This window comes from Microbacterium amylolyticum, from assembly GCF_011046975.1.
Taxonomy (GTDB): Bacteria; Actinomycetota; Actinomycetes; order Actinomycetales; family Microbacteriaceae; genus Microbacterium; species Microbacterium amylolyticum.
This window is the reverse complement of the sequence record NZ_CP049253.1, coordinates 1,823,588-1,938,930: the sequence shown is the minus strand read 5'-3', so window position 1 is coordinate 1,938,930 and position 115,343 is coordinate 1,823,588. Positions and strand designations below refer to the sequence as shown.

At 64.8% G+C, this 115,343-nt stretch carries 101 protein-coding genes, 1 tRNA gene, 13 pseudogenes and 1 riboswitch (2 of these 116 running past the window's edge); of the genes and pseudogenes, 56 read left to right on the top strand and 59 right to left on the bottom strand.

All coding sequences use genetic code 11. The features are described from left to right. The 3 genes in view from G6N81_RS09460 to G6N81_RS09450 are tightly spaced (at most 56 nt apart) and all read right to left on the bottom strand, a layout consistent with a single transcriptional unit that may run on beyond the window. On the bottom strand, positions 1–448 hold the 5' portion of the coding sequence (locus G6N81_RS09460) for a glutaminase (protein WP_165136067.1). It extends 29 nt beyond the left edge of the window; the window shows 448 of its 477 coding nt (coding positions 1–448); the start codon lies at positions 446–448; the stop codon falls past the left edge of the window. A 4-nt stretch (positions 449–452) separates the two neighbouring features. Then, a complete protein-coding gene (locus tag G6N81_RS09455) occupies positions 453–1,568 on the bottom strand; it encodes a 5-methyltetrahydropteroyltriglutamate--homocysteine S-methyltransferase (RefSeq protein WP_165136065.1) in 1,116 nt (371 codons plus the stop codon). A 56-nt stretch (positions 1,569–1,624) separates the two neighbouring features. Next, positions 1,625–2,344: a GTP pyrophosphokinase gene (locus G6N81_RS09450; RefSeq protein ID WP_165136063.1), complete on the bottom strand. Its 720-nt coding sequence runs from the start codon at positions 2,342–2,344 to the stop codon at positions 1,625–1,627. A gap of 80 nt (positions 2,345–2,424) precedes the next feature. Here G6N81_RS09450 and G6N81_RS09445 point away from each other — a divergent pair, with 80 nt between their 5' ends. Further along, positions 2,425–3,189, top strand: a complete 765-nt coding sequence (locus tag G6N81_RS09445) for a hypothetical protein (protein ID WP_165136061.1) — start codon at positions 2,425–2,427, stop codon at positions 3,187–3,189. On the opposite strand, the gene G6N81_RS09440 is transcribed toward G6N81_RS09445, so the two are convergent. From G6N81_RS09440 to G6N81_RS09425, 4 genes are all read right to left on the bottom strand, one after another. Then, positions 3,170–3,802: an arsenate reductase ArsC gene (locus G6N81_RS09440; protein ID WP_165136059.1), complete on the bottom strand. Its 633-nt coding sequence runs from the start codon at positions 3,800–3,802 to the stop codon at positions 3,170–3,172. The genes G6N81_RS09445 and G6N81_RS09440 overlap by 20 nt on opposite strands. A gap of 10 nt (positions 3,803–3,812) precedes the next feature. After that, complete coding sequence (locus G6N81_RS09435) at positions 3,813–4,223, bottom strand: arsenate reductase ArsC (protein ID WP_165136057.1); 411 nt, start codon at positions 4,221–4,223, stop codon at positions 3,813–3,815. Positions 4,224–4,307: 84 nt separating this feature from the next. Beyond that, positions 4,308–5,168, bottom strand: coding sequence for a metalloregulator ArsR/SmtB family transcription factor (locus G6N81_RS09430; RefSeq protein WP_165136055.1), 861 nt, complete (start codon positions 5,166–5,168; stop codon positions 4,308–4,310). A gap of 39 nt (positions 5,169–5,207) precedes the next feature. Further along, on the bottom strand, positions 5,208–6,506 hold the full coding sequence (locus G6N81_RS09425) for an FAD-dependent oxidoreductase (protein WP_165136053.1): 1,299 nt from the start codon (positions 6,504–6,506) through the stop codon (positions 5,208–5,210). 183 nt (positions 6,507–6,689) lie between these two features. Here G6N81_RS09425 and G6N81_RS09420 point away from each other — a divergent pair, with 183 nt between their 5' ends. From G6N81_RS09420 to G6N81_RS09405, 4 genes are all read left to right on the top strand, one after another. After that, complete coding sequence (locus tag G6N81_RS09420) at positions 6,690–7,040, top strand: ArsR/SmtB family transcription factor (protein ID WP_165136051.1); 351 nt, start codon at positions 6,690–6,692, stop codon at positions 7,038–7,040. Positions 7,041–7,051: 11 nt separating this feature from the next. Beyond that, positions 7,052–7,771 carry an aquaporin gene (locus tag G6N81_RS09415; protein WP_165137877.1) on the top strand — a complete coding sequence of 240 codons (720 nt, stop codon included), beginning with the start codon at positions 7,052–7,054 and terminating at the stop codon, positions 7,769–7,771. Positions 7,772–8,076: 305 nt separating this feature from the next. Beyond that, positions 8,077–8,955 (top strand): aminotransferase class IV, encoded by an 879-nt coding sequence (locus G6N81_RS09410; protein WP_165136049.1) that lies wholly within the window; start codon positions 8,077–8,079, stop codon positions 8,953–8,955. Positions 8,956–9,072: 117 nt separating this feature from the next. Then, positions 9,073–9,420 carry a hypothetical protein gene (locus G6N81_RS09405; protein ID WP_206527866.1) on the top strand — a complete coding sequence of 116 codons (348 nt, stop codon included), beginning with the start codon at positions 9,073–9,075 and terminating at the stop codon, positions 9,418–9,420. 10 nt (positions 9,421–9,430) lie between these two features. Here G6N81_RS09405 and G6N81_RS09400 read toward each other — a convergent pair whose 3' ends face one another. Both G6N81_RS09400 and G6N81_RS09395 read right to left on the bottom strand, forming a co-directional pair. After that, the gene (locus G6N81_RS09400; protein ID WP_165136046.1) at positions 9,431–9,841 is read right to left on the bottom strand and encodes a four-helix bundle copper-binding protein; all 411 of its coding nucleotides are present in this window, start codon (positions 9,839–9,841) and stop codon (positions 9,431–9,433) included. 99 nt (positions 9,842–9,940) lie between these two features. Further along, positions 9,941–10,156: pseudogene (locus G6N81_RS09395) on the bottom strand (SRPBCC domain-containing protein); the annotation flags it as partial. On the opposite strand from G6N81_RS09395, the pseudogene G6N81_RS09390 reads away from it, so the two are divergent. The 10 genes and pseudogenes from G6N81_RS09390 to G6N81_RS12775 form a co-directional block, all read left to right on the top strand. Beyond that, positions 10,109–10,732: pseudogene (locus tag G6N81_RS09390) on the top strand (ISL3 family transposase); the annotation flags it as partial. The pseudogenes G6N81_RS09395 and G6N81_RS09390 overlap by 48 nt on opposite strands. A gap of 64 nt (positions 10,733–10,796) precedes the next feature. Then, on the top strand, positions 10,797–11,333 hold the full coding sequence (locus G6N81_RS09385) for an alternate-type signal peptide domain-containing protein (protein WP_165136043.1): 537 nt from the start codon (positions 10,797–10,799) through the stop codon (positions 11,331–11,333). A gap of 27 nt (positions 11,334–11,360) precedes the next feature. Beyond that, the gene (locus G6N81_RS09380) at positions 11,361–11,951 is read left to right on the top strand and encodes a SipW-dependent-type signal peptide-containing protein (protein WP_165136040.1); all 591 of its coding nucleotides are present in this window, start codon (positions 11,361–11,363) and stop codon (positions 11,949–11,951) included. Positions 11,952–12,010: 59 nt separating this feature from the next. Continuing rightward, positions 12,011–12,496, top strand: a complete 486-nt coding sequence (locus G6N81_RS09375) for a hypothetical protein (protein WP_165136037.1) — start codon at positions 12,011–12,013, stop codon at positions 12,494–12,496. 2 nt (positions 12,497–12,498) lie between these two features. Beyond that, complete coding sequence (locus G6N81_RS09370; RefSeq protein WP_165136034.1) at positions 12,499–13,089, top strand: signal peptidase I; 591 nt, start codon at positions 12,499–12,501, stop codon at positions 13,087–13,089. After that, entirely contained in the window at positions 13,086–13,805 is a 720-nt protein-coding gene (locus tag G6N81_RS09365; RefSeq protein ID WP_165136031.1) for a hypothetical protein, read from the top strand. Before G6N81_RS09370 ends, G6N81_RS09365 begins: the two co-directional genes overlap by 4 nt. A gap of 158 nt (positions 13,806–13,963) precedes the next feature. After that, positions 13,964–14,425 (top strand): DUF2867 domain-containing protein, encoded by a 462-nt coding sequence (locus G6N81_RS09360; protein ID WP_165136028.1) that lies wholly within the window; start codon positions 13,964–13,966, stop codon positions 14,423–14,425. Between the two features lie 57 nt (positions 14,426–14,482). Continuing rightward, positions 14,483–14,947, top strand: a pseudogene (locus G6N81_RS09355) (glutaminase); the annotation flags it as partial. 61 nt (positions 14,948–15,008) lie between these two features. Beyond that, positions 15,009–15,074, top strand: a pseudogene (locus tag G6N81_RS12985) (hypothetical protein); the annotation flags it as partial. Positions 15,075–15,158: 84 nt separating this feature from the next. Then, positions 15,159–15,509, top strand: a complete 351-nt coding sequence (locus tag G6N81_RS12775) for a hypothetical protein (RefSeq protein WP_241244942.1) — start codon at positions 15,159–15,161, stop codon at positions 15,507–15,509. Positions 15,510–15,579: 70 nt separating this feature from the next. On the opposite strand, the gene G6N81_RS09350 is transcribed toward G6N81_RS12775, so the two are convergent. Together G6N81_RS09350 and G6N81_RS09345 are read right to left on the bottom strand one after the other, a co-directional pair. Continuing rightward, positions 15,580–15,951 (bottom strand): DUF5684 domain-containing protein, encoded by a 372-nt coding sequence (locus G6N81_RS09350; RefSeq protein WP_165136025.1) that lies wholly within the window; start codon positions 15,949–15,951, stop codon positions 15,580–15,582. A 110-nt stretch (positions 15,952–16,061) separates the two neighbouring features. Further along, on the bottom strand, positions 16,062–16,541 hold the full coding sequence (locus G6N81_RS09345; protein WP_165136022.1) for an ABC transporter substrate-binding protein: 480 nt from the start codon (positions 16,539–16,541) through the stop codon (positions 16,062–16,064). A gap of 70 nt (positions 16,542–16,611) precedes the next feature. Between G6N81_RS09345 and G6N81_RS09340 the strand changes: the two genes are divergently transcribed. Continuing rightward, positions 16,612–17,214, top strand: coding sequence for a DUF1648 domain-containing protein (locus G6N81_RS09340; protein WP_165136019.1), 603 nt, complete (start codon positions 16,612–16,614; stop codon positions 17,212–17,214). 275 nt (positions 17,215–17,489) lie between these two features. Here G6N81_RS09340 and G6N81_RS09335 read toward each other — a convergent pair. The 3 genes and pseudogenes from G6N81_RS09335 to G6N81_RS12585 form a co-directional block, all read right to left on the bottom strand. Beyond that, positions 17,490–17,906 (bottom strand): annotated as a pseudogene (locus tag G6N81_RS09335) (transposase); the annotation flags it as partial. Positions 17,907–18,167: 261 nt separating this feature from the next. After that, positions 18,168–18,776, bottom strand: a complete 609-nt coding sequence (locus tag G6N81_RS09330; protein WP_165136013.1) for a hypothetical protein — start codon at positions 18,774–18,776, stop codon at positions 18,168–18,170. 34 nt (positions 18,777–18,810) lie between these two features. Next, positions 18,811–24,024: an alpha-amylase family glycosyl hydrolase gene (locus G6N81_RS12585; protein ID WP_206527865.1), complete on the bottom strand. Its 5,214-nt coding sequence runs from the start codon at positions 24,022–24,024 to the stop codon at positions 18,811–18,813. 508 nt (positions 24,025–24,532) lie between these two features. On the opposite strand from G6N81_RS12585, the pseudogene G6N81_RS09310 reads away from it, so the two are divergent. Further along, positions 24,533–25,665, top strand: a pseudogene (locus tag G6N81_RS09310) (IS481 family transposase); the annotation flags it as partial. Between the two features lie 154 nt (positions 25,666–25,819). Here the strand turns inward: G6N81_RS09310 and G6N81_RS09305 are convergent. From G6N81_RS09305 to G6N81_RS09275, 7 genes are all read right to left on the bottom strand, one after another. After that, positions 25,820–25,910 (bottom strand) — tRNA-Ser (locus tag G6N81_RS09305). 203 nt (positions 25,911–26,113) lie between these two features. After that, positions 26,114–27,484 (bottom strand): DNA repair protein RadA, encoded by a 1,371-nt coding sequence (gene radA / locus G6N81_RS09300; protein WP_165136010.1) that lies wholly within the window; start codon positions 27,482–27,484, stop codon positions 26,114–26,116. Positions 27,485–27,531: 47 nt separating this feature from the next. After that, the gene (locus tag G6N81_RS09295; protein ID WP_165136007.1) at positions 27,532–27,942 is read right to left on the bottom strand and encodes a dehydrogenase; all 411 of its coding nucleotides are present in this window, start codon (positions 27,940–27,942) and stop codon (positions 27,532–27,534) included. Positions 27,943–27,959: 17 nt separating this feature from the next. Then, a complete protein-coding gene (locus G6N81_RS09290) occupies positions 27,960–28,634 on the bottom strand; it encodes a hypothetical protein (protein ID WP_165136004.1) in 675 nt (224 codons plus the stop codon). Between the two features lie 23 nt (positions 28,635–28,657). After that, positions 28,658–29,164 carry an amino-acid N-acetyltransferase gene (locus G6N81_RS09285; RefSeq protein WP_165136001.1) on the bottom strand — a complete coding sequence of 169 codons (507 nt, stop codon included), beginning with the start codon at positions 29,162–29,164 and terminating at the stop codon, positions 28,658–28,660. Positions 29,165–29,174: 10 nt separating this feature from the next. After that, a complete protein-coding gene (locus tag G6N81_RS09280; protein ID WP_241245139.1) occupies positions 29,175–30,260 on the bottom strand; it encodes a DUF4349 domain-containing protein in 1,086 nt (361 codons plus the stop codon). Then, positions 30,260–30,814 (bottom strand): RNA polymerase sigma factor, encoded by a 555-nt coding sequence (locus G6N81_RS09275; RefSeq protein ID WP_165135995.1) that lies wholly within the window; start codon positions 30,812–30,814, stop codon positions 30,260–30,262. Before G6N81_RS09275 ends, G6N81_RS09280 begins: the two co-directional genes overlap by 1 nt. A 500-nt stretch (positions 30,815–31,314) precedes the next feature. On the opposite strand from G6N81_RS09275, the gene G6N81_RS12980 reads away from it, so the two are divergent. From G6N81_RS12980 to G6N81_RS12850, 5 genes are all read left to right on the top strand, one after another. Continuing rightward, complete coding sequence (locus G6N81_RS12980) at positions 31,315–31,485, top strand: LuxR C-terminal-related transcriptional regulator (RefSeq protein WP_165135992.1); 171 nt, start codon at positions 31,315–31,317, stop codon at positions 31,483–31,485. Positions 31,486–31,639: 154 nt separating this feature from the next. Next, positions 31,640–31,792: an aureocin A53 family class IId bacteriocin gene (locus G6N81_RS09265; protein ID WP_165135989.1), complete on the top strand. Its 153-nt coding sequence runs from the start codon at positions 31,640–31,642 to the stop codon at positions 31,790–31,792. Between the two features lie 40 nt (positions 31,793–31,832). Continuing rightward, positions 31,833–32,300 carry a PH domain-containing protein gene (locus G6N81_RS09260; RefSeq protein ID WP_165135986.1) on the top strand — a complete coding sequence of 156 codons (468 nt, stop codon included), beginning with the start codon at positions 31,833–31,835 and terminating at the stop codon, positions 32,298–32,300. Further along, positions 32,297–33,769 carry a YdbT family protein gene (locus G6N81_RS09255; RefSeq protein ID WP_165135983.1) on the top strand — a complete coding sequence of 491 codons (1,473 nt, stop codon included), beginning with the start codon at positions 32,297–32,299 and terminating at the stop codon, positions 33,767–33,769. The genes G6N81_RS09260 and G6N81_RS09255 overlap by 4 nt, the downstream gene beginning before the upstream one ends. 67 nt (positions 33,770–33,836) lie before the next feature. Beyond that, the gene (locus G6N81_RS12850; RefSeq protein ID WP_277602641.1) at positions 33,837–33,962 is read left to right on the top strand and encodes a hypothetical protein; all 126 of its coding nucleotides are present in this window, start codon (positions 33,837–33,839) and stop codon (positions 33,960–33,962) included. Between the two features lie 9 nt (positions 33,963–33,971). Here the strand turns inward: G6N81_RS12850 and G6N81_RS09250 are convergent, their stop codons facing one another. Together G6N81_RS09250 and G6N81_RS09245 are read right to left on the bottom strand one after the other, a co-directional pair. Further along, positions 33,972–34,637, bottom strand: coding sequence for a response regulator (locus G6N81_RS09250; RefSeq protein WP_165135980.1), 666 nt, complete (start codon positions 34,635–34,637; stop codon positions 33,972–33,974). Then, on the bottom strand, positions 34,634–35,875 hold the full coding sequence (locus G6N81_RS09245) for a sensor histidine kinase (protein WP_165135977.1): 1,242 nt from the start codon (positions 35,873–35,875) through the stop codon (positions 34,634–34,636). Before G6N81_RS09245 ends, G6N81_RS09250 begins: the two co-directional genes overlap by 4 nt. A gap of 129 nt (positions 35,876–36,004) precedes the next feature. Between G6N81_RS09245 and G6N81_RS09240 the strand changes: the two genes are divergently transcribed. Further along, positions 36,005–36,730, top strand: a complete 726-nt coding sequence (locus tag G6N81_RS09240; RefSeq protein WP_165135974.1) for an ATP-binding cassette domain-containing protein — start codon at positions 36,005–36,007, stop codon at positions 36,728–36,730. Beyond that, complete coding sequence (locus G6N81_RS09235) at positions 36,727–37,506, top strand: ABC-2 transporter permease (protein ID WP_165135971.1); 780 nt, start codon at positions 36,727–36,729, stop codon at positions 37,504–37,506. Before G6N81_RS09240 ends, G6N81_RS09235 begins: the two co-directional genes overlap by 4 nt. A gap of 61 nt (positions 37,507–37,567) precedes the next feature. On the opposite strand, the gene G6N81_RS09230 is transcribed toward G6N81_RS09235, so the two are convergent. Both G6N81_RS09230 and G6N81_RS09225 read right to left on the bottom strand, forming a co-directional pair. Next, positions 37,568–40,099: an ATP-dependent Clp protease ATP-binding subunit gene (locus tag G6N81_RS09230; protein WP_165135968.1), complete on the bottom strand. Its 2,532-nt coding sequence runs from the start codon at positions 40,097–40,099 to the stop codon at positions 37,568–37,570. 54 nt (positions 40,100–40,153) lie between these two features. Next, the gene (locus G6N81_RS09225) at positions 40,154–40,948 is read right to left on the bottom strand and encodes a polyamine aminopropyltransferase (RefSeq protein ID WP_241244941.1); all 795 of its coding nucleotides are present in this window, start codon (positions 40,946–40,948) and stop codon (positions 40,154–40,156) included. A 421-nt stretch (positions 40,949–41,369) separates the two neighbouring features. Here G6N81_RS09225 and G6N81_RS09220 point away from each other — a divergent pair, with 421 nt between their 5' ends. Beyond that, positions 41,370–42,950 (top strand): glycoside hydrolase family 10 protein, encoded by a 1,581-nt coding sequence (locus tag G6N81_RS09220; RefSeq protein ID WP_241244940.1) that lies wholly within the window; start codon positions 41,370–41,372, stop codon positions 42,948–42,950. 142 nt (positions 42,951–43,092) lie between these two features. Here the strand turns inward: G6N81_RS09220 and G6N81_RS09215 are convergent, their stop codons facing one another. From G6N81_RS09215 to G6N81_RS09200, 4 genes are all read right to left on the bottom strand, one after another. After that, positions 43,093–43,455 carry a hypothetical protein gene (locus tag G6N81_RS09215; protein ID WP_165135962.1) on the bottom strand — a complete coding sequence of 121 codons (363 nt, stop codon included), beginning with the start codon at positions 43,453–43,455 and terminating at the stop codon, positions 43,093–43,095. A gap of 132 nt (positions 43,456–43,587) precedes the next feature. After that, positions 43,588–43,998, bottom strand: a complete 411-nt coding sequence (locus G6N81_RS09210; RefSeq protein WP_165135959.1) for a hypothetical protein — start codon at positions 43,996–43,998, stop codon at positions 43,588–43,590. 194 nt (positions 43,999–44,192) lie between these two features. Further along, the gene (locus G6N81_RS09205; protein WP_165135956.1) at positions 44,193–45,923 is read right to left on the bottom strand and encodes a DUF2075 domain-containing protein; all 1,731 of its coding nucleotides are present in this window, start codon (positions 45,921–45,923) and stop codon (positions 44,193–44,195) included. After that, on the bottom strand, positions 45,910–46,230 hold the full coding sequence (locus G6N81_RS09200) for a nucleotide pyrophosphohydrolase (RefSeq protein WP_165135953.1): 321 nt from the start codon (positions 46,228–46,230) through the stop codon (positions 45,910–45,912). Before G6N81_RS09200 ends, G6N81_RS09205 begins: the two co-directional genes overlap by 14 nt. A gap of 46 nt (positions 46,231–46,276) precedes the next feature. Between G6N81_RS09200 and G6N81_RS09195 the strand changes: the two genes are divergently transcribed. Continuing rightward, positions 46,277–46,450 (top strand): hypothetical protein, encoded by a 174-nt coding sequence (locus tag G6N81_RS09195; protein WP_165135950.1) that lies wholly within the window; start codon positions 46,277–46,279, stop codon positions 46,448–46,450. Between the two features lie 316 nt (positions 46,451–46,766). Further along, a complete protein-coding gene (locus tag G6N81_RS09190) occupies positions 46,767–48,278 on the top strand; it encodes an IS1634 family transposase (protein ID WP_420901781.1) in 1,512 nt (503 codons plus the stop codon). Positions 48,279–48,329: 51 nt separating this feature from the next. On the opposite strand, the gene G6N81_RS09185 is transcribed toward G6N81_RS09190, so the two are convergent. Further along, on the bottom strand, positions 48,330–53,381 hold the full coding sequence (locus G6N81_RS09185; RefSeq protein WP_165135947.1) for a type ISP restriction/modification enzyme: 5,052 nt from the start codon (positions 53,379–53,381) through the stop codon (positions 48,330–48,332). A gap of 71 nt (positions 53,382–53,452) precedes the next feature. On the opposite strand from G6N81_RS09185, the gene G6N81_RS09180 reads away from it, so the two are divergent. Then, complete coding sequence (locus G6N81_RS09180) at positions 53,453–53,716, top strand: helix-turn-helix domain-containing protein (protein ID WP_165135944.1); 264 nt, start codon at positions 53,453–53,455, stop codon at positions 53,714–53,716. A 70-nt stretch (positions 53,717–53,786) separates the two neighbouring features. On the opposite strand, the pseudogene G6N81_RS09175 reads toward G6N81_RS09180, so the two are convergent. Continuing rightward, positions 53,787–54,437, bottom strand: a pseudogene (locus G6N81_RS09175) (tyrosine-protein phosphatase); the annotation flags it as partial. A gap of 192 nt (positions 54,438–54,629) precedes the next feature. Here G6N81_RS09175 and G6N81_RS09170 point away from each other — a divergent pair. Continuing rightward, a pseudogene (locus G6N81_RS09170) lies at positions 54,630–55,151 on the top strand (dicarboxylate/amino acid:cation symporter); the annotation flags it as partial. Positions 55,152–55,394: 243 nt separating this feature from the next. Here G6N81_RS09170 and G6N81_RS09165 read toward each other — a convergent pair. Continuing rightward, positions 55,395–55,751, bottom strand: a pseudogene (locus G6N81_RS09165) (cation:proton antiporter); the annotation flags it as partial. A 153-nt stretch (positions 55,752–55,904) separates the two neighbouring features. Between G6N81_RS09165 and G6N81_RS09160 the strand changes: the two are divergent. After that, the gene (locus G6N81_RS09160) at positions 55,905–58,004 is read left to right on the top strand and encodes an acyltransferase family protein (protein WP_165135941.1); all 2,100 of its coding nucleotides are present in this window, start codon (positions 55,905–55,907) and stop codon (positions 58,002–58,004) included. A gap of 113 nt (positions 58,005–58,117) precedes the next feature. Next, positions 58,118–59,167 carry an LLM class flavin-dependent oxidoreductase gene (locus G6N81_RS09155; RefSeq protein ID WP_165135938.1) on the top strand — a complete coding sequence of 350 codons (1,050 nt, stop codon included), beginning with the start codon at positions 58,118–58,120 and terminating at the stop codon, positions 59,165–59,167. A gap of 12 nt (positions 59,168–59,179) precedes the next feature. Here G6N81_RS09155 and pheA read toward each other — a convergent pair whose 3' ends face one another. Further along, complete coding sequence (gene pheA, locus G6N81_RS09150) at positions 59,180–60,133, bottom strand: prephenate dehydratase (RefSeq protein WP_165135935.1); 954 nt, start codon at positions 60,131–60,133, stop codon at positions 59,180–59,182. Between the two features lie 66 nt (positions 60,134–60,199). On the opposite strand from pheA, the gene pgm reads away from it, so the two are divergent. After that, positions 60,200–61,843 carry a phosphoglucomutase (alpha-D-glucose-1,6-bisphosphate-dependent) gene (pgm, locus tag G6N81_RS09145; RefSeq protein WP_165135932.1) on the top strand — a complete coding sequence of 548 codons (1,644 nt, stop codon included), beginning with the start codon at positions 60,200–60,202 and terminating at the stop codon, positions 61,841–61,843. 66 nt (positions 61,844–61,909) lie between these two features. Here the strand turns inward: pgm and G6N81_RS09140 are convergent, their stop codons facing one another. The 7 genes from G6N81_RS09140 to G6N81_RS09110 all read right to left on the bottom strand — a co-directional run bounded on the left by G6N81_RS09140 (position 61,910) and on the right by G6N81_RS09110 (position 69,252). Further along, positions 61,910–63,061 (bottom strand): AI-2E family transporter, encoded by a 1,152-nt coding sequence (locus G6N81_RS09140; protein WP_165135929.1) that lies wholly within the window; start codon positions 63,059–63,061, stop codon positions 61,910–61,912. Between the two features lie 57 nt (positions 63,062–63,118). After that, positions 63,119–64,111 (bottom strand): LLM class F420-dependent oxidoreductase, encoded by a 993-nt coding sequence (locus G6N81_RS09135; protein ID WP_165135926.1) that lies wholly within the window; start codon positions 64,109–64,111, stop codon positions 63,119–63,121. 154 nt (positions 64,112–64,265) lie between these two features. Beyond that, positions 64,266–65,372: a GNAT family N-acetyltransferase gene (locus G6N81_RS09130; RefSeq protein WP_165135923.1), complete on the bottom strand. Its 1,107-nt coding sequence runs from the start codon at positions 65,370–65,372 to the stop codon at positions 64,266–64,268. Positions 65,373–65,438: 66 nt separating this feature from the next. Further along, positions 65,439–66,380: a DNA-methyltransferase gene (locus tag G6N81_RS09125; RefSeq protein ID WP_241244939.1), complete on the bottom strand. Its 942-nt coding sequence runs from the start codon at positions 66,378–66,380 to the stop codon at positions 65,439–65,441. Further along, positions 66,377–67,426 (bottom strand): lipoate-protein ligase LplAB, encoded by a 1,050-nt coding sequence (locus G6N81_RS09120; protein WP_165135920.1) that lies wholly within the window; start codon positions 67,424–67,426, stop codon positions 66,377–66,379. The genes G6N81_RS09125 and G6N81_RS09120 overlap by 4 nt, the downstream gene beginning before the upstream one ends. Positions 67,427–67,483: 57 nt before the next feature. Further along, positions 67,484–68,821, bottom strand: coding sequence for an MFS transporter (locus tag G6N81_RS09115; protein ID WP_165135917.1), 1,338 nt, complete (start codon positions 68,819–68,821; stop codon positions 67,484–67,486). A 2-nt stretch (positions 68,822–68,823) separates the two neighbouring features. Beyond that, on the bottom strand, positions 68,824–69,252 hold the full coding sequence (locus tag G6N81_RS09110; protein WP_241244938.1) for a MarR family winged helix-turn-helix transcriptional regulator: 429 nt from the start codon (positions 69,250–69,252) through the stop codon (positions 68,824–68,826). A gap of 88 nt (positions 69,253–69,340) precedes the next feature. Here G6N81_RS09110 and G6N81_RS09105 point away from each other — a divergent pair, with 88 nt between their 5' ends. The 3 genes from G6N81_RS09105 (at position 69,341) to G6N81_RS09095 (ending at position 72,735) form a co-directional block, all read left to right on the top strand. Beyond that, complete coding sequence (locus G6N81_RS09105) at positions 69,341–70,630, top strand: NosD domain-containing protein (RefSeq protein ID WP_165135911.1); 1,290 nt, start codon at positions 69,341–69,343, stop codon at positions 70,628–70,630. Beyond that, the gene (locus G6N81_RS09100; protein WP_165135907.1) at positions 70,627–71,739 is read left to right on the top strand and encodes a Dyp-type peroxidase; all 1,113 of its coding nucleotides are present in this window, start codon (positions 70,627–70,629) and stop codon (positions 71,737–71,739) included. Before G6N81_RS09105 ends, G6N81_RS09100 begins: the two co-directional genes overlap by 4 nt. Before the next feature lie 150 nt (positions 71,740–71,889). Next, positions 71,890–72,735 carry an alpha/beta hydrolase gene (locus G6N81_RS09095; RefSeq protein WP_165135904.1) on the top strand — a complete coding sequence of 282 codons (846 nt, stop codon included), beginning with the start codon at positions 71,890–71,892 and terminating at the stop codon, positions 72,733–72,735. Here G6N81_RS09095 and G6N81_RS09090 read toward each other — a convergent pair. From G6N81_RS09090 to G6N81_RS09070, 5 genes are all read right to left on the bottom strand, one after another. Beyond that, positions 72,732–74,051 carry a multidrug effflux MFS transporter gene (locus G6N81_RS09090; RefSeq protein ID WP_165137872.1) on the bottom strand — a complete coding sequence of 440 codons (1,320 nt, stop codon included), beginning with the start codon at positions 74,049–74,051 and terminating at the stop codon, positions 72,732–72,734. The genes G6N81_RS09095 and G6N81_RS09090 overlap by 4 nt on opposite strands. A gap of 215 nt (positions 74,052–74,266) precedes the next feature. Next, positions 74,267–75,688 (bottom strand): rhamnulokinase, encoded by a 1,422-nt coding sequence (locus G6N81_RS09085; RefSeq protein ID WP_165135901.1) that lies wholly within the window; start codon positions 75,686–75,688, stop codon positions 74,267–74,269. Positions 75,689–75,715: 27 nt separating this feature from the next. Further along, positions 75,716–77,752: a bifunctional aldolase/short-chain dehydrogenase gene (locus tag G6N81_RS09080; RefSeq protein WP_165135898.1), complete on the bottom strand. Its 2,037-nt coding sequence runs from the start codon at positions 77,750–77,752 to the stop codon at positions 75,716–75,718. 17 nt (positions 77,753–77,769) lie between these two features. Then, complete coding sequence (gene rhaI / locus G6N81_RS09075) at positions 77,770–78,933, bottom strand: L-rhamnose isomerase (RefSeq protein WP_165135895.1); 1,164 nt, start codon at positions 78,931–78,933, stop codon at positions 77,770–77,772. 12 nt (positions 78,934–78,945) lie between these two features. After that, a complete protein-coding gene (locus G6N81_RS09070) occupies positions 78,946–79,320 on the bottom strand; it encodes an L-rhamnose mutarotase (RefSeq protein WP_165135892.1) in 375 nt (124 codons plus the stop codon). A gap of 72 nt (positions 79,321–79,392) precedes the next feature. Between G6N81_RS09070 and G6N81_RS09065 the strand changes: the two genes are divergently transcribed. Both G6N81_RS09065 and G6N81_RS09060 read left to right on the top strand, forming a co-directional pair. Continuing rightward, positions 79,393–80,400 (top strand): LacI family DNA-binding transcriptional regulator, encoded by a 1,008-nt coding sequence (locus G6N81_RS09065; protein WP_165135889.1) that lies wholly within the window; start codon positions 79,393–79,395, stop codon positions 80,398–80,400. A 61-nt stretch (positions 80,401–80,461) separates the two neighbouring features. Then, positions 80,462–80,820 (top strand): annotated as a pseudogene (locus G6N81_RS09060) (ISL3 family transposase); the annotation flags it as partial. On the opposite strand, the pseudogene G6N81_RS12975 reads toward G6N81_RS09060, so the two are convergent. Further along, positions 80,810–80,896: pseudogene (locus G6N81_RS12975) on the bottom strand (hypothetical protein); the annotation flags it as partial. The pseudogenes G6N81_RS09060 and G6N81_RS12975 sit on opposite strands and share 11 nt — an antisense overlap. 263 nt (positions 80,897–81,159) lie before the next feature. Between G6N81_RS12975 and G6N81_RS09050 the strand changes: the two are divergent. From G6N81_RS09050 to G6N81_RS09025, 5 genes are all read left to right on the top strand, one after another. Next, positions 81,160–81,396 (top strand): heavy-metal-associated domain-containing protein, encoded by a 237-nt coding sequence (locus tag G6N81_RS09050; RefSeq protein WP_017791819.1) that lies wholly within the window; start codon positions 81,160–81,162, stop codon positions 81,394–81,396. Between the two features lie 51 nt (positions 81,397–81,447). Beyond that, positions 81,448–83,487: a heavy metal translocating P-type ATPase gene (locus G6N81_RS09045; RefSeq protein ID WP_165135886.1), complete on the top strand. Its 2,040-nt coding sequence runs from the start codon at positions 81,448–81,450 to the stop codon at positions 83,485–83,487. A 15-nt stretch (positions 83,488–83,502) separates the two neighbouring features. Further along, on the top strand, positions 83,503–83,934 hold the full coding sequence (locus tag G6N81_RS09040) for a cupin domain-containing protein (RefSeq protein WP_165135883.1): 432 nt from the start codon (positions 83,503–83,505) through the stop codon (positions 83,932–83,934). Between the two features lie 35 nt (positions 83,935–83,969). After that, entirely contained in the window at positions 83,970–84,875 is a 906-nt protein-coding gene (locus tag G6N81_RS09035; RefSeq protein WP_165135880.1) for an NADP-dependent oxidoreductase, read from the top strand. A gap of 249 nt (positions 84,876–85,124) precedes the next feature. Further along, on the top strand, positions 85,125–85,853 hold the full coding sequence (locus G6N81_RS09025; protein ID WP_165135877.1) for a Crp/Fnr family transcriptional regulator: 729 nt from the start codon (positions 85,125–85,127) through the stop codon (positions 85,851–85,853). Positions 85,854–85,993: 140 nt separating this feature from the next. On the opposite strand, the pseudogene G6N81_RS09020 reads toward G6N81_RS09025, so the two are convergent. Further along, positions 85,994–86,530 (bottom strand): annotated as a pseudogene (locus G6N81_RS09020) (ISL3 family transposase); the annotation flags it as partial. Positions 86,531–86,645: 115 nt separating this feature from the next. Here G6N81_RS09020 and G6N81_RS09015 point away from each other — a divergent pair. Further along, a complete protein-coding gene (locus tag G6N81_RS09015) occupies positions 86,646–87,296 on the top strand; it encodes a GntT/GntP/DsdX family permease (protein ID WP_165135871.1) in 651 nt (216 codons plus the stop codon). A gap of 22 nt (positions 87,297–87,318) precedes the next feature. Here G6N81_RS09015 and G6N81_RS09010 read toward each other — a convergent pair whose 3' ends face one another. Genes G6N81_RS09010 through G6N81_RS09000 form a run of 3 tightly spaced genes read right to left on the bottom strand, consistent with a single transcriptional unit; the run spans position 87,319 to position 90,295 of the window. Continuing rightward, positions 87,319–88,425, bottom strand: coding sequence for a thiolase family protein (locus G6N81_RS09010; RefSeq protein WP_241244936.1), 1,107 nt, complete (start codon positions 88,423–88,425; stop codon positions 87,319–87,321). After that, complete coding sequence (locus tag G6N81_RS09005; RefSeq protein ID WP_165135865.1) at positions 88,422–89,546, bottom strand: ANL family adenylate-forming protein; 1,125 nt, start codon at positions 89,544–89,546, stop codon at positions 88,422–88,424. The genes G6N81_RS09010 and G6N81_RS09005 overlap by 4 nt, the downstream gene beginning before the upstream one ends. 5 nt (positions 89,547–89,551) lie before the next feature. Next, positions 89,552–90,295, bottom strand: coding sequence for a FadR/GntR family transcriptional regulator (locus tag G6N81_RS09000; RefSeq protein WP_165135861.1), 744 nt, complete (start codon positions 90,293–90,295; stop codon positions 89,552–89,554). An 80-nt stretch (positions 90,296–90,375) separates the two neighbouring features. On the opposite strand from G6N81_RS09000, the pseudogene G6N81_RS08995 reads away from it, so the two are divergent. After that, a pseudogene (locus G6N81_RS08995) lies at positions 90,376–91,435 on the top strand (dihydroxyacetone kinase subunit DhaK); the annotation flags it as partial. A gap of 99 nt (positions 91,436–91,534) precedes the next feature. Here the strand turns inward: G6N81_RS08995 and rocD are convergent. Together rocD and ddaH are read right to left on the bottom strand one after the other, a co-directional pair. Next, the gene (gene rocD / locus G6N81_RS08990; RefSeq protein WP_165135858.1) at positions 91,535–92,719 is read right to left on the bottom strand and encodes an ornithine--oxo-acid transaminase; all 1,185 of its coding nucleotides are present in this window, start codon (positions 92,717–92,719) and stop codon (positions 91,535–91,537) included. After that, positions 92,716–93,573, bottom strand: a complete 858-nt coding sequence (gene ddaH / locus G6N81_RS08985; RefSeq protein WP_165135855.1) for a dimethylargininase — start codon at positions 93,571–93,573, stop codon at positions 92,716–92,718. The genes rocD and ddaH overlap by 4 nt, the downstream gene beginning before the upstream one ends. A gap of 178 nt (positions 93,574–93,751) precedes the next feature. Between ddaH and G6N81_RS08980 the strand changes: the two genes are divergently transcribed. From G6N81_RS08980 to G6N81_RS08965, 4 genes are all read left to right on the top strand, one after another. After that, positions 93,752–94,258, top strand: coding sequence for a GNAT family N-acetyltransferase (locus tag G6N81_RS08980; protein ID WP_165135853.1), 507 nt, complete (start codon positions 93,752–93,754; stop codon positions 94,256–94,258). Further along, complete coding sequence (cofE, locus tag G6N81_RS08975) at positions 94,255–95,025, top strand: coenzyme F420-0:L-glutamate ligase (RefSeq protein ID WP_206527863.1); 771 nt, start codon at positions 94,255–94,257, stop codon at positions 95,023–95,025. The genes G6N81_RS08980 and cofE overlap by 4 nt, the downstream gene beginning before the upstream one ends. A 122-nt stretch (positions 95,026–95,147) precedes the next feature. Further along, positions 95,148–97,088: a bifunctional metallophosphatase/5'-nucleotidase gene (locus tag G6N81_RS08970; protein WP_165135850.1), complete on the top strand. Its 1,941-nt coding sequence runs from the start codon at positions 95,148–95,150 to the stop codon at positions 97,086–97,088. A 116-nt stretch (positions 97,089–97,204) separates the two neighbouring features. Beyond that, positions 97,205–98,119, top strand: coding sequence for a cytochrome b/b6 domain-containing protein (locus tag G6N81_RS08965; protein ID WP_165135847.1), 915 nt, complete (start codon positions 97,205–97,207; stop codon positions 98,117–98,119). A 183-nt stretch (positions 98,120–98,302) separates the two neighbouring features. Here G6N81_RS08965 and G6N81_RS08960 read toward each other — a convergent pair whose 3' ends face one another. Then, on the bottom strand, positions 98,303–99,256 hold the full coding sequence (locus G6N81_RS08960; RefSeq protein WP_165135844.1) for a TIGR03617 family F420-dependent LLM class oxidoreductase: 954 nt from the start codon (positions 99,254–99,256) through the stop codon (positions 98,303–98,305). A 197-nt stretch (positions 99,257–99,453) separates the two neighbouring features. Between G6N81_RS08960 and G6N81_RS08955 the strand changes: the two genes are divergently transcribed. Beyond that, a complete protein-coding gene (locus tag G6N81_RS08955; RefSeq protein WP_165135841.1) occupies positions 99,454–99,870 on the top strand; it encodes a hypothetical protein in 417 nt (138 codons plus the stop codon). Positions 99,871–99,912: 42 nt separating this feature from the next. Then, positions 99,913–101,130 (top strand): dual-specificity RNA methyltransferase RlmN, encoded by a 1,218-nt coding sequence (gene rlmN / locus G6N81_RS08950; protein ID WP_165135838.1) that lies wholly within the window; start codon positions 99,913–99,915, stop codon positions 101,128–101,130. A gap of 11 nt (positions 101,131–101,141) precedes the next feature. Here the strand turns inward: rlmN and G6N81_RS08945 are convergent, their stop codons facing one another. The 3 genes from G6N81_RS08945 to G6N81_RS08935 form a co-directional block, all read right to left on the bottom strand. Then, a complete protein-coding gene (locus G6N81_RS08945) occupies positions 101,142–101,924 on the bottom strand; it encodes an energy-coupling factor transporter transmembrane component T family protein (protein WP_206527862.1) in 783 nt (260 codons plus the stop codon). Continuing rightward, a complete protein-coding gene (locus G6N81_RS08940; protein WP_165135835.1) occupies positions 101,921–103,303 on the bottom strand; it encodes an ABC transporter ATP-binding protein in 1,383 nt (460 codons plus the stop codon). The genes G6N81_RS08945 and G6N81_RS08940 overlap by 4 nt, the downstream gene beginning before the upstream one ends. Further along, positions 103,300–103,917 (bottom strand): ECF transporter S component, encoded by a 618-nt coding sequence (locus G6N81_RS08935; protein WP_165135832.1) that lies wholly within the window; start codon positions 103,915–103,917, stop codon positions 103,300–103,302. Before G6N81_RS08935 ends, G6N81_RS08940 begins: the two co-directional genes overlap by 4 nt. Continuing rightward, positions 103,913–104,020: riboswitch (TPP riboswitch) on the bottom strand. (Overlaps the previous gene by 5 nt.) A 138-nt stretch (positions 104,021–104,158) precedes the next feature. Between G6N81_RS08935 and G6N81_RS08930 the strand changes: the two genes are divergently transcribed. Continuing rightward, positions 104,159–106,009 (top strand): D-alanyl-D-alanine carboxypeptidase family protein, encoded by a 1,851-nt coding sequence (locus G6N81_RS08930; protein ID WP_165135829.1) that lies wholly within the window; start codon positions 104,159–104,161, stop codon positions 106,007–106,009. A gap of 8 nt (positions 106,010–106,017) precedes the next feature. On the opposite strand, the gene G6N81_RS08925 is transcribed toward G6N81_RS08930, so the two are convergent. Continuing rightward, positions 106,018–107,133 carry an aminotransferase class I/II-fold pyridoxal phosphate-dependent enzyme gene (locus G6N81_RS08925; RefSeq protein ID WP_165135826.1) on the bottom strand — a complete coding sequence of 372 codons (1,116 nt, stop codon included), beginning with the start codon at positions 107,131–107,133 and terminating at the stop codon, positions 106,018–106,020. An 81-nt stretch (positions 107,134–107,214) separates the two neighbouring features. On the opposite strand from G6N81_RS08925, the gene G6N81_RS08920 reads away from it, so the two are divergent. The 4 genes from G6N81_RS08920 (at position 107,215) to G6N81_RS08905 (ending at position 112,639) form a co-directional block, all read left to right on the top strand. Further along, a complete protein-coding gene (locus G6N81_RS08920) occupies positions 107,215–108,942 on the top strand; it encodes an ABC transporter ATP-binding protein (protein ID WP_165135823.1) in 1,728 nt (575 codons plus the stop codon). Then, positions 108,939–111,014, top strand: coding sequence for an ABC transporter ATP-binding protein (locus G6N81_RS08915; RefSeq protein WP_165135819.1), 2,076 nt, complete (start codon positions 108,939–108,941; stop codon positions 111,012–111,014). Before G6N81_RS08920 ends, G6N81_RS08915 begins: the two co-directional genes overlap by 4 nt. Before the next feature lie 159 nt (positions 111,015–111,173). Further along, on the top strand, positions 111,174–111,500 hold the full coding sequence (locus tag G6N81_RS08910) for a hypothetical protein (protein WP_165135817.1): 327 nt from the start codon (positions 111,174–111,176) through the stop codon (positions 111,498–111,500). 2 nt (positions 111,501–111,502) lie between these two features. Further along, a complete protein-coding gene (locus tag G6N81_RS08905; protein WP_165135815.1) occupies positions 111,503–112,639 on the top strand; it encodes a glycoside hydrolase in 1,137 nt (378 codons plus the stop codon). Positions 112,640–112,758: 119 nt separating this feature from the next. On the opposite strand, the gene G6N81_RS08900 is transcribed toward G6N81_RS08905, so the two are convergent. Then, positions 112,759–113,601, bottom strand: coding sequence for a TIGR03620 family F420-dependent LLM class oxidoreductase (locus G6N81_RS08900; RefSeq protein ID WP_165135813.1), 843 nt, complete (start codon positions 113,599–113,601; stop codon positions 112,759–112,761). Between the two features lie 75 nt (positions 113,602–113,676). Next, positions 113,677–114,765, bottom strand: coding sequence for an enoyl-CoA hydratase/isomerase family protein (locus G6N81_RS08895; protein ID WP_165135811.1), 1,089 nt, complete (start codon positions 114,763–114,765; stop codon positions 113,677–113,679). 76 nt (positions 114,766–114,841) lie between these two features. Here G6N81_RS08895 and G6N81_RS08890 point away from each other — a divergent pair, with 76 nt between their 5' ends. After that, positions 114,842–115,343, top strand: partial view of an ATP-binding cassette domain-containing protein gene (locus G6N81_RS08890; protein ID WP_206527861.1) — the 5' end (the start) only. The gene runs 803 nt beyond the window's last position; 502 of the gene's 1,305 nt are visible here — the first part of the coding sequence; its start codon is at positions 114,842–114,844; its stop codon lies beyond the right edge, outside the window.

Genomic DNA, 115,343 nt, shown 5'->3' with positions numbered 1-115,343 from the left:
CCACATACTCGCTGAAGGGCATGAGAAATCCGGCCGGCGACCAGCGCACCATGATCCTGTCGTCCCGCCAGCTGAGTGGTCCGTCGGCCCCACCCACACTGACCGCCGCAACGTCGATCTCTTCCCAGTCGATATGACACGTCTCGCCGTCGGCAAAGCCGCCCCGGAATGCCATGCCGCTCATATAGGCCCGCACCCGTTGGGATTCCGCGGTGAATCCGCGGCGCTCATCGGGTGCCGCGCGAATGATGTCGCCCGTTGCCCACAGTTTCTCCTGCCCGATCAGCACAACGCCCAGATGATGGGCGCGGGCGACGGGCTCGATCACCGGTTTGCCGCCGAACGCACGCGCAACCATGCGCGCCCGCCTCCCGAGGCCCAGCCGCACCGTGGGAACATCCCGCAGGCGTGCGCGCGCATCGCCGAGAATCGCCGCCAGATCGTCCATGCCGTCAGTATGACGCCCAGACCTCGTCGGCGATCTCGCGGACGAGGCGTACCTTGGCCCACTGCTCGTCTTCTGTGAGGACGTTGCCCTCTTCCGTCGACGCGAAACCGCACTGCGGCGACAGCGCCAGCTGCTCGATCGGCGCGAACTCCGCGGCTTCGCGAATGCGGTCCGCGATCTCTTCCTTCGCTTCGAGCTCGCCCGACTTCGTGGTGACCAGGCCGAGGACAACGGTCTGTGCGCCGGGGCGCAGATAGCGCAGGGGCTCGAAGCCACCGGCACGATCGCTGTCGTACTCGAGGAAGAAGCCGTCGTAGTTCGTGGCGAAGAGATGCTCGGCGATCGGCTCGTAGCCGCCCGATGAGATCCAGGTGGATCGGAAGTTCCCGCGACAGATGTGGGTCGTCACAACGAGATCGTCGGGCTTCCCGTCGAGCACGCGGTTGAGCATGTCGCGGTAACGCTCACCGAGGCCGTCGGTTTCGATGCCGCGCTCCGAGCGGGCACGCTCCAGCTCGGAATCGCTGCACAGGTATGCCCATGCCGTGTCGTCGAACTGCAGGTATCGGCATCCCTCGGCGTAGAACGCTGCGATGGCATCGCGGTAGGCCTGAACGAGGTCGTCGACGTAGTCATCGCGGGTCTCGTACTCCGCCGCAACGATGTTGTCGGGCTCAACCCGGAAGTCGAGAACCGTTGGCGCCGGGATCGTCTGCTTCGGTGTGACACCGGCGGCCTCGGCCACCGGCTTCAGCGCGCGCCAGTGCGCAAGCATCGGGTGGTTGCCGAACGCGATGCGGCCGTTGACCTGCACGGCGCGCTGTTTGGTCTGCGCGCCCTGGAAGGGAAGACCGTGATCGGTGTCGACGATGTCGACCCCCTCGAGGCCGCCGAAGAAGTCGAAGTGCCACCATGCACGACGGAACTCTCCATCGGTCGCGACCGCGAGCCCCGCCTCGGCCTGGCTGGCAACGAGAGCGGCGATCTCTGTGTCCTCGACGGCGCGCAGCGCCTCATCGCCTGCCGTGTCCGCAGACAGGCGCGCCCTGGCCTGCTTAATCGATTCGGGACGCAGAAAGGAACCGACGAGGTCGGCTCGGAAGGGAGGGTTGACGCTCATGCGCACAAAGGTACGCGCACGGCGCATCTACGCGGGAATCACTATTCACAATAGGTTCATGCACGGATGGTCTCGCTGAGACCCGCGCGCAACAGTTGCAACGGGGAGGCGATACGGGCAACAGGGTCTTCGCTGCCGCGGATTTCACGGTGCAGGCGTTCCATGCGTTCGTCCAGATCGCTCGCGGTGATTGCCGCGGCGTGCAGATCGTCGAGAAGGTGCTGGGGAACGCGCTTTTCGTACTTGTAGTAGATCTTGTGCTCGAGGCTGGCCCAGAAATCCATGGCGATCGTGCGGAACTGAACTTCTACCGGAACCCGAACCGTGCCGCGGGGCAGAAAGACGGGAATCTGGATGATGGCGTGCAGGCTCTTATATCCGTTGGACTTGGGGTTGGCGATGTAGTCCTTTACAACGAGCACGTCCACGTCGTCCTGGCGGCTGAGCAGGTCGAACAACCGGTACGCGTCGCTGACGAAACTACAGGTGACCCGCACACCCGCGATGTCGGTGATGTGCTCGCGGATCGCCTCGAACGAGGGCTCAACTCCCCGGCGCTCCACCTTGTCGATGATCGAGTCGACGCTCTTCACGCGGCTCGAGAGGTGCTCGACGGGGTTGTAGTCGTACTCGTGCTCGAAGTCGTCACGCAGGATCTCGAGCTTGGTCTCGATCTCTCGCATTCCGAATCGGTACTCGTTGAGGAAGCGCTGCATGTCGTCTCGCAACTCTCGCGCCAGGGCGATCGTCTGGTCGTCGACGGTGAGCTCAGTCATGGTTCGCACCCTACGGCCCCCGCCCATGCCCCGGCTATGGGTATCTATGCACAAGCTGTGAGTGGGGCTAGCGTCGAAGGGTGACGACACAGAACTCGCTGCGCCGCGCGCTCGCAGTCGCGGCCATCGCAATCGGCGCACCTTACGTTGTTGCCCTCGGAATCGTCACGGTCGTCTCGACGCTCGGCGGTGATGCCCGGAGCGCGATGTCGCTTCTCGCGATCAGCGGGCCCACGGCAGCGCTCGGGATTCTGGCCGCGTGGCCGTTGATGCGTCGCGTCACAACGCGCCAGCAGATCTATTGGCGGGCGTTGTCGGCATCAGTGATCGGGGTCGTCGGCGCGGCCATTGCTGTTGTGCTGATCGATGCTGTCCCGCGATCTAGTGTGGCGTCGGCACTTCTCGGGTTCGTGCCGGTGACGGCAATCGCTTCCGTATTGTTCATCGGCGGCGGCGGACCGTTGTGGATCGGCGCCGGTGCCATCGCCGCAGCAAAAACGGCGCGGATCACCCATGCACCCTTGTTGCGTCCGCACGGCACGGCGGTGCTGATCAGTGGAGCGGCCGCAGCGATCATCGGGGTGATGCTCGCCTGGATTCCGGGCCCAGATTCCGGCGTCTGCCCTGGCAGCGACCCTCAGCGCGGACCAACGGACCAAACGTGGCACGGGATTCCGCTTGGGTGGGGCTGCTACCCCTCGGATGTCACCGCCGTACCGAGCGCGCTCATTGCCTGCGGCATCGGTGCCGTGGCGCTGGGGGTCGCGATCATGATCGACTCGCGTACACGGTCAACCGTCCGCGATACCCCAGCCTCCGAGCCCGCTACCCCACCAGCTCGCTGACGAGCTTTTCGACGCGTTCGCGGATCTCGTCGCGCACACGGCGCACGTCGTCAAGGCGAAGGGTTTCGGGGTCGTCGAGCGACCAGTCTTCGTAGCGCTTGCCGGGGTAGATGGGGCAAGCGTCACCGCAGCCCATCGTGATCACGGCGTCGGCGGCGCGCACAACGTCGTCGGTCAGCGGCTTGGGGAACTCGGTTTCGAGATCAATCCCGAGCTCTTCGAGCACAGTGCGCACGCTGGGCAGAATGAATTCCCCCGGCTGCGATCCGGCAGAGCGCACGTGAACGCGATCACCCGCGATGTGCGCGGTGAGGGCCGCAGCCATCTGGGAACGACCGGAGTTCTGCACGCACACGTACAGCACCTCGGGGTGCGGCTTGGCGACGAGGCCCTGTGACTGACCGAGCGCCGTGAGACGGTCGCCGGCGAACTTCTCCGCGAGGGCGGGAAGCAGATCGGTCACGCGCGCCGAGCGGGCGAGCGCAGCATACGACTCGAACACGACGCGCTCCACCGTCTCGGGCCCGACGATGCCCTCGAAACGGTCGGCCAGTCGTTCTGCCGCGCGCGTCAGAACGGCGTGGGGGTCGAGAAGCCCGTGCGGCTGATCCATGATCGTCGGCTCAGGCCGCGACGGGGGCAATCTCGGCCACGAGGGCGTCGATGCGGGAGCGAATCTCGTCGCGGATCGGACGAACGGCGTCGATGCCCTGGCCTGCGGGGTCGTCAAGCTTCCAGTCTTCGTAGCGCTTGCCGGGGAAGATCGGGCAGGCGTCGCCGCAGCCCATCGTGATGACGACGTCCGATTCCTTGACGGCCTCGGTGGTGAGCACCTTGGGCGAGTTGCCGGCGATGTCGACACCGATCTCTGCCATGGCCTCGACCGCGACGGGGTTGATCTGGTCTTTGGGTGCGCTTCCGGCGGAGAGCACCTGAACGCGGTCCCCCGCGACGTGCTGGAGCCAGCCGGCGGCCATCTGCGAGCGTCCGGCGTTGTGCACGCAGACGAAAAGAACGGTGGGGGTGTGTGCCATGGTGGCCTCCTCGGGGTCACCCTAAGCATAGATTGCCATCTATGGATTGGGCAAGAACGCACGGTGAACGTTCGATGACGAACCTCACGCGGCCAGCATCTGCCCCAGAAGATCTCGCACCCGCGTGGCGACATCGTCGCGCACCCGCCGGAGGCCGTCTTCGGGCAGCGCCGCGATCTTGCCGAGATCCCAGTCGAGGTAGCGCTTGCCGGGGTACACCGGGCACGCATCACCGCACCCCATCGTGACAACAACATCAGCCGCGCGAACAACCTCATCCGTCAGCGGCTTGGGAAATTCCCCGCCCACCGGCACGCCAATCTCCCCGAGCACGCGCACGATCGCGCCAGAGAGTTCCGTGCCGGGTTCCGATCCGGCCGTGCGCACCCGCAACCGGTCACCTGAGAGGTGCCGGGCGATCGCCGCTGCCATCTGGGATCTGCCCGCATTGCCCACACACACGAACAGCAACTCGGGAATGCCGTCGCGGCGCCCCGCGCCGGCGTCGAGGCGGGACGCCGCAAACGCCGCGGCCTTCGCCCCGACCCGTTCGCGATGCCCCGCTGACGTCAGAAGTGCCACCGATTCATCGAGGCACGCGGCGACGGTTTCTCGCGCGTGGACGCCGGTAAAGCGCACGGCAAGGTCATCGATCGCCCGATCGCGATCGAACCTCTCCCCTGTCTCCACACCGACGAGGGCGGTGACACGGTCGCGCAGGGCGGGCACAACCGAGTACCAGACACGTCGCCCCTCTTTGACGCCCGCGACAACGCCCACCTCGGCGAGCGCCGCCAGATGGTGGCTCACGGTGGGCTGGCGCAGGCCGAGTTCGTTTGCGAGCGGCGTCACCGAGGCGCGTTGATCGGGACTCTCGAGGATCAAACGAAGAATCCGGGACCGCGTGGGATCAGCAACGGCGTACACGATCCGAGACTCATCCATAGGCGAGAGTCTATGCGTCACCGCTCAACGTTTCCGCCCTCAGCAGCAGCCGCCATTCACGTCACACACGCCGGTTGCGGGAAGCGTGAGATCAACGCGGCCGGCCGCTTCCGCATCGCCGTCGATCCACGCCACAACAGAACGGATCTGCTCGTAGCCGGTTTTCAGAAGGAAGGTGGGGGCGCGTCCATAGCTCTTCATCCCCACGATGAACAGACCCTGCTCGGGGTGGCTCAGCTCGCGGTATCCATGCGCCTCAACCGTTCCGCACGAGTGCACGTTCGGGTCGATGAGCGGGGCAAGGCGGCGCGGAGCCTCCACGATGTCGTCGATATCCAGGCGCACCTCGCGCAACATGTCGAGGTTGGGGCGAAAGCCGGTTGCCGCAACGATGAGATCGGTATCGTGCGTTCCCCTGCCATCACCGCGGCGGCCGTGGATGCGGACACCCTCACCCCGTGGCTCGACACGAGCGATCTCGAATTCGTCAACGACATCCACCCTGCCCGCCTTCACGAGCCCATCGAGTCGCTCTCCCAGTTTGCCGCGGCCCTCGAGCTCGTCATCCGCGAGCTGAATTCGGTGCGCGCTGCGGCCACGAATGAGCCAGCTAATCCGTGTTTCCGGCACACGTAGCGCGAGTGATGCCAGCGCGATCAGGGTATTGGCGGCGGAATGCCCGGCCCCCACAACGGTCGTATGGCGTCCAGCAAAACGGCTGGAGTCTTCGCCGAGCACATCGGGGAGCGCGGGAACAACGCGATCCGCGACGCTCTCCAGCCCGAGCGGATCCAGACCGCTGGAACCGAGGGGGTTTGGCGTGGCCCAGGTGCCCGAGGCGTCGATCACTGCCCGAGCCGTGACGTCGACCATCGAGCCGTCCGTATGCGCGATGCGGAGAACGAAGGGCGCGGCGGCACGGCCGCGGGAACGCGTGCGATCGGCTCCTTCGCGCGCGACCGTGCGAACGTCAACGCCGTAGCGCAGGTGCGGTGCAATCGCCGGGTGTGCGGCGAGCGGCTCCAGGTATTGCTCGACGAGCTCACGTCCGTGAGGAGAAACGCCGTCGCGCGGACGCTGCCATCCCGATTCCTCCAGAAGGCGGCCAGACGCCGAGTCGATGAGATGCTCCCACGGGGTGAACAAACGCGTGTGCCCCCAGTCGCGCACGGCGGCACCCGGACCGTCCCCACGCTCGAAAACCACGAAGTCGATGCCACGCTCGGCCAGATGAGCGGCCGCGGCCAGCCCCGTCGGCCCTGCGCCGATAATCGCAACGGGCAGCCCGTCGAGCCGAGATGCGGACACGGTGCGGGGCGTGAGGTCAAGAAGAATCATGAGCGAAACCTCAGCAGCAGTTCTCGAGGTCGCAGCAAGCCATGCGCGTGGGACAGCAGGCCTCGTCCAGGATGTCGATCGCGTTCATGTCGTGTCCTTTCACACCGTGCATCGACGTTCTTCGATGCAGGGTCCATCCTGAGCTCTATATCGAAGTCTGTCAATATCGAATACTATCGATGCATGGCCACGACCCTGCCCCTGCTGAACGAGACGGTTCCCGTCTCATGCTGTGCGCCCCTCGTGCGCGAGCCCATCGCGGCCGATGACGCCGCAGACCTCGCGCGACGCATCAAAGCGCTCGCCGACCCCACGCGCCTGCGCCTGCTGTCGATCGTGGCGTCCAGCCAGGAACACGAGGCGTGCGTGTGCGATCTGACCAACCCCGTCGGCCTCAGCCAGCCCACCGTTTCTCACCACCTGAAGATCCTCACCGACGCCGGCTTTCTGTCGCGCTCCAAGCGCGGAACATGGGCGTACTACGCCCTCATTCCCGGCGCTCTCGATGACATCGCCGGGATGCTGAAGCCGTGAGCGAAACGCAGCTGGCCCGCACCGTTCCCGTCCGGGGACGCACCTCCCACCCACACCCCCCGCAGCTGGCACGCGAGCTCGGCGCCGAGTTCATCGGCTCGGCCCTGCTTGCCGCGATCGTGATCGGCTCGGGGATCATGGCCGCACGCCTCTCGCCGAACGATGTCGGGCTGCAGCTCCTGCAGAACTCCTTCGCCACGGCGCTGGGCCTGTCCGTACTGATCATGATGTTCTCCCCGATCTCCGGCGCACACTTCAACCCCGTCGTCTCGGCCGTCGCCGCGGCCACGGGAGAAACCAGCTGGCGTCAGGCCACCACCTATCTCCCCGCACAGGTCGCGGGATGCATCGGCGGCGCCATCATGGCCAACCTCATGTTCGCCGAGACCGCCGTCTCCTGGTCGACGACCGAACGCGCGACAGGATCGAACCTCCTGTCCGAAACCGTCGCCACGGCAGGGCTTGTTCTGGTGATTTTTCTGTTGGTGCGATCCGGGCGCGGGTCCCTGGCCGCCCCCGCCGTCGGCGCCTATATCGGTGCGGCGTATTTCTTCACCGCGTCGACCAGTTTCGCCAATCCCGCCATCACGGTGGGGCGCATGTTCAGCGACTCCTTCGCCGGCATCGCACCGACATCCGCACTCCCGTTTATTGGCGCGCAGATCGTGGGAGGAATCATCGGCGGAACGATCGCCGCTTGGCTGACCCCGCGACACCTGACGAAATCGTAAGATCTCGTATTCTTTCCGCGAATTTCGCGGTTGAAAGCGGCGATATCGGCGCATGATCGTGTGTATCAGCAGTTCTTCCCGCTGATGTGGACAGCGATCAAAGGAGATGCGCCATGAACGAACGCGACTACGATTCCGATGCCGACCTCTTCGTCGGACGCCCCCAGTGGTTCGAACGTCACCCCTCACAGGCCGAGGGCGACGAGTTCTGATTACCGCAGCGACCGACCACGACACCGGCGACGCCCCGCACACATGCGGGGCGTCGCTGCGTGTCACGACCGAAATCACACGAGAATGAAGGCATGAGCGCCGTCACGTTTCGCTTCCCCTTCCCCGTCGCAGGTCGGCCTGACGTTTCCCCGGATCTCACGCCGCACCACGTAGACGCATCGCTGATCTCTGTGATGGACGCCGCCGCCGAACGCGGGGACGGGGCGTTCGAGGCATTCGGCGTGATCGCCGGAGCGCTGCAGGCAACAGACGATCACCTCGCGCGCCTGGCGGAGAGCTGCGCCCTCCTGGAGCTCCCGGAGCCCGACCTCGATCAGCTTGCGACCATCTGCCGACGTATCGCAGCGCGGGCAACACCCGGCGTGGAGTCCTGGCTGAAGCTCGTCGTCAGCCGCGGAGGCATGGACCGGTCCGAGCCGCACGCCTGGGCCGTGCTGAGCGAAACGGCCGACTTCTCCGACGCCCGCTCAACGGGCCTCGCGGTGATCGCCGGCGACCGCGGCTTCCCCGCCAGCTACGTGGCACGCGAGCGATGGATGCTATTCGGCGCGAAGACCCTGTCGTACGCCATGAACATGGCCTCACTGCGCGAGGCGAAGCGGCGCGGCGCAGATGACATGCTCTGGACAACAAGCGACGGCTTCCTCATGGAGGCCCCGCAGTCGACCCTCGTCTTTCGCCGGGGGACGACCTTCTGCTCCCCCGATCCCGGCATCGGAATCCTGCACGGCACCACCCAGCGCGCCGTGTTCCGGTGGGCGAAGCAGCAGGGCTACACCACCGAATACGGCCGGTACACGCGAAGCGACCTGCTCGGCGCGGACGCCGCCTGGTTCACGTCGAGCGTGCGACTGGCGACACCGCTGATATCGCTGGACGGCGATCCGCTGACGATCGATCACGCCCTCACTGACTCGATCAACGCCTTCCTTCTCGCGCGCCGCGACTAGCCGTTCGACGCGCTCTGTGACGCCGCTGAACGTATTGTTTCGCGGCGTGTCATCAACGGTTCCCTCGGGGTCGACACACGTTTACCGTTGTCGCAACCCGTTCGAAAGGAACCCATCGTGTCGACGCCCCTGCACCACACCCGCCCCTTCGAGGTGCGTGAGCGTGTTGAGTGCATGTGCGAGTTTGGCGACGCGTGCTCCTCGGAAGCTCCGGGCCACTCGCTGTCCCTGATCCAGGCGCGATTGGCGTCCGCAACGCCCCTCGGCTGGGTCGACGGCATCGTCGAGCAAGCTGACGCCATCCGCGGCGACATCGTGATTCGCGGGCTCGACGGAACAGCGCACACGTTGTGGAATGGCTCCGGAGCGGCGCTCGAGGCGCCCGCGGGCACGCCCATCGCCCTCCACGAGCGGTATCAGGTGCTCGCGGTGGGTCGCGCTCAGTTCAACGTGCGCGCAGCGTAATTCGAGAAGGTCAGGCCGCGACGGCGTCTGCCATCATGTCCTTCATCTTCATGCAGGCGTCCATGCAGGCCTGGCAGGCCTGAGCGCACATCTTGCACGCCATGCTCTCGTCGGCGTGCGCCATGCACTCGCTCATGCAGACCTGACACATCGCGATCGTCGCGTCGAGCATCGACATCATTGCGCCGGGCGTCATTCCCTGCATCCGCATCATGGTGCGCATCATGGTGTGGCACATATCGGCGCAGTTCATACACATCGGCGAACAGTCGTCCATCATCTGTGTACTGCAGATGGTGGCTGCCTGCTCGGCCGCCGAACACGCGTCCATGCACTCCTGCAAAACGGACATGTCCATCATGTCCATGCCGGGCATCATCTTCATGTCCTTGGACATGGCGTCCATCATCATCGAGTCCATCGTGCACCTCAATCGTGTCGAGAAGGGACGAGCAATGGCTCTGCCCCGCGGCCAGAATAGACCGCGGGGCAGAGCCGTGTCGATGGGGTGCGTGATCGCCTACATCACCGATTCCAGGCGGGCGTAGCTCGTTTCCATCCCGTCGGCCATTCCCGTGGCAAGAACGCTCTCGCGTACCGTGGCATCGGGATAGGTAATGACGAGGGTGAGCAGCGTTCCCCCGTCGACGGGGGTGAGCGTGAGCTCGTTGATCGCCGGCGGGCCCTCCTGTCCGATCAGCTGTTCGGTGGTCACCTCACGGTACGGCGCGTCCTGAGCGAGGAGCTCTCCCGTGAAGCCGAAGCGCTCCTGCCCGTCTTCGCGCTCCCACTCGAATCAGGAGATGTCACCAACCGCGTCAGCAACCTCGCGATGGACGGATTCACCGGGTTCAAGGCCGCCGCTGCGGAGGAGCTCCCCGACGCGGTCCCGGTGATGGATCCCTTCCACGTCGTCCGTCTCGCTGGCGACGCCCTGGACCGGTGCCGGCAACGCATTCAGCAAGCCACCCTCGGTCACCGCGGTCGCGCGGGCGACCCGCTCTACCGCGCCCGCCGGACCCTGCATACCGGGGCGAACCTGCTCACCACGAAGCAGCGCGCACGGTTAGAAGCCATCTTCGCGACCCCGGAGCATGTCGAGGTCAAAACGACCTGGGATATCTACCAGCGCATGGTCGCCGCCTACCGTGAACCCGACAAGCAGACAGGCAAAGTCATGATGCGCGCCGTGATCGCCTCGGTCACCAACGGGGTTCCCGCGGACCTCGTCGAGATCCGCCGCCTCGGCAGGACCCTCAAGCAACGCGCCGCCGACGTGCTCGCGTTCTTTGACCGACCCGGCAGCGGCAATTACCAGTATCAACATCAAGTCGTGTTATAGTGCCCACCTAAATCATCATGGAGGAGGGGCAGGCATGAAGAAAGTGACCAAAGCCACGATCGCGGGAGCACTCGGTGTCGTGTTGCTTACAGGCGGGACCACGTTCGCTTTGTGGAGCGATTCGGCAACCGTGAACGGGGGCACGGTGAACTCCGGCACCCTGGCACTCACGCCATCGGGCGACCCCGCGTGGAACGACATCTCGGACTCGACCGCGGACCCGATCACGATCGAGGACTTCCTCATCGTGCCCGGAGACACGATCGAGTACACGGCCGCCTTCACTGTCGGCGCATCGGGAGACAACCTTTCAGCCACCCTCGGTGTGTCTGATCCGGTCGAGGCTAACGGTGATGCGGCATTGCTCGCAGCGACTACGGTCACCCAGACGTTCACATATGACGACGGTGAGCCGGTTACCGGTGGGGCCATCACGAGCGCCGACGATGGCGAGGTGATCAACGTGACCGTGACGATCGAGTTCGATGAGAGCACACCGGGCACGACCGCGCAGGGCGAGAGCATCAACCTAGGCGATATGACAATCACCCTAGAGCAGGACGCCCGGTAACGCCCGCGCCCGGATACGGAAGCCCGTTTGAAACGTCTCGCCGTCACCATCGCAGCGGTCGTGCTGGTCCTCCTCGTGGGGACCGGCACGACTGCGGCGCTGTGGAACGATTCCGAGACCGTCGAAGGCACCACCGTTAACTCGGGCACCCTGGAACTCACGATGAACGGGCAATCACAGGTGACGATCGGACCGTTAAGCGGTCTCTACCCTGGTGGCGTCATCGCCACGAAGATCGCGCTCGCCGGCCAGGCATCCGGCAATCTCGGGCTCGACTACACGCTCGCAGCCACCCTCTCTGACACCTCGTCGGCCTCGTCGACGCTGTACGGCATCATTGACGCTCAGGTCTTCACCCAGAGCGATGCGGGAGCCTCCTGCGCATCCACCGGACTACCCGACGGGATGCAGGTGTACGGCAGCGGTGGGGGCTTCACAGAACTGAGCGCACTGGTCGTAACCGAGTCACTCGTTGCTCCGGCTGCGGATTCCGCGACGACCCACTTGTGCATACGGTTCACGATCCCAACTGGAACTCCGCCCGACGTCGGCGGCATCGAGCTCAGCGGGGCGGCGACGACCTTCACCATCACCGCGACGGGTGAGGGCACCCGATGAGCGCGCGGGATCAATCGCGTAGACGGCGGCGATGGCAGCTGCCGCTCGCGGCGCTCCTCATGATCGCTGCGGGCGCACTAGCGCCCCCCGCTTCGGCGCAATGGTCGGCGAACGCACAAGCCTCGGTCTCCGCCACGGCGGGCTACCCGGCAATCACCGTGAGTAACGGGCGATGGCTGAGTTGCCGAGGACCAGAGTTTCACAACGGAAACGCGCACAGCATCGGCGCGGACTTTCAGGTCGTGCAGTATCTGTACCGCGATCAGATCGCGCCGGTGTTCAGCAACTTCAGGGTCTACCGGACCGTCGGCGGCGTGACACGGGACCAGTTGTGGGCACCCAGTTCCGCGCCGTTGGACGATCAGAGTCAGTACAACTACCTGTTCCACAGCCGCGGCACCGAGTTCTACAACCTGCCGCCCGACAACTCACCGATGGAAGTGTATGTGCGACCGGTCTACGCCAGCGGTTGGCTGGGCCCCAAGAGCAACACGATCACGATCTATCCTCAGCCGGACCTCAGCCAGAGCTACTGCCAGACCTGATCATGACGCAGCACGCACCGACCCCGGCCGACAAGCTCGGCGAATGCGACGCTGAGGCGCCGATCGAGCACACACAACCTCGCCCGTGGCGAGGACTGTTGCGTTTCATCGGGTGGGTCGTGTTCGCGCTGGTCATGGCCGTCGTCGCACTCGTGCTCGTTATCCCACGGCTGATCGGGGCCGTTCCCCTCGCCGTGCTTACCTCGTCGATGGAGCCGGTCTTGCCCCCGGGCACCCTGGTGGTCTCGCAGTCCGTCGACCCGGAGACTCTGGCGATCGGAGACGTCGTGACGTTCCAGCCGGTCTCCGACGACCCGATGCTCGTGACACACCGCATCGTCGAAGTCGGATACCAGGCCGACGGTGGCCTTACGTTCACGACGCGCGGCGACAACAACGGCGCAGACGACCAGCCGATTGTGGGAGACCAGGTGATGGGCAAGGTGGTCTACTCCGTGCCCTACGTGGGATACGTCACCACCTTATTCGGCGTTACGGAGCGGGGCTGGATCGTCGGAGCACTCGGGGGACTCCTCATCGGCTATGCCGTCTTCACCCTCCTCCGCGCACTGATGAGAAGGCAACCGGGATGAGGCTCTCGCGTAGCGCCGCTACCGCACTCTCGGCAACCGCGCTCCTGCTCTCGATGGCGTCGACGATATCCGTGGACGACGCGTACGCCGCCGATTCCCCCGTTGCATCGCAATTGCGCCTGAGTTACGACGGGGTCACCTGGCACGACGACCTGCCAGCACTATTCGAGCCGGCGACGTTGGTTCCGGGCGACGTGCTCATGACGACGTTGTTCGTGCGCAACGACTCTGAGGACGCGGCGACGCTGACGATTATCGCCGAAGACGTCGCCCTGGCGTCGAGCTCGCCGGATCCGTTCTACGACGAGCTCGCCCTCGTTGTGCGCGAGCAAGGTGCCGCCAGCGTCGAGGTGTCGTTCTCTGAGCTGTCGGACGCCCAGCTTTACGGCTCCCGCGTCGATCCCACGCAGGTCGTCGCCCTCGATATCGCCTTGGTCTTTCCGCACGATGCCACGTCGGGTGCGGATCTGCACGTGGATCGCGCATCCTTCGCTCTGCGCGTGACACTGGCACACGACGAAGCGATCATTCCGAGCGAACCGGGAGACCAACCCGGTGATCCCGATGAGCCGCTCCCTGTCACCGGCGGAACCGCGACCGGACTCTGGTGGGCGCTGGCGGCGATCACAGCGGGGATGACGGCGCTGTTGTTCGGCCGTCCACGAGCGACGATTGGTCGCGGTACATCACACGGCAGGCTCGGGAAACGTTCGTAACGACCGTCTCGAACCTGCCTATTGAGCACTCAGAGCACGGAGCGCGCTCGGGGGCATCCCCTCGGTCAGCCTGGCAGCCACGCGGTTCACTTGCAACGACCATCACCGGTGTCCGCATCACCGATACTCTGGACGCACACGCCGACCTTCGGAGGATCATGACCGAGCCGCTGCCCGCCTTCTCAAGCCTCGCCATCGGCGAGGGACGCTTCGACTACGGCGATGTGATCCTGGCATCGCTCCCGCCGACGGCCTCACGCGATCCGCGCGAATGGGCCGAGACGATGTTCGCGATCAATGGAGTCCCCGCCCCCGTGCGCGCTCTGTTCGTTCTGCGTGCCGCGCTGGCCCCTCTGCTCGCCCTTCGGCCCGCCCCGTCCGGCGTCTTCGAGGTCAGGGAAGTGGTGGGTGACGAAGCACTCCTCAGCTTCGACGATGATCACCTCGAGTTCCGCCTAGCCGTTGGCGTTGACGACGCCGCTGCCATCGTGCGAGTCACCACGATCGTGCGCCTGCACAACTGGCGGGGACGGCTGTACTACGCCGTCGTCAGCCTGCTGCACCCGATCGTCGTCCACGCGATGCTCCGCCGCGCGCGGCGGACGCTGACGCGCCGATAAGCCTGACTCTCCGCGCACGCCGACTCCTGGAGCGTCGCGTGCTTCCGTGACACACTCATGGCCATGCAGACCCCCATGGTCGATTACGTCCAGTACCTGCTCGATTCCCTCGGTGAGGACGGAGGAGAAGTCGCCGCCTATATTCCCGAGCTCGCGAACGCGAACCCGGATCGGCTTGCGATCGCCATAGCGGATCACGGGCTCGATCATGTTCTCGATTACATCGACGTCGAGCCCTCCGGCGACGCCTTCAACGAGATTTCCCTCGATCCCGAGACCGGAAAACCCAGAAACCCCATTATCAACGCGGGCGCCATCGGTGCCCACGCCCTCGTGCGAGGTGATGACGCTGATGCTCGCGTCGGTCGGATCCTGGACCTGTACAGCCGCCTCGCGGGACGCACCCTCTCGATCGCGGAGGATGTCTTCGAATCGGAGCTCTCCGAAGCCGACCGCAACATGGGCCTCGCCTACATGCTGCGCAACGCTGGCACGCTGGAGGGCGATCCCAGCGACATCGTCCGCGGCTACACCCGCCAGTGCTCGGCGTCGGTGACCGTGCGCGACCTCGCCCGGATGGCTGATGGGCGTGCTGCCCGGCCAGCTTGCCATGGCCGTGTTTTCGCCCCGTCTCGACCCGCATGGCAACAGCACCCGCGGAGTTCGCCTGTTCGAGCGTATGAACCAAGACCTGGGCTTGCACCTCATGACCGCAACGGAATCCTCCCGTTCCGTGTCGAGGCGGCATGAGAGCGATGGCGTCGCGGTGCACGAAATCATGGGCGACCTGCACATCGTTGAGGCCGAACACGTGCTGCGAGTGTTCGAACAGGAACCAGCAGGCGACCCACCGGTCGTCATCGATCTCGATCGCGTGCACCGCACGAACGACATCGCCAGGCGCATGATGCTCGAGGGCATTCGCCGCCTTCACGTTGACGGCCACGACGTGCGGATCGTCGATCCTTGGGGCGTACTTGGCGCCGCCGAAACCGGCACGGGTGAGCTTGTGCGGGGCGAGCAGGCACGCGGCGGGTACGTCCCCACGTCGTTCCCTGATGTCGCAAGCGCCGTGCGCGGCTGACGCAGTCTCCCCACCGCACCACTTCAGCACGATGCCCCCTCCGTGCGGAGGGGGCATCGTGCTGAAGTCCTTAGGGCTGGCGGTAACGCGCGTCGCCGAAGCCGAGGATGAGGTAGCCGATGAACTGGAACAGGAAGAGCAAGAAGAACGAGAACGCTCCGCCCTTACCGAAACGCTCTCCGACCTTGAGCGCGACGATGATCGCGAAGACGATGTTCACGATGGGGACCAAGTACAGCAACCCCCACCAGATCTTCAGTCCGCTCACCTTGACGAGAGCGAACAGGTTCACGATCGGGATGATCGCCAAGAAGCCCGGCAGACCGGCCTTCGTGAACACCTTCCACAACGCGATTGCGACGATAATGTAACAAATAACTCCGACGACACCACCTGCGCCGTACAGTGCGCCGAGGCCCGCCATGTCAGTAATGGAATCCATGTCTTCACGTCCTTTCTCTGACGTCTTCTTCTGAAGATATCCGTCGGCAAGACGCGGGTCTAGAGACCCATCCGACAACGACTATTCTCCCGCATCAGATGGTTCCGCACCTATTCGGATTCGCCTGGCTCGATAAAGAACTCCTCGATGTCATCGAGAATGTTTCCGAAGCCGATAATGTCCGCACTGTTCCAGACTCCAGAACTCACGAAGTGCACGCGATCGGCCTGCACAGCAGGAAGTCTATTCCACAGGGGCGAGGATTCGATCCGCTCACGTTCAGCCTCAGCTGTGTCGTCAACGTAGACGAACAGCGTGTCTGCGCCGTCGAGGACGTCAAGGTTCTCTTCGCTGACGTCGATGCGGAACTCCTCCGGGTCCGTCTGCGCCTCAGGCTGCGCTATTCCGAGCGCACGGAATGCGATGCTCTCCGATGTGCCCACCCGGATCGAACGGTTTCCGTCCGGGCTCACGCGAAGCACGGAAACGGGCTTGTCTCCCAGCCCGGCCGCGGCAACCCGCTCGCGGAGATCGTCCAAGCGCTGATCGAGAGCGTCGAGCTGCTGCTGCGCCTCATTCTCTCGGTTCACGGCCCTTCCAGTTGAGCGTGGCACCTGGATTGGGATAGTAGTTGAAGGGCGATATTCAGAGAGGACGAAGATGGCCAAGCAAGCCGAGGACACAAAAGACAACAAGGATCGTAAGCCTGTCAGCAACTACGTCGAAGCACTTCGCCGTGGGGTACCTTTCCGCGATGAGGACGGCGTGCTGCACTACCCCACGATGCGAAGCCGCCCCCAGCCCACCTTCACACTCGATCCACTGCACCGATTCCTGCTGTACAGCAGTGTGGTGGTTTCTATCGGCTACACCCTCTGGATGGTGGCACGCATCCCTTCGATGCCAGAGCAGGTTCCGATGCACTTCTCGGCAGACGGTTCAGTCAACCGCTACGGCTCACCATGGGAGATGCTGTTCGTCGCCTTCCTGACGCTTACCACGATCATCGGTTGCGCTGTCCTGACCCGCTACCCCCGGATCTATAACTACGACCTAGGAAAGGTCACCGAAGACAACATCCAGGCCCACTACAAGAACTCTGTGCAGATGATGGTATGGATGGTGTTCAGCTTGGCAGTGGTCCACGTCATTATTCTGGGCAGTATCGCCGGGGACTGGCCGGCGAGCCCGGCAATATGGATCGGCCTGGCCCTGGTTCTGGGATCCGCGGCCTTCTTCATCCTGCGGATGTTCAAGCTCTGACCCATCTGGACCCGCCAGCTGCTGAAACCTCTCAATTGAATGAAAGAAAGAAGGAATCCGGTCTGCCACGCGGCAGGCAGGGGCAGGCCCGGCCATTTCGTTGATCTCTTGTCCCCCGCGCCAGAATCCATGCGCCGTGCATAGGCTTTCTCATTTCCCGTCGGCCACCCAATAGACCCTGCGGTCCTTTCCCTCAGCGAAACCCAGCCGCTTGTAGCCTTCCAATAAACGGTCGTTCACCGGGGCGTGAGGAACGAACTGGTGACAGATTCGGTTTAGGCCGCGAGTGTGAGCGGCTCGGCTAGCTTGGCCTCGAACTCGATGGGAGTCAACCCGCCGAGGGTGTCCTGGGCGCGCTGGCGGTGGTACTTCCGCTCGATCCAGACGACGATCGCGAGACGCAGCTCCTGCCGTGTTGTCCAGCGCTGCTGGTTGAGCACGTTGGTCTGCAGGAGCGACCAGAACGACTCCATGGCCGCGTTGTCCCCGGCGGCGCCGACACGGCCCATCGATCCGACCATGTCGTGGCGGCGTAGCTCGCGGGCCATGGCACGACTGCGGAACGGGCTACCCCTGTCGGCGTGCAGGATGCACCCGGCGATCTCACCGCGGCGGGCGACGGCGTTGCGGACGGCATCGACGGCGAGCTTCGCGGTCATCCGGTCGCTGATCGAGTACCCCACGATCCGGTTGCCGGGGATTGGGTCGGTTGTTGTCGGACATCGCTGGCCTCCGATCATGCGTGCACGACCATCATGCCAAGACGCACACGAATCGCGCGCCCCATTGACAAGCACCCCGCAGACGGAGTAGCTGCGCCTCCCAGGTGCGGCTCGTCGGCACCAGCCGAAAGATAGTCGGATGCTGCAGACCGTCGGTCTGCAGCATCCGGTCAAACCCTCATTACTCTCTTTGCTCTCGCGAGAAAAAAGGTCACGAAAGGGAGTCCCCCGTCATTCGCCCCCTGGTGTGAGGACGTTTTCGACGGCGCTCGCGAGCTGACCCACCTGTTCATCGGTGATGTCGAGACCCACCGCCGTCGCCGACACGGCGACATCGGGCAACACGGCCATCAGCGCGAACGCCTGCCCGCTCGCACCCGGAAGCGCGTAGACGATTCCGCCCTTGGAGTCCGCGGCGGGGCTCTCGATGACCCGTCCTCCGGATGCCGCAACCACATCGGCCGCGGGCACCGGGATACTGCCGTCGCCGGTGATCTCAACGCTCACGACCGGCGACTCGGGCGAATCACCGCTCCAGTCACAGAACACGACCCCTGGGTCGACAGATTCGAGCGTCAACTCAAGTCCGTCGATGAGCGATCCGAGGTACCCGCCGATCTGACCACAGTCGCTGATCGCCGAGATAATCACCGATCCGTCTTCGTTGGCCTCGGGAACGTAGGGTGTCCCCTCTTCTTCGACGGAGGGCGAGGGGTCGGGTTCGGTCACATCGGGAGTGTCGTCGCCCGCCGTGCATCCGGCGAGCGATCCGACAAGCACGACTGCGGCGATCGCCCCGATTGCGGTGCGTCCAAACCCACCCAAGTTGTTCCTTGTCATGTTCTCCCTTTCTTCAGCGGTGTACAGGCGGCCCTTAGTTGAGGTAGGGGCTGCCATCACCGATCTTGCCCGTGCCGTTGAGCACATAGGCACGCATGTTGCCCTGCCCCGAGAGCGAGACAGACAGTGTTCCGTTCGAGACGACCTTGGTGTCGCCCGTCACGGCATCGACGTAGGTCCCGTTGGGGATGCCCGAGAAGGTCGCCCCGCCCGAGATCGTCACCAGCACGAAGCTGTCGGTCGACCCCTCAGCGTAACGACGCTTGAACGCCATTCCCCCGGAGACGCCCTCGGTCGAGTACTGCCCCATCTGCAGCGCAGGCACTCCGCGGCGGATGCGGTTCAGCGTCTGCAGGTGCTGCGAGAGCGGCTGCGCGAGCGTGGTGGCAACAGCGCCCGAGGCCGACGAGACGACTCCGAAGTCGCTCGCCACAACGTTGCCCTCGAGGTGGTCACCGAAGTAGGCGCGACCCGTTGTCTCCAGCGGGCACGACGGACCACAGTCGATCTGCTGACCGGCCTGGAACTCGATCTCCGAGCCGTAGTAGAGAACCGGGATGCCGCGGAACGTCCACATGAGGCTCATGTTCTCGGCCCATGCCGCCGTGCCACCGTCGAAGCGCACATTCGACTTGCCGGGACCGTAGTCGTGGCTGTCGACGTACACCGCGTTGAAGGTCGCGTCGTTGGTCACGTCATCCGAGTCCATGCCCGAGTGGAACGCCGTGTGGGCGTTGTCGAAGTTCATGTGCATGCGCATGTCGATGATGTGCATGCCCGAGAACTGCGAGTAGTCCGGCGTGCGATAGTTGTTGCCGTCCAGGAACGCGTTCGCGCTGCGCGGCTGACCGTCACCACCCATGAGGTTCTCGTACTGGTACTGCTCGATGACCGCCTGCACGTCATCGGGGCTGTACTCACGACGTTCCTTCCAGGTGTAGAAGGGCGCCGAGTGGTTGACCGAACCACGGTTCCACTTGTCGTGCACAAACTGTGCAACCTCTCCGAAGACGTAGAAGTCCTTACCCTTCTCGCCGTGAACGCTGACCGCGTGCTCCTGGAGAGCCGGCAGGAAGTAGCGGTTCCACATGACTCGCGGAATGTGCACCGCCGTGTCGACGCGGAAGCCGTCTACACCCATATCGATGTACTTGTTGTAGGTGTCGATCAGGTAGTCCTGCACGACCGCGCTCTCAGTGTTCAAGTCTGCAAGGTCCTCGTGGATCCAGCAATCCTTCGAGTCAGAGCCTTCCCAGTTTCCGATCCAGCAGGGGTGGAAGTACTCCTCTGGGAACATGCCCGAGGTAGCGTTCGGCCACTGGCAGTGGTACACCTTGTAGCCCTCGGCGGAGTAGCCCGACTGCACACCCCAGTTCTGGCAGTTCTGGTCAGCGGGCTGAGTTTCACTCCAGAGGTCGCCGTTGTAGGCGCTGCCATCAGGCTGCGGCTTGGCGGGATTGTAGACCTTACCCGGGACAGGCTCGTCGTAGTACCAGCTCCACTCCGCATCGCGCTTGCCGTAGACGGTCGCACTGTAGAGGTTCTTCTCGCCCCAGCGTGAGGTGTGGTTGTAGACGACATCCTGATAGATCTTGATGCCCTTGGCGTGAGCCTCATTGATGAGGTCCTGGTAGGTGGCACCCGGCGACTCGAGTCGCGGATCGATGCGCTGGAAGTCCCAACCGTGGTAGCCATGGAAGTCGTAGTCGCTACGGTTGGTCACCACGGGGGTGATCCACAGCGCCGAGAATCCGAGGCCCTTGATGTAATCGAGCTTGTCGATGATGCCCTGGAAGTCACCTCGGAACATCGGGTCGTCGTTAGCCGCATTGCCCGACTTCTCGTGCAGCGCGCCACCCATGTTGTTGCTCGGGTCACCGTCGTACCAGCGCGCGGTCATGATGAAGTAGATCGCGTCCTTGCGCGGGTCGCCGCCCAGGGGGCTTGCCGTTGTCGCACCGGCGACCGAGCCGCCCGGCTCTTCGTCGGTCGGAGCCTCGCCCGTCGTCGCCGTGACGGCAGCGCTATACGCCGAGTTGCCCGCGGCGTTCTCGGCGCGCACCCGGAAGGAGTACGTCGTCGACGCGGCAAGGCCCGTGATGACCGTAGCGGTGGCCGTGGATGCCACCGTCGTCGCAGCACCGCCGCCGGTGCTGTAGGAGATCGTGTATGAGGTCGCTCCCGCAACCGCTGTCCAGCTCACCGATACCTGCTGGCCCGAGACCACTGTGCTCACACCCGAAGGCACACCCGGAATAACAACATCACCCGAACCCGTCGTCGTGTGCGCTGCCGCACTAAACGCCGAAGCCCCCGCAGAGTTAGACGCACTCACCTTGAACCAGTAAGCAGTCCCCTCATTCAGACCCGACACCACAGCCGACGTCCCCGAAGGAACATCCTGGAACAGCGTCTTGCTACTCGCCGTCGCACGATACGCCACCCGATACGACGTCGCACCCGCAACAGCAGGCCACGACACCGCCACCGACGACTCCGAAGGAACAACCGTCACACCCGAAGGCACACCCGGAATAACAACATCACCCGAACCCGTCGTCGTGTGCGCTGCCGCACTGAACGCCGAAGCCCCCGCAGAGTTAGACGCACTCACCTTGAACCAGTAAGCAGTCCCCTCATTCAGACCCGACACCACAGCCGACGTCCCCGAAGGAACATCCTGGAACAGCGTCTTGCTACTCGCCGTCGCACGATACGCCACCCGATACGACGTCGCACCCGCAACAGCAGGCCACGACACCGCCACCGACGACTCCGAAGGAACAACCGTCACACCCGAAGGCACACCCGGAATGACAACGTCATCCTCATCGTCGTCATCGACCGAAGCGCAAGGGTCCTTCACCGACACCGCACCACCGCTGACCGCAGCAGTCGCGGTCGTGAACGTGTAGTTGCTCGAACCGTTGTTATCCCACGTGCCAGAACCATTGTTGAACGCAACCGTCACACTCGACGCCGCACCCGAATCAACAGACAGGTGATACCAACCAGAACCAGCCTCGCAAGAAGCAACCGACGTCATCTGCACACCCGGAACCGCCGTCCACTCACCAGAACCCACCTGGTAATGCGCATACGCCGAACCCCAACCCGCAGCCGGCTTATAGAACAACGACAACTCGCCATCCAACGGCTCAGCCTTCTCCGGCTTACCCGCCGACACCGAACCACCAGAAACCGACCAGTCACCACCGGAAGGAATCACATAATCCTGCGAACCATTGTTATCCCACACACCAGCACCATTATTGAAAGCCGCCGTCACCGACTCACCCTCAACAACATCCACCGACAACTGGAACCAACCAGCAAAACCATCCACCGCACTCATCGACTCACCCGGCGCATCAGTCCACGCACCAGAACCAACCCGATAATGCATATTCGCCGCCGACCAACCAGACGGCACCTGGTAATACACCGTCGCCACCGGGGTCTGCGGGCCTTCACCCGTGGTCGCCGAAGCCGCACTCGACGCGCCGGACAATTTGCCCGCCGTGTCACGCGCCCGGACGGTGTAGGAGTACGCCGTGTTCGCGGCAAGACCGCTGTCGGTCAGCGAGGTCGTCGTCGAGTTCAGCGTCACCGAACCACCGGCACCACCCGTGCGGGTGATCTGGTAGCCGGCTACCTGGCAGTCGTCCGTCGAATCGTTCCACGAAAGCTGGACAGTGGTACCCGTAGCCGTCACGTTCGTGGGGACGGTGGGGTTTGCGGCATCCTCGCAACCTGGGTCCACCTTGGCGCCGGCGTGGAGCGCAATCGCGTCCTTGGCGCCGAGGTTCGCGGTGAACTTTCCACCCGAGACGACGACCGACTCGCCCGACCAGGTGTCGCCAGTCCTCGTGGCCTTGATCACGTTGTAGTACTCACCATCGGGCAACGACGTGGTGAACTCGCGCTGCACCGATCCCGATCCGTTGTTGATCGCAACATAGCCCTTGTCGCCACGACCGAACGCAATGGCCGAGCCGTCAGCGCTGCTCCACTTGTTGACCACAGCAGTACCGTAGGTCTCGTTGCGGAATCCGACCATGTTCTGAATGTCGTTCTGGGCGTGCTTGAAGGTCCAGCCGTTCGTGCCCGGCTGCGGATCGATCACGCGGCCCTGGCCGTCGACGGCGGGAGCCGCGTCGAAGCCCGAGAACTCGTAGCCCGAGTGGATCGACGGCGAGCCGTAGTTCCATGCGAGCGTGAAGATCTGCGCCAAGTCGTAGCTTCTGCCGTTCTTGTACGACAGCGTCTCGCCGTTGCGCTCGGTGTCGTGGTTGTCGACGAACACCGCAGCGTTGGCCTGAGGCAGGAAGCCTTCCCACGTCGATCCGATGCCGGCGCCGCTGATGAGCCAGTCGATGCGTGATCCGCCGAATGCCTCCTGCAGCTTGCGCGCATAAGCGAACTCGTGCACGTCACCGTAGTCGAGGTATTCCTCGGGCTGGATCGGCTCGTTTGCGCGGATAACTTCTTGGACGACATAGATGTCGTCGCGGTTGTTGACCCTGCTCATGATGCCGTTCATGTCGGAGGCGGCGATGTGCTTAACAGCATCGATGCGGAATCCGGCCGCGCCCATGTCAATGAACTTGTTGAGGTAGTCCGCGAGCTTCTGCTGGACGCTCGGGCTGCTCGTCTTCAGGTCCGATAGGCCCACCAGTTGACATTCCTGGACCTCCCAGCGGTCCTGGTAGTTGTTGATGTCGCGTCGGCAGTCGTGGAAGTCGCTGTCACCGTAAAGACCCGGGTAGTTGTAGTACTGGAACTGCGTGCCAGCCCAACCGGTGCCGCCACTGGGCGCGCCGGACATGTGGTTGATGACCGCGTCGACAATCACGCCCACCCCCGCGGCGTTGCAGCGCGAGATCATCGACTCGAACTCGGCCTCGGTACCCATGCGCGACTCGAGCTTGTACGAGACGGGCTGGTAGTAGATCCACCACGGGTTGCCCTCGCTCGGGACCATGACGTGCTCCTGCGGAGGCGAGGTTTGCACATAGCCGTACCCGGCCGGCCCGAGGGTGTTCTCACATTCCTCAGCGATCTTGTTCCAGGTGTAGGAGAAGAGCACGGCAATCGTGTCCTTCGGCCCGGGCGCCGCGGCTACTGCCTTTTCGGCGCCGGTGAACGAGACCAGACCGGCCGTCACCATCAGTGTGGCTACCAATGCAGCGAACCATCGCCGCATCCCCCTTTTGCCGCTGTCCACGGCCATTCCCTGCGGGTTCATGCTTCCTCGCATCCTTCGTGCTTCCTCGCAACGTGATTGCCGGCCCTCTATGGCCAAATTAACCCCATGATCAACGGAAAGGCCGAAAACTGCAAGCGCTTGCATTTGATCCGTGATGAGTCTCCATACAGGAAAAACATTCGGAAAAGCCCGCGCGAGACGCCATAGGCACAGGCGAAATCCCCGCGATTTCGCGGATGTCGCACCAACGGCCGGTCTTGCTGAACCGGATCGCTGACGGCCAAAAAATAACGGCCGACTAGCGGCAGAGGTGCACACATTCCGTGCCATCCAGAAATGTCTGAGGGCACCGATCATACGATCGGTGCCCTCAGACATGTGGCGGAGACGGAGGTGTCTGGTTTCAGGACATCGTTGACAGCCGTTCGCGCTGATCCCGCTCGTGATCGTTGACGGCTGAGTCGGGGCATCGTTGACGATCGCGGCGGCGTGATTGTTGACCGGTGAGTCGCGACATCATTGACACGAACGCGAACGACGATAGGGCGTGAAACCAAAGAACCTCGTCATCGTCCGAGCCGTCCGTGAACAGGGCCTAACCCTCGCGGAGGCCGCCGCCCGATTCGGCATCACCCGGCAATGGGTGCACACCCTCGTCCGCCGCTACGACGCCGAAGGACCCGACCGGGTGACGCCACGCTCCCGCGCCCCGAAGACGCAACCCGGGACGACCGCGACCGCGATCCGCGACCGGATCATCGAACTGCGCGGCGAGCTGGTCAGCCAGGGCGCTGACGCGGGACCGGTCACCATCGCCTGGCACCTCGAACAAGACGGCCACCGGGCGCCATCGACCTCCACAATCCGCCGCATCCTGCACACCGCTGGCCTCATCACCCCCGCACCCCACAAACGCCCCCGTAGCTCCTACATCCGGTTCCAAGCCGATCTGCCCAACGAATGCTGGCAAGCCGACATCACCCACTGGCACCTCGCCAACGGCACCCGGGTCGAGATCCTCGACTTCCTCGACGACCACTCCCGCCTCCTGCTCGACATCCGCGCCCAGGCCGCGTTCACCGGCCCGATGGTGGTCACCGCCATGACCGAACTGATCGACCACTACGGGGCGCCGATGTCTACCCTGACCGACAACGGACTCGTGTTCACCACCCGCCTGGCCCGACACAAAGGCGCAAGAGGCGGCTTCGAGAAACTCCTCGCCGCCCACCGCATCACCCAAAAAACGGCCGGCCCGGACACCCGCAAACCCAGGGCAAGATCGAACGCTTCCACCAAACCCTGAAACGCTGGCTAAGCGCCCGCCCTCTGCCCGCCACGATCGCCGACCTGCAGACCCTGCTCACCGGATTCCAGACCTGGTACAACACCCAGCGCCCGCACCGATCCGTCGGCCGCCGCACACCCGAACAGGCCTACACAGCACTCCCGAAAGCCACCCCGACCCGCTCCGAATGGCGCTCCCGCACCGACAAGGTCGACAAGCACGGGAAAGTCACCATCCGCTACGCCGGCCAGCTCCGCCACCTGGGCATCGGCAAAGCCCACGCCGGCACCCCCGTGCTCATGCTCATCCACGACCGGAACATCACCACCAGTGACGCGAACACCGGCGAGATCATCGCCGAACACACCATCGACCCGACCCGGAACTACCAGCCCAAGAAGCAGTGACCTCCGTCAACGAGGACCCGACTCATCCCGTCAACGATGACCAGACTCACCAGCACAGCGCCACCGTCAACCCGCCGAACCCACGAAAAAGTCCTGAGTCGCGACTCATCTGTCAACGATGTCGCGACTCAGGACAAAGTGGCGGTGACGGTGGGATTTGAACCCACGGTAGGGGGTTACCCTACACAACATTTCGAGTGTTGCACCTTCGGCCGCTCGGACACGTCACCGGGATCAAGTTTACGGATCAGTGACGGTTCCCCCAAATCCGTCCGCTGGGCATCGGCTGTTAGCGTGCCGAACGGGCTGTGAGGCACCCGCACTCCCCTGAAATCCCGGGGTTCGACGCCCCGCTGCGTGGAATCGCACCGGCCACCGGCCACGAGAGCTCGGGCGTGTCCGGGGTCGAGTCTTTCCAGACGCCGATGCCGGCTTAGAACTCGGGAATCGACGCGAGATCGGCGGTGGGTTGCTGCTCGCGCGCTGCGCCCTGCACCTGTTCGAGCGCTTCCACCAGCGTGCGGGCACGATCATCGATCACACGCTTGTAGCCCAGACGCTCGGCCTCGGCGCGGCGCTGCTTGGCCTGTGTGACCGGCCGCACCTCCCCAGCGAGCGACAGCTCACCCGCCGCGGCGAGTTCTCGCGGCAGCGTGAAGTCCTTAATCGATCCGGCAACCGCCAGGGCGATCGCCAGATCGGCGGCGGGCTCGGTGAACCGCACACCACCAACCGTGGAGACGTACACGTCGACGTTGCCGGTGCGGATGTTGGCACGGCGATCGAGGACGGCCAGCACCATCGCTACGCGCGCGGAGTCGACGCCGGAGACAACGCGGCGCGGGTTGGGGGCGGGGTTGAAGACGGTGAGCGCCTGCACCTCTACCGGCAGCGCCCGGCGCCCCTCGAGCGAAATCGCCACACATGTTCCCGCGGTGGGCTGGCCGTGCGAGAGGAACAGCCCGGACGGGTCGGGGACCTCGCGGATGCCATCGCCCGCCATCTCAAAACATCCGACTTCGTCGGTGGGTCCGAAGCGGTTCTTGAGCGCACGCACAAAGCGCAGGGACGTTTGACGATCTCCCTCGAAGTGACACACCACATCGACCAGGTGTTCGAGAACCCGCGGACCCGCGACGCTGCCGTCTTTTGTGACGTGGCCGACGATGATGATCGGCAGCGCACGCTCTTTAGCCACGCGAATGAGCGTAGACGCGACCTCGCGCACCTGTCCGGGCATTCCGGCCGCGCCATCTTGCTGACTGGACGCCACCGTCTGCACGGAGTCGACGATGACCAGCTCGGGCTGAACGCTGTCGAGGTGGCCCAGAACGGTGGCCAAATCGGATTCCGCCGCGAGGAAGAGCTGATCGTGCATGGCCCCCGTGCGCTCGGCACGCAACCGCACCTGGGCGACCGATTCTTCTGCACTGACGTACAGAACGCGGCGCCCCTCCATTGCCGCGCGTGCCGCGACCTCGAGCAGGAGGGTGGACTTGCCGACCCCGGGTTCTCCCGACAGGAGAATGGCCGCGCCGGGCACAACACCGCCGCCAAGAACGCGGTCGAACTCTCCGACCCCGCTGGGGCGGCGGGGCGCGTCAGCCGTGTCGATCTGCGTGATCGGCCGGGCCGCGGAGGACGGCGCGAGCGACTGAACGGAACGGTTGCCGAGCCCCTGCTGAGGGACGTTCTCGGCCACCGTTCCCCACTGCTGGCATTCGCCGCAGCGTCCGACCCACTTGGCCGTTGTCCACCCGCATTCGGAGCAGATGTATGCGGGAGCCGCGGGTCGTTTTGCCATGATCCGAGCCTACGAGGGTGCCACTGACAAACGTGTCAGCCCCGCGCCTACGCCTCGAGCGCCTCGAGCAGATCGCCGGGTGATGCCTGCATCGGGTGAGGCCCGGCGATATCGAGGAAAACGGTGGTGATCGTGTCGCGGTACTGCGTCAGAAAGGTCGTCAACCACGCCGGCGAATAGAGGCCAACGCCCGGCGGGAGGTTCTTCGGTTTGTTTCGCGCATCGCTGAACAGCAGCAGCGCGATCTCCCCCGTGTTCTGATCGCGATATGTCCAGACCTCGCCGCCGTCGAGCGGATTGTCCCGGGGGCCGGGCTTGATCAGCGGCACGACGGTGTTCCCGTTGCGGAGGGCGAGGGCCACCGCCGCGATGTCCTGCTTCTCCAGCGCCTGTGCGAGCGCTTCGGACCGGAATTCCTTCGGGTCGATCTGCTGCTGCTTCTTGCGCTTGCTACCCATGTCTCCAGGCTACTTTGTCAACGCAGGATGAAGCTCGCTGGCTCGGAGTGCGCCTCTCCGATGGCCACCTCGAGCACATACGTGCCCGCTGTCGCGCCCGGACGCTCGTCGGCGTCGCAGGTCTCCGGCGTGGAGCGCTGACGGTTCCAGGTGACCGGCTCACTCGTCTCCACCACCTGGCCCGCTTCGAGCGTCACCCACGCGTCTTCCGGTTCCGCCTGGCAATCCGTCGAACGCCACCACGTGTCCGGACCGCTGGTCACGGTAAACACCTGTTGCGTCGTTCCGACGTTCACGATGCAGTCCATCTCGGCGAGGTTCGTCAGGCGAATCGACAGCGCCGGGGTCTCCCCCGCCGCGTAGTCCGACTTGTCGGTGAGCGCCTCCAGCTTCAGATCTGCCGGAGCGCACGCCTGTGGCTCGGGCTCCTCGTCCGATTCGTCGTCTGCTTCCGGATCAGGGGCCGCCGTTGGCAGAAGCGTGGGAATCGGATCGGGCTCTTCTTCTGGTTGCTCGTTGCTGCTGCCGACGAACGGGAGGTTCTGCCACGGCTGCTCCTGCACCAACCAGCGCACGCCGAAGACGATCGCCGTTGTGACGCCCGCAAGCACCAGCAGGCTGAAGACGACCAGCACCAGACGGCGCCGCCGGTACACGGCCTTCGACTGTCTGCGCGGTTTCCTGTTCGCCACGGGTTCAGCCTACGTTCGCGGCATCAGACGAGCTGCTTCAGCATGCGGGTGTTGCCGAGAGTGTTCGGCTTCACATGCGCAAGATCGAGGAACTCGGCAATACCCTCGTCCGGGCTGCGCACCAGCTGCGAGTACACATCGGGCGAGACGATCTGCTCGCCGATCTCTTGGAAGCCGCGACGCTCGAAGAAAGCTGTCTCGAAGGTGAGGCAGAACAGCCGGGTCAGGCCGAGCACGCGCGCGTTCTCTTCCAACGCCGCCACAATCGCCCGGCCGACGCCGCGGTGCAGCCACTCGTCGGCGACCAGAAGGGTACGGATCTCGCCCAGGTCTTCCCACATCACGTGCAGGGCGCCGCAGCCCATGACCCGGTCGTGCTCATCCACCGCGACCATGAACTCCTGCGTCGCTTCGTAGAGCACAACCAGGTCTTTGCCCAGCAGGATGCGCCGCATCACAAACGGCTGCAGCATGCGGTGCACCGCTTCCATATCGGCGGCGCGTGCGGGGCGAACGGTGAACTCGGTCATCGCGGCCAGGCTACTCCGCGCGGCTCGTGGCGTCCTGAGAGGCGCGCCCGCGTCGAACGATGCGCACGATCACCCACACGATCAGGCCGGCAACACCGATCGCCCCCACCCAGGGCAAGACGAATCCGGCGGCGATGACGACGCCGTTTGCGAAGCCGATCAGCCCGTTCCATCCGCTGAGCAGACCGTCGCTGAATCCCGCCGGGTCTGTTGATGCCACCTCGCGTTCGCGCGTGAGATCGACGTGCAGCGTGGACATCGCCACCTGGTTCTCGAGTCCGTCGAGCTGACGCTGGTAGGACTCGAGCTGCCCCTGTCGCTCGGACAGCGCCTGCTCGGCCGCGAGAAGATCCGCAACGGAACCGGCCTGCTCCATGAGCTCGGTCAGTCGGTCTACCGACGCGCGCGTCGCGTCGATGCGCGCTTCGAGGTCGATCGCCTGGTCCGTCACGTCCGTTTCGGAGATTTCCGTGCTCGTGACCGACCCGATGTCGCCGAGCGCCGATCGCACCTCGTCCAAGGACTCCGCGGGAATCCGCAGCGTCGCCCACCCCGACCGGATGTCGGTTGCCGCGGCAAGCTCGTCGTAGCGGTCGCTGGAGGATCCCATCGCCTCGACGTATCCGTTGTGCTCGGCGGCGAGCGCCGTCAGTTCTTCGCTGGCGGCCAGAACATCGCCGACAACGATCGACACGTAGCCATTGCGGATCACGCGGCGGTCGGTGGCGATGTCGGTCGCGTCACGGCTGGCGGCCGAGTCTTCCATCGCCTCGGCTTCGATCATGGCCGGCTCGTCGATTCCGGCCATTTCCGGCATCGATGCCCCGTCGCCGGGGCCGCCGTCGTATCCGGCACTGGCCGTGTCGGATGCATCGCTCCCGCCCGTGAGCATTCCCTGCATCGCGAGCGGAGTGCTGATCGCCACAACCGCCACAACTGCTGCGGCCGTGAGGCTCCCGGTAATCCAGCGCCGACGCTTCCGCGCGCTCTCGCGCTCGGACGCACGCTGGCGGGCGATATCGGAGAAAACGCCCGATTCCAGACGCTCCACCTGCTCGTCCGTCAGCACGGGCAGATCCTGACCTGTTGTGTTCATCACGCTTCCTCCCTGACGACGGAACGCAGCTGCGTTCGAATGCGAGAGAGGCGATTACGGACGGCCCCATGGCTGACACCGAGCTCCGCTGCAGCAGCCGCATAGGCGTAGCCCTCGGTGATGCATAGGGCGAAAATCCGGCGATCCGTTTCCGACATTCCGTCCACCTCGCGCGCAATGCGATCCGCGAGGTCCGCGTCGATCACCTGCTGTTCGACGCTGACCGTGTCCGGCTGACGCTCATCAACCATTCCGCCGGTGTGCTGACGCTCACGGCGGCGGGCGCGGATGCGATTCGCCGACACATTTCGACAGATCGTGGCTAGCCACGGCAACGCGGATTCTCCGGCCAGTTCGAAGCCGTTCAGCTTGCGCCACGCCGTCGAGAACGTCTCTTGCGCCACGTCCTCCGCGTCCGCCCTGTCGCTGAGCAGGCCATAGGCGATCCAAAAAACAGGTCGTACATAGGCGCGAAACAGCGCACGGAATGCGAGCTCGCTGCCCGCCGCGGCTGCCGCCACCAGCTCCGCGTCTGTTGTGTCTTCGTCGAACATGGGTCCGCCCGTCCTCGGGTGCAATCGTCTCTCACCCTGAACAGTGTCGCGAGAGGGGTGATCGTCTCACATGTTGTGTTCCGGATGTTCTGGCGGCAGGCCATGGATGAAGTTCGGTCTCGCGTGCGGGGTGACCCTTCGAGCGATTCGCCCTACCTACACGCCCGCAGCACACGCGCCAATCCAACCAAAGTTGGATTCACTCGCCTACCGCGGGCGGTGGTGTCCGCTTCGAAGTCCCCCTACGGTAATTCTGACGGCAATCAGAATGAATGATGCGATGTAATGCATCTGGACGAGTACATGGAGACATACAGGAGTGCAAGAGGATATACGTGTGACGGTAGTCTCCGATGAGCCACTCATAAAGGGGGCACTCGAACAACTTTTCCGCAACGCCGACGGCAGTCCTTCTGCGCGAGATTCGGTCGGGCGGCATCCGCCGCACGCTCGATCAGACCGAGTGGGCGCGGCTGTCCAACATCCAGATCGCCAACCAAATGCACCTCGCAGAGCCAACCGTGAAGTCCTACATCGCGAGCGTAATGTCGAAATGGAATGTACGAACGCGCGTGCAGGTGGTCCTTCATGCCCTCGGACGCAATGACACATTCATCACCAGGTCCCACGTTTCCGACACACGTTCTCGTGTCGATGCGAGAGTGAACTAAAGGATGTATTTTATCCATTCACATTGCCGATGCGCCGCGGCGAGTTGCGCAAATACCTTCGCATGGCGACTTGTTCATACCGACAAGTCGCTTCGTGTTGAATGTGAAGGAGTCAAATATGTGAGCACGGGTTTTGAAGTTCTGCGGCTGGGTCTTGACGCAGGCTTGGCGATGGGGAAAACGGAAGGTCCAGAGCGCCATCTCGTGGGCCAAGCGCAACTGGCGCAAGGTCGCATCCTGGTTGAACCGCGGCCTCTCGTGGGGATCGATTCTGCAGCTCATCCTGCAGCTTCTCGGACTGGCCTAGTCGACTCCTCGACAGGTTGCACCGTTCGGGCGGCTGCGCCATGAGCCGCCTCGAACATGCACTGCCACCGTCGGCGGTAACCTACGGTCGACAGGTCGCCATGATTTCGGGAACCCCCGTGATCATGGCGGCCGTCGCCGCGGGCGCCTGGATCGCACCGACCGAGCACACGCTCCTTGTTGCAGTGCTCACTGCTGTTGCCGCGATCGTCGTGATGGCGCTTGATATTCTCGTTATCAACGTTCGCCTCATCCGCTCGGTCCGCTACACAATCGACGCTCAATCCCTCCGCATCCGACGCGGCCTGCTCATCAAGCAGGAAATGGAACTCCCGCTGCGCCACGTCATCAGTGTGTCCATCGTTCAGGGCCCGATGCTGCGCCGCTTGGGTCTGGCGAAGGTAAGGTTCATGACCATCGCTCAGCCACAGGTGCTGGGTCCTGTCGATGTCCTCACCGCCGAGAAAATCCGTGCGTCCGTTGTTGGCGTCTCCGAAGGACAACCGTGAGCATCCGGTGGCGCGGAGGTGGACGGCGCCTCAGCGCACGAACAATCACCGCTGACTATCTCGCCGGTGCGCCGTCACTCGTGACGCTCACCGCAGGCCTCATTGCATATATCGCACTTGATGAGCCGTGGCTCGGGAAGTTTGCGCTGTGGGGATTCATCGCGCTTCTCGGTTTTTTTGTGGCCCAGCCTGTCGTGCGGTGGCTCTCGACGTACGTCCTCATCACGGATGAGGACGCAACGGTCGTCACAGGGATCGTGATGCATCGCTTGCGGACCATCACGTGGCGCAACGCGCATGTGATCGATGTCGAACGCAGCATGTCGTATCGACTGCTGGGCCTGCACCGCGTCGCGCTCCGAGCAGGGGGCGATGAAGCGTCTGAGGTTGTCATCGACGGCGCCGATGATCGCCTGCTCGTCGATATGCGCGGATACGCCTCATCCGCCGCGGGAACCTTGTCTGTCGGCCGTGCGCCTTCGGGGATACATCCAGCTCAACCGAGCCCGGACACACTGATCTATGCAGCCGGCGTTGGGCAGCTCGCCTTTGCGGGTGTGATCTACGGGCAGTTCGCCGTGATCGGAGGCGCCGTTGTCATGGGGATTGTCGAAGCCCTCCAGGCCCTCGGCTTTCTCGAGATGATTCTTCCGCTGCTGCTCCGTTCCCCCGCGATCGGCGTGGGCGCGCTGGTCGTCATCATGCTTGCCTCTGGATCCGTCGCCAGCGCGTGCCGTTTCCACGGGTTGCGCCTGCAGCAAAGCCAGGGAGGCAACCTGCGCGTCCAATATGGCGTGCTGCACAAGCGCGACCGCACCATCCGTCCAGAATCGCTTGTGGGTGTCCGCATTCAACAAAACCTCATCGAAGCCGTGATCGGACGCGCGCGTATGTCGCTACTGTCCATCGATAGTTCACAACAGGTCGGCACGAACCTCGTTCTCCCGTCTCTCCCACGCCATCTCGTTGTGTCAATTGCCTCCGAGCAACTGCGTCGCGTTGGCGTTGAGTGGTCGGACCCCACCCCATCACGGCGGTCAGATGCGCTCCTCGCCGCTTCTGTGATCGTCCCGCTCACCGTTGGCGCTACGATCTGCGCGATGATGCTGAGGAGCGGAACCCACATCATCACCTCCGGCGCCGCGGGCATGACGGGCGTGGGACTCGCACTTGCCGTGTTCTGGGCCACCACAGCACGGATTCGGATCACGCATGGTGGCGTGTCGCGCTCGCATGTTGTCATGCGCCGTCGGGTCGACATCGTGCGGGGGAACGCGATTCAGGTTGTCTCTCGCCTGATCCTCGGCGGGCGGTCGATCATGAGCCTGCACGCGTACGCCGGAGGCACCCTGTCATTACGTGCGGCGGGCGTTACGGAATGCGATGTTCAACGGCTCCGGTCGATCGTTCGCACCCGTCCACACACTCACACCCCCCTTACGGAAGGCATCTCCTATGAACGCGCGTAGTCCGAAATCCCGGGCCGACATATGGTCAAGCGTCGCTCTTTTTGCGACCATCCTTATCCTGTCAGTGGTGCTCGCCGTCACGACAGATCTGAACATGGTGGTCCGCGGCGCCGTCGCCGTACTGGCGGGGATCGTGGCGGCCGCAACGGTTCACACCATCAGCTCTCGTCGATCGCCCTCCGACGAACACTGACCCGCGCGGTCAGCGCGTGTGGATGCGGGCTTCGTGAACCAAACGCGCAAGCTGGACACGGTTGGAGGCGTCGAGTTTGATGAACAGGCTTCCCACATGCGATTTGACGGTTGCGACACTGATGTGAAGTTCACTGGCGATCTCGGCGTTGGACCGGCCACGCGCAACGGCGATCGCCACTTCCCGTTCGCGGGCCGTCAACGACAGCGCCATGCTCTGGGCTTCCGCAGCGGACCCCTGCGCGGACGTTGCAACCTCAATGACGCGCGTGGTCACGCTTGGAGACAGCGTCGGCTCGCCTCGAGCGCACCGCCGCACAGCAGAAACAATGTCGGCTGGCGGAGTGTCCTTAACGAGAAACCCCGCCGCTCCCTCTTGCAGGGAGGTGAACACCGACTCGTCAGAATCGAACGTTGTCAGCATGATGACCCTGGTGTGTGTTTCCCGCGGTGCAAGCTCGCGCAGCGCCTCGATGCCGTCCATCCGCGGCATCCGGATGTCCATCAGCGCGATATCGGGACGCACTTTGGCGATGAGCGCAAGCGCTTCGCGCCCATCGGCTGCTTCGCCAACGATCTCGATCTCCGGTTCGCCCTCGAGAACCAGCTTCAACCCGCTTCGCACGAGCGCATCATCGTCGACGACAATGACCGTCGTTGGTGTTTTCTCGGTCATGCAGTCTCCGTCTCGCGCCAGGGCAGCCACGCGCGCGTGACGAACCCACCGTCTTCAGGGCCGGAGGAAAACTGGCCATCGAGAATCTCCACTCGCTGTGAGAGCCCCGCCAGCCCGTGGCCGCTGTGTGGCGGCGCTTCGATGCGATCGCGTGGCACCGCGTTTCCCACCTCGACCATCAAAATACCTCCCGGCTGCCCTTCGATAAGGAGGCGCACCTGGGCGCCCGGAGCATGTTTGCGAACGTTGGTGACGGATTCTTGGACAACGCGATAGGCGCACCGAGAGACCTCGTCCGGTAACTCTTCGATGCGGGCCGCGACCGTAGCGGTCACGCGCATGCCCGCCTGGCGCGTCTCCTCCAGGAGAGCCTCCAGTTGCGCAAGCGTTGGCTGGGGAGACCGCTCGTCCCTGTCGCCGAGCACGTCCAGCACGTGCCGCAATTCGACAAGCGCACGTCTCGCATTCTCCCGGATAAGCGAGGCCGCCTCGGTGCTACGTTCCGTCGATAAGTCTGTTCGATAGTCAAGCGCGCCCGCGTGGACGGCAATCAACGAGATCCGGTGCGCGAGAACATCGTGCATTTCACGAGCGATCAGAGTGCGCTCCGTTGCACGCGCGGCCGCCACACGCAACGCGGCTTCGCGCTCGGCTTCGTGTGCGCGGGTGCGCAGGGATGCGATCAGATCGCGCCGGGCACCAACATACAGGCCGATCGTGACGCTCAGCGCATACGTCGTCATCATGATCACCGGGATCACCCAGGCTACAGCGCCCGGCCGCATCGACCAGGCGGACAGAATGAGGCCAGCGCACAACCACACAATTCCCACTACGAGCAGGCTCCGCGGGCGACGCCGCGTGGCGTTGGATGTTGCGGCAAGGGCGGCCCCTGCAATCGCCGTTGCGCTGAAGCTCATGAGCGCCGCGGACATCACTGCGATGAGGAGGGGCCATCGGCGGCGAAACGGGAGCGCACCTATCGTCGCCAGGCCCAGAATGACCTCCGACAACGGAAGGACCTGAATCCACAGCGGTTGGTCGTCGATGAGGTCCGGGTTGACATCGTGGCGTTCGAGCACAGCCCCGAGGAAGATCACATAGACGACCAGCGCCACGACAATCATCACGGCGTACCGCCACGCGCTTCCCCATTGGGAGAGTTGCGAGCGCGGGCTGGCCTCAGCTGTGGGGCGAAGGCCCGTCACCACTTCGTTTTGGACCAACCCGGTTGCCATTCGAGAAGTCTATAAGCGCCCCACACTCGCTACATCGGCCAAGGGAGGGGGCCACCCCCTCCCAAAGTTGGAGATGCGATCGCCCCGCGCAGGATGTGCCATGCGCCCTCACCCTGTCACCGTTGAGACATGATCGAAGCTAAACAGCTGACCAAACGATACGGCCGGCGAACGGTGGTCGACAATGTCACGTTTACTGCCTGTCCCGGACGCGTTACCGCCCTCCTCGGCCCCAACGGTTCCGGTAAGTCGACGACGATGCGGCTCCTGCTGGGCCTGTCGATTCCCGCTTCCGGAGAGGCTCGGATTCTTGAGCAGCGGTTCATCGATATCCCCCGCCCCGCAACCCGGGTGGGGGCAATGCTCGATGCCTCGGCCGTCCACAAGGGGCGTTCGGGACGGGAGGCGCTTGTTCTCGCAGCGATGATGTTGGGCAAGAGCCAGGCGAACGCGGATGACATGATCGATCGCGTTGGGCTCACGGCCCGCGAAGCTCGCCGCCGCGCGGGAACCTACTCGCTCGGTATGCGGCAGCGGTTGGGCATCGCGCAGGCGCTCCTCGGTGAGCCCGAGGTACTGATTCTGGACGAGCCGGTGAACGGACTTGACCCGTCGGGCATCCGCTGGACGCGCGACCTGCTCCGCGATTTTGCTGACGGCGGCGGCACGGTTTTGCTGTCGTCACATCTGCTCAGCGAGGTGGAGCTTCTTGCGGATGATGTTGTCATCATGGGTGACGGTCGCGTCATGGCGCAGGGGCCGAAAGCGTCGCTACTCGAGCACGGCGCGTCCACGCTTGAGGATGCGTACTTCCGGTGGACCAGCGACACGGCGCGCGAGCGAGGTGCGGCATGACGCACACCGTTGCTCCGCGAGAAACCTCCCTGAAGCGGCCGTCGGGCATCCCCCTCTCCGTGCTCATTGCCGTCGAATGCCGCAAGCTCGTCGACACTCGTGCGGGCGCCGCCCTCCTGCTCTCCATCATCTTGATCAGCGCCATCGCAACCGTTGTCTGGCTGTGGGTGGGTGGTGCGGAGGCCGCGTCGTGGGCGTCGATGGTCGACAGCGCATCGTTCGGCTGGTCACTTCTTCTTCCGCTTGTCGGCATCGTCGCCGCCACATCGGAGTGGTCACAGCGCACCGGCCTTGTCATGTTCGTGATCGAGCCACGGCGCACACGCATGGTCATGGCGAAGATCGTGGCCGTCATGGCGTTCGGGATCGCGCTTTACGTTTCGACGTTCGCGATCGCGGCCGGCTTGAACGCAATCGTTGGGTTCTCGACGGAAGCTGGTGCCGATTGGAGCGTCGATCCCGCGGTCGCTCTGGGACTGCTCGGAGGAACGATGATCTACGCCATCATGGGCGTCGCGTTTGGGTTGCTGTTCCTCAGCACGCCCGTTGCCATCGTGGCCTATCTGCTGTTGCCGATGGTGGCGACCTTCGCGAACGGTATTCCAGCGGTCATGCACGTTGCCGGGTGGGTTGATCTGACGAGCGCCGTGCTTCCCCTGTACATCGGGGAGCTCGATGCGATCAGTGCCGCGAAGCTCCTGACCGCTGTGCTGCTGTGGGTTGTTGTTCCCCTTATCGGGGGACTCCTGCGCATCCACCGCAAAGAAGTCGTCTGACGCACAAAAAAACCGTCGGCCCCCGCTCCTGATCAGGAGCGGGGGCCGAACGCTGGTGAGATTACTCGCCGAAGGCGGTGATCTCGGGGCTGGACTTGATGTCGCCGCCGGTGTTGACGCTCACCGAAACGCGCTCGGCGCGCATTTCGTTGTGGAACGTGAACTTGCCGTCGACGACGTCCACCTTGATGTGGTGACCCGATTCGAGCTGACCAGAGAGCATCGATTCGGACAGGCGGTCCTCGATCTCACGCTGCATGGCGCGGCGCAGAGGACGTGCACCGAGGGTCGGGTCGAAGCCGATCTCGATCAGTCGCTCCTTGGCGGCCGTGGAGAGCTCGATCGTCATGTCGCGGTCGAGAAGCCGCTCGCTGAGGCGCTTCGTGAACAGGTCGACGATCTGCAGCAGCTCGGGCTTCGACAACTGCGGGAAGACAATGATGTCATCCACGCGGTTGAGGAACTCGGGCTTGAAGTGGCGCTTGAGCTCTTCGTCGACCTTGCCCTTCATGCGGTCGTAGGTGGTCTGCTGGTTGCCCTCGACCTGGAAACCGACGGGTCCACCGGCGATGGCCGACGAACCGAGGTTCGTGGTCATGATGATGACGGTGTTCTTGAAGTCGATGACGCGGCCCTGACCATCGGTCAGGCGACCCTCTTCGAGGATCTGCAGCAACGAGTTGAAGATGTCGGGGTGGGCCTTCTCGATCTCGTCGAAGAGAACAACCGAGAACGGCTTGCGGCGCACCTTCTCGGTGAGCTGGCCGCCGTCTTCGAAGCCGACGAATCCGGGAGGGGCACCGAACAGGCGCGACACCGTGTGCTTCTCGCCGAACTCGGACATGTCGAGCGAGATCAGGGCGTCCTCGTCGTCGAAGAGGAACTCGGCGAGGGCCTTGGCCAGCTCGGTCTTACCGACACCCGTGGGGCCGGCGAAGATGAACGAGCCGGAGGGACGCTTGGGGTCCTTCAGGCCGGCGCGCTGGCGGCGGATCGTCTTGGACAGAGCCGAGATGGCCTCTTCCTGGCCGATAACGCGCTCGTGCAGTGCCTTCTCCATGAAGACGAGACGGCTGGTCTCCTCTTCTGTGAGCTTGAAGACGGGGATTCCGGTGGCCTGTGCCAGCACCTCGGCGATCAGCCCCTCATCGACGACGGCGTTGGTCTCGACCTCGCCCGCACGCCACTTCTTCTCGAGGCGCAGGCGCTCGCCGAGCAGCTTCTTCTCCTCGTCACGCAGCGACGCCGCCTTTTCGAAGTCCTGCTCTTCCGAAGCAGCCTCCTTCTGGTGGCGCACGTTCTGAATCTTCTCGTCGAACTCACGCAGCTCGGGCGGGCTCGACAGGATCGACAGGCGCAGGCGGGCGCCGGCCTCGTCGATCAGGTCGATCGCCTTGTCGGGCAGGAAACGGTCCTGCACGTAGCGGTCGGCGAGGTTGGCAGCAGCGACGATCGCGCCGTCGGTGATCTGCACCTTGTGGAACGCCTCGTAGTGGTCGCGCAGACCCTTCAGGATGTTGATCGCGTGAGGCAGCGAAGGCTCGGCAACCTGGATCGGCTGGAAGCGACGCTCAAGAGCGGCGTCCTTCTCGAAGTGCTTACGGTACTCGTCGAGAGTTGTCGCACCGATCGTCTGCAGCTCACCGCGGGCGAGCAGCGGCTTGAGGATGTTGGCGGCGTCGATCGCGCCCTCCGCGGCACCCGCACCCACCAGGGTGTGGATCTCGTCGATGAAGACGATGATGTCGCCGCGGTTGCGGATCTCCTTCGTGACCTTCTTCAGGCGCTCCTCGAAGTCACCGCGGTAGCGGGAACCGGCGATCAACGATCCGAGGTCGAGGGAGTAGACCTGCTTGTCTTTCAGCGTCTCGGGAACATCGCCCTTGACGATCGCCTGCGCGAGGCCCTCAACAACGGCGGTCTTGCCGACGCCGGGCTCACCGATCAGAACGGGGTTGTTCTTCGAGCGGCGCGAGAGGATCTGCATCACGCGCTCGATCTCTTTTTCACGCCCGATCACGGGGTCGAGCTTGCCGTCGCGCGCGGCCTGGGCCAGGTTGCGGCCGAACTGGTCGAGAACCTGCGAACCGGCCTTGCCACCCTGCTCCTGCTGCTCCTGGCCGCCCGGCGTCACACCAACGGGCTCCTTGCCCCCCTGGTAACCACTGAGCAGCTGGATGACCTGCTGGCGCACCTTGTTGAGGTCTGCGCCGAGCTTCACGAGCACCTGGGCAGCGACACCCTCGCCCTCGCGGATCAGGCCGAGCAGAATGTGCTCCGTGCCGATGTAGTTGTGGCCGAGCTGCAGCGCCTCGCGCAGAGACAGCTCCAGGACCTTCTTCGCGCGCGGCGTGAAGGGGATGTGGCCAGTGGGCTGCTGCTGCCCCTGACCGATGATGTCCTGAACCTGCTCGCGCACGGCGTCGAGCGAGATGTCGAGGGATTCGAGAGCCTTTGCGGCAACACCCTCGCCCTCGTGAATCAGCCCGAGCAGAATGTGCTCCGTACCGATGTAGTTGTGGTTGAGCATCTTCGCCTCTTCTTGGGCGAGAACAACCACACGGCGGGCGCGGTCGGTGAACCTCTCGAACATGTCACTCCTCCGGGCGCAGGGGCCAATCGGCGGCACGATGGAACGGGCCGTGATTCAACGGTAGCCACGTATCACGGCGAGGGTCGCCGTGTTCGCCGTGGGCATATCTCTGTTGCGGAAGGTGGCAGGGTATGGGCGGCCTAACCTGCGGCTGCGGGCCACGTACACCGTGTTGGACGACACCCCATCGGTCACGGGGTTGTCGAAGTCGACAACGTGCGCCGTACCGTCGTCGAACACGGTGCGCAGCTCGGTGAGGAAATCGTCGTCGGGCGGATCATCCGACCAGAGAGCGAATATCCCGCCCGGGGCGAGGTGGCGGTCGAGAGCTCGCAAGCCGTCTGCCGTGTACAGCGGGGCGTGCGTCGGATCGAGCTGATGCCGCGGCGAGTGGTCCACGTCGAGCAGAATCGCGTCGTACCGGTCCTGCCCGTTGGCGGGCTCCGCACGCATCACCGCGAAGAAATCGTCCTCGACAAGGGACGTTCGTACGTCGCCGACAAGTTCCGGCGATGCCGGAAGCAGCTCCCGCTGATGCCAGCCGATGACTGCGCCCAGCCGGTCGATCACGGTGAGCGCACCCACCCGGCTGTCCCGCAGCGCGGCGACTGCCGTGTATCCCAGGCCTAGACCACCAACAAGAACCGACAGGTTATCGCCGCGCACCGCAACCAGGCCCAGGTGCGCCAGCTCCTCTTCCGCAACGGTGAACAGGCTCGACATGAGGTATTCCTCGCCGAGCTTGACCTCGTAGACCTCTCGGCCGACTGCGGGTTCCGTGCGTCGCCGCAACATGAGGTCGCCGATCGGCGTTGGCTGCCAGTCCAGTTCCTCGAACGGAGTGATCACCGGGGCTCCCGTCCGTTGCGCTCGACACTACCGGGCGGTGGACGGCGGTCATCGCCGCACCGCCCACGACTGCACGACTCACGATGCCGTACGAAGGAAAAATTGGGGCCAGAGCCCTCCAGATGGCCATTTTCGAGGTGTAGCGCGCGATTATTCCTTCGTACGGCACGACGCCCGCCGGGAACCGGGCGCCAACGACCCGAAGAACGCTCGGAAAGCCCCCGCCACAGTCGTTACCGTTTCGTGACATACCCCCTGATCCCCGGAACGACGCCGATATCGATTTCCATACGTGATTTCGCGGCTATCCCCACCCTTGCCGCGCACGAACCAACCGACTACGTTCCAATTTGTTGCGACCGGCAACATGTTCTCGACGATGAGCCGTTCGACGAAGACGTCGGACAGGAAAGGTGCGGTAGTGCGCAGATTCAACAAGACCGTTTTTGCGGCAGGCGTGACATTAGGGCTCCTCGCGGGCGGAACGGCGGCCGTGGCGAACGCAGACGATTCCGCGCCAGAACATACGGCGCCGGACTCACTGAGGGGCGTAGCGCCCGAGGGACTAAAAATTGGCGGGGCGGCGGCCGGCGGCGGCCACCATGGGGCGGCCGATTACCCCGACCCCTTCCACTTTGACGAGGAATACCGCGAGCTGATCGCCACGGAGTTCTCCTCGCTCACCCCCGAAAACCAGCTCAAGTGGGATCACCTGCGCCCCGCCCCGGGCGAGTACGACTTCGCCGACGCCGACGCCATCGTCGAGTTCGCCGAACAGAACGATCAGGTGGTGCGCGGCCACACCCTGTTCTGGCACAGCCAGAACCCCGAATGGGTCGAGAACGGCGACTTCACGCCGGAGGAGCTGCGCGAGATCCTGCACGACCACATCACGACGGTGGTGGAGCGCTACGCCGGCCGCATCGACCAGTGGGAGGTGGCGAACGAGATCTTCCACGAGGACGGCACGCTCCGGATGGAAGACAACATCTGGTTGCGGGAGCTCGGCACGGACATCATCGCCGATGCCTTCCACTGGGCGCACGAGGCCGATCCGGACGCGCTGCTGTTCTTCAACGACTACAACGTCGAGGGCATCAACGCGAAAACCGACGGGTACTACGCGCTGATCACGGACCTGCTCGAGCAGGGAGTTCCGGTTCATGGCTTCGGCCTGCAGTCGCACCTGGGCACCATGTACGGCTACGACCCGTCGCTGCCCGACAACCTCGCGCGCTTCGGCGATCTGGGGCTGAAGACGGCGATCACCGAACTGGACGTGCGGATGGACCTGACGGGAGGAGAGCCGACACCCGAGATGATCGAGGAGCAGAACGAGTTCTTCGCATTCGTGCTGGAGTCGTGCCTGGCGGAGGCCAGCTGTGATTCCTTCACCCTGTGGGGTGCGTCGGACAAGTATTCGTGGGTTCCTGTGACATTCGAGGGCGAGGGATCTGCGACGCCGTGGACCGACGACCTTGAGCGCAAGCCGGCGTATTACGCGATGTACGACATCTTGCTCGCGGCATCGGGGAACGATTCGGTCGATGATGCGGATGGCGCGGCCGATGGCGGAGCGGCGGACGCGGATGCGCAGGGTGACGCCACGGGCGATGCCGACGCGAGCGACGCTGACGTAAACGCCGGTGCAGACACCGACGCGACGGCAGATGCGGACGTGAACGCTGGCACGGACACCGATGCATCAGCCGATGCCGACGGTGCGGATGGCGCCGCGAACGGGGCGGACGACTCGGCCGCACCGCAGCCGGACGACACCGAGCCGGTGGAGGACACCCCGCAGGCTCCGGTCGATGAAACACCGGTCGATGAGGCTCCGGCCGACGCCGCAGCTGACGACGACCAGAAGACGGACACGTCCGGAACGGACCTCGCAGCAACGGGCGGCTCGGCAACGCCGCTCGTGTTTGGCGCAGCAGGACTGCTGATGGCGCTGGGGCTGACGTTCCTCATCGCGAGGCGCGTGCAGACGCAGAGCTAAGTGCACGTGCGCCCGCCGCTGCCCCCGGAGTGGGGGTGGCGGCGGGTGTGCGTCTACGCGGAGACGCCGGCGAAACCTTCATTGTGGTTTGGCGATGCGCTGCGCAGAGTGAGCGGGACCCACGGCAGGACGATCGGTGAGGCTACCTCCGTCGCATCAGACCGGCACGTTCGAATGCGGTGAGGCACGTTGGGCGTCGACGGTTGCGGTCAATCGTCTCGGCGAGGAATGCGTCGAACTCCGCGCGGGCGGAATCGCCGGTTGCGTACGCAATGACGCGCATGGTCTTGAGGATCGTCGCGGCGTTCCGATAGTTGCGCTTGTCAGCCTCGGTGAGAGTGTCGGTCACGATGTCGCGGTAGATCGGGAGCGCCTCGGCCGGGTGCGTCAGCGAACGCCGTTCGCACAGGCGTAGCCAGGTGCCGGGGCCCGCCTGGATCGAAAGGTTGTCGTTTGCGAACATCCACGCTTCGTCATCGCGCGCCTCATCAAGCAGGTGCCGCACGAAGCCCTTCGCATCCCGACGGCCTGCGACAGTTCCCCCGATGCGATCGCATCGTCGACGAGAAACGTGATGAGCCCCTGGTCCCACCCGCGGCTCTCCAACTCGACCCCGCGGCTCGCATAGGCGAGGGCGTCATCGTGCAGACCGGCTTCTTCGAGGTCCCACACGATCGCGGGCGAGAACGGCCAATCGCTCCAGTGGGTAGCGACCGTAAGGCCCGAGATCCATCTGCTCGATGGCACGGCGATAACGATCGAGGCTCTTCGCGGAAAGTGCCGGCGCATACGCAACGATGTCGGGATCAAAGAAGTCTTGGGTGCCGCCGTAGCGAAACGAGATGAGCCACTTCACCAGGCGCGTCTGCTCCGGTTGCGTCAACGGTGGATACGCGCTGCGCACCGCTTCAGCGTGCGCGTCAAGGAGTTCGCTCACGATGTCACCCTGCAAGCCGGAAGAATCGTCGGAGCGGAGAATCGCCCGGGTGACCAGAACGATGGCGCGCTCAATCACCGGGACCAGCGCGGGCGTGGCCTGCTCCGCCATCCCCACCAGCAACATCGCCGTGGGGTATGCGTCGTCAGCGTATTGATTCGCCTGCCAATAGTCGTAGAAGCGCTTGTGCGGGGAAAGATCGTCATTGACGATGTCGAGAAGCTCGCGGGGGGTCGTCGAGACGCGTCATGACTCCAGTGTCTCTGTTTCCGGCGACGGGCGCACTCGGGAGATCGCCCCGGCTTTTACGTAATCGCCGCCCCAAACACCCCGCGCAGCTGCTCCCGCAATCCCTCATCGTGCACGTACACGTAGGTGCCAAGCATCCCGCGCGTCATGAGCACCACGTAGATGTTCACGATGAGCACCGTGAGCTCGGCCTCGCCGTTGACGACCCCGAGCTTGGGGTTGTTCTCCTTGCCCTTCTTGTCGAAGTAGCGGTCGCGGTCGACACGGATGCGCTGTTCAACGGGATCCCAGAACAGCTCGGGGCCGATGATGACGCCCGCGTAGTTGAGGTCGTAGCCCTGGACGGTGTGGATCGATCCAACCTCGTTCGCAGAAAGCGGCGAGTTGATCCAATCGGTGGTCTTCGAGTTCCAGCGCATGCGGAAGTCGTCGATTTCGAGGTCATACGCCTCGGGATCGGCGCGTGAACGCCACTCATACCCGTATCCGGCCAGCATGCGTGACAGACCGGCTTCACTCTCCCTCTCGGCGATCGCTTCACGCATCTCGACCGGGGAGTCGAAGAAGCGGAAGTCGTACTCGCCCAAGTCGATGGGACCTGACGTTCCCCCGGCGAGCGCGTTCCGCACCCAGCCCACATAGTCCGTTCCGGCCTTCACGCGCATCTGCGTCATGAGGTGGTGCCATCGTCCGGCGCCGCGCGCTTCGCTGCGCAGTGCGCGCTGCGTGTCGAGCGAGATGTCCGCGGGACGTACGCTCTGCCCGCTGTCCATGAGGAAGATCTGGTGGGTGCTTTTCGCGCGGATCCAGTCGAGCTGGGTGTACGCGTCGTCATCGCGCCCAAAGAGCTTCTCGTTGATCAGCCGATAGTCGCGGTTCAGGCCACCCGATGACTGGTTCGCGCGGCGGGTGAGGCGGTGTGATTCGTCGACGATCAACAGGTCGTACTGCTGGTCACTCTTTCCCACGTCGAACTGACTCAGCACCATCTGCTTCGACAGTCCGGGTGTGCGCTTGAAAACCTCGCGCACCGACGTCCGCAGGGACTGCTGCGGGATCACGAACCCGATGCGTAGCCCCTCTGCCAATTGCGGATACCCGCGCTGGAAGTAGTCGGAGAACACGGATTCACTTTCGAAGGCATCGATCTCATCCGCCGTGGCGATGTCGCTCAGAAGCTTGATCAGGTAGATGGCGACGATCGTTTTTCCGGTTCCGGCGGCTCCCTGGATCACAGACATGCTCGATCGCTGAGATTCGAGGTCGTCAAAGAGACCATCGAGGATGTTCTCGACTGCGGCGCGCTGTTCCACGGTGAGCGCCTTGAACGGCGAGAGCTTGAAAAGGTCGCTGTTCTCGATCTCGTGCCGAGTCTTCGCGAACAGCCCCTCCGCTCGTAGCGCGTCGAAGATGTCGTCAAAGCTCTGCTGGTAGCGGCGCCGATCGAAGTAGTCAGCATCGGTGACACCGTCGTTGCGGTTCTGCACCGTGCGCTGGCCGTCGCCACTGAAGTAGCGGATCAGTTGCGATTCCAAATCCAGGCAGGCCGACTTGTTGAACTCTTCGCCGAGCACGATGCGCACGTGCTTCATGTCCCGATTGCGCGACTTCGGATCGCGATGTCGCCGCAGTCGCTTCGCGGCGTTGAGCGTCTCCCCCACGTAGATCGAGCGCTCGTCGTTGAGCAGGTAGACAACCGGCCAGTTGCTGTACTCGACGCGAGATCCGGCGAGACGCGCCACTTCTGCTTCGGTGAACCGGTGCCGCTCGATACTAAAGCTGGTCATACTTCGCGCTCCGCCCACGCGCGGTATCGGCCGGATACTTCGCGCGCGTCTTCGCTAGCTTCGATCGCACGATCTCGATCGGGTCCGCACCGATCCTTTCGGCGAGGAGGAGGCAATACGTCAGGACGTCGGCGAGCTCGTCGCGCACGTTCTGCGGATCCCCCGGCTCACCCCACTGAAACTCCTCCAGCAGTTCGGCGGCCTCGATAGAGATCGACTTCGCGAGGTTCTCAGGACTGTGGAACTGGGCCCAGTCGCGCTCGGCGACAAAGGCACGAAGCTCCTGCTGGACATGTTCGATCGTCACGCGGGTCAGCGTATCGGGTGGTGCGGGTACCAGTGCCAGGGTGCTGGTGCATGGGTCGCGCGTTGCGCGGCTGAACGAGATCCACCGGACAGCCGATGACCGTCTCGAGCGCTTCCTTGGGCGCAAAGAAATCACGGAACGTGGGCTCGACGCCCTCACCGAACTCGACCAAGAGGTCAACGTCGCTTCACTCGGAGTCGAACTGATCAGTCAGAGCTGAACCGAACATTCGCAGACGCACAGCCCAAAACCTCTCGCACACCCACGCGACTTCGTCACGATCAAGCGCGAGGCGGCGAGACGTAATTCTAGGTTCCCACCGCGCCTCGCCAGAGGGGCGCCGCGCTCGCTCCTCTTCTGTCGCCAGCCGCGCGTTACCTACAGTTCAACCACCTGATGAGGGCGGTTGAACCCGTGCATTAGTACCCTTCGATAACCCGACTTTTATCACCGTGAGGACGGTTCGTGATGTCGGGGTGTCTTGACCTGGGGTTTTCTCGCGATGCGGGCCCGTTTCGGGGCACTAATCTTGAGGGGTGTCTCCGTATCTGCGCACCGTGAAGACCGCCTCTGGCGCGACCGCGGTGCAGATCGTGGAGAAGAAGCAGGGCTCGCGGCGGATCGTCGAGCACCTCGGGTCCGCGCATACGCCCGAGGACGTCGCGCTGCTGAAGGCCGCGGGGAGGCAGAAACTCGCAGGCTCCCAGCCCGAGCTGGACCTCGGGCTGGAGCCAGATCCAGACCGGGGTGGACCGTTGCCGATGCGGTTGACGATGGGTCCGCTCTGGAGGTGTCTGAATCTCGCGTTCGATGCGCTTCGGTTTGGCGATGTCGATGGGGCAGATGACGTCTTCCGGCAGCTCGTGCTCGCGCGGATCATCGAGCCGACCAGCAAGCTCGATACCCCGCGGGTGCTCGAAGAGGCGGGTGTCTCATCGGTGTCGTATCCGACGATCAATCGGCGGTTGCCGGTGTTTGCAACCGACACGTTCCGAGATGATCTCGCGCGAGTTCTCGCCTCGAACGCGGAGCTCGGTCCTGCGGCGCTGGTGCTCTACGACGTGACCACGCTCTACTACGAAGCTCACGAGGGTGACGGGTTCCGTGAGCCCGGGTTCAGCAAGGAGCGGCGCCTGGAGCCGCAGATCACTGTTGGCCTGCTCACTGATGCGGCGGGATTCCCGTTGCGGGTTGAGGCGTTCGAGGGCAACAAAGCAGAGACTGCGACGATGCTGCCGACGCTTGAGGCGTTCATGACGGCGCACGGCCTGTCAAACATCACGGTCGTCGCGGACGCGGGCATGGTGTCCAAGGCGAACCAGAAGGCCATCGAGCAGGCGGGGTTGAACTTCATCCTCGGCGCGAAGACCCCGAAGGTCCCGTATGTGATCGAGCGCTGGCGGAACGAGCATCCCGGGGAGCCGATTCCCGACGGACACGTGTTCACACAGCCCTGGCCCGCCGGCCCCACGGATGGCCGACGTGATCAGGTCTACTACTACCGCTACAAGCACGACAACGCTCGCCGGACGCTCAAAGGCATCGCGGAGCAGGTCTCGAAGGCCGAGAACGCCATCGCCGGGAAGACACCGGTCAAGCGCAACAGGTTCGTCAAGCTCACCGGCGGCGACAAGACCGTCAACCGTGAGCTCGAGGACAAGGCACGCGCATTGGCGGGCATCAAGGGCTACGTGACGAATCTCGTCGATGAACCAGCAGAGTTCGTCATCGCTTCGTATCACCGGCTCCTGCAGGTCGAGAAGAGCTTCCGCATGTCGAAGGGCGACTTGAAGGCGCGGCCGATCTACGCGCGATTGCGGGACTCGATCGACGCACACCTGCAGATCGTGATCGCGTCCCTCGCGGTGTCGCGTTGGATCGAAGAGACCACGGGCTGGTCCATCCGGAAGATCGTCCGGACGCTACGCGTCTACCGCGAGGGCGTCGTGACCATCGGCGACCAGGAGGTCGCGACCGCGGTCCCTCTCGACGAGGACGCCGCGGCAGTTGTTGAGGCGATCAAAACCCGCGTCTCCGCGGGGCACTAACCTGATAAAAGTCGGGTTCAACCACCTGATGAGGGCGGTTGAACCCGTGCATTAGTACCCTTCGATAACAACGAAGTCGGGTAGTTCCGCGATCAACCGCTGAGTCTCAAGGCTCACGGTGACGAGGCTCTTAATGAGATCGACGACGTAGCGCGGGTTGTCGTGCTCGCGCAGCCAATCGTTCGGGTCGTTCGTGATGCCGCTCTTCTTGTCGGTCTTCACCTGGTAGCGATCGAGCACCCACTCGAGCGGGCTGCGCCCGCCGACCTTGTAGAGCGCCTCATCTTCCAGGATGCCCTTCAGCGTCAGGTGCGCGTTGTAGCGAATCGTTGAGCGGTCCTTGCGGCTCCCCCACGCGAGCTTCTGGATGCGATAGAGCTCGAACGGATCTTCCGGTGCATCGAGCGTCAGAACCTCGTCGAGGGGGTATGGGTCGACCGACTCGTAGTCGACATGCAGATCCGCGAGCGCACGGCCGATGCGCGCATACTCAGGGAAGCCCTCGACAATCGGGATCCGCGGGAGCATTTTCTGCAGGTCCGCCGCGTACGTCTCGCGGTAGGTCGAATGGTGGAGGAGAGCGTAGACGGCATAGAAGATGTCGTCCTTCGCGGCCGCGTCACCAGCAGGTAGCTCATTGCTATATGCCTCGCGGTATCGAGTGAGCGTCGCATCGGTGATGTTGTCGACGCGACGATAGTCCCCGACAATCTCGCCGTCACTTTCAGCAAGAGCATCAAGGTTAAGAGCGCCGTCTTCCATAGAGGTCGGTGCCCAAACGTGGCGGGGAAAGAGTTGCGTTGCGGATAAAATGTTGAGATCCGTAATGACAGCGACCAGCAACGGTGGTGACGGACGCCGGTCGTCCGCAGTCCAGGAAATTGCGAGGTTCGGATGGTTCGGCGTCGGCCAAAAACGCGGCATCCGGTACACCATTTCGTTCAATTTGGCCGCGCGATCAAAGTAGAGATGCTGCTTCGTGAACGGCCGGTACTGTGCCAGGCGGAAACCTTGTGCGTCGAGGAACGTTGATTCGTTCCTCTTAAGATCGCGAAGATTCGGGCGAGACCACGAACCCTTTGTCCCATCGCGTGAGATCAGCTTCTCAATCGGAGTCTCGTCGCCACTCCTGATGAGTTTCCACGCACGCTCGCGTTCGTCATTGAGGTGGTCAACGTGCGTGCATATGTTCTGGCGCAGGTCGCAATCGCTGAAGTTCCATGCCCAGGCGTCCCGCGATGTCGCGAGTCCACGCGAATAGTCGCGAAATACTCCCGGAGTGTCCATGCCCCCCTTTGTCTCTTTGTCCCCGATCGGCGCCCATGTCCCGAAACGATCATCTCGCTGATTGATCCAGTCACCCGCGGAGTTAGGGGTCAATGTTTCGAGTGTGGTTCCCTCGATTGATCCCTCACGCACGAGCTTGTCAAGCTTCTCCTCACGAGTGAGGTAGTCGCCGACATCTGCGTAGTGGATACGCGCGGCCCCCTGATGCGCGGAGTCCTTGACGAGCACCGTGACGGCGATGCCCGCCTGGCTCCCTTCTCCGAACACGTTGCCAGCCTCGCGCCTGCGCCTCTCCCCCATACTGCGGGCATTCCCTCGAAGGTTGTACACGATCACGTCGCTGAACTCGTTCTCCCAGCTCAGCCGCACCCCGTCAGCCGTCCCACCATCAATGAAGCCCGAGTTCGAAACAAAGGCGATGACGCCCTCATTGCCAAGCCGATCCGTGGCCCAACGTAACGCGCGATAGTAGGAGTCGTACAGGCCGTTCTTGTTCGTCGCCGATGAGAGTTCGACGTACGACTGCTTGACCCTCTCATCTAGGGCCGCGTACTTCGCGTTCTGGCTCGCATCGTTCGCGCTGCTCTGCCCAGACCGATACGGCGGATTCATCACGATCACATCGACTTTCGATGCTCGCTGATTCTCAAGCCGCGCCGTGTTCACCGGGAACACACCACCGGCCAGCTGACTATCCCGCTCATCCATTGCAAAAGTGTCAGTCAGGCTGATCCCTGCGAAGCCTCCCTCAACGGGCTCGATGCCGTTCTCCGCGCACAGTTCGCGGTACACGCTCTCGATGTTGACCGCGGCGATGTAGTAGCTGAGCAGAACGATCTCGTTCGCGAACATCTCGCTCGCGTACTTACGCGAGAGGTCCTCGGGCTTCACGAGACCCGTCTGCATGAGTCGCGTAAAGAACGTCCCGGTTCCGACGAACGGCTCAAGGATATTCACGCCCTCGTCGCTCAGCCGCTTGCCGAAGTGACGGTGCAGGGCCGCGTCGGCGGACCGCAGGATGTAGTCGACCACCTGCACCGGCGTGAAGACGATGCCCATCTTGTCCGCGAGCAGCGGGAACGCCTTCGTAAAGAACTTGTCGTACAGCGTCACGAGCATCTGCTGCTTCGCGCTCACCGTCTCGAGCCCACGGATCCGCTTTGTGACTGTCGCGTAGAACGCCTCGAGCGGCTCGCGCTCGCGCACGAATGCTTGGTTCTCGTGGAACGTCGCGATCACACGCTCCATCGCAACCGAGACAGGGTTGTCTGCCGTGAACGAGTTCTCGGGGAACATCGCCTCGAACACGGGCTTCGTGATCAAGTGCTGGGCGAGAAGTTCGATCGCTTCGCCCTCACTCACCTCGGGATTCACCGTCGCGCGTAGTGCCTTCACGAATTCCTCGAACGAGGCACGATCCCCGCCAGGGGCGTCGACATGCGCGGTGATCAGCGCGATAAATCGCTTCGCAATGTCGCCGATGTCATTCGCCCAGTCATCCCAGTACAGGCGGTCGCCGACCTTCTTCACGAGCTTCGCGTAGACGGCGTCCTTCCAGTCGTCGGCCTCACCCGTTTGGAAGAGCGCTGGCTTCGTGTAACTCGGCCCAGCAGCACCATCCGTGCTCGAGCCACTACCAGCCGAACCCTCAACGTCGTCATCGCGACCGCCGGCGCTACCGATTCCCGGGCCGTCGTCCTTCTTCTTGCTCGTCAGGTCGAGCTTGACGATCGTGACCTGCTCGGGCGGCGTTCCGGTCAGCGTGGCCTGGTTGATCGCCGTGTCAAGACGTTCATCGTGGGCGCGCAACGCCTGCAGCACCTGCCAGACAACCTTGTACCGGTCGTTGTCGTTAAGCGCCTCCGAGGCATCCATCCCGGCAGGAATCGCGATGGGAAGGACGATGTATCCGAGGCGCTTGCCCTGCGCACGGCGCATCACGCGACCGACCGCCTGAACGACGTCGACTTGACTCTTGCGCGGGTTCAAGAACAGCACGGCGTCAAGGCTGGGAACGTCAACGCCCTCGCTCAGACAACGGGCATTCGTCAGTACCCGCGCAACCGGACGGTCGAATTCGTCCGCCTGCGGCTCGTCCTTCAACCAGTCGAGTAGCTCGCCGCGCTGCGTCGCATTCATCGTCCCGTCGACGTGACGTGACTGGACCGTGAGGTTGTCGGTGCGATCATCGTTCAGCGGGTTGGACAGGTGGCGGTCAGCCAGCAGACCAAAGTCGTTCGCAATCCGCCTCGACGTCCTGATGTCTTTGGCGAACGCAACGGCACGCCGCATCGGTTCGTGATCCTCGCCGAATCCGCCGACTTCGACGGTTCCTTCGCGCTTCGCCAGCGCGTTGTAGCAGCCAACGAGCTTCGCGACATCGCCGATCTGTAGCTCGTGGCCGTCCTCGGCCAGTTGGCGTTGAAAGCCCTCGACGATCTGGTCCTCGCTGACGCCGAGAACGACGACCTTGTAGTCGGTCAGCAACTGCGACTGCACCGCCTCGTGGAAGCCGATGCGGTAGAGCACAGGGCCGTACAGGCGCTCGTCATCCATTGAGACGAGCTCAGCGTCCTTCTCGCGCGCTGTGTTCTTCACCTCGGGCGCGAAAATGCGCGGAGTCGCCGTCATATACAGGCGCTTCTCCGCCGAAATGACGTCGTTGTCGTGCACCTTGACGAAGTGCGACTCGTCGTCGTCAGCGAGCGTCACGCCCGTCGTGCGGTGCGCCTCGTCGCAGATAACAAGATCGAACGTCGGCGCGCCCAAACGCTGAGCCTTCGCAACCGCATCGATCGACTGATACGTCGAAAAGACAACGGTCATGCCTTCGTCGACGGCGCCGCGGCTCTCGATCAGATCGGCCAGCTTTGCGCCATCGGTTGTCGCGGGTGCTCCGAGATCTTCGAGCATCACGCTCGTTAGATCGCCGTTCTTCGTGCGTCCGATGTTGATGTCGCTGCCGACCGCGAACGCGTGGAAGCTCATCTCCGGGTCGCGCTCGGCGCTCCACTCCGTGAGCGTCTGCTGCAGCAGCGCCAACGACGGCACCATGAAGAGAACCGTCGAGACGCCGCCGGTGTGCTCACGTGTCCAGCGCTCGGCGAGCTTCAGCGCGGTGAAGGTCTTGCCCGTGCCGCACGCCATGATCAGCTTGCCGCGGTCGAGCGGGCCGCCCTCCGACGGGTCGCGCGTGAACCCCTCGATCACCGAAGAGATGGCGCGGTGCTGGTGTGCCCGCGGGACCTTTCGCTCATGTCGCTGAGGAGCTTTCTGGGGCTCCATCAGCTCGTAGGTCGCCCAGTCAATGTCGCTGTGGCGCAGCTGATCAAGCCCGATCCGGCGTACCGGCTTGGTGCGATTCTTCAGCGCTTCAAGCGCATTCGCGGACCAGTCTCGGACAGTGTCGATCACCAAGCCCTCAGTGAACGGCTCCTTACCCATCGCTTCGAAGAACGAATCGAGGTTCGACTTCTGGATCTTGTGGGCTTCGTCGTAGAACTTCACCTGGATGGCAAGCAAGCCACCACCCTGGATTTCCGCAACGAGGTCGATGCCGAGGTCGGGCCTGCCGTTGCGTTCCGGCCAGTCCTTCCACAGCCAGACCGCGCCCAGCTGGTCTGCCCACTTTGGATCGATCGCCAAGTAATGCTTTGCGAGCTGCTCCAGGTAGTTGCCCTTCATGCGCTCGCTATCGGACAGCTGACGCAACTCAGCCAGCAGATCGTCAAAGGGTGTGTGCCCATCGGGGACGGTGGGAGCGAACGTCGGCCCCAACTTCGATGTGCGCGGTGGGGCCTGATTCGTCTCCTGCATATCGGTGAGTGTACAAGTACCCGGGCGTATGCACCCTGGCGCGCGAGACCGGTGGCTACGACGCTGGTTCGATGCCTCGCGTTCCTTCTGCTGCCGCCACTCGGGTCGGGTCGCAGATCGCCTTCTTCCGGACGAGGCGCGGCATGACGCAGGATCAGCTGGCCGTCACGAGCGACATCGATTCGTCAAACATCCGCAGCTATGAGAGCGGCCGCGCGATGATGAACGTGCACTCGCTGATTCGCATCGCCGAAGCGCTGCACGTCGAGCCCGGCGACCTTCTCGAAGGCGTGACATCCGACATGTTCCCGGCGACCCAGCGTCGCACTGGTTGATTCACGGGACATGACGCTCACGCGCCTGAGCGAAGTCGGCAAGCTTCTCGTCCGCTCCCGCTAACACCCCTCAGCTGGTCAGGTACTCCGCCAACCGGTCCAGCTCCCGCGGCGTCATTCCCTGCGCACGCAAGTACGCGCGCACCCCACCATGATCACGATCGATCCGGCTGAGAACGTTCTCGAGAACGGGCGCGGGGCTCAACGACACGATCTCCATCAGCCCCGGCGTCAGCTCGATCCCGCGGCCGGTCATCCTCTCGAAGGTGCCCTCCACCCACTCACCGGCAAGGTTCGCCTCCGTGGCCGCATAGTCCGCCACAACGGCGTCACGATCCACCCCGGCCACCGTCAGCGCGAACGCCACCACGAGCCCCGTGCGATCCTTGCCCGCCGTGCAGTGCACCAGCACCGGGTCATCATCGTGCGCGATCACCCGGATCGCCGATGCCAGCTGCTGTCCGCGCTCCTCCACGATGTACTCATACATCGGCGCCAGCGCGACCCCCCGCGAGATCTGCTTCTCGGGAGCGGCATCATCAAAAACCGACACGTGATGCGTCTGCACGTTCAGCCCGTCCAGCGCGTTCGGCGACATCCGGCGCTCGATCGAACTGCGCAGATCAACGATGTGCCGCACACCCAGCTCGGTCAGTTTCTGCCGTCCGTCATCGCCGATGTTGTGCAGGGCATCGGAACGAAACAGCCGCCCCCACTGGGTGGCGCCGCCGCCCGCCTGATAACCGCCCGTGTCGCGCAGGTTGTACGCACCGCGGATCTCATGCAGACGCTGATCGCTATCGAAAGGCATGCCATGAGGTCTAGCACGCCGATCGAAACCACGCGAGACGTTACACATCGCCATGATCGGGAATACGTTGATATTCCGCGCCGTTTCCCCCTTTTGTGCCCCATCGGCACACGCACGCTCAGCGTGCTCGACGCCCCACCGTCTGCGGTTGTGCCCCGCGAATACGCTTCCTTCGCCGTTCCGTCCGGTGCCACCACCTAGATGGACGGCTGCGCCGCGATCTACCCCGCGATCGCCGCGATCTTCGTTGCCCAGTTCTTCGGCATCGAACTGTCGATCATCCAGTACGCGCTGATCGTTCTCGTCTCGGTGGTCGGTTCGGCCGCAACGGCCGGAACCACCGGCGCCACCGTGATGCTCACGCTGACCCTGTCGACCGTCGGCCTCCCCCTGGAAGGCGTCGGCCTGCTGCTGGCCATCGACCCGATCCTCGACATGGGCCGCACGGCCCTCAACGTCACCGGTCAGGCCCTGGTCCCCGCCATCGTCGCCAAGCGCGAGGGCATCCTCAACGAAGACCTCTACAACGCACCCCGCGAGGGCCTCGCGTTCCAGGACGAGGATGACGACGAGGAGCTCGACGCCTCCGCCGATCAGGCAGAAATCGAGGCCGCACGGGCATAGCCCAGCCGGGCTGAGGGGCGGGGACCATCCAGGTGGTCCCCGCCCCCTTTCCTCTTCCTCGCGCAGCGCGCTACGCGTATCGATCGCGAGCTCTTCGGCGTCCATCGCCACGAAGAGCTCCCGCATCACCTCTTCCGACAGCGTGCCCGCGCGGCAGGCGGCGATCAGTATCCCGGCGCCCTGGTTCTCGAGCACCGTCGACAGCACGCGCGGGAGCTGCAGGCCGACGTACGCGAATACGAAGCTCTCCAGCAGAAAGTCGACCGAGTGCCACAGGGGCTTTTCCTGCTGCCGTTGCGCGTAGGGGGTCCGCGGCTGGTGGTAGCCCACGTAGAAGCCCATCGCGACAACCGCCAGAACACCGGATCCGCCGGTGTGCTCGGCGATCGCATATGCGCCGAACGGCATGAGCAGGCCGAACGTTCCTGTCACGGTGGCGTCGTTGATCAGGCTCTCGCCGCTCAGCACGTTCATCACCCGGCGCGGAAGACCCAGCGTTCGGCCGATCGCCGCAGCCGACACGGCGTCGGGCGGGCCGACGATCGCGCCCAGCAGGAGGGCTCCGGCCAGCGTCAGCTCGGGGATGAGAAGCCACGCCACAACCCCGACGACAACCCCCGTAACGGAACCGACGAGAACCAGGAAGAGCGTGGGGTCTATGGGCTCATGGCTACGCGCGCAGATCCTCACCTCGGAGGAGCGCCAGGCCACTCGCACAGAAACATCACAAAACGGTAACTATGCTCTGTAGTGATGAGCCAACCGATCCTCACCGACGAAGCGCCGTCTTCGCCCGCGGCACCAAAGACGGGCTCAACGTGGCGCCCAGACATCCAGGGCATGCGAGCCCTGGCCGTCGGCCTCGTCGTGCTCGCCCACGTCGATGTTCCCGGCCTCAAGGGCGGATTCATCGGCGTCGACGTCTTCTTCGTCATCAGCGGGTTCCTCATCACCCAGCTGCTGCTACGCGAAGTGGCCCGCACCGGAACCGTCTCGATCACCGAGTTCTACGTGCGCCGCGCCCGCCGCATTCTGCCCGCCGCGGCCCTCGTTACGGTCGTGATCCTGACCTACGCCGCCATCGTCCTGCCGGCCGCGCGCGCACAACAGACGGCGATCGACGCCGCCTGGTCCAGCGTCTTCCTCTCCAACTGGAGCTTCGCCGCCGACCGCGTCGACTACTTCACCCCCACTGATCCCAGCCTGTTCCAGCACTTCTGGTCGCTGGCGGTGGAAGAGCAGTTCTACCTGGTGTGGCCGCTCGTCGTCCTCGCCCTCGTTCCCCGCGTGAACCGGCGCGTTTTTGTGGGCGTCACCGCCGCGCTCTTCGCCGCCTCGCTGGCGTTCTCCGTGTGGTTCACCGCCGCCGACCCCGTTCCCGGCTACTTCCACACCGGCGCCCGCGCTTATGAGATCGCTGCCGGAGCTCTGCTGGCCTGCGTTCTCAGCGCACCGCTGCGCACACGGTGGCGTCATGCCATCGGCATCACCGGGCTGCTGCTGATCGTCGCCGGGACGCTGACGTTCTCCGACGCAACGCCCTTCCCCGGATCCCTCGCCCTCGTGCCCGTGATCGGAACCGTCCTGCTGCTCTCCGCCGGACCAGACACGTGGACCGGCCGAATGCTGTCCGCTCCGACACTCCGCTACATCGGCGATATTTCCTTCTCGCTGTATCTCTGGCACTGGCCGGTCACTCTCGCCGTTCAGACGGCTCTGCCCTACGGCTCCCCCTACCTGCTGCGCGTGGTGCTGACCATCGCGATCTCCCTCGGCCTGGCGTCGCTGACGTTCCACTTCGTCGAGCGCCCCTTCCAGCAAAAGCGCGTTCCCGCCCTCTCTCGCGGCCGGACAACGCTGTGGATGTGGCCGCTGAGCGTGATCGTGATCCTGGCCGTCGCCCTCTCCACCGTCGGTTTCGCGCAGAACAGACAGGAATCGCAACAGGCTGCCGCAGAAGAGTTCTTCGACGAACACGGTTTCCAGAACCTCGAAGCCGAGGATCTCGATGGCGTGCAAAGCGAGCTCACAGAAGCCGTTCGCACCGCCGAATCAGGTGCTCCGATCCCGCCCGACTACGACGCTGATGCGCTGCGTGATGCCCAGTGGTCCGACCTCGCCGGACGCGACTGCTACGCCAGCGGCGGCTCCGACGACCTCGACGAGCTCTGTTTCTTCGGCGACACCGAGGCCGAGACCACGATTGCGCTCGTCGGCGACTCCCACGCCGGAATGTGGCTGCCCGCGCTCGACATCCTCGGCCAAGACCACAACTTCCGCGTTGTGCTGTTCGTGAAGCTGTCGTGCGGCGCCTACCCCACCACGATGCAGTCGCCCACCCACGATCAAGCCGAGTGCGACGACTTCCGCGACTACACCGCGGCGCAGCTGGACGACCTGGGTCCCGCCGCCATCATTGCCAGCGCCCGCGGCCAGTTGCACATGGACGAGCTCGACGGCGTCAGCACCGACGTGCAGTGGACAGAGGCCGTCACGGCCGGTATCGAGCGCTACTCCGAGATCGCCCCGCGTGTCATCGCCCTCGGCGACGTTCCCGCCCGCCCCGAGGCCGAACCGAAGGACTGCGTCGAGGCCCCCAACGCAACGCAAGACGCGTGCATCGTCACCGGTGACAGCGTGGAAAAGACCAGCAACATCCTCACCCGCGCCGCCGCAGAAGCGGCCGGAGCCGCCTACGTCGACACCGAGCCCCTCGTGTGCAGCGTCGACGCGGGCTGCCCCCTGTTCGTCGGCGACACCCCCACCTACGGCGACGACTCGCACCTCAACCGCCTGTGGGTGGAGTACGTCGCCCCCGCCCTCGGCGACGAACTGACCGAGGTGCTGCCGTAACGGCAGAGAGACGCTCGGGGCAGTGTTCTTGCTGCTCGGGTCACGGTCGCGAACGGGATGCGAAACACCGCGAGGCAGGAATAACTCCGACACGTGATGTGTTGTCAGGTGAAATGAGCTCCTCGTCTACGCCCGCGCTCTCCGTTCTCGATCTCGTCCCGGTTCGCACGGGGCAGACAACCCCGCAGGCCATCGCCGCGTCGATGCTGCTCGCGAAGAAGGCCGATGATCTGGGCTATCGGCGCTACTGGTTCGCCGAACACCACAACATGAAGGCGGTGGCATCGACCACCCCTCCCGTGCTGATCGCGGCGGCCACCGCTCACACATCGCGCATCCGGCTCGGATCGGGTGGGGTGATGCTGCCCAATCACGCGCCGCTCATCGTTGGCGAACAGTTTGCTGCCCTGGAAGCGATCGCGCCGGGGCGCATCGACCTGGGCCTCGGCCGCGCGCCTGGCTCCGACCCTGTGATCACTCAGCTGCTGCGGCGATCCGGAACGACGAGTGAAGCGCAGCAGTTCCCCGATCACGTGCGCGACATCCAGGAGCTGATGAGCCCCGAGGGCGCCACGGTACGGTTCACGTCCGGCGGCACCTACGCGGTAACAGCAACCCCGGCCGCGACCAGCTCGCCCACCGTGTGGTTGCTCGGCTCAAGTGACTTCTCCGCGCAGCTCGCCGCGCAGATGGGCCTGCCCTACGTTTTCGCGAACCACTTCGCCGGAGAGGGCCTGGAGCGGGCGATGGCCCTCTACCGCCAGGGCTATCAGCCCTCGGAACGCCACCCGGCCCCGGAATCGTTCGTCACCGCCAACATCGTCGTCGCGCCAACAGAAGACGAGGCGTTCGAGCGTGCGCTGCCGCAGATGCGCCAGTTCGCGCGTCTGCGCACCAATAAGCCCATGCGGCCGATCGAGACAATCGACGAAGCCAAGGCCGCGGCCTCGGATGCGCTCGAGGACTCGTTCATCGAGCAGATGCGCCGCCGGTGGTTTATCGGAACCCCCACGTCTGTCGCTCAGCGCCTTCGTGAGTTTGCCGAGAAGAACGAGGTGGCCGAGATCATGGTCTCCTCGGGCGACGGCGCGTACGCCGACGAGCCGCTGGACGAACCGACCGGTCGCGCCCAGACCCTGGAGTTGCTCGCCGACGCGATGTAACGCCCACCCACCTCAGGCGGGGTCTGCTCCCGAGAGAAGGTCGCGCAGCCAGTCACGGGCATCGGCAAAGCTGGCGTCCGCGTACCGCGGGTTGTAGCGGTTCTGCTCGTGGTCGGCCCGGGGGTACGAACCGAGGTAGATCACGTTGGGGCTGAACCTCTTCAGGCCCATGAGTGCGTCGGCCATGCGCTCATCGGCGATGTGACCATCGGCGTCGATGACGAAGCGGTAGCGGCCCAGGCGGTCGCCGATCGGCCGCGACTGGATGAGGCTGAGGTTGATGCCGCGCGTTGCGAACTGCTCGAGCATGTCGACGAGCGCCCCGGGCACTTCCTTCGGCAGCTCGACGATGAGTGATGTTTTGTCGGCCCCGGTGCGCGCGGGCGGTAGCGCCGTGCGGGTGACGAGCACGAAGCGCGTGACCGCGTCGGGGTTGTCGCCGATTCCCTCGGCCAGGACCTCAACGTCGTAGTGGTTCACAACGCCGGGCGCGGCGATCGCGGCCTGTGCGGGCAGGGTGCCGTCGAGCACGCCAATCGCGCTGGCGACATTGCTGGCGGCAACAACGGGGCTGTGTCCGGGGACGTTCTTCCCCAACCATTCAAGGCATTGCGCATACGCGACGGGGTGGGCGGCCACCTCGGCCACCTGATCGAGCGTGGTGCCGCGCGGAGCGACAAGGACGAAGCTCACGGGCACGAGGTACTCGCCGATAATCCGCAGACCCGGCGTGTTCGCCAGGGCGTCCTGGGCGCTGGAGACACCACCCTCGACGGTGTTCTCGATCGCGATCATTGCGGCATCGGATCGCCCGGATGCAACGTCGTCGAGAGCCGCGCCCACGTTGGCGACGGGATGCCAATTCTGGCCCTCCGCCTCGCGCACCTGCCCGAGCGCAGCCTCCGTAAAGGTTCCCGCAGGCCCGAGGTAGCTGTACGTGCGGGTTCCGGCGGAAGCTGTCGACATGCTTGAAACTCTAATGCGGTGTCACGAGATCTCGCGACGTACGGCACGCCCTGGCAGACTGGCACCATGACCAGTCGAGCAGGACTTCCCGCAGAAGCCAGCGACCTGACAGACATCGACGCGCTGATTGCGGCGTACTACGATCTGCGCCCCGATCCACAGGTCGCCGCGCAGCGCGTGGCCTTCGGTACCAGCGGCCACCGCGGATCCAGTCTCGCGACCGCGTTCAACGAGGATCACATCCTCGCGACGACGCAGGCGATCGTCGATTATCGCGCGCAGCAGGGCATCGGCGGACCGTTGTTCCTCGGACGCGATACGCACGCGCTGTCGCTTCCGGCGGAGCACACAGCGATCGAGGTGCTTGTGGCCAACGAGGTCGATGTTCGCATCGATACGCACGATGCGTGGGTGCCGACCCCAGCGCTCAGCCACGCGATCATTGCCCACAACGTCGGCAAGTTGACGGACGACCCCGGTCTCGCTGATGGCATCGTCGTAACCCCCAGCCACAACCCTCCGCAGGATGGCGGTTTCAAGTACAACCCTCCGCACGGTGGCCCCGCCGACACGGATGCAACGAACTGGATCGCGGATCGCGCCAACGAGCTCATCGCGGGCGGCCTCGAGGGCGTCAAGCGCGTGCGCTTCGCCGATATCGAGCGCGATCACATCGCCAGCTACGACTTCCGTGATGCGTATGTGCGCGATCTCGGCAACATCATCGACATGGATGCGATCCGCGACGCCGGTGTGCGCATTGGCACTGACCCCATGGGCGGCGCGTCGGTGGAGTACTGGCAGCTGATCGCCGAGGTCTACGGAATCGACCTGACGGTGGTCAACCCCGATGTCGACCCCACGTGGCGCTTTATGACCCTGGACTGGGACGAGAAGATCCGCATGGATCCATCGTCGCCGTCGGCGATGGCGTCCGTTGTGGCGCGTAAGGACGAGTTCGACGTTCTCACCGGCAACGATGCCGACGCCGACCGTCACGGCATTGTCACGCCCGACGCGGGACTGATGAACCCGAACCACTATCTGGCCGTCGCGATCGAGTATCTGTTCTCGCACCGTTCCGGGTGGGAAGAGAACTCGGCGGTGGGCAAGACGCTTGTCTCGTCGATGATGATCGACCGGGTCACCGCATCCCTGCGGCGCACCATGCTTGAGGTTCCCGTCGGATTCAAGTGGTTCGTGCCGGGCCTGATCGACAGTTCTGTCGCCTTCGGCGGTGAGGAGTCGGCGGGTGCGTCGTTCCTGCGCCGCGATGGCGGCGTATGGACAACGGACAAGGACGGCATCATCCTCTGCCTGCTGGCGGCCGAAATCATCGCCGTTACCGGGAAGACTCCATCGCAACGATATGCCGAGCTCGAGGCCGAATATGGCGCGTCGAGCTATGCGCGCGTTGACGCGCCGGCGACGCCCGCGCAGAAGGCGGCGCTGAAGAAGCTTTCGCCGGAGGACGTCACGGCCGAGACTCTGGCCGGCGACCCGATCACGGCCAAGCTGTCGCATGCTCCGGGCAATGGTGCGGCCATCGGTGGACTCAAGGTGCAGACCGAGTTCGCGTGGTTTGCCGCGCGCCCGTCGGGAACAGAAGACGTGTACAAGCTGTACGCCGAGAGCCTCAAGGGCCCCCAGCACCTTGCCGAGGTGCAGCGCGAGGCTGCGGCGATCGTGGATCAGATCCTCGGCGCCTGACCCGCACATACGCACTGGGCGTCATCCTCCGCGCGGAGGATGACGCCCAGTGCGTTGGAGGAGCCGTTACAGCTCTTTCTTCTCCTTCGGGCGCGCCCAGCGCGCGGGAAGGTTCTCGCCGTCCCAGACCTGGATGATGCCCCAGGCCACCGCTGCCAGCGGCACCGCGAGAACGGCGCCGAGAATGCCGGCGAGAACGGTACCGACCATCAACGCGACGAGGATCGCGAGAGCGTGCAGCTTGAGCGTGCGTCCCATGAGGACCGGCTGCAGGAAGTTGCTCTCGAGCTGGTTCACACCGATCACGATGATGACGATGATGATGGCCGTCCACAGGCCGCCATCGACGAGGCCGACGAGCGCCGCGAGAATTCCGGCCAGCGTGGCACCCACGATCGGGATGAACGACAGCAGGAACACCACGAGCATCAGCGGGAACCACATGGGAACCTGCAGAATCGCCAGACCAACTCCGATACCGATCGCATCGACCGCGGCGACGGCCGCCGTTCCGCGAACGTAGGCGCCAAGCGTGCTGACGCTCTTCGAGCCGACGCGCTCCATGCGGTCGCGCCAGCCGCCCTCGAAGGGCCGGATCAGGAAGGTCCAGATCTGCGGGCCGTCCTTGAGGAAGAAGAACAGCACAACCGTCATCAGCACGAGGCCCGTCACGAACGAGGCGATCGCGCTGACACCGGCCAACGCACCGCTACCGACAGCGGAGCCGAACTGCGCGCTGAGGACGAAGTCTTGAATCGACTGCCACCACTCCAGCAGCTGCTCTTCGTCAGGTGCGAAGGGCAGTTCGTTCACCCAGACGAGAATCTGCTGAACACCACTTTCAGCGCTGGTGTACAGATCGTTCCACTGCGCCAGAATGGCGCGCACCATCGCCCAGATGACACCGCCGATCACCCCGACGATCGCCAGCAGGACGATCACGGTGGCCAGCAGAGATGGCATCACCAGGCGCAGGCGACGCATGATCGGCTCGAACGCCGCCGCAAAGATCAGCGCGAGGATAACGGGGATCACCACGACGGTGATGGTGTGCAGCGACCACACGAGCGCCGCCGCAAAAACACCGATCGCGATGATCTGCACAGAACGTGTGGCCAGCGTGCCGAAATGGTCGCGCCACAGCGATCTCGGCGCTTCGGCCTTCTTCACGATCTCCCGCGCGACGGCGGGAGGAGTACGTCGATTGTTGCCGAACATGCGTCCCCCTTGTGAGTAGCTATCGCCCATCCTGCCCGATCGCCCTCAACGTCGGTGTCAGGCGAGTGCCGGGATCACCTGCTTCTCGAAAAGCTCGGCGCCCGAGGTGTCGTAGGCCAGCTCGGGGAAGTAGGCGATGGTGTAGTCGACGCCGGCCTCTTTCAGCGCCTGCAGGTGCTCAGCCACCTGTTCGGGTGTGCCAATTCCCGGAGACGCCGGGGCGATGTCCTCCAGGAATCGCTCGCGTCCGGATTCGGGCACAAAGCGGTTCGCGCGGTCGGTGATGCGCGCGAGGCGATCGTTCACGTCCGCCTGGTTCTCGCCGAGAACAACGTTGATGCTCGTCGACCGGGTGATCTCCGTGTGGTCACGCCCGAGCGCATCGCAGTGGCCCTGGAGCACCTGGTTCTTGTGCCGGAATTCATCGACATTTGCGCTGCCGAAGTTCGTGTACGAGGCGTAGGTCGCGGCGATCTTCAGTGTGACCTTCTCTCCGCCGCCGGCCACCCAGATCGGAATACCTGGCTGCTGAATCGGCTGCGGCTGCACAATGGCCCCGTCCACCTGGAAGTAGCGTCCGTCGAGCGTTGCCCGGCCCGTCTCCCATCCCTGCTTCATGATCTCGACGCCCTCGCGCAAGGCACGCAGGCGATCGCCGATCGCCGGGAACCCGTAGCCATAGGCGCGCCACTCGTGCTCGTACCAGCCGCCGCCGATGCCCATCTCGACGCGTCCGCTCGAGACGTGATCAACCGTCGCGGCGACCTTCGCGAGATACGCGGGGTTGCGGTAACCCATGCAAGTGCACATCTGACCCAGGCGGATGCGCGATGTCGACGCGGCGAAGGCGGACATCAGCGTCCAGGCCTCGTGCGTTGCCTCCTCGCTTGGCACGGGCGTTGTGTGGAAGTGGTCGTAGACCCACAGCGACTCCCACGGGCCATCGTCGGCACGTTGGGCGAGCCGCTGCATTGTGGCCCACTGCTCGGAAGGATCGATGCCGACGAGATCGAATCGCCAGCCCTGCGGGATAAAGGTTCCAAAGCGCATGGTGCAACGCTAGCGCGACAGCCCCCGGCGCCGAAGAGGTATAGGAAATCGCTATCGGGCGTGCATGAAGCACGGCATCTTCACCCGATGCGGCGCGCACCAACCGAGTGAAGCTCCGACGGCCGGAACGATCACGACAACAGAAACCGTCGCGCTACGCCGCCGGACGATCGTCGGCCAGCATTGCGTATACCAGGGTGTCCGTCCATTCCCCTTTGCTCCACCAGTCCTGTCGGTGATGACCCTCGCGCACCATACCGACGCGTGTGGCGAGTGCCGCCGATGCCGCGTTTCGGGCGTCCATCTGCGCAACAAGGCGATGCGCGCCGAAGCGGTCGAAGGCCAGGTTCAACGCTGCCGAAACAGCTTCGGTCGCGAAGCCCTGGCCGGCGTGGTCGGGGCTGAGAACCCATCCGATCTCGGCGACCTTCCGTTCGCGATCGGTCCACCAGACCGCCACGTCGCCGATGACAACGCCCTTGCGCGTGATCACGAGCGCGAGGGCACCGGCGGGTCCGTCGAGATCGTTGCGTGACGTGCGAAGGCGAATTTTCTCGACGGCGGTATCGGGCGACCATGCCTCTTCCAGCAGGTACTTAACAACGTCGGGGCGCGAATAAATGCCGAACAAGGCATCGGTGTCGCTCTGCAGATGTGGTCGCAGGGTGAGGCGATCGGTTCGGATCGGCACGGCAGTAGACGGCCCTCCTGCCCGCTCCGGCGCTTCGTCGTCCCACGTCAACGGCGTCACGGTGCCACTCTCGTGGTCAGATCGCAGTAGGCCGTAGGCGATCGAGTCGCGCGGGCCGGCGTCGGTCGGCCACCCGCCGCGATAGTGCGCCTCTTTGACAAAACCCGCGCGCAGCATCGATCGCCGCATGGCACGGTTGTCGTCACGCGTTTGCCCCTCGATCCTGTCGACGTCGGGGTAGGCACGAAACACATAGTCGGCGAGCGCGGTGAGCGCCTGAACGCCCAGGCCCTTCCCCCGGAACTTCTCGGCAAGGCGCACATCGAACAGGGGATCACCGTCGTCAAGGTCGTCGAGGACGACGATACCGATCAGGTTTCCGTCGTCCTCGATGCGCAGCGCAGCATGGCTGGGCGCCGAGAAATCGCCGTCGGCGATGCGTTCTTCCACTGCCGCGACATCGACCCGGCGTCGCACATGAAACGGGAACTCGTTCGAGGTGAGGAACTCGATCAGGCTCGCGCGATCGGCGTCATCGTCGATATCCAAAGGCCGGAGAGTGACGGTCATCCACCCGACGATAGCGAAATACTGCCAGGGCTGCACATCACGTGTCGAAACCGGAATATGCCGCCGCTAGCGAATCACAATCGCATGCGGCATCCGCTTCTGCATGATCTCGATTGCGCGCGGATTGCCGTCGACAAGAACCGCCTGACGTCCGAGCTTCGAGGCGACAGCTCCCGTTGTTCCCGACCCCGCGAAGAAGTCCAGCACCCGGTCCCCTGGCCGCGTCGATGCTTGCACCATCCGCTTCAGAATGCCCTCGGGCTTCTGCGTGGGATAGCCGGTGCGCTCGGCGCCGCTGGTGGGCACGATTGTGTGCCACCACACGTCGGTGGGCAGCTTGCCGCGTGCCACCTTCTCACTGTCCACGAGCCCCGGAGCCATGTAGGGCTCACGGTCGACAGCGTCGGAGTCGAAGAAGTACTTATCGGGGTTCTTGACGTAGACCAGAATCGTGTCGTGCTTCGTTGGCCACCGGGACCGGCTCTTGGCCCCGTAGTCGTAGGCCCAGATCAGCTCGTTGAGGAAGTGATCGCGCCCGAAGACGGCGTCCAGCATCACCTTCGCGTAGTGCGCCTCGCGATAGTCGAGGTGGAGATACAGCGTTCCGTCCTCGGCCAGCAGCCGCCAGGCCTCGGTAAGCCGCGGTTCGAGAAACGCCCAGTAATCGTCGAAACGATCGTCGAACGTGGTGAGCGTCTGACGCACGCGCTCATATTTACGGCCGTGGAAGCCGTTCCAGACCGGGTTCTCGGTGGCGTTGAGAAAGGCATCACCGAACAGCGCTCCCCCGGCGTCGTCCTCGACGGCGCCGATGTTCACCGCATCGGGAGCGTGTGTGACGGTCTGCGTGGTGTGCTGGCGCTTGCGGCCCGTGTTGAACGGCGGGTCGAGATAGATCATGGTGAACGCCGCATCGGGCAGCGTCTGGATGACCTCGAGGTTGTCGCCGTGGTGGATCGCAACGGGCGCGGCGACGCGCAGCCCGCCCTGCGGAGTCGTGAAGGTCACGGGACGCGGTGCAGCCAGGAGTGCGTGGAGAACTTGGTGCGAACAAGTTCCTCCGCCGCGGCGAGCTCTTCGGCGCTGACAGTGCCGCGTTCGGCTCCCGTGAACGTCTGGAACTGGGCGATGAACGCGTCGATGATGTCGCGCCGGGCCATTCCCGTCTGGGTCCGGAGCGGGTCGACGCGCTTGGCCGCCGAGGTGGTTCCCTTGTCGCTGAGTTTCTCGCGCCCGATGCGCAGCACCTCGGTCATCATCTGTCCGTCGATGTCGTAGCTGAGCGTGGCGTGATGCAGGATGCCGCCATTCGCGAGACGCTTCTGCGCCGCGCCGCCGATCTTGCCGTGCGGGCTCGCAATGTCGTTGAGCGGCTGATACGTCGCCTCAATGCCGATGCCACGCAGTGCCTGGAGCACCCAGTCGTCGAGGAACGCATACGAGTCGGCGAATGTCAGACCGGCCACGAGCGATGCGGGAACGTAGAGCGAGTACGTGATGATCTGCTCGGCGCCCATCAGCATGGCACCGCCGCCCGAGATGCGGCGCACAACGTCGAAGCCGTGCTTCTTCGCCCCGTCCGGGTCCACCTCGTTCTTGTAAGACTGGAACGACCCGATGACCACGGCGGAGCTGTCCCACTCCCAGATCCGCAGAGTGGGTCGCCTGCGGCCATCACCGACGCGTTCGGTAAGCACCTCGTCAAGCGCGAGGTTGACGAGCGGGGAAACGGCCGGGTCGTCGATGATCTCCCAGTCGAAGTCACCCCACGACGAGGCCGTTGCCAGCGCCCGTCGAACGGCCGTTCCGACCGCCTCGGGCGTGAACCCGAGCAGCTGGGCACCGCCCGGAAGCGCCTGGCGAATCGCGGCCGCGATCGTCGGAACGTCGGCCGTTTCCGGCAGCCCCGTCACCGCGGCGTTGATGTCGATCAGCGCCTCGTCGGGCTCCAAAAAGAAGTCACCGGCGAGCGCGAACTCGCTGATCTTGCCGCCAGCAGTCTCGAGGTCGACAACCACGAGCTTTCCACCGGGCACCTTGTACTCGCCATGCATGGGGTCAAGCCTACGGCGCACCCCCTGCACGCACCCCCATGGTGTGGGAGAGGACCATCAGGGCCGCTTTCGGTCCTCCTCCAAAACGGCGCGAATCGGAGTCGTCTGGGCTCCCTGATCGCTGAACTGTTCGGGAATCACCTCGTTCACGATGGTGATGGGACGGGTCTCATCGATCGTGATCCGGAACGCCTCGGCCCGGCGTACCCGGCCGGAGAACAGCAACCACCCCGCACCGATTGCGGCGGCGACCAGCCCGGCGCCCGCTCCGAACAGCAACGCAACGCGCGGCCCCCAGGCATCGCTGATCGCGCCAACGAGCGGGGCACCAACGGGGGTGGCCCCCATGATCACGGCAAGGTACAGCGCCAGAACCCGGCCGCGGAGCGCCGGATCGGTTGTGGTCTGCACGTACCCGTTGGTGGTGGTGAGCATCGTCACGCTGGTGAACCCGATGACGATGCACACCGCGGCATACGCCCAGTAGCCCGGCATCTGCGAGGCGACGAGAAGCGAGACGCCGAAACAGGCGGAGGCGAGCATGACCACGCGCAGCCGGGCACGATCGCGCCTCGCGGCGAGCAATGCCCCGGCGAGGGATCCCAGAGCAAGCGACGAGGAGAGCAGCCCATAGCCGTCGGCGTCCCGCCCGAATTCAATCGCCATGGTGGAGGAGAAGATCGGGAAGTTCAGCCCGAAGGCTCCCATCAAGAACGCCATGATGAAGGCGATCACGAGATCCTTGCGTCCCGTCACATAGCGGAAGCCGTCGATCAGCCGCCCGCCGCCCTTCGCCTGCAGCACGCGCGGCTGCAGTTCGTCCGTGCGCAGGAACGCCAGCGCGGCGATCATCGCGAGGAAGGTGACCGCGTTGATGACGAACACCCAGCCGCTTCCGACCGCGATCAGCAAAATGGCGCCAGCAGCGGGACCGATGAGCCGGGCCATGTTGAACGATGCGGAGTTCAGGGCAACAGCGTTCGACGCCTGTGATCTGCCCACGATGTCCGAGACGAACGCCTGGCGCGCGGGGCTATCGAATGCGTTCGCGACGCCGAAGGCGATGGCGAACGCGTACATGATCGGCAGCGTCATCACATCGAGGATCAGCAGAACACCGATCGCCACGGAGATGAGCCCGAGCACGGACTGGGTGATCAGCAGCAGCGTTCGCCGGTCGAAGCGGTCGGCGACCCAGCCCGTGACCCCCACGAGAACCAGCGGCGGGCCGAACTGGAACGCCATCGTGAGCCCGACGGCCGTGGCATCGTGGTCGGTGAGTTCCGTGAGCACGACCCAGTCCTGCGCCGTTGCCTGCATCCAGGCGCCGACGTTCGAGACCAGGGCTCCGAGGAACCAGATGCGGAAGTTGAACAGCTTAAGCGAGCGGAACATCTTCATCTGTGCACCTCCCGCAGGATGATCTGGGCCGCGGCGTGCAGGGTGGCGCGGTCATCGGGTTCGAGGGTGTCGAGCACGCCCTGCAGCCAGCCGTCGCGGCGCTGCACCGTGTCGTCGACAACCGCTGAGCCTTGTTCGGTGATGGCGATGCGCACCTTACGGCGATCCTCGTCGTCGGAGGCGCGGGTAACGTACCCGAGCTCTTCGAGGCAGTTCACGGTGCGGTTCATCGACGGCGCCGTGACACCATCGCGCTCGGCCAGTGCGGAGAGGGTGTGCGGTCCGTGCAAGTACACATTGACGAGAACCGCAAACTGACCGTCGGACATCGTGGCGATTGACCGCTGTTGCCGGATACGCCGAGCGAGCCGCAGCGTCGCCGCACGGATGTCGGAGGCTTCTTGAGATGCGTGTTCGTTAACCATGCTAAGAGTTAGCATAACTAACGATCTTCGACGGTGGCTGAGAATCCGTGGCCCAGCCGCGTGCGGAATAATGCCCGAGGAGGCTTCTATGGCGAATCGTATGCAGGGCATGAGAATGATCGCGGGCGCGAGTGTTGTCCTCCTCGCAGCGGCGTTGTCCGCGTGCTCTGGCGGGAGTGACGGACAGACCCAAGACGTGGTGCGCGTCCCGGCGGACGCGAGTCTGACCGACGCGGGAGCACTCGTCGCTGATGGCGGCGTCATCCTCATCGCGCCCGGAACATACAACGAGACGATCGAGGTGCGCGGGTCCGATGTCACGATCCGCGGCGAAGACCGCAACGAGGTGATCCTCGACGGAGACCTGGCGCTGTCCAGCGGTGTTATTGCGACCGGCGAACGCGTCACTGTAGAAAACCTCACCGTGCGGAACTACCTCCAAAACGGTGTTCTGATCACGGGCTTGACCGATGACACCGGCGCCGGAATCGCTCGCGGCCCCGACGGATACGTGCCGGAAGACGCTCCGGACCTTGTTCCCGGCTACCTCGTGCAGAACGTCACCTCGTCCAACAACGGCCTCTATGGCATCTACGCTTTCAACCGCACAGAGGGCGTGATCCGAAACAACGTCGCCACCGGTGGTTCCGACTCGGGGATCTATGTCGGGCAGTGCGACACGTGCAACGCCCTTGTGGAGGGGAACATCGTTGAGCGCAATGCTGTCGGCATCGAACTGGCGAACGCATCGAACAGCGTTGTGATCACAGGGAACCAGATCACGAACAACCGCATCGGGGTGAGCGTTCTCAGCAACTATCTCGAGGCGCACGGGCCGAGCCGCGGCGTGCGGATCATCGGCAACGTCATCTCCGACAACAACGAGCGGGAGACTCCGGTACAGGCCGGCGGAGCGTTCGGAATCGGTGTGGGATTGTCCGGAACGATCGATGCGGATGTGTCGCGCAACCGGATCACCGGGAACGACAACGTCGGCGTGTGGATTTCCTCGTCAGAAGACTTCGCCCCGTATGACAACGTCCTCTCCGGTGGGGTGTTCGGCGGCAACGGAATTGATGTGGCCTACACGCCGGCAATCGGCGATGGAGCGAACTGCTTCGACCTGGACACGAACGTGGTCACCGAGCCTGCCGGCCTGGCGGACGCCGACTGCGGCGCCCCCACACCCGTCGGCTCGTTTACCCAGCCGGATGCTCCGCAGGGCGTTGCGTTCTCGCAGGTGGAACTCCCCGGACCCCAACCCGACGCCGGCGCGGCCGGAACGGAGCCCACGCAGTTGCCAGACCACATCTCGTTCCCCGACCTGGATTCCGTGGACGTTCCCGCCGACAACTTCCTGACCGAGGGCGCACGGTGAGCCCCGCGGAGGGCAACGGACCTGACGCCCCCGAGAGCAGAGTCGGTGTTCAGCGCCGTGACCTCTTCGTCGCGGCGGGCACTGCGGCGGTTGCGGGCGCGATCGGGTGGGTTGCGCGTGGCGCCACTCCCGGCGGTTCTCCCGATGTGAGTGCGGCCGAGGCGACGCCCGCGCCCGCCGGGCCTCTCCTCCCGGGTATTACCGTCCCAGCCGTTCCACAACGGTATGTACTCGTGACGGCATATTCCTTCGCCAACGCCAGCGACGATGAGCTTGTTGCGGCGGCACGAACAGCAATTGAGGCCACACCCGACGTCCCAGACGATTCCGGCGCCCTGACCGTCACTGCCGGGTTCGGGATCGAACGCGCCCGCCAAATCTGGCCCGACAGGTGCGCACACGACGACCTTCCGGCATTCGCGAACGACGTCGATGACATCGTTCGCGGAGGCGATCTGCTCCTCCAGGTATGCGCGGAAACCGCTGCCGCTGTCATTGACGTGGCGGCCAGTCTCGGCCAGGCACTCGGCGCTGGCGCACGTCCGCTGTGGTCAGAGCGCGGGTACCGCGACGCGCCGACGCCGGAGGGAACCGCACGCACCCCGATCGGATTCGTCGACGGCATCGTCAACCCCCGCACCCGCGAAGAACAGAACGCAGGAGTGTGGACCGATCCGGATCGTGGCGACACGTTCATGGTGGTGCGACGGATGTTCATCGCGACCGACTTTCTCGCGCTGTCCACCGCGCAGCAGGAACATGCCATCGGGCGACGCCGCGACACGGGCGCACCGTTGTCGGGCGGGGACACGATGGACGATGTGGACCTGCTCGCCAAAGCGCCGGATGGAACGCTCGCAACGCCCGTCCACAGTCACGCGCGGCGTGCCCATCCGGCCAACATCGGCCGCGGCCTCATGCTCCGGCGTAGCTACGGCTTCGATCCGCCCACGGGTGCCGGACTGATCTTCGTGGCGTTTATGGCAGACCCGCACACGTTCACCCTCACACAGCGGCGGCTGGACGAAGCGGACGACCTCATCCGCCATACCGTGACGGATGCGTCGGGCTGTTTCTTCGTCCCTGGCCACGACTTCAGCACTGCGTAAGTCGCCGGAACGCGCCGCGCGAAGGAAACGCAAGCACGGTCAGGACGTTACTCATCACGCCTGTCTTCAGAGATGCGGTTTCATGAACCACGCTACGAGTCAGCGTGACCACGACCTTCGACAGCGGCTGAGAATCCGTATGCTGGCCGCATGCCCGAGTTCATCGATCGCCACGGCGTCACGATCTTCTACGACCGCTACGAACCGGCGGGCTCCCCGCGCGGCATCGCCCAGATTCTGCACGGCGTTGGCGAACACGCCGGCCGCTACCGCGCACTGATCGATGAGCTCACAGCGAACGGCTGGATTGTCTACGCCGACGACCACCGCGGCCACGGCCGCACCGGCATGAAGCAGTACGGCACCGTCGACCGCGCTTTCCGCCTGGGCCCCGGTGGCCACCGCGGAGCGGAGGACGCCATTTGGCAGCTCACGCAGATCGCGCGGGACGAGCATCCTGAACTTCCGCTCGTTCTCATCGCGCACTCATGGGGATCGTTCCTTGCCCAGATCCTCCTCAATTCTCACCCCGGCGCATACGACGCCGCCGTTCTTGTCGGCACGGCGCTGCGCTGGCCAGGATCGCTCACGGCAACGCCCCTCAACGCCCGCTGGAACACTCCGGATGCTCGAGGAAACGAGTGGATCAGCGAGGACGTCGACGTGCAGATCGCTGCGCTCGAAGACCCGCTCGCGTCGCAGATGCCCCTCGCGATAGCATTAGGCCCCGCCAGCGGACTGCGCATCTACGGCCGTCCCGCCCGAGGGCTCCGCGAAATGGCCGGCATCGACGTTCCGATTCTGCTGATGGTCGGACGTGATGATCCCGTTGGCGGCCCCGTCTCGGTACACCGGCTTGCTGACGCCTACCGGAAGCGGTCAGGCTTCTCCGACGTGACAACACACGTCTACGACGGACGCCACGAGATCCTGAACGGATTCCAACAGGAACAGGTGCGCGCCGACCTGCTGGGGTGGCTGGGTCAGCGCTTCTAGGAGAGCTGCCCCAGCGTGCGGGGCCGGACGATCAGCCACAGCGCGGCAATTCCGAGCACGGAGCACCCGATCATGATCGACGCCATCGAGCCTGCCGTGATCACGGAGCCGGCCGAGTGCGCTCCGACCAAAGGTGAGATCACGCCGGCCATGCCGTTGTTGGCTGCACCGATAACCGATGCCGCGGTTCCCGCCGCCTCAGGGTGACGGTCGAGCGCCAGCACCTGCGCACACGGGAACGTGAAACCACAGGCCGACATGAAGAAGAACAGCGGAACGATCACGGCCCACACGCTGTCGGAAAAGTGCGCCGAAACGGGAATCGCAATGGCCGCCAGCAGCAGGCCCGTTGTCGAACCGGCCAGCACCCACTGCGGCCCGTAGCGCGCCGCGAGCCGCGCCGCAATCTGGTTTCCGATGATCAGGCCCACCGAGTTCACGGCAAAGACGAGACCGTACTGCATGGTCGACAGCCCGTAGGTGGTCTGGAACAGGAACGACGACGCCGACAGATAAGAGAACAGTCCCGAGAACGTCATCGCGCCGATCACGAGCGCGCCGACGTACACACGGTCGGAAAAGACGATGCGATATCGATGCGCCACCGAGATGTTCTGCGCACGAACGCGCTCATGTTTGGGGCGCGTCTCGGGCAACGCGAGCGTCGCAAAGATAAGGATCACGACGCCGTAGCAGGCGAGGACGATGAAGATCCCGCGCCACTCCATCACTTCGAGCAGCATCGACCCGATGAGGGGCGCGATCACCGGCGCAACACCCGTGACAAGGGCCAGGCGGGAGAGCATGATGACCAGCCGCCTGCCGCCGAAGAGGTCGCGCACCATCGCCATCGCGACGACGCCACCCCCGGCAGCGCCAATGCCCATGAGCACGCGCATCACACTGAGCGATTCCAGGTTGGGCGCAAACGCCGCCGCAACGCTGGCCAGAAGGTGCAGCGATGTGGCAACGAGAAGCGGCACACGACGTCCGACGGCATCGCTCAGAGGGCCCACGATCAGCTGACCGATCGCGAACCCGAGCATCGTTCCCGTCAGCGTGAGCTGAATGGCGGCCGCCGTCGCCGAGAAATCGCGCTCCAGAAGGGGGAAAGCCGGCAGGTACAGATCGACGGTGAAGGGGCCGAGGGCTGTGAGCGCCCCGAGAAGAAGCACGTACCAGAACAGGCGCGTTCGAGAGAGCTGATCACCCTTCTGGACGATCGAGATCTCACCCGTTGCGCTGCTGACGGGGCGAGGAACCGTGATGGCACCCGTGGGAACGGCAATCAGCCCCGTCGACGTTGTCGGCATCATGCCGCCAGAGACCGTCGGAATGGCGCCGGTCATGCGGTGGGGCTCAGGGCGTTCCTCGGATGTCACGCGGACCTTCTCCTTTATGAATCGTGGCGGGGGCGGCCCGCATATATCGACGCTAGTCGCCGCCGCCGACAAAGCACCAGGCCAAACACGCGCTTCGCACAAAGGCGCCGCACCCCGGATCGGCAGGGTGCGGCGCCAGCTCAGATGCGTCAGGAGCGCGGACGGTACCGCCTGACGTCGACGCCGCGCGCGACGATGTCGCGGAGCGCCTCGAGGTCGCCGGACACGAGGCCAGCCGTGCGCGCCTGCACCAGCAGATTGCCCGTTGCCGTGGCCTCGACGGGCCCTGCCTCAACGGGAACGCCCGCACGGTCGGCCGTCAACTGGCACAGCAGCTCGTTCAACGCGCCGCCGCCGACAATGTGGATCGTCTCGACGGGAACCCCCGACAGCTCCGACGCCGTTCGCACCGCGCCAGCGAACGCATCGGCCAGTGACGCGACGATGCTCCGCGCGAACTCGGCGCGCGTGCGCGGAACGGGCTGGTCGTGCTCGCGCAGCCACGTCGCGATCCGTTTCGGCATGTCGCCCGGCGCGAGGAAGACAGGATCGTTCGCATCGAAGATCCCGACCGGTCCGCCCACCCGCGCGGCCTGGCCCAGCAGTTCCGGCAGGTTGATCGTTGCGGCGCCGGGCTCACGTTCCCACTCGCGAATCGATTCGCTGAGCAGCCACAGGCCCATCACGTTGTGCAGGAATCGCGTGCGCCCGTCGACGCCGCCCTCATTGGTGAAGTTTGCATCGCGGGCGGCGTCGGTGAGAACCGGCGCGTCGGTTTCCACGCCGACAAGACCCCACGTTCCGCACGATATGTACGCCGCGCGATCCGATCGCATGGGCACGGCAACGATCGCCGAGGCCGTGTCGTGCGATCCGACAGCGACGACGGGGGCGGAACCGCCCAGCTCGTTCGCCACGTGTGGCAGCAGCCCGCCAACCTCGTTTCCCGGGTCGATAAGCGTCGGGAGGAGCGTTCGCGGCACACCGATGCGCGATGCGAGAGCCTCGTCCCACTCCCCAGTGCTCACGTTCAGCAGGCCCGTCGTCGAGGCGTTGGTTCGTTCGGCAACGGACTCCCCCGTAAGCATCCAGCCCAACAGATCCGGGATGAGCAGCAGGCGGTCCGCCAGCGACAGGAACCCGTCCTGTTCGTCGCAGACAAGCTGATAGAGAGTGTTGAACGGGAGGAACTGCAAACCGTTGCGGCGATACAGCTCCGCGAAGGGTGTGTGCTCATGAACAGACCGGACGCCGCGTTCCGTTCGTTCATCGCGGTAGTGGAACGGCGTTCCGACCATGCGGTTACCGCGAAGCAGTGCATAGTCCACCGCCCACGAATCCACGCCGATCGAGGCGATCTCGGGCGCAGACCGGAAGGCGTGCGCCAGCCCGTCATGAGCGCCGCGGTACAGCGAGGCGATGTCCCACAGCAGCCCGCTGGGCGTGCGGAGAGGGGTGTTGGGGAACCGCCCCACCGTTTCCATCGCGAGTTCGCCGTCGCCGAACCGGCCGACGATCACGCGGCCGCTCGTTGCGCCGAGATCGACGGCGGCGACAGTTCCTGGTCTCATCGTGCTTCCCTCACCGACATGCGCGCGCTAGCGCACAAACGCCTGTGCGACGCCCGAGTCGACGGGAATGTGCAGGCCCGTCGTCCGGCTGAGCTCGGGCCCCGTGAGCACGTACACGGCGTCCGCGACGTTCTCGGGAACGACCTCACGCTTGAGAATGGTCCGGTTGGCGTAGAACTGGCCGAGGTCCTCCTCCGCAACGCCGTATGTGGCGGCGCGGTTGGCGCCCCACCCGGAGGAGAAGATGCCGGAGCCGCGCACAACGCCATCGGGGTTGATGCCGTTGACCCGCACACCGTGTTCGCCGAGCTCCACCGCGAGCAGACGCACCTGGTGGGCCTGATCCGCCTTCGTAGCGGAGTAAGCGATGTTGTTCGGGCCGGCGAAAACGGAGTTCTTCGACGAGATGTAGATGATGTCGCCGCCGAGTCCCTGGTCCATCAGCGGACGCGCCGCCGCCTTCGAAACGAGGAACGATCCCTTCGCCATGACGTCGTGCTGCAGATCCCAGTCTTTCTCAGTGGTCTCCAGCAGCGACTTCGACAGCGACAGGCCGGCGTTATTGACAACGAGGTCCACACCGCCGAATGCCAAGAGCGCCTCGTCGATCGCCGCCTGCACGGCCGATTCGTCGGCAACGTTCGCCGCAACGCCGATTGCCACGTCGGTTCCGCCCAATTCTGCCGCTGCCGCGCGAGCCTTCTCGAGGTCCAGGTCGGCGATCACAACACAGGCGCCCTCGGCCGCAAGCCGCGTGGCGATCGCCTTGCCGATTCCTGAGGCCGCCCCGGTCACGAACGCGATGCGCCCCTGGTGGGTCTTCGGCTTCGGCATGCGTTGCAGCTTGGCCTCTTCAAGCGCCCAGTACTCGATGCGGAACTTCTCCTCGTCGGAGATGGGCGCGTAGGTCGACAGCGACTCGGCGCCGCGCATCACGTTGATCGCGTTGACGTAGAACTCGCCCGCAACGCGTGCGGTCTGCTTGTTCTTTCCGTAGCTGAACATGCCAACGCCCGGCACGAGAACGATCAGGGGGTCCGCGCCGCGCATGGCGGGAGAATCATCGGTGGCGAAGCGGTCGTAGTACGCCGCGTAGTCGGCACGGTACTGCTCGTGCAGTTCCTTCAGGCGCGCAATCGACTCCTCCGTGGAGGCATTCGCCGGCAGGTCGAGGATCAGGGGCTTCACCTTGGTGCGCAGGAAGTGGTCGGGGCAGCTGGTGCCGAGCGCCGCCAGCTCCGGAGCGCGCTCGGAAGCGAGAAAATCGGTGACAACGGCGGCGTCAGTGAAGTGCCCCACCATCGGAGCATCATGTGACGCGATCCCGCGGATGGTTGCGGCGAGCGCGGCTGCCTTGGCGCGGCGTTCCCCCTCGGGGAGCGCCGCGTAGCCGGCGCGAACGCCGCCGAAGGGCTCGGGCGTGCCGTTGGCGTCGATGTACGCCTGCGCGGTTTCGATGATCCAGAGCGAGTTCTTCTCGCTCTCCTCACTCGTGTCTCCCCACGCGGTGATTCCGTGGCCGCCCAGGATCGTGCCGATCGCCTGCGGATGGGCCGCCTTGATCTGGGCGATGTCGAGACCCAGCTGGAATCCGGGGCGGCGCCACGGCACCCACACCACCTTGTCGCCGAAGATTTTCTTCGTGAGCGCCTCGCCGTCGGCGGCCGTAGCGATCGCGATACCGCTGTCCGGGTGCAAGTGGTCGACATGGGCCGCGTCGACGAGACCGTGCATCGCCGTGTCGATCGACGGCGCGGCTCCGCCTTTGCCGTGCAGGCAGTAGTCGAACGCCGCCACCATCTCGTCCTCACGGTCCACACCGGGGTAGACGTTGACGAGTGCCCGCATGCGGTCCAGGCGCAGGGCGGCGAGGCCAGCCTCCGTGAGCGTTCCGAGGTCGCCCCCGGACCCCTTCACCCAGAGCAGCTCAACCGGTTCCCCCGTGACAGGGTCGGTTGCCGTGCCCTTGGCAGAGGTGTTGCCGCCGGCGTAGTTGGTGTTCTGCGGATCGGAGCCGAGCCGGTTCGAGCGCTCAAGCAGGTCTGCGACAGTCTGGTTCGTCATTGGCGTGCTTTCCGTTTTCACGCGCCCCAGCCGGCCTGCTGGCCGCCCGCGCGCTCCTGTTCGATCTTCTGCTGATATCCCGACTCGGCGAACGCCCGCATGGGGTCGGCAGGCAGGCCGCGGCTCTCGCGCCATTCGGCGAGAGCGGGGCGAACGTCGGTGTAGAACGCGTCCATGAACACCTGGTTCGCGGCCAGCGGGTCGCCGGAGATCTGCGCCTCGCGCAGGGCGTCGGTATCGACGAGCAGCGCGCGCGCCGTCATCTCCTGCACGTTCAGCACGGACCGCGTCTGGCCGAGAATCTTGTTCTCGACGTTGTGGCACTGGTCGAGCATGAACTGCACATCGGGATTGTTCAATCCGCCACCGCGCACGACCTCGAAGACGATCCGGAACAGCTGGAACGGGTCGGCGGCGCCGACGATGAGATCGTCATCGGCGTAGAAGCGGCTGTTGAAGTCGAACGAGCCGAGCTTGCCGAGGCGCAGCAACTGCATCACGATGAACTCGATGTTCGTTCCGGGCGCGTGGTGCCCCGTGTCGAGGCACACGAGCGCCTTGTCGCCAAGCGCCGCCACCTGCGCGTAGGACGTCCCCCAGTCGGGAACGTCGGTGTGATAAAACGCCGGCTCGAAGAACTTGTACTCCAGAACGAGGCGCTGCTCCTCACCGAGACGCGCGTAGATGGTCTGAAGCGACTCGTGCAGGCGGTCCTGCCGTCCGCGCATATCGGCCTGTCCGGGATAGTTCGACCCCTCGGCCAACCAGATCTTGAGGTCGCGCGATCCCGTTGCGTGCATGATGTCGATGCACTCGAGGTGGTGATCGATCGCCTTCTGACGGATCCGGCCGTCCTCGTGAGTGAGGGCGCCGAATTTGTAATCGTCGTCCTGGAAGGTGTTCGAGTTGATCGTGCCGAGCGCAACGCCCTCGTCTGAGGCGTGCTGGCGCAGCGCGTCGTAGTCGCTCTTGTCCCACGGGATGTGCAGGGCAACCGTGGGGGCAAGACCCGTCAGACGGTGCACCTGCGCGGCGTCGGAGACCTTCTCGAACGGGTCGCGGGGCGTTCCCGGTGTGCCGAACACCTTGAAACGCGTGCCGGAGTTGCCGAACGCCCACGAGGGCAACTCAATCGCCTGCTTTTCGAGCTCGGCGAGGATGTTCGGGGTGAGCGTGCTCATGTGCGCGCCTTTCTACGTGTGCGCGCCGCCGCCGTTGGCGGCACGCAGCTGGCTGTCGAGGTGGAAGATTTCGGGGAACGTCTCGGCGTTCTGGTCGGCGCGCCCGGTCTGTGCGACGAAGAAGGGCGCCATCTCGGCTTCCCATCTGGCGGCGATGTCACTGGACGCGAGGTAGCGCTGCGATGCGGCGTCGTCGTCCGTTTCGTAGACGCCGATCAGTTCGCCCCCTCCGATGTGGAAGATCGAGTAGTTCCTGCGGCCCGATGCGGCGATCTCCGCGAGCATCTCCGGCCAGACCGGATCGTGCCGGCGCAGGTACTCGTCCAACATCTCTGGCTTCACGCGCAGGCGAAAGAGCACCCGCTGCGGTGAACCGCTTGTCGTCATCGACGCACCTCCCAATGTGAATCGTTTCATTATGGAACGATCAAAGCTACTTTGCAACCTCAGGAGGATCTGATGGCCGTGAGCATCCGCGACGTCGCCGTTCGAGCAGGTGTCTCCGTCGGCACGGTCTCCAATGTGCTCAATCGCCCCACCACAGTGGCAGACGGAACCGTCGAACGCGTCCGGCAGGCGATCGTTGATCTCGGCTACGTCCGCAACGACGCGGCCAGGCAGCTGCGTGCCGGTCGCAGCGCCTCCGTCGGACTCGTCGTGCTCGACGCTGGGAACCCCTTCTTCACCACGGTCGCCCGCGGGGCGGAGGACGCCGCGACGACGCACGGACTGTCGGTTCTGCTGGGAAACAGTGACGAACGGCGCGATCGCGAGAACACCTATTTGGCGCTGTTCGAAGAACAACGCGTGCGCGGTGTTCTTCTCTCCCCCAGCTCAGAAGATCTCAGCCACGCCCAGCGCCTGCGCGATCACGGCATTCCCGTGGTCCTCGTCGACCGCTCCGCGCCCGGTTCCACGTTCTCGTCCGTTGCGGTCGACGATGTTCGCGGAGGGTACATCGCCACACAACATCTGCTCGAGGGCGGACGCCGCAGAATCGCCTTCATCGGGGGCCAGGCGTCGCTTCGTCAGATCGCCGACCGCTGCGACGGAGCGCGCAGGGCCGTTACCGAGGTGCCCGGTGCCACGCTCGAAACCATCGCCACCGATCAGCTCACGGTTCTCGCCGGACGCGAGGCCGCCCGATCGATCACCGAACGCCCGCCGCACGAAAGACCGGACGCGATCTTCGCCGCCAACGACCTCGTCGCCGTCGGCGTGATGCAAGCGCTCGTGATGCTGGACGACATCCGCGTTCCCGAAGACATCGCCCTCGTCGGCTACGACGACATCGCGTTCGCGCAGTCCACGGTCGTTCCCCTCACATCCGTGCGGCAGCCCGCACACCTGATCGGGTCCACCGCCCTCGACCTTCTCGCCCAGCTCGCCGAAGACACGACGCTTCCGCCGCAGCAGATCGAGTTCGAGCCCGAACTCGTCGTGCGCGAATCAAGCACGTCGCTATAGGGCGACGGTGCGAAAACCGGCTCTTCGGACATCCGGTGGGGGTTGAGGCTCGCCGGGTGAGCGCCGCGGGGTCCAGCAGGATACCCTCGGGCACCGCGGCCGGAAAGGTGATCCGCTCTACGGGATCCAGACCATCCTCCGCGCCGGCGCGGAGAACCTGACCGAGAAGCAGCAGGCCCGCCTGGTCGCGGCGATCGAGGCCGACCCCACCCACGACGAGGTCTTCGTCGCCTGGGCCGGACGCTGCGCCGTTGGCAGGAAGCGTTCCTGGCCTACTTCACCACCGGGAGGTCATCGAACGGCGGCACAGAGGCCATCAACGGCATCATCGAACTCCACCGCCGCCTCGCCCGCGGCTACCGCAACCGCGAGAACTACAGGCTCCGCATGCTCCTCGCCGCCGGCGGCCTCACCCCATGACCCCCACCGAATGTCCGAAGAGCCGCATATCGAGTTCCCCGTGGAGCCGCTCATGGTTCCACCACCACACGTATTCGAGGGTCGCAAGCTCGACCTGCTCGACCGTCCGCCAGGGCCTTGCTGACGGATCAGTTCGGTCTTGTAGACCTTCATGGCGCCCAGCAGATCAACCAAGAAGCGACTCACGGCACCCAAGTAGCTGGTGAGCCACAGAGAGGAGCTCCGAGCACGACTTGATCTAGGTCAAGGCTGAGGCTCTGTCAACACAATAGTCTGCGTCGTGAAGGCCAGGAACCTCCTGGTCGATCCCCGTATCGGGGTAAAGCGAAAGGACTCATCATGGCGAACGCTACTGACACCACCCACACTCTGCTGCGCGCCGAAGGTTTCTCGTGCCCGTCGTGCGTGACCAAGATCGAGAAGCAGGTCGGCAAGCTCGATGGCGTCGAGAACGTGACGGTGCACTTCGCCTCGGGTCGCGTTGAGATCGACCACGATGAGACAAGAAGTTCCGTCGACGATCTCATTGCTGCTGTCGATAAGGCCGGCTATAAGTCGAAGGCCTCCGCGTTCTAGCCAAACGGCTCCTAACGCACTAAGTTCACCTATTCGAAAGGCGGCACATTCGTGAACGCGTTCCGTAAGTGGCGGTATGGCAACTGGTTCATTCCCGTTGTCTCGGGCCTCCTCATTCTCGTGTCGTTCGGCGTCGAAAAGCTCTTCGGCGGCAGCTGGAACGTCACGGTCGGTCCGCAATGGTGGATCGACGCTGGCGAACACGCCCACGGTTCTGGTCATGTGTTTACCCTTGCGAACGCGTTCATGCTCGCCGCAGCAATTGTCGCGGGGTACGGAATCGTCGTGAAGGCCGTCCGGGCACTGCTCGTAAAGTTCATCAGTATCGACCTGCTCGTATCGATTGCAGCGATCGGCGCGACACTCATCGGCAACTTCTGGGAAGCTGCCGCCGTGACGTTCCTCTTCGCGATCGGTCACGCACTCGAAGCCGGCACGATGAACAAGACCCGTGCAGCGCTCGCTGAGTTGGTCGCGGTGGCCCCCGACGTTGCAGTCGTGATGCGCGACGGTGAGCAGGTCGAGATCGCCGCACATCAGGTGCGCATGGGCGAGATCGTGCTCGTAAAGAACGGAGCGAAAGTTCCCGTCGACGGGCAGGTCGTGTCAGGCACCGGAGCGATCGACGAGGCATCGATCACGGGTGAGTCGATCCCTGTCGAAAAGACGAAGTCAGATCACGTGTTTGCGGGCACGATCTCGCGGGGCGGATTCCTACAGGTCATGGCGACCGGCATCGGAGCCGACACGACGCTCGCGCGCATCATTCACCGTGTCGAAGAAGCGCAGGATGCGAAAGCGAAAACGCAGGCATTCATCGACCGATTCTCGAAGTGGTACACGCCAGCGGTGATGGTCCTCGCGCTTGCGGCGGGCCTCATCTCTGGTGACGTAGTGCTCGGCCTCACGTTGCTCGTGATCGGTTGCCCGGGCGCGCTCGTCATCTCGATTCCCGTGGCGATCGTAGCGGGAATCGGCCGCTCGGCCCGCAACGGGATTCTCATCAAGGGCGGCGAGTACCTCGAAACCTCGGCCAAGATCTCGGCCGTCGCAGTCGATAAGACGGGGACTCTCACCGAGGGCCGCCCGGTACTCACCGACATCGTTGTGCTCAATCCTGAAGCGGATCGGCGCGAGGTGCTTCGCTGGGCAGCCGCCGCAGAAGCAGGGTCTGAGCACCCACTTGCCCGCCCGATCCTCGACACCGCACGAGAAGAAGGAGTGGCCCCCGAGGGCCTTCCGGGATCGGTCACACCGGTCGTGGGCAAGGGGATCGTGGCCGACGCTCACGGCAAGCGGGTACTCATCGGTAACGTGCCGCTGCTCGAACAGTACGGGATCGTGAACGACGCGGGGGCGGCTGTGGCTACGAACAAACTGGCGGCGGCAGGCAAGACCCCGATGATTGTCGCGGTCGATGAGAGCGTGCTTGGCGTAATCGGTGTCGCAGATACGATCCGCGAGGATGCCCCCGAGATGATCAGGCGCTTGCACGCTGGCGGGGTGCAGAAGGTGGTTATGCTCACCGGAGATACGCGCCTTGTCGCCGAAGCCATCGGTGAGGCGGTCGGTATCGATGAGATCCATGCTTCGTTGCTACCCGACGACAAGCTCGACGCTGTCGCGCGGTTGCAGCGCGAGGGGCACACGGTCGCGATGGTGGGCGACGGCGTGAACGACGCCCCGGCCCTCGCGACCGCCGACATTGGTGTTGCCATGGGTGCAGCGGGCTCAGCGGTGGCCGTGGAGACGGCAGACATTGCCCTGATGGGCGACAACCTCTTGAAACTGCCCGAAGCAATCAGCCTCGCCAAACGCACCGTGAACGTCATGCGTCAGAACATCTGGATCGCGCTCATCACCGTTGTCGTGCTGGTCGTCGGGGTCTTCGCAGGGGGTGTCACGATGGCTATCGGCATGCTCGTGCACGAGGGATCGGTGCTCATCGTAATCCTCAACGCGATGCGCCTGCTGCGCAACACCCAAGGAGCCACTGCGTTGTCGAGGAGTGAACGCGCCCGAGCCGCACATGAAACAGGCCGCCCGGTCGAACCAGCCACGGCCCAGAGTTCATCCGAACTTCCATCTTAAGAAAGGACCACACACATGAGTGAGAACCAGTTCAGCGTCGGCGAGAAGGCGACGCACTTCATCATCGACGAGGTCGCGAAAGCAAACACGAATTTTCGTCAGGTGCTCTGGACGGGAAAGCATTCCCAACTCGTTGCGATGACGATTCCGGTGGGCGGGGAGATCGGCGACGAGGTGCATGACACCACCGACCAGTTGCTGAGTTTTGTGTCGGGCAGCGGAGAGGCCGACCTTGACGGCGAGACGCATACCGTTGATGCTGGCGACCTGTGCGCTGTCCCGGCCGGTACTCGCCGCAACTTCCGCAACACTGGCGATGAGCCTTTGGTGCTCTACACCGTCTATTCACCTCCGGAGCACGCAATTGACGCGGAGTATGCCACGAAGGAACTCGCTGATGCGGCAGAGGCTTCGGGTGAAGACGCTCCGCCACAGGCAACCACGTAAGTGTCACTCACCTGGAGAACGAGGAGAAGTCAATAATGTCGAAAGCGCTGGTCTTCGCCGCCTATGGCGGCCCCGAGGCGCAGGAACTCGTTGAACGCCCCGCTCCGGCGCCTGGGCCTGGAGAGCTCGCGATCGAAGTGAAAGCGGCCGGGGTGAACCCTGCTGACTGGAAGATCCGTGCGGGGCAGATGGGCTCCCACTGGCCGCTTCCCGCACCGATGGGGCGAGAGGCCTCCGGTGTCGTCACCGCCGTAGGAGCAGAGGTCGAGAACTTCGCTGTCGGTGACATGGTGCTCGGCCTCGCGGCCAAAGGACAGGGAACGTTCGCGAAGCACACGGTGTTGGATGCGGCACAAACCGTCCAGAAGCCCGAAGAGCTTTCCTTTGCTGACGCTGCAGCACTGCCTGTCGCAGGGGCGACTGCGTATGACGTGACGCATCAGATCGAGCTGGAACCTGGTCAGACGATGCTGATTCTTGGCGCCGGAGGTGGGGTCGGGCTGATGGCGGCGCAGATCGGCAATGTGCACAAGTTCACGGTCATCGGTGTGGCCAGTGCAGCGAAGCAGGAACTGGTGGAGTCGACCGGTGCGACGTTCGTTGCCTCCGGAGAGGGTGCGGCTGACCGGGTGCGTGCCATCGCGCCGGAGGGTGTTGATGTGCTCATCGACCTGGTCGGTGGGCAGGCGCTTCGTGATCTCGCGGTCGTCGCCAAAGACCCGAGCGTCATCATCAGTACCGCAGACCCGACCACCGTGCAGCAACTCGGTGGCGTAGCGGTGGTGCGCACGCGTGAAGGGCTCGAGAAGGTCACCGGCGTCGCCCAGTACGGTCTCGTCGATCCGCAGGTGACGGACCGGTACAGTCTCGATCGGGCTGCGGAGGCCGTCGCCATGGTGGAGGCCGGGCACACTGCCGGCAAAGTGATCATCGAACCATGACTCAACGGCCTGAGGCACCGACGGACGCCGTATTCACAGCAGCACGGACGTCTGATCCTGTGACCTCAATAAACCGGGTGGCCGATGAACAAAATGGTCGAAGCCCTCACCCACGCCGGGTTCGAGGTGATCGGGCAGCGCTCGAACCCGAGGACGCCACACGCGTACATCACTGCACGCGCCACCCCTGGCTTCAGCTGAAGCGCGTGTGTTGTGCCACGAGTCGCCATATTAGAAGGGAAGGGAAGGATGCCGTTGGCTGTTTCAACCGATGTGGATGCTGATCCAGCAAATGATCTCTGCGTGGCCCGTGTACCACTGTTTCAAGGGCTCACGCCTGCGCAGCAAGTGGAAGTTGCGGGTTTTGCACGTACCGTCCGATTAGACGCTGTCGAGCAGGCGTATACAGCAGGCTCGGATATGTCGCAGTTGATGGTGGTGCACACCGGTCAGGTGAAGATCGCTCGCACAAGTGCGGCTGGGCACGAGCAGGTGATCCGGGTCCTCGGTCCGGGCGACTTCATCGGAGAATCCGCGTTTCTCACCGGCACGAGACCCGATCACGCAGCAGAAGCGCTCGTGAATACCGAACTGTGTGTGTTTCGTCATGCCGATCTTGGGCGTCTCGTCGAGAAACATCCGAGCATCGGGCTGCGCATGCTGCAAGAAGTGAGTCAACGGCTAGATGATACTGAGGCGCGGCTGGCTTCTGTCATCTCGGGAAACGTGAGCTCTCGTCTCGCCGATTACCTGCTCTCGCTCCCTGCGACGCCAGGGCCGCGAGGAGCCATCGGCGTGACGCTGCCGCTCGCAAAGAAGGACATCGCTTCGCTCCTGTCCACGACACCAGAGTCCCTCAGTCGGCAACTTCGCAAACTCACCGACACCGGGGTGATCTCACAACAGGAACAGGGGCGGATCACGATCATTGATGTGACCGCGCTCACCGCACTCTCAACCCTCTCGAAGAGAGACTGAGAACAGCACCGTGCCAGCCCAGACCGTCGCCCCACGTACCTCGGAAGCGTAACACGCAATGTCATCGACGGGGGAATTTCTTCGCAACCGCAGGCTCATGATGTTCGTGCTCGTCGGTTTGGCGACCGGGGTTATGCGGCTCATCGCATTTGAGCGTGTAGCTGGGGTCTGAATCCGCCGGCCTCGAGTAGCGATCGGGCGATGTAGTGGGTCAGGTTCCGGAAGCCCAGCGCAGTGCCGCGGAGGTGCTCAAGACGACCGTTCAGTGCTTCCGATGGTCCGTTGCTTGTGCCGGGATGATCGAAGAACGCAAGGATGTCTTTCGCTCGACGCGTGATTGTCCTGCCGAGGCTGATCAGCTCGGGCAGGTCCCTAGGAACCTCGCTGGAGAGCACCGCGATGACGCGTTCGAAAATTTTCTTCCCGCGCGCGGGATCGTCGTGCCGGTAAGCAGCGATAGCGCGCTGGTAGATGTCCCAGGTGACCTCGACGGCGACATGATCGGGATGTGCGTCGAACACGGTCTCCAGCTTCGCGAGCTGATGCTGCTTGAGTAGGCCGAGCGCGGTGCGGAGCAGGCGTCGACACCCATAGAGCGGATCGCCTGTCCTGCCGCGATGCCCGAGGGTCTCCTGCTGAACGCGCTGCCGTGTCTTATCGAGCGCGTCGCCAAACAGGCTCATCGGACATTCGGTGGGGGTCATGGGGGTGAGGCCGCCGGCGGTGAGGAGCATGCGGAGCCTGTAGTTGTCGCGGTTGCGGAACCCTCTGGCGAGGCGGCGGTGGAATTCGATGATTCCGGAGGTTGCGCAGAAGTACGCCGATGCGGACGCCGTCGACCTGTCCGCGGTCGAGCGCGCCCAGGCGGAGAGCGATCGCACAACGACAACGCGCACCATCCGCAAGCCGCACGCGGTAACCGTCATCTCCTTGATCCTGCGGCCGATCCTCATGATCGCCGCCGGAACAATCGGCGACATTCTTGTCGAACCGGAAACGACGGCATCGAAGGTGCTTTCCTTCATCGGCGCTCCCACCTTCGCCCTTCTCGTCGCCACCATCCTCGCGATGTATCTCCTGGGCATCCGTCACGGATGGGGGAAACACGACCTGAGTGATCTCATGGACGCCGCTCTTGCCCCCGCAGCGATCGTCGTGTTCGTCACCGGCGCCGGCGGTGTCTTCGCGCGCGTTCTCACCGAGTCGGGAATCGGTGACGCCGTCTCCGGGCTTCTGACGAACGCCGGCGTGCCGATCGTCATTCTCGCCTTCCTCATCGCCCTCTCGCACATCAACGACTCGGGATTCTGGATCGCGACGAAGTTCCTCGGGTTGTCCGTTGGCGGCGGCCGGAAAACCTGGACCGTGATGTGTACCGTGGCCGGCTTCCTGGGGATGGCACTGATTACGATCGCCTGGTTCGTCAACGCGGCCGTGAGCTGACGAGGGGTCGCCGCCCTGGTTTCTAGCGCACCACTTCCACCAGGGCGGCGACCCCCATACCACCGCCGACCGATGCGGCCGCAATACCGAGGGTTCCGGCGGGCACTCCCGCCCGAACCATGCGGGAAAAAAGACGCACAATCGCGACGGCACCTGAGGCTCCCCAGGGATGTCCGATCGCCAGAGCGCCGCCGTCAGCGCACACGCGCGGATCGTCGTCGTCGATGCCCAGCCGGTCAAGAACCGCCAGGCTCTGCGCGGCGAACGCCTCGACGATCTCGAAGGCGGCAACGTCGTTCTCACCGATGCCCGCCTGGTTCAGCACGGCCTGCACCGCGGGGGCAGCGCCGATTCCGGGAAGAGCAGGGTCGCAGCCGACAACCGCGTGCGCGCGCACCACGAGGCCCGGGCCGTGGGGGGCCAGAAGTACGACAGCCGCTCCGTCGCTCACACGCGTCGACGTGCCCGCCGTCACGGAGCCTTCGGGGAACTGCGGGGGAAGTCGGCTCAGAATGCGGCCGATGCCTCCCGGCGCCTCGTCCTCCGCGGCGCCGGCAACGGGAACAATCTCTTCGGCGAAGCGCCCGGCGGCGCGCGCTGCCTGGGCGCGGGTGTGGCTTCGTGCGGCGTGCGCGTCCTGGCGTTCGCGATCGATGCGATCGTGTCGCGCGAGATCTTCCGCCGCGGCCACCATGTCGGGATCGGCAAAACCAGCCGGCGCGAAAGGCGCCCGCGCATACGGCACGCCCCCGGCGGATCTGACGGGTGCCGTCGATGCGCTCTCCGCCCCGCCAGCGATGCGGATCCTGCCATCAGCGCGCACGGCGACGGCTGCGTCGATGATGGCGGCGAGACCACTCCCGCACTGCCGGTCGACCGTCACACCGGGAACCGATACCCCCAGTCCGGCGGCCAGCGCCGCGATACGCGCGGGATTACCCCCGGGGCCCATCACGTTTCCCAGCACCACATCGGCGACATCCGGGAGAACACCGTCCACATCGCGTCCGTCCGCACGCACCTGACTGACAACTGCTGCTGCCAGCGATGACACATCAACGCTCGCGAGAGCACGGCCTCGCGTGGCGATCGGCGTACGTCGGGCCGCGACAATGACGGCGTCCGTCACGATGCCGCCCCTCCGTCCGCGATCAGCCGTGCATAGGTTTCCGCGCGTGCGGGCTTTCCCGCGGCAGTTCGCGGCAGTGTTGCAAGGTGCCATCGCCGCGGCCTGTGGCTGGGTGCCAGGCTCCGAGCGGCCTGGGAACGAAGATCCCCCACCGACGGTTCGGCGCCGCTCTCCGGTTCGACAATGGCCACAACAACGGCCCCGAGAACGGCATCGGGAAGGCCGCAGACGACCGCATCACGCACACCGGGAAGCTCGCGGAGAGCTGCTTCGACTTCCTCGGGAATCACCGTGGCCGATGCCGTCAAGATCGCACCGTCCGCGCGCCCCCTCAGCCGGAGGAGGCCGTCGTCGATCGTCGCGAGGTCACCCGATGTCACCCATCGGCCGTCGCCACGCAGGGGTGCGGACGCGTAGCGCTCGGCGGCGAAGGGCGAGCGCACCTGCAGTTCGCCCTCGACGATTCTCGTCTCGATGCCGTCGATCACGCGGAGACCTGATCCGTCATCGGTCGCGACAATCGACAGCTCCGCTGAGCCGTAATAGCTCGTGACACGGATGCCGCGCGCCTGCGCCCGCTCCCGCAGATCGGCGTCGAGGTGGGAGCCGCCGACAAGCGCCGCGCGAAGTTTCGGAGGGCACCCGCGCTCCAGCAACGCACGAAACGCATGGGGCGTTCCGTGAAAGCAGGTCGCATCGGCGTAGTCCGCCGGAACGATGGCATGGCCGCGGGCGAGCGCGGGACGAGGCCCGCCCTCGAGTGCGTGGGCGATGGAGAACAGCGTCAGCGACGAAACGGGCGGGGCGGGAACCGCGACGACATCCGCCTCTCCGGCGTCGAGAAGCCGCGCGATCAGCGGAAACGACGCCGACCACGACATGGCCGTGCGCAGCACGATCTTCGGCGAACCGCTTGATCCGCTCGTCATGCTCGCCCAGGCAATATCGGGCGTGAGCCGCGCATCGGCGGCCGCGCGCGCAACATGCCCCCAGTGCTCGGAGGACCATCGATCATCGCCGACGAGAGGAATTCCGCTGACGGCACGCACGCGACGAATCCGCTCCAAGAGGGGGGCGACTCCCGCAGGGCGCAGGAGCGCAATCTCTCCCGTCGCGAACATGGTGATCAGTCCACCTGGTCGACAAGGCTCGCCAGGCGAGCGTTCGCCGTCACCATGTGCACGGCCATGGCGCTCGCTGCACGATCGGCGTCGCGGGCCTCGATCGCCGCAGCGATCGCATCGTGCTCGGCGAGCGCGATATCCGCGGCCTCCCGCGAGTGAACGGCGCGGTCGGCATACACCTGAAGCAGCGATCGAACGACGTGCAGCAGATCGTGCAGTGTGGCGTTTCCGGCGGCGCCGGTCAGATCACGGTGGAAATCGAAATCGGCCTTCGCGAAGGCAGCGAGATCATCACCCGCTGTGCGCATCCGTTCGAGGTGCGTTGTTAGGCGCACGCGCAGGGCATCCGATGCGCGCGTGGCGGCAAGCCGCGCCACGTAGATCTCGAGGCCGGAACGCAGCTCGAGCAGTTCCTCGGTGTTCTTCTCCCCGATGAGCAGCCCCCAGCGGAGGGTCTGCGGCAGCAGTTCGCTTGCGGCCCCGCGCAGGTACGTTCCCGAGCCCGGGCGGACGTCAACGATGCCCAGGAGCTCCAGCGCGGCGAGCGCCTCGCGCACGGCCGAGCGACCAACGGCGAGCGAGGCGGCGAGCTGCCTCTCTGACGGCAGACGCGTTCCCGGTGCCACATCACCCGTCGTGAAGTGATCGAGCAAGCGCCGCGCGACCTCGCTGACGGGTGAGCCCGTCGGCAGTGATCCCAGCGCTTGGGCGATGTTCGCGGAGGAGGTGTCGGGTTCGAGGGCCATGCCCACAACCTATCGCTCACATTCCGCAATCCCCCGAACACGGGTCGCCATTGGTCAACCGGTTTGTCAAACTGAGGCACATGACCCGCCTGTGGAACGACCCAGCGAACTTCGCCGACGAGATGATCGATGGCTTCGTCGCGGCAAACGGCCGTCACGTACGCCGCGTTTCCGGCGGTGTCGCACGGAGCACGCAGTCCCCGACCAACGAGGTCGCGCTCGTCATCGGCGGCGGTTCCGGGCACTACCCCGCGTTCGGGGGACTCGTCGGCCAGGGGCTGGCGCACGGCGCCGCAATGGGAAACCTCTTCGCGTCACCCTCGAAGCAGCAGGTGGTCTCCGTCTCCACCGCGGCTAACAACGGCGGGGGCGTGCTCCTCGGCTATGGGAACTACGCAGGAGACGTTCTCAACTTCGACGCCGCGCAGGAACATCTGCGGTCCGCCGGCATCCCGTGCGAATCGATCACCGTCACCGACGACATCTCGAGCGCACCCCCGGAAGAACGCCACCGGCGCCGCGGAATCGCCGGCGATCTCACGGTCTTCCGCATTGCGGCGGCAGCAGCCGAACAGGGGCTGCCCCTCGCAGAGGTCGCTCAGTACGCACGCCTCGCGAATGAGCGCACGCGGTCCTTCGGCGTTGCTTTCTCCGGGTGTTCACTTCCCGGCGCCGAAGAGCCCCTCTTCGAGGTCCCGGATGGGCGCATGGCCGTTGGCCTCGGCATCCACGGCGAGCCCGGACTCGGCATGCGGGACATCCCCACAGCGGACGAACTCGCCGAGCTTCTCGTCACCCGCCTTCTCACGGAGCTTCCCGACGGATTCACTGACGCCATCGGAGCCCGCGTCGTCCCCATCGTGAACGGCCTCGGCCGGCGCGCTCGCCGAAAGCGACGATGCCTCGCGCGGCATCGCGAAAAAGGTGGTCGCCGCCTTCGAACACGCCGTGCGCGCGGTTGATGAGAACGTCGAGGAGTTGGGACGCCTCGACCAGGTAGCCGGCGACGGCGACCACGGCATCGGAATGCAGCGCGGTATTCACGCCGCTCGGAGCGCCGCCCACACCGCCTACGAGCGCGGCGCGGGAGCCGGAACGACCTTGGAGCACGCCGCGGACGCCTGGGCGGATCGTGCGGGAAGAGCCCGTTTGCTTCGCCGAACGGTCATAGCCGGGGATCACGCGGCACAGAGCACCGGGTGCATGTGGCCGAAAAGAGACCGGCCGGTACGGCGCGCGTTACCCGCGCAGCGCGACCTCCAGCTGTTCGACGGCCCAGTCCAGCTCCGTACCACGAATGGTCAGCGGCGGAGCGAAGCGCACGGTCTGGCCGTGTGTGTCCTTGGCCAGAACGCCGCGCGCCATGAGCCGCTCGGTGATCTCGCGGCCGGTTCCGACCGAGGGGTCGATGTCGACTCCGGCCCACAGGCCCGCGGAGCGGTATCCCGTGATGCCCTTGCCGACGAGCCCATCGAGCAGGCCGTCGAGGTGCGCGCCAAGCTGGCGAGCGCGCTCCTGCCACTGGCCCGTGGCCAGCAAATCCACAACGGCCTTCCCCACCGCGGCGGCAAGCGGGTTCCCGCCGAACGTCGACCCGTGCTCACCGGGCCGCAGCACGCCGAGAACGTTCTCGTCCGCGGCAACGGCAGAAACGGGAACGATACCGCCGCCAAGAGCCTTACCGAGCAGGTACATATCGGGCACGACCTGCTCGCGGTCACACGCGAAGGTCTCTCCCGTTCGGCCCAGGCCCGACTGGATCTCGTCGGCGATCATCAGAACGTTGTTCTCTCGCGTGATCTCTCGTACGCGGCGCAGGAAGCCCTCTGGTGGAACGATCACACCGGCTTCGCCCTGAATCGGCTCGATCAGCACGGCAGCGGTGTTCTCGTCGATCGCGGCGGCGATCGCGTCGGCGTCACCGTACGGAACGCTCACAAAACCGGGCGTGAACGGACCGAAGTCGCGGCGCGCGACCTCATCGTCGCTGAAGCTGACGATTGTGGTCGTGCGGCCGTGGAAGTTGCCGTCGGCGACGATGATCGTCGCTTCGTTCTCGGGAATGCCCTTAGACCGGTACCCCCAGGCACGTGCCACCTTGATGCCCGTTTCGACCGCCTCGGCGCCCGTGTTCATCGGCAGCACGAGGTCCTTGCCGCACAGCGCGGCGAGCGCCGCCGCGAACGGCTCCAGCTGATCGCTGCGGAAGGCCCGGCTGGTCAGGGTGACGCGGCCGAGCTGTTCGGTTGCCGCCCGGATGAGGTCGGGGTGGCGGTGACCGAAGTTGAGGGCTGAATAGCCGGCGAGCATATCCAGATACCGCTTGCCGTCGCTGTCCGTCACCCAGGCGCCGTCTCCCGACGCGATGGTGATCTCCAGCGGCGCGTAGTTTCGAGCGACGTGAGGCTCGTTTGCCGCGGTCATGCGCTCTTTCCCCTCAGCTCGAGTGTGCAGCACTTGATTCCGCCGCCGCCGAGCAGCAGCTCGGACAGGTCGATCAAAACGGGGGTGTACCCGCGCTCGCGCAGCTGCTTTTCGAAGCCCGTCGCGCGGGGCGAGATGAACACGTGCTTGCCGTCAGAGGCCGAGTTCAGTCCGAAGACCGCGCCGTCGGCATCCGAAACGTGGATGGCGTTCGGGAAACGTCGCTCCAGTTCGGCGCGGCTGGCCTCGTCGAAGGCACCGGGGAGATACGCAATCGTCGGCTCCTGGCCCGGTGCGACAACGGGGTCGAGCACGCTGAGCGCGGTGTCCAGGTGGTAGAACCGCGGATCGGTGAGCGTCAGCGTCACCACCTCGCGTCCGAAGATCGTCTCGAGCTCGCGGTGACTGTCGTCCGTCGAACGGAAGCCGCGGCCGGCGAGAATCACGTCACCGGCAAGCAGGAAGTCGCCCTCGCCCTCGTTCGTGAACTCAGGGCCGGAAACCTCGTATCCGCTGTCACGGAACCACTGCGTGAACCACGGCTCTTCGCCCTGGCGTTCCTCGTAGCGGAACTTGGGCGGGTAGGCGACGCCATCGATCAGGAATCCGCCGTTGGCCGTGTAAACCATGTCGGGCAGGCCCGGCTGCGGGTCGATCAGCTCGACCTCGTGACCGAGCTCGATGTAGGTGTCGTACAGCTTCTGCCACTGCCTGACCGCGAGCGACGTATCGGTCGGCTCCTCGGGGTCCATCCACGGGTTGATGGAATACGACACCGTGAAGTGCTCGGGACGGCACATGAGGTACCGGCGATTGTGCTGCACTCGCTCGGGAACCTGTTGTGTGTGGGACATCTGACGCTCCTCGTCGTGAAACGGGCGGCGGACGCTGTCCTCGGGCTCCCCGGAGCAACCTAACGCCTACGGAGGAGCACGCCGGATTTATCTTATGCGCGGCCGACTGCGCGAGTGATGTTTCTATGCGGATGAGTGTCGATTTCCCCCACCCGCGCACCCGTCATATGCTCACGCCATGACGACACAGACGACGCCAGACGTTCTCGTCCGACCGATCCGCGACGTCGATGCCGAAGCCATGGGGCGCGTTCACGCGCAGGTATGGCATGAGACATACGACAACATGGTGTCGAAGGCGACACTCGAAGCAGTTTCCCCCCGCAGGCTTGCCGATCTCTGGAGCAACTACGCTTCCCGAGGCGAGGAGTACCGCCATGCCGCGGCGCTCGTCGATGGCGAGATCGTCGGCTTCGCCGGCTCGGGGCCGGCGCGCGACGACAACGCGCCCGCCGAGCGCGAGCTGTACTTCGTGTACCTCCTCGACTCGTGGCACCGCCGCGGCATCGGCCGCCAGCTGTTTGACGCGGTGGTCGACGAGGGCGAGCCCCTGTACGGCTGGATCGCCAAGGGCTACCCCGGTGGTCCCGCGTTCTACGAAAAGCGTGGTTTTGTGTTCGACGGCACGGAGCGCGACGAGACCTTCCTCGGCGAGGCCATCACGGAAGTTCGCTTCTCGCGGTGATCGCAGCGTGGGCGCTCGACGGGATCGAAGAGATCACGGCGGGCGCCGACCTGGCCGCCATCATCGGCGATGCGATCGCGCGCTCTGCTGAGGGCATCCGCTCGGGCGACATTGTCGTTGTCACGAGCAAGATCGTCTCCAAGGCGGAGAACCGCTTCGTTCAGGCCGACGACCGCGAGGATGCGATTACGGCGGAGACCGTGCGCGTCGTTGCCAGCCGGACCAACCCGCGAACCGGTCGTACGACACGCATCGTCGAGAACAGGCTGGGGATCGTGTCGGCGGCGGCCGGGGTCGACGCCTCGAACACTCCGGAGGGCACGGTTCTTCTCCTTCCCGAAGACCCCGACCGCTCCGCTCGATTCCTCGCTGGCGCCCTGCGCGATCGCTTCGGCGTCGACGTTGGTGTGCTTCTCAGTGACACGCTCGGACGCGCATGGCGCGACGGCCAGGTCGATCAGGCGATCGGCGCGGGAGGCGTGCGCGTTTTCGAGGACCTCCGTGGACACACGGACGCGCAGGGGCGCGAGCTCAGCGTGACACTGCCGTGTGTGGCAGACGAAATCTGCTCGACGGCAGATCTGGTCAAGGGAAAAAGCACGGGACGCCCCGTGGCGATTATGCGCGGTCGCGGGGATCTTGTCGGCCCTCTCGACCTGCCGGGGGCACGTTCCATCCCGCGCACGGGGCCCTCAGACATGTTCCGAAAAGGATACGACGAGGCGTATGCCGACGGGCTCGCCGCCCGTGGCGAAGCACCCGCGTAAAAACTTTCCTTCACATTCCGTTCACAAACACACCCGAGTCGTGGAAACCTCAGGTGTGTAGACACGAGGGGATGCTCGAGCACCCCTCGGGTCGCAACCCTGCCCATAAACAAAGGACAGTAATGCCTTCTACTCCTCTGAAGCGCGGCATTGGCGCCGCGGCGGCACTGAGCGTCGCCGGTTCGCTGCTGCTCGTTCCGCAGGCCGCCACCGCGGCAACGGTCGACGCAGACAGCACCACGACGAGCATCCAGGTGCTCGGGATCAACGATTTCCACGGCCGCCTCGGCCAAGCGGCGAACCTTGCCGGTGCACTGGATGCGCTACGCGAGCAGAACCCGAACACGGTGTTCGTTTCATCCGGCGACAACATCGGCGCATCGACGTTCACGTCGTTCATCCAGGACGATGAGCCGACGATCCAGGTTCTCGCCGAGATGGGCCTCGACATCGGAGCAGTGGGCAACCACGAGTTCGACCAGGGCTACGACGATCTGATGAACCGCGTCATCCCGTCATTCGACGCGAACGGTGCCATCGGCGCCGATGTTTCGCTGGGTGCCAACGTGTACCACGCGGGAACCACCGACCCCGCTCTGCTGCCCTACACAACGCGCGTTCTTGATGGCGTCACGATCGGTTTCATTGGAACGGTCACACCCGACACGGCCCGCATGGTGGCACCGTCCGGCGTTGAAGCCGTCGACTTCGGCGACCAGCTGGAAGCCGTCAACCGCGTGGCGGCGGACATCGCCGACGAGGTGGACGTCACGATTCTCCTCGCCCACGACGGCGCCGAGTTCAGCGTTGCTGATCGCGATGATGTTGCAGCGTGCCAGGCGCTCGCTGATGAGCAGACCGACTTCGGTGCGCTCGTTCGCGAAGCAAACGTCGACGCCATCTTCTCCGGTCACACCCACCAGGGCTACCCCTGTGAGATCGACGGCCGCCCGGTGATCCAGGCGAACGATTACGGAACGACGATCGGCGCGCTCGACATCGAGGTGGACACCGAAACGAACGAGGTTGTCAGCATCGCCGGCGATCTCATCTCTGCCCGCCCCGGCAGCGACGATGACGGAAACCCCGTCTACGACTGGTTCACCCCGAACGAGCGCATCGCAGAAATCGTCGCCGAGGCGGATGCCTTCGCAGAGGAGGCCGGCAGCGTGCAGGTGGGCGCGATCAGCGCGGACATCCTGCGCGGCGGCGAGATTCCCGGAGATGACCGCGGCGTCGAGTCCTCCATGGGTAACCTCGTGGCAGATCTGTACCTCTGGGCCACAACCGAGTACGAGAAGTACGCGGGTGAGCCTGCCGACATCGCGGTGATGAACCCCGGAGGCCTGCGCGACGACCTGCTCTACGGCGAGGACGGTTCCGTCACGTACATGGAGGTCGCCAACGTGCAGCCGTTCGCGAACACGCTCACCACGAGCGAGCTCACGGGCGCCGACATCCAGCAGATGCTCGAGGAGCAGTGGCAGCCGGAGAGCTCGCGCCCGAAGCTGCACCTGGGCATTTCGGACGGCTTCACGTACGAGTACACCGAGGAGCTCAACGAGGCCGGCGACCCCACGGGCGAGCACGAGATCATCTCGATGACGCTGAACGGCGAGCCGATCGACCCCGCCGCGACGTACACGGTCACGACGAACTCGTTTGTTTCTGCCGGTGGCGACGGCTTCACGGCCTTCAACAACTCGCCGTTCCGCGACACGGGCCTGATTGACCTCGAGGCGACGGTGGACTACTTCGCCGCGCACGAGATCGTCGACCCCGCGCCGCTCGGCCGCGCGGTTCTGTTCGAGGAGCCGGAGCCCACGCCGGAGCCGACCCCGGTTCCCACGGAGGAGCCCACGCCGGTTCCCACGGCTGACCCCGCTCCCACGGAGGAGCCGGCACCGACGGAGGCTCCCGCCCCGTCGCCGGACGAGACCGTTGCTCCCGGTGAGCTTGCTCCCACCGGTGGCGAGATGACGTGGGTCATCGGAATCGGCGCGGGTGTTCTCATCCTTGCCGGTATCGCAACGATTCTGATCATGCGCTCGCGCAAGTCATAACGTCGCAGAAAAACCAGGCGGCCTTCGTCCCTTCCCGGGGCGGGGGCCGCCTGCTTTTGTCGCAATCGACCGTCACACACGGGCGCGTTGCGGCGCGCTGGGGTAGAAAAGAGCGAGTGAGCACGAACCGCCCCCGCCCCACGTGGATTCAGGTCGTCGTCGGCCTCTTCGGGGCGGCGGCGATTGTTCTGCTGTGCTGGATCGGTGTTTTCACCGTCCGCGCCCTGCTCGGAACGCCGGAACTGCAGAGTTTCATCACCACCTATCCGGGCGGCGCGCCGATTCCGGAGGGAACCAAGGAAGGCATCCCGGCCTTCGTGTCGTGGACCCACTTCCTCAACGCGTTCTTCCTGGTGCTGATCATTCGTACGGGAATTCGCGTGCGCACTGAGAAGCGGGCGGGTGGCCTGTGGTCATCGAAGAAGGTCAAGAAGCGACGCATGTCCCTTGCGCTCTGGGGGCATCTGGCCGTCGATGTTCTCTGGCTCGTCAACGGCGTCGTCTTCGTCGTTCTGCTGTTCGCCAGCGGCCACTGGGTGCGCATCGTTCCCACCAGCTGGGACGTGTTCCCCAACGCCCTGTCCACGCTGATTCAGTACGTTTCGCTCGACTGGCCGACCGAACACAGCTGGGCGAACTACAACGCCCTGCAGCAACTGATGTACTTCGCGATCGTGTTCTTCGCGGCGCCGGTCGCCGCCGTCACGGGCTGGCGTCTGAGCGCCTTCGCACCGAAGTCTCCGGCGTGGGAGCGCGCGTTCCCCGTGCACGTCGCCAAGCGCCTGCACTTCCCGACCATGCTGTTCTTCGTTGGCTTCGTCATCGTGCACGTCGGCCTGGTGTTCGCCACCGGAGCGCTGCGCAATCTCAATCACATGTACGCCGGCACCGACTCCGTCAGTTGGACCGGCTTCGGGATCTTCTCCGCCACCGTTGTTCTCATGGTGATCGGCTGGGGAGCCGTGCGCCGCGACGACTGGATCGCCCGACCGGCGAAGTGGTTCGGTGACGTGCGCCTCATGAAGCGGTAACCACCTCCCTTCCCCCCCCCCGCGGTGGGTGTTTTCTGCTTGTCCTTGCTTCAAACGTTTGAAGTGAATACCTTGGCCTCGGAGCCGCGATGACGCGGCCGGAGTGGGGCCCGTACGACAAGGATCTGTTCGCGCGCCTGGAGGCGTACGTCGAGCGCATCCGCTCCACCAGCTGATGGCGCCTTAGGCGCCAACGCAGACGCGGGTTGCGATGTCTCCGAAGCGAGTCTCAAGCGATCCGGCGAGCGCTGATGGGTCGTCGGCGAAGGTCGCGAATTCGGCCATCATGTCGTCGGTGACCAGGCGCGCCATCGCGTCCCACTCGCCGCGCCTGCTGGCCGCGTGGAGTCCGTCGGCGGCCTCTTCCCAGCCGTGCAGTTCCAGGACGGGGCGGTACGACGGCGTCGAGCCGTAGAAGGCGATCTGCTTTCGCACGGCCTTTTCCGCCGCGGCGCGCTGGCGCTCGTCCTCACCGGTGACGACAAAGGGCGTCAGAATCACATCGGTCGTGGCGCGATCGCTTCTCGCGCGTCCCTGGGCGAGGGCGGGAAGGCTGACCTCGTCGAGGTAGCGGCGCGTGGTGAAGGCGTGAGCGATGAACCCATCGGCTGCCTCGCCGGCGAGCTTCGTCATCGCGGGTCCGACGGCCGCCAGCCAGATATCTGGCGTTCCGAACGGATTGGGGCCGGGGCTGAACATGGGCGTCATCAGGGTGTGCCGATAGTGCTCCCCCTCGAAGGCGAGCTTCTCGCCCGTCTCCCACGACCGCCAGATCGCCCGCACAGCGCCGATGAACTCCCGCATGCGCGGGGCTGGTGCCGACCACGGCATCGAGAATCGCTTTTCGATGTGCGGTTTCACCTGGGAACCGAGGCCAAGAGAAAACCTCCCGTTCGTCGCGAGGCGCACGTCATTGGCGGCCTGTGCGACCGTCATGGGGCTCCGGGCGAAGGCGACCGTGATGGAGGTCGCCGTATGAATCCGCTCGGTACGAGAACCGGCGATCGTGCACGCGATGAGCGGATCGTGTGCGAGCTCCGGCACCTGGATACCGTCGAACCCCTCCTGCTCAGCGCGTTCCGCGGCGGAAGTAATGGCTGCCGGCGATGCGTCGCGGACTCCGATGTCGATGCGCATTCCGCCATCGTGCCACGCGACGCGCGCGGCACAGATCTGATTGGCGATCCCCCACAATCGCCGTCCTGCGGCGCTTGGCGACGCGCGACGCGCGCTCTCGCCTTGCAACACCAGCGTGCCTGGGCCAGAGTGGTCATGCAGGCGAAAGGGGGAGTTCGCCTGCGTCCTGTTGTTCTCCTCCGAACGAAAGGACACCCATGAAGAAGTCGACAGCACGCATCGCCGCCATTGCCGGCGCCCTCGCCCTCGTTCCCGCCGGCCTCGTCGCCTGCTCGGGCGGACAGAGCGTTGCCGACGCCTGCCAGATCATCGAAGACGAGCTCAACACCGTCCAGATGGAGGCCCAGGAGGCCATGGGCAGCATCATGACCGACCCCGAGGGCGCCGTTACCGCTCTCGAAACGGTCAACAACAAGGTGCAGGAGATCGACGGCCAGGTCACCCAGGAGGACGTGTCCGCCGCGTTCAGTGAGTTCGCTGACGGATACGGGCAGATCATCGTCGCTGTCACCGCAAGCGCGGATGACCCCGAGGCGATCGACATCACCGCCCTCGACGCCGCACAGACCTCGATGACGAACGGTCTCACCGAGCTGCAGACGCACTGCGGCTAACGCTCCATCCGGCTGTCAGCCGCATCCCGTACCGTTGATGGCATGGAGCCGTCGCCAATTCGCCAGGTCAAGCCCAAGGCCGAGGGCTGGGAGCAGCGCAAGGATGCCCAGGGGCGTCCCCTGTTGCAGTTCTCCAGCCCCAAGCGCGGCAAGCCTCCCGTTCACCTCGCCGATCTCACTCCCGAGGAACGCATCGCGAAGGCGAAGGAGCTTGGCCTGCCCGGTTTCCGAGCGAAGCAGCTGGCCAAGCACTACTTCGACCGCTGGACGCGCGATCCGGAAAAGATGACCGACCTCCCCAAGGAGGGCCGGGCTGAGCTCGTTGCCGGCATGCTGCCCAACCTCCTCACCGAGGTGCGTCGTATGCAGACCGATGGCGGCGAGACCATCAAGTTCCTGTGGAAGCTGCACGATGGCGCGCTCGTGGAGTCCGTTCTCATGCGCTACCCCGGGCGCATCACGCTCTGTGTGAGTTCGCAGGCGGGCTGCGGCATGAACTGCCCGTTCTGCGCAACCGGCCAGAACGGCCTCACCCGCAACATGTCGGCGGCCGAAATCGTCGACCAAATCGTGCGCGCCAACGAGATCATCGCCGCCGGCGAGCTGGGCGGAAAGCGCGAGGGCGACAACAGCGCCGAGCGCGTCAGCAACATCGTCTTCATGGGCATGGGTGAGCCCCTCGCTAACTACGCGCGGGTCATGCAGGCCATTCGCGTCATGATCGACAAACAGCAGGGTCTCGGCATGAGCGCCCGCGGAATCACGGTGTCGACCGTGGGCCTCGCGCCCGCGATCCGCAAGCTCACAGAAGAAGACATCCCCGTCACGTTCGCGCTGTCGCTTCACGCGCCGGACGACACCCTCCGCGACGAGATGATCCCCGTCAACTCGCGCTGGAAGGTGGACGAGGTTCTCGACGCGGCCCGTGCGTATTTCGACAAGACCGGGCGTCGCGTGTCGATCGAGTACGCGCTCATCAAGAACATGAACGACCACCCGTGGCGCGCCGAGCTTCTTGCCGACCGCCTGCTGGAGCGCGGAAAGGGCTGGGTGCACGTGAACCCCATCCCGCTCAACCCGACGCCGGGTTCCGTGTGGGATGCCTCCACGATTCCCGCCCAGCGCGAGTTCGTTCGTATCCTCAACGATCGCGGTATCCCCACCACCATCCGCGACACCCGCGGAAAAGAGATCGACGGTGCGTGCGGCCAGCTGGTCGTCACAGAAGAAGACGAACGCGCCGCAGCGCTGCCCGCGTAAACGACGCGGCGCTACCGCCCGAAAATCGGGTTGTACCAGCCCGTCTGGACGGAAACGGTGATCGCGGTCGCGCTGATCACGACGCCCGCGGCCATCAGCAACCACTCTCCCCCGCCCCAGCGGCTCTCGCGCGCCCACGACCTAGCGGTGTCGGCGCCGAAGGCCCGCGATTCCATCGCCGTCGCCAGATGGGAGCCGCGTCGGATGGCGAGGACGACCAGGGCGAACCCCATGCCGATCAGGCGGCGGATACGGCCCTGATCCGCCACGCCGCGCGCCCGGCGAGCGGTCTCGAGCTCGCGCCAGTCGCTGATCAGCAGGCCGACCAGGCGTAGCCCACCGAGCGCGCCGAGAACGAAGCGCGCCGGCAGCTTCGCGCGCTGCGAGAGCCCATCAGCCAGATCCGTCGGATCGACATCGGCAAACAGCACCACGCCGGGCAGAGCAATCGCGAGAACGCGGAAGAACGTGGCGGCGGCCAGCTCCAGGGAACCATCGCTGATGGTGATGAGGAGAAAGTCGGCGTAAACGCGGCCGCTTTCCTGTCCGTATAGCGCGATCGTGACACCCGTGAGAGGGGCGGCGATCCACACGGGTAGGGTGCGCAGCCAGAACCGGCGCCAGCCGATGCCGCTCAGCATGAACAGCGGAATTTCGAGAAGAAGCGCCGTGACGCCGGACACCCAGTCCACAGAAACGATCAGCGGAAACGCGATGAGAAAAGCGGCGGCCAGTTTCGCGACCGGGTTGATGCGCGCGAGCGGGCCGCGCGCCTCGACGATCGACGGAATCACCGTACGGCCCCTTCGAGGCGCAGTTCTCGGGCGCCGAGGGCATCGAGGAGCTCGCGATCGTGTGTGATCGCGACAACGGCGATGGGCTCGTCACCCGACACCAGCGTGTGGATGATCTGCACCATCTCGCGCCAGGTACGCGGGTCTTGTCCGAAGGTCGGCTCGTCAAGAACGCAGACCCGCGGCCGGGTGGCAAGCATTGCCGCCACCGTGAGGCGCCGTTTCTCACCGCCCGACAGGGTGTGCGGATTCGCCTCGGCAAGGCGGGTGAGGCGCAGGCGATCAAGCAGTTCCTCGGTGCGCTCGGCGATGACATCCTCCGGGAGGGAGAGGGCGCGCGGCCCGACCTCAAGCTCCTTCCGCACCGTCGAGGCCAGCAGCTGGTGATCGGGCGACTGCAAAACCGTGCCGATGCGGGTGAGCAGCTGCGCCGATGACCACCGCATCGGGTTCTTCTTCGCCCCGTCTCGGAGCGCATCGGCCGCGATCACCTCCCCCGAGATTGCCGGGAGAAGTCCGGCGATGGTGCGACCGAGAGTCGACTTTCCGGCGCCGTTCGAGCCCGTGATGCCCAGCACCTCACCGGCGCGCACATCCAGGTCCGTTGGGCCCGTGACCGCCTGACCCTTCACACGGCCGACGACGAGATCGCGGGCCGACAGCAGCACATCGGACGGCGCAGAGGTATCGGCGCCGTCGATGCTCAGCTGCGAGCCACTGACTGCTGCTGGCGGACCGAGCCGCACCGTACGGGTGATCACCTCTGCCCAGACATCTTCACGGTGTTCGACAACGACAAGCGTCGCGCCGGTTCGCTCCAGCACCCGGGCAACGGCGTCGCGCACCTCGACAACGCCGTCGGGGTCGAGGTTGGCCGTTGGCTCGTCCAGCAAGAGAATTCCGGGGCGCATTGCGAGCGCTCCCGCCAGCGCAAGCCGCTGCTTCTGCCCTCCCGATAGCGCCGATGTCGAATGCGAGAGGGGAACATCGAGCCCGACGAGGTCGAGCGCCTCCTCCACACGCCGCCAGATCTCGTCGCGCGGAATGCCCAGGTTTTCGCAACCGAACGCCACGTCGTCACCGACGCGCGCCATCACGGCCTGCGTATCGGGGTCTTGGAGCACCAACCCCGTCCGGCCTCTCGCCGCCTCGGGCGGCGTTCCGTCGATCAGCAGGTGCCCCTCCTGCTCGCCCTCGTCGTCCGCGCCGAGAACGCCCGCAAGCGCGTGCAAAACCGTGGACTTCCCGGAACCGGACAGACCCGTCAGGTGGATACGCTCCCCGGGCTCGACCGTCAGGTTCAGATCCCGCGCTGCCCACGCGATGCGGGTGGCGTAGCGCCACCCCCACCCGCGGGCATCAATGCGAGCGGGCGTCACACGCGCTTCGACGCCGTGCGACCCGCCGCGAATCTATTCAGCGCACCCGTTGCGGCAAGCCCGCGCACGAGCGCCCACCCGCCGAGGCCCGCGATGATCGCGCCCGAAATCGTCGTGCAGGTGATGTAAATCACCGTGAACGCGGTATCCGCACCGGCGTACCAGCTAATGCGGTCGTTGATGCCGCCACCGAGACCGGCAGCTGCACCCGCCAGCATCGCCACGAGGGGACCGAAGCGCTTGTAGAGGAAGATCGCGAGAATGATCTCGGCACCGATTCCCTGTGCGAGGCCCGACACGATCGTCATCGGCCCCCACTGGTTACCGATGAGAGCGGAGATCGTTGCGGCGACGGTCTCGGTGTAGACCGCGGCACCGGGCTTGCGCACGATCAGACCACCCACAACACCCGCGATGAGCCACGGGCCGATCATCAGTCCGTTCAGCCCGGGCAGCAGCGATTCGACGAAGGCGCCGGGAATTTTGTATCCCGTGTTCCACACGACGAAAATCACGGCACAGGCGACGGCCACGATGCTCGCGATCACGATGTCCACAACACGCCACTGCATGCGACGGGGCGTGACGGTGCGCTGATCTGAAGACGTAGACATTCTTGTTTTCCCTTCCTGCGCCGGCATGATCCGGATCAGGTTCGACGGTCGGCGCGATACGCGCCCTCTCAGCCCGACGATGCGGACTCCCGTGGTGTTGTGGGCCGATAGCGGGCCCGTCACCAAACGTATTCGGTCGGCGATGACAAATTATACGCGGGGGCAGAATCGTCGCCGGATCGTAAGGCGCCGACGTGGTGTTCTCCGTGAAACCGCGAGGTGTGTGAAGTAAGTTGAGCGCGTGAGCAGTGAACAGGATCCCGAGCGCCCCGGTGGCGACGAGCGTGCCATGGACGAGGCGCGCTCGGAAGACATTCCTGCCCCGACGTCAGACGAGTCGGAGTTCACCGACCTTTTCGCGATGCGCCCCGATACCCCGCCGATCGCGACCAACGCCGAGTCCGAGGGTTTCTCCGACGATGCGCAGCCGCAGACCGACTCAATTCGCCTGATCGGTGAGATGTTCGGAGGCTTCCGCCGGAAGTCCCCCTCCTCGGACAAAGACCTCCACATCCTTTTGGGAACGGCAACAGCAACGTTGCCGCAGATCACGGGCGACAGGGTGGTCCCACAGGCCGAGCCCGCTGACGCTGTTGACACCACACAGAACGACGCACCGGAGGACACCGTGAACCAGGAGCCCCCCGCGCCGAGCGACAGCCCCGAGCCCGCCGCCGGTTCGACTCCGCCGGAAAGCCCGCAGGCGCTAACGATCCGCACGGCGTACGTTCCGCGCTCTCCCGACAACCAGGCCGAACGCGCTCTCGCGTGGCTCACGGCTGAGAACGTCGGAACCGGGCAGGTGCCGGTCATCAGTCAGGTGTCGGACATCGTCCCCCGCCGCCGGCGCTGGGTGGGCGCGATCTTCGCTCCGATCCTCACGGCCATCGTTCTCGCGGTTGCCTACGTCGTGGCGTTCGCCGTGTGGCCGCTGCACAACGTCGGCCCCGACATCGCCAGCGCCACGCTGGAGACCCCGACCGGAGCGCCGATGTCGATGCCGTGGCCGGATCAGGGCTATGCGGCCGTTGCGATCGAGGGCATCGACGGTGTCGTCTCCTCGGCAACCGAAGAAAACCCGGAAACGCCGGTTCCGATGGCCAGCCTCACAAAGGTCATCACCGCTCTTGTTCTGCTCGAGCGTCAGCCGCTCGCCCCGGGCGAAGACGGGCCGATGTATGAGTTCGGATGGCTCGATCAGCAGGCAGCGAACGATCTGCGGTGGCGCAACGAATCCGCCCTCGACGTTCCCGTCGGCGGCACGCTGACGTACTTCCAGCTCCTCGAAGGAATCCTCATGGGCTCCGCGGGGAACTACGCCAACAAGCTTGTCGACCAGCTCTGGGATTACGACCGCGATGCGTACGGCATCTCCGTCATCTCCTGGCTCGAGCGCAACGGTCTCGAGAACACCGTTGTCGTCGACGCAACCGGCATCAGCCCAGACAACCGCTCGACGCCGAGCGACATGCTCCGTGTGTCGGAGCTCGCGCTCGCAAACCCGGTGATCGCCGAGATCGTCGCGCAGGCGGAGACCGATATCCCCGGCGCTGGCGAGGTGAAGAACTCCCACCCGCTGATCAACGAAACGGGCATCGTGGGCATTAAGACCGGACACCTCGACACCTGGGAGTCCGTCAGCTACAACCTCACAACCGCGAAGGACATCGATCGTGGCGACGATGGCGTTACGCGCGCCTACGCCGCGGTCATGCAGCAGCCGAATCATGACCTGCAGGAGTCAATCAGCCGCGATCTTCTCAACGCCGTCGTCACGGGCCTCGAACCCATCGAGGCCCTGCCCGGCGGCACCGTCGTTGCGACCGTGACCGCGCCCTGGGGCGCGCAAACACAGGTTGTCACCAGCCAGGACGCGGTCTTGACCCTGTGGAACGGCGAAGAAGCAACGATCGACCTCGGCGAGTTCACGGTGCGCGTTGGCGACCGGGCAGACCGCTCGGTCGGAACAGCGACGATCTCCGGTCAGCTCGACGAAACAGAGGTCGAACTGCGCACAACCGACGCATTCACCCCGCCGAGCATTCAGTGGCGCCTGTCCCACCCCCTCGAACTGCTCGGAATCGGCGGCTGAGAGGGCCGCTACGGGGTGGTTGCCCAGGCCGTCACGGTCTCGATAAAGCGAGCGTTGACGTCTTCCTCGACGACGGTATAGCGCAGCCCGACGCCGGGAAACGAACGGGCGAGGATCCGGGCGTCCGAAAGCAGGGTCGCATGAAGCTCGTCTGCCTTCTCGCCCACCGGTAGCCACACGAAGTTACCGTCGGAGTGCGGGATGGCGATGTGCCGCCGCCCCTCGATCTCCGCCTTCTCCATACGATCTCGAAGCGTGCGTTCGATGCGCTGACGCTCCGCTTTCACCCACTCGACGCGGTCCTCGATCTGGTCGAGGCCGTCGCGCGTGAAGCAAAACCAGGCGGCGGCGACAGCGAGGCGATCGACACTGAGCTGTGTGCGGAGCTTGGCGATCCCCCCGATCACGCGCGGGGCCGCGAGTGCGTACCCGGCCCTGATTCCGGCGAGCGCCGCGGCCTTCGAGAGTGTTCGCAGGATCACAACGTTCTCCGGCAGAACGGGGTCGCCATCACCGAAAAGGCTGGCGCCAAAGGCCGCGCGTGGGGACGAGGCGTATTCGCTGTACGCCTCGTCCAGCGCCAGGATCACACGTGGTGGGACCCCGGCGACAAGCCGATCAAACTGCTCCCGCATCAGGGGGCGCCCGGAGGGATTGTTCGGGCTGGCGACGAGGACCACGCGCGTGCGATCGGTGATCGCAGCGAGGATCGCGTCGACGTCATGCCCGCCGTCTGCGGTTGTCGGGACCATCACGGGCGTTGCCGCCGACGCGTGGCAGGCGGAGACGTATCCCTCGAACGTCAGCCAGCTAAAGATCACGTCGTCGCCGGGCTCACAGACGGATGCGATCACGGCCCGGATCAGGTCCATGCTGCCGGAACCGAGCAGTACCTCGTCCGGTTCCCGGCGATGCGCGGCGGCGATCGCAGCCACGGCCTCCTCAGTACGGCCACCGTATTCGTTCAGGTGCGGCACCTCGCCCGCGATGACCTCAGCGAGGCCGTCGAGCGGCGGAAAGTGCGGCTCGTTAAAACAGGCACGCGCAACGCCCTCGGGAATACGCGCCCGCTCGAAAACAGAGATCTGATCGTGGGCGGCACGAAACGTCAGGCGGTCTGTCATGCCTCCATTCTCGCGCGGGTGACGGCGAATTCCTCCCTTCGGGGGATGTCCTGTGTCAGGGGTGTCTGGTCTACTGAAGCAGTGCTTCTGAGCCTTCTCACCCGATACCTGCGCAGGTACTGGCCGTTCCTGGCCGGTGTCCTGGTGTTCCAGTTCGTCTCCGCGCTGGCGGCGCTGTTCCTGCCCACCCTGAACGCCTCACTGATCGACGAGGGTGTCGCCAACGGCGACGTTCCGTACATCCTTCGCACGGGCGGCTGGATGCTGGTGGTGGCGTTCGGCCAGATTCTGGCGGCGATTGTCGCTACCTTCTGCGCGGCTCGCGCCGCGATGAGCATCGGCCGTGACCTTCGGCGCGACATCTTCTCGCGCGTTTCCGCGTTTTCCGAGCGTGAGGTGTCGCAGTTCGGGGCCGGGTCTCTCATCACCCGCAACACGAACGATGTTCAACAGGTACAGATGCTGGCGATGATGAGCGCGACGATGCTCGTCATGGCGCCGATGATGTCGATCGGCGGCATCATCATGGCCGTGCGACAAGACATCGGCCTCAGCTGGATTCTTGCGGTGTCGATTCCCGTTCTGCTCATCGGCGTTGCCATCGTGATCAGTCGCATGGTGCCGCTGTTTCGCAGCTACCAGTCACGCATCGACACCGTGAACCGCGTTCTGCGTGAACAGCTCACGGGGGTCCGCGTTGTGCGCGCATTCGTCCGCGAGTCGATCGAAGAGCAGCGGTTCCGCGTCGCCAACACCGACATCATGGACATCGGTCGCCGAGTCGGCTCACTCTTCGTCCTCGTCTTCCCCCTCGTCCTGCTCATCATGAACGTCACGATCGCCGGCGTGGTGTGGTTCGGCGGCATCGAGGTCGATGCCGGAAACACGCAAGTCGGCACGCTGTTCGCCTTCATGCAGTACGTCGGCCAAATTCTCGGCGGGGTGATGATGGCAAGCTTCGTCGCCATGATGATCCCGCGCGCGGCTGTCTCGGCCGAGCGCATCAGCGCCGTGCTCGCCAGCGAGACAACGCTGGTCCCGCCGGCGGAACCCATCACGGTGATGCCCCGCCCCGGCGAGGTCACCTTCGACAACGCCGAATTCATCTACCCCGGAGCAGAACAGCCGGTGCTGTCCGGCATCTCCTTCCGTGCCGACCCTGGCGAGACCGTCGCGATCATCGGATCGACGGGTTCCGGAAAGTCCACGCTCGTCTCCCTCATCCCCCGCCTGTTCGACGCCACCAGCGGAACCGTGCAGGTGCACGGGGTCGATGTCACACAGGCCGACCTCTCCGTTCTGTGGCGGGGCATCGGGCTTGTCCCCCAGCGCCCCTTCCTGTTTGCTGGAACGGTCGCCTCCAACCTGCGCTTCGCAAAGGAAGACGCAACGGACGAGGAACTGTGGCACGCGCTCGAGATCGCTCAAGCTGCCGACTTCGTGCGGGAACGAACGGGCGGCCTCGACAGCGAGATCTCTCAGGGCGGAACAAACGTCTCCGGCGGCCAACGCCAGCGCCTTGCCATCGCGCGCGCCGTTGTGCGCCGGCCGGAGGTTCTCGTCTTCGACGACTCCTTCTCCGCCCTGGACCTGACAACCGACGCCCGGCTGAGACAAGCGCTGTGGCGAGAACTCCCCGACGTGACGAAGATCGTCGTCGCCCAGCGCGTCTCCACCATCACGGATGCGGACCGCATCGTCGTCCTGGAAGACGGACGTATGGCCGGCGTTGGAACCCACGATGAGCTGCTGGAAATCAGCCGCACCTACCGCGAAATTCTCGATTCCCAGAAGGGAGTCGACGCATGAGCGAGAACACCCCCGACGCCCAGCGCCAAGAAGAGCTCGAAGCGCAAGAGGCGATCATCGCCGCCGGCGCGGACCACCCCGGTGCTCTCGGCGGAAAACCCCAAGACTTCTGGCCAAGCTTCCGCCGCTTCCTCGGCCTCCTGCGTCCGTCAGCCTGGACGTTCGCATTCGCCTCGCTGATCGGCGCGTTCGGAACGCTGCTCACCGTGATCGGGCCGCGCGTTCTCGGCGAAGCCACCAACGTCGTCTTCGAGGGCGTCGTCTCGCGCATGGTCGGTCAGCAGTTCGCCGGAATGAGCCAGTCTGAGGTCGCCGACGCCCTCACACAGGCCGGCGAACACGACTTCGCCAATATGGTCCTCGCGATGGAACGCTTTGCGCCCGGCGCCGGCGTCGACTTCGAGGCGCTCCGCATGCTCGTGGTATGGGTGCTGATCATCTACGTTGCCGCGTCGCTGTTCGAATGGCTGTCCGGCTACATCATCAACGTCATCATGGTCCGCACCATGTGGCGCGTGCGTGAAGACGTCGAACGCAAGATCAACCGCCTTCCCCTCTCCCACTTCGATCGCGTTCCGCGCGGCGAGCTGATCAGCCGCGTCACAAACGACATCGACAACATGACCCAAACCCTTCAGCAATCGCTGTCCTCAGCGATCACCTCGCTGCTCACCGTGGTCGGCGTCGTCGCGATGATGTTCTCGATCTCGTGGAAGCTCGCGCTTGTGGCACTCATTGCGCTGCCGCTCATCGGGATCATCATGGGCGTCATCGGCCCGAAGTCACAGAAGGCCTTCCAAACGCAGTGGAAGAAGGTCGGCCGACTGAATTCGCGCGTGGAGGAGTCGTTCTCCGGCCATGCACTCGTCAAGGTGTACGGCCGCGAGAAGGCCGTTTCCGACGCGTTCCAGGAAGAGAACGAAGACCTCTACGCGGCCTCCTTCAAGGCGCAGTTCCTCTCGGGCGTGATGATGCCGGCCATGCAGTTCGTGGGTTACCTCACCTACGCCGGAATCGCCGTCCTCGGCGGCATCATGGTCGCCAGCGGCCAGATCCGCATTGGCGATGTGCAGGCGTTCGTGCAGTACTCCCAGCTGTTCACCCAGCCACTTGCCGAACTCGGCGGCATGCTTCCCGTCATCCAGTCCGGAACGGCCTCCGCCGAGCGCGTTTTCTCGCTGCTCGACGAAGACGAACAAGACCCCGACGCGGACGACCCCGCAACAACACCGGCGGACGGCATGGGAGTCATCGAGTTCGACGATGTCGTGTTCTCCTACTCCGACGACCAGCCGCTCATCGACGGCCTCTCCTTCCGCGTCGAACCCGGCCAGACGGTCGCGATCGTCGGCCCCACCGGTGCCGGCAAGACCACTCTCGTGAATCTGCTCATGCGGTTCTACGAGTTGCGCGGCGGTGCCATCCGCCTCGATGGTCAGAGCATCGCCGAGCTCACGCGCGCAGACCTCCGCTCCCGCACCGGCATGGTGCTCCAGGATCCGTGGCTGTTCGCGGGAAGCATCCGCGACAACATTCGCTATGGCAACGAGGATGCCAGCGACGCCGAGATCCTCGCCGCCGCCGAGGCAACGTACGTCGATCGCTTCGTCCACTCGCTGCCCGACGGCTACGACACCGTTCTCGAGGAGGATGCCGCCAACGTCTCGGCCGGTGAGCGGCAGCTGATCACCATCGCGCGCGCGTTTATCCGCCGCCCGCAGGTGCTCATCCTCGATGAGGCGACCAGCTCGGTCGATACCCGCACCGAACTGCTCCTCCAAAAGGCGATGTCGGCGTTGCGGCAGGGACGCACCTCGTTCGTCATCGCCCATCGCCTCTCCACCATCCGCGACGCCGACCTCATCCTCGTGATGGAGCACGGATCGATCGTGGAAAAGGGTACGCACGAGCAGCTGATCACCGCCCGCGGGGCGTACTGGCGGCTCTACCAGAGCCAGTTCGAACACGCTGCCGTCGACGTCGATCAGCAGGCCGCAATCGAGGAGTCCCTCGGCGCGAGCGAAACCCCCATCGTCGGCGGCCCGCCGCGGACAGACTCCGACGAGGGCTGACACGCCCGTGATTTGGTGACCGCGTCCGGCTGTGACGCGGTCACCAAAGACCGCTCGCGCGGGGTGGCGTCATCACGCTATGGTCGCCGGGTACGAGCAATGTTCACGCAAATATTGGCATCCACCGTGATCGCGCAGAAGCGACCAGAGAGGTCGACGATGACGTCAACCAGATTGCTGTCCTCCCTCTGTATCGGCGCGCTGGGCGCGAGCGCCCTCGTCGGCGGAGTCGCTCTGTCGGCGCAGGCCGCAGACACCGTGCGCATCACCCCCAACCCCGGATACGCGGCTGAGCCATTCGACGGATGGGGCACCAGCCTCGTCTGGTTCGCGCACGCCACCGGCGGATACCCTGAGGATGTGCGGCAGGAACTCTTCGACGCCGTTTTCGGTGACGACGGCCTGCGCCTTAATCTCGCCCGGTACAACATCGGCGGCGGAAACGCCACGGACGTCCCGAGGCACAGGACCGCGTCGACCAGCTGAACGTGCACACCTACGGCCAGGGCAGCTGGCTGCTTGTGCGCGACATCGCGAAAACCGCCGAGAAGCCGCTCTGGATGAGCGAGGTCGAGGGCGACTACGACACCTCGGGTCAGGGCTTCAACCTGACGAACATCGATAACGGGCTCGGAATGGCCCAGCACATCGTGGACGACCTCCGCGAGCTGGAGCCCGACGCGTGGGTTTTTTGGCAGCCAGTTGAAGACACCTACAACATGGAATTCACGGAGAAGCTCAACTGGGGAAGCATCTTCATCGACTTCGACTGCGACGCCGACGGATTCTCGGCCCGCCGCATCGCGGACGGCGCAACCGGCGACGATGCCGCGTGCCAGGTGTTGACGAATGCGAAGTTCAACGCGGTTCGCAACTTCACTCACTTCATCGAACCGGGGGATCGTCTGATTCCCGCAGGGGATCAGAACACGACGGCCGCCCTGCCCGCGACGGGCGGTGGCGTGACGCTGGTGCACGTGAACCATAATGAGCAGCCCCGCGAGGTCGTCATCGACCTCGCGGGCTTCGGCCACATCGCGTCTGACGCCACGGTGACGCCCTTCACGACGACCGAGTCTCCCGCTGACGATGTCACGGCCAACGCGCTTGTTCCCGGGGACGCGATTCCCGTTGACACCGAGTCTGCGTCGGTGACGGTCACGGTGCCGGCAAAGTCCGTCACCTCGTTCGAGGTTGCGGGAACAAGCGGCGTCTCCGACGAGGCCCCGGCGTTCGTCGACGGACAGGAGCTGCAGCTGATCGGTGTGCAGAGCCAGCTCGCCCTCGCCGGCGACACCGGCGGCGTCACGATTCAGGCGCCGAGCGATCTTCATGAGACGGACGCAGCGCAGTCGTGGCGCGTCGAGTCGATAGACGGCGAAGGAACAAACCGTCACCGCGTCGCCCTCACGAACCGACCGACCCCGAGGAGCCGACGGAACCCACCGAGCCGACCGACCCCACAGAACCGGGCGAGCCGACCGAACCTCGTCAGCCCACCGAACCGGGGGAACCCACGGACCCCACCGAACCGGGAGAAACCGGAACGCCCGCCCCGGGTACGTCCGCACCCGACCGTGACGAGCTCGCGGCCACAGGCGGTACGTCCGGCGTCGCACCTCTGATCGCCATCGGGCTGCTCGGCATCGGAGTCGCGCGCCGACGAACAGTTCGCCGAAGCTGATACACGGTGGTGCCTGCTGGCCGAGATCCTCGAGATCCTGGCCAGCAGGCACCACGCGTTTCAGACCTCCTGCGTCAGCCCGAGGGCGTCGGCGACGCGTTCGAGCGTGAGCAGCGGATCCGGTCCGAGCGGCTGGATTCCCACGTGATCAGCGCCCGCATCGAGGTGCGCCTGCACGCCGATCGCCGCGGCTTCCGCCGTGTGATTCGCGGCAACGCGGTCAATGAGATCGTCCGAGCCACCATCCGCGAACTCTTCCTCGGAGATCCCAAACCTCCGCAGGACGCCAACGTAGTTCTCCAGCCGGAAGTAGCGCTCCAACGTGGCCCGCGCACGAGCCCGCGCCGTGTCCTGATCGTCGTCGAGCGATACCTTCAGTTCGGGCGCGAGCAGGGCGTCAGGTCCGATCACGCTGCGCGCGTGTGCCGTGTGCTCCGGAACGGTCAGATACGGATGCGCGCCGATCGATCGCTCAGCGGCGAGCGAAAGCGTCCTATCTCCGAGGGCCGCAAGCAGCAGCTCGTCCTGCGGGATTCCGGCGATATCGAGCGCTTCGAGGTATTCCTGGAGAGCGGCCAGAGGACGCACTCGCTCGGGGGTGGCCTCTCGATGACCGGAGCCGATGCCCAGCACGAACCGCCCAGGGTGCTCCTCCGAGATGCGCAGGTGCGCGTCAGCGATATCGACCGGGTCGTCCTGCCAGATGTTGACGATGCCGGTGGCGACGATCACACGCTCGGTCTCGTTCAGCACATGGAGCGCCGTTTCGAGAGGCGCAGCCGGCGATCCCCCGATCCACAGCGTCTGATAACCCAGGCGTTCGGCGACGGCCGCCGTGCCCGGCACCCAGGCATCCTCCATCAACCACACGCCATACGAGCCGAAACTCTTCTTCGTCACCATCGTGTCCGCCCTCCGCGCCCCGCGAGGTCCCCACGGTAGTGCGCAAACATTGCGTACGGATAGACCCCACGTAACTCAGGAGAACAGCGCGCGGAGATTCTGGTGGGTGAACGCGTCACCGACGATCGTCTCCGGCAGTTCCTCAATCGTCGCGGGAGACCAGCGGGGCTGGTGGTCCTTGTCGATCATCTGCGCCCGAATCCCCTCCCGCATGTCGGGCTGTGTTTCGGAGAACCAGCCGACGAGCCGGTACTCCTGGGTGAGAGCCGCGCGCAGATTCGGCAGGGCCCGCGATGAACGAATTGCGGCAAGCGTGACGGTTGTCGCGACGGGAGGTCGCTGCGTCAGCGCCGCGAGTGCCGAGGCCGGCGACGGATCGGCGTCACGCCATCGCGGGGCCTCCGACAGTTCCCGTAGCCGCTCCCGGATCGCCGCAACGCTGTCCAGGGCGAAGGCATCGTCAATCCACGCGCGAGCTGCCTGCAGAGGACTGTCGTCCGGCGTCTCGTCGAACAGCATGACGAGCTCGGTGGGCGTCGACGGGTCGGCCCGCGTGGCAAGGGCGTGGCGAATGGCCCCCAGATCCCCCCGTGGAACGTAGTGATCGGCGAATCCCGCGTAAATCGCGTCGAACGGGCCCATCGTGGCGCTCGTCAGAGCGAGGTACTCCCCGATACGGCCCGGGGCGTGCGCCAGAAGCCAGGACCCACCGGCGTCCGGGGTGAAGCCGATGCGGGTCTCTGGCATCGCCAGTTTTGACGTCTCCGTCACGACGCGCACGTGCGCATGTCCGGCCATGCCGATTCCACCGCCCATGGTGACGCCATCGGCGAACGCGACGACGGGCTTCGGATACTCGGCGATCGTCGCGTTCATCTGGTACTCGGTGCGGAAAAACGCCTCAGGGCCCGCCTGGTCGCCGCCTTCGAGAAGTTCATAGATGCGGCGCACATCTCCGCCGGCGCTGAAGCCGCGATCGCCGACACCGTCGAAAAGAACGATCTGGACCTCGGAATCCTCACGCCAGGCCTCCAGAGCGTCCGTGACGACCTCGAGCATGGGCAGGTCAACGGCGTTCAACGCCTCGGGGCGGTTGAGCGTAATGCGGCCAACTCCGTCCTCCACGTGAAGGAGGACGCGCTCATCAGATCGTGTGACAGTCACCGGCGCAACGATACCCGCGTGCAGATGTCCCACACCTCCCCGGCGTTATCAGCCAAGATAGGAGGAACCTGAGAGAGTGGGGGAGCTTGTGAGCGACGGCAAGGTGCTGGAATTCGCCGACGTGTCGATGGTGTTCGGTGATGTTCCGGCGGTTGACGGTCTCACGGCACGGATCGAGCCGGGACGCGTTACCGCATTCCTCGGCCCGAACGGCGCCGGGAAGACGACGACACTGCGGATCCTCCTCGGGGACCTGCGGCCGACGCGCGGCAAGGCCACGATCGACGGAAAGACCTACCACCAGATCGTGCGCCCCGGCGCGTCCATCGGTGCGATCCTCAGCGTCGATTCCTTCCAACGCTTCCGCCGGAAGACGGCGACGAAGTACCTCACGAAGGCCGCGAAGCAGATCGGCATCGGCGCGCCGCGCGTTGCCGAGGTGCTGACGGTTGTTGGGCTGGGCGAGATGGGCGATATGCGCATCGACAGCCTCTCCCTCGGGATGAAGCACCGCCTGGCCGTTGCCGAGGCGCTGCTCGGCGACCCGGCTGTTCTCGTCTTCGACGAACCGGCAAACG

Bases quoted from the DNA above. Each gene is read 5' to 3' on its own strand.
- ddaH (WP_165135855.1), bottom strand. From the start codon at position 93,573: ATGTCCCACACACAACAGGTTCCCGAGCGAGTGCAGCACAATCGCCGG.
- G6N81_RS09005 (WP_165135865.1), bottom strand. From the start codon at position 89,546: ATGTTCGCGACGGGAGAGATTGCGCTCCTGCGCCCTGCGGGAGTCGCC.
- G6N81_RS09115 (WP_165135917.1), bottom strand. From the start codon at position 68,821: ATGTTCCGCTCGCTTAAGCTGTTCAACTTCCGCATCTGGTTCCTCGGA.
- G6N81_RS09185 (WP_165135947.1), bottom strand. From the start codon at position 53,381: ATGCAGGAGACGAATCAGGCCCCACCGCGCACATCGAAGTTGGGGCCG.
- G6N81_RS09350 (WP_165136025.1), bottom strand. From the start codon at position 15,951: ATGGATTCCATTACTGACATGGCGGGCCTCGGCGCACTGTACGGCGCA.
- rhaI (WP_165135895.1), bottom strand. From the start codon at position 78,933: ATGAGCACGCTCACCCCGAACATCCTCGCCGAGCTCGAAAAGCAGGCG.
- G6N81_RS08935 (WP_165135832.1), bottom strand. From the start codon at position 103,917: ATGTCTACGTCTTCAGATCAGCGCACCGTCACGCCCCGTCGCATGCAG.
- G6N81_RS09180 (WP_165135944.1), top strand. From the start codon at position 53,453: ATGCCTCGCGTTCCTTCTGCTGCCGCCACTCGGGTCGGGTCGCAGATC.
- G6N81_RS12585 (WP_206527865.1), bottom strand. From the start codon at position 24,024: ATGAACCCGCAGGGAATGGCCGTGGACAGCGGCAAAAGGGGGATGCGG.
- G6N81_RS09375 (WP_165136037.1), top strand. From the start codon at position 12,011: ATGATCGCTGCGGGCGCACTAGCGCCCCCCGCTTCGGCGCAATGGTCG.
- pheA (WP_165135935.1), bottom strand. From the start codon at position 60,133: ATGTCGACAGCTTCCGCCGGAACCCGCACGTACAGCTACCTCGGGCCT.
- G6N81_RS09360 (WP_165136028.1), top strand. From the start codon at position 13,964: ATGACCGAGCCGCTGCCCGCCTTCTCAAGCCTCGCCATCGGCGAGGGA.
- G6N81_RS09400 (WP_165136046.1), bottom strand. From the start codon at position 9,841: ATGGACTCGATGATGATGGACGCCATGTCCAAGGACATGAAGATGATG.
- G6N81_RS09080 (WP_165135898.1), bottom strand. From the start codon at position 77,752: ATGACGAACCAGACTGTCGCAGACCTGCTTGAGCGCTCGAACCGGCTC.
- G6N81_RS09285 (WP_165136001.1), bottom strand. From the start codon at position 29,164: ATGACCGAGTTCACCGTTCGCCCCGCACGCGCCGCCGATATGGAAGCG.
- G6N81_RS09295 (WP_165136007.1), bottom strand. From the start codon at position 27,942: ATGGGTAGCAAGCGCAAGAAGCAGCAGCAGATCGACCCGAAGGAATTC.
- G6N81_RS09410 (WP_165136049.1), top strand. From the start codon at position 8,077: ATGAGCGCCGTCACGTTTCGCTTCCCCTTCCCCGTCGCAGGTCGGCCT.
- G6N81_RS09210 (WP_165135959.1), bottom strand. From the start codon at position 43,998: ATGGCGGAGCAGGCCACGCCCGCGCTGGTCCCGGTGATTGAGCGCGCC.
- G6N81_RS08900 (WP_165135813.1), bottom strand. From the start codon at position 113,601: ATGGTGACGAAGAAGAGTTTCGGCTCGTATGGCGTGTGGTTGATGGAG.
- G6N81_RS09035 (WP_165135880.1), top strand. From the start codon at position 83,970: ATGTCGAAAGCGCTGGTCTTCGCCGCCTATGGCGGCCCCGAGGCGCAG.
- G6N81_RS08970 (WP_165135850.1), top strand. From the start codon at position 95,148: ATGCCTTCTACTCCTCTGAAGCGCGGCATTGGCGCCGCGGCGGCACTG.
- G6N81_RS09370 (WP_165136034.1), top strand. From the start codon at position 12,499: ATGACGCAGCACGCACCGACCCCGGCCGACAAGCTCGGCGAATGCGAC.
- G6N81_RS09130 (WP_165135923.1), bottom strand. From the start codon at position 65,372: ATGACCGTCACTCTCCGGCCTTTGGATATCGACGATGACGCCGATCGC.
- G6N81_RS09280 (WP_241245139.1), bottom strand. From the start codon at position 30,260: ATGAACACAACAGGTCAGGATCTGCCCGTGCTGACGGACGAGCAGGTG.
- G6N81_RS09235 (WP_165135971.1), top strand. From the start codon at position 36,727: ATGACGCACACCGTTGCTCCGCGAGAAACCTCCCTGAAGCGGCCGTCG.
- G6N81_RS09085 (WP_165135901.1), bottom strand. From the start codon at position 75,688: ATGAGACCAGGAACTGTCGCCGCCGTCGATCTCGGCGCAACGAGCGGC.
- G6N81_RS09420 (WP_165136051.1), top strand. From the start codon at position 6,690: ATGGCCACGACCCTGCCCCTGCTGAACGAGACGGTTCCCGTCTCATGC.
- G6N81_RS09430 (WP_165136055.1), bottom strand. From the start codon at position 5,168: ATGGATGAGTCTCGGATCGTGTACGCCGTTGCTGATCCCACGCGGTCC.
- G6N81_RS09040 (WP_165135883.1), top strand. From the start codon at position 83,503: ATGAGTGAGAACCAGTTCAGCGTCGGCGAGAAGGCGACGCACTTCATC.
- G6N81_RS09385 (WP_165136043.1), top strand. From the start codon at position 10,797: ATGAAGAAAGTGACCAAAGCCACGATCGCGGGAGCACTCGGTGTCGTG.
- G6N81_RS09025 (WP_165135877.1), top strand. From the start codon at position 85,125: ATGCCGTTGGCTGTTTCAACCGATGTGGATGCTGATCCAGCAAATGAT.
- G6N81_RS09065 (WP_165135889.1), top strand. From the start codon at position 79,393: ATGGCCGTGAGCATCCGCGACGTCGCCGTTCGAGCAGGTGTCTCCGTC.
- G6N81_RS08925 (WP_165135826.1), bottom strand. From the start codon at position 107,133: ATGACAGACCGCCTGACGTTTCGTGCCGCCCACGATCAGATCTCTGTT.
- G6N81_RS09425 (WP_165136053.1), bottom strand. From the start codon at position 6,506: ATGATTCTTCTTGACCTCACGCCCCGCACCGTGTCCGCATCTCGGCTC.
- G6N81_RS09340 (WP_165136019.1), top strand. From the start codon at position 16,612: ATGGCCAAGCAAGCCGAGGACACAAAAGACAACAAGGATCGTAAGCCT.
- G6N81_RS09135 (WP_165135926.1), bottom strand. From the start codon at position 64,111: ATGCGCTTTGGAACCTTTATCCCGCAGGGCTGGCGATTCGATCTCGTC.
- G6N81_RS08910 (WP_165135817.1), top strand. From the start codon at position 111,174: ATGACGTCAACCAGATTGCTGTCCTCCCTCTGTATCGGCGCGCTGGGC.
- G6N81_RS08960 (WP_165135844.1), bottom strand. From the start codon at position 99,256: ATGCGCATCGACATCGGAGTCCGCGACGCATCGCCGGCAGCCATTACT.
- rlmN (WP_165135838.1), top strand. From the start codon at position 99,913: ATGGAGCCGTCGCCAATTCGCCAGGTCAAGCCCAAGGCCGAGGGCTGG.
- G6N81_RS09455 (WP_165136065.1), bottom strand. From the start codon at position 1,568: ATGAGCGTCAACCCTCCCTTCCGAGCCGACCTCGTCGGTTCCTTTCTG.
- G6N81_RS09155 (WP_165135938.1), top strand. From the start codon at position 58,118: ATGAGCTCCTCGTCTACGCCCGCGCTCTCCGTTCTCGATCTCGTCCCG.
- G6N81_RS09090 (WP_165137872.1), bottom strand. From the start codon at position 74,051: ATGATGCCGACAACGTCGACGGGGCTGATTGCCGTTCCCACGGGTGCC.
- G6N81_RS09450 (WP_165136063.1), bottom strand. From the start codon at position 2,344: ATGACTGAGCTCACCGTCGACGACCAGACGATCGCCCTGGCGCGAGAG.
- G6N81_RS09140 (WP_165135929.1), bottom strand. From the start codon at position 63,061: ATGTTCGGCAACAATCGACGTACTCCTCCCGCCGTCGCGCGGGAGATC.
- G6N81_RS09245 (WP_165135977.1), bottom strand. From the start codon at position 35,875: ATGGCAACCGGGTTGGTCCAAAACGAAGTGGTGACGGGCCTTCGCCCC.
- G6N81_RS09000 (WP_165135861.1), bottom strand. From the start codon at position 90,295: ATGGCCCTCGAACCCGACACCTCCTCCGCGAACATCGCCCAAGCGCTG.
- G6N81_RS09240 (WP_165135974.1), top strand. From the start codon at position 36,005: ATGATCGAAGCTAAACAGCTGACCAAACGATACGGCCGGCGAACGGTG.
- G6N81_RS09070 (WP_165135892.1), bottom strand. From the start codon at position 79,320: ATGACGACAAGCGGTTCACCGCAGCGGGTGCTCTTTCGCCTGCGCGTG.
- G6N81_RS09275 (WP_165135995.1), bottom strand. From the start codon at position 30,814: ATGTTCGACGAAGACACAACAGACGCGGAGCTGGTGGCGGCAGCCGCG.
- G6N81_RS12980 (WP_165135992.1), top strand. From the start codon at position 31,315: ATGCACCTCGCAGAGCCAACCGTGAAGTCCTACATCGCGAGCGTAATG.
- rocD (WP_165135858.1), bottom strand. From the start codon at position 92,719: ATGACCGCGGCAAACGAGCCTCACGTCGCTCGAAACTACGCGCCGCTG.
- G6N81_RS09120 (WP_165135920.1), bottom strand. From the start codon at position 67,426: ATGCATGGCGAGTACAAGGTGCCCGGTGGAAAGCTCGTGGTTGTCGAC.
- G6N81_RS09160 (WP_165135941.1), top strand. From the start codon at position 55,905: ATGAGCCAACCGATCCTCACCGACGAAGCGCCGTCTTCGCCCGCGGCA.
- G6N81_RS09050 (WP_017791819.1), top strand. From the start codon at position 81,160: ATGGCGAACGCTACTGACACCACCCACACTCTGCTGCGCGCCGAAGGT.
- G6N81_RS08915 (WP_165135819.1), top strand. From the start codon at position 108,939: ATGAGCGAGAACACCCCCGACGCCCAGCGCCAAGAAGAGCTCGAAGCG.
- radA (WP_165136010.1), bottom strand. From the start codon at position 27,484: ATGGCAAAACGACCCGCGGCTCCCGCATACATCTGCTCCGAATGCGGG.
- G6N81_RS09110 (WP_241244938.1), bottom strand. From the start codon at position 69,252: ATGGTTAACGAACACGCATCTCAAGAAGCCTCCGACATCCGTGCGGCG.
- G6N81_RS09250 (WP_165135980.1), bottom strand. From the start codon at position 34,637: ATGACCGAGAAAACACCAACGACGGTCATTGTCGTCGACGATGATGCG.
- G6N81_RS09440 (WP_165136059.1), bottom strand. From the start codon at position 3,802: ATGGATCAGCCGCACGGGCTTCTCGACCCCCACGCCGTTCTGACGCGC.
- G6N81_RS09260 (WP_165135986.1), top strand. From the start codon at position 31,833: ATGAGCCGCCTCGAACATGCACTGCCACCGTCGGCGGTAACCTACGGT.
- G6N81_RS09095 (WP_165135904.1), top strand. From the start codon at position 71,890: ATGCCCGAGTTCATCGATCGCCACGGCGTCACGATCTTCTACGACCGC.
- G6N81_RS09205 (WP_165135956.1), bottom strand. From the start codon at position 45,923: ATGACCAGCTTTAGTATCGAGCGGCACCGGTTCACCGAAGCAGAAGTG.
- G6N81_RS09105 (WP_165135911.1), top strand. From the start codon at position 69,341: ATGGCGAATCGTATGCAGGGCATGAGAATGATCGCGGGCGCGAGTGTT.
- G6N81_RS08955 (WP_165135841.1), top strand. From the start codon at position 99,454: ATGAAGAAGTCGACAGCACGCATCGCCGCCATTGCCGGCGCCCTCGCC.
- G6N81_RS09365 (WP_165136031.1), top strand. From the start codon at position 13,086: ATGAGGCTCTCGCGTAGCGCCGCTACCGCACTCTCGGCAACCGCGCTC.
- pgm (WP_165135932.1), top strand. From the start codon at position 60,200: ATGACCAGTCGAGCAGGACTTCCCGCAGAAGCCAGCGACCTGACAGAC.
- G6N81_RS09230 (WP_165135968.1), bottom strand. From the start codon at position 40,099: ATGTTCGAGAGGTTCACCGACCGCGCCCGCCGTGTGGTTGTTCTCGCC.
- G6N81_RS09015 (WP_165135871.1), top strand. From the start codon at position 86,646: ATGATTCCGGAGGTTGCGCAGAAGTACGCCGATGCGGACGCCGTCGAC.
- G6N81_RS08980 (WP_165135853.1), top strand. From the start codon at position 93,752: ATGACGACACAGACGACGCCAGACGTTCTCGTCCGACCGATCCGCGAC.
- G6N81_RS09435 (WP_165136057.1), bottom strand. From the start codon at position 4,223: ATGGCACACACCCCCACCGTTCTTTTCGTCTGCGTGCACAACGCCGGA.
- G6N81_RS09330 (WP_165136013.1), bottom strand. From the start codon at position 18,776: ATGACAAGGAACAACTTGGGTGGGTTTGGACGCACCGCAATCGGGGCG.